General features: G+C 59.8%; 102 protein-coding genes, 1 tRNA gene and 2 pseudogenes (2 of these 105 only partly in view). 62 read left to right on the top strand and 43 right to left on the bottom strand.

The genetic code is table 11. From position 1 onward, the window contains the following. The 5 genes in view from ctaD to EN824_RS12180 are tightly spaced (each overlapping or abutting the next) and all read left to right on the top strand, a layout consistent with a single transcriptional unit that may run on beyond the window. Nucleotides 1-1,735 carry the 3' portion of a cytochrome c oxidase subunit I gene (gene ctaD / locus EN824_RS12200; protein ID WP_245464465.1) on the top strand. Its footprint begins 137 nt before the window's first position, so 1,735 of the gene's 1,872 nt are visible here — the last part of the coding sequence; its start codon lies off the left edge, out of view; it ends in the stop codon at nt 1,733-1,735. Beyond that, entirely contained in the window at nt 1,732-2,334 is a 603-nt protein-coding gene (locus EN824_RS12195; RefSeq protein WP_127279971.1) for a cytochrome c oxidase subunit 3, read from the top strand. Before ctaD ends, EN824_RS12195 begins: the two co-directional genes overlap by 4 nt. Then, on the top strand, nt 2,331-2,639 hold the full coding sequence (locus tag EN824_RS12190) for a hypothetical protein (RefSeq protein ID WP_127279972.1): 309 nt from the start codon (nt 2,331-2,333) through the stop codon (nt 2,637-2,639). The genes EN824_RS12195 and EN824_RS12190 overlap by 4 nt, the downstream gene beginning before the upstream one ends. After that, the gene (locus EN824_RS12185) at nt 2,627-3,505 is read left to right on the top strand and encodes a cytochrome c oxidase assembly protein (protein ID WP_135932323.1); all 879 of its coding nucleotides are present in this window, start codon (nt 2,627-2,629) and stop codon (nt 3,503-3,505) included. The genes EN824_RS12190 and EN824_RS12185 overlap by 13 nt, the downstream gene beginning before the upstream one ends. Continuing rightward, a complete protein-coding gene (locus tag EN824_RS12180; protein WP_127279974.1) occupies nt 3,498-3,914 on the top strand; it encodes a c-type cytochrome in 417 nt (138 codons plus the stop codon). Before EN824_RS12185 ends, EN824_RS12180 begins: the two co-directional genes overlap by 8 nt. Nucleotides 3,915-3,991: 77 nt before the next feature. Here EN824_RS12180 and EN824_RS12175 read toward each other — a convergent pair whose 3' ends face one another. The 5 genes from EN824_RS12175 to EN824_RS12150 all read right to left on the bottom strand — a co-directional run bounded on the left by EN824_RS12175 (nt 3,992) and on the right by EN824_RS12150 (nt 7,235). Further along, nucleotides 3,992-4,915 (bottom strand): cytochrome c, encoded by a 924-nt coding sequence (locus EN824_RS12175; protein ID WP_135915518.1) that lies wholly within the window; start codon nt 4,913-4,915, stop codon nt 3,992-3,994. A gap of 47 nt (nt 4,916-4,962) precedes the next feature. Next, entirely contained in the window at nt 4,963-5,466 is a 504-nt protein-coding gene (locus tag EN824_RS12170) for a hypothetical protein (protein WP_135932322.1), read from the bottom strand. A 12-nt stretch (nt 5,467-5,478) separates the two neighbouring features. Further along, nucleotides 5,479-5,787, bottom strand: a complete 309-nt coding sequence (locus EN824_RS12165; RefSeq protein ID WP_135864186.1) for a hypothetical protein — start codon at nt 5,785-5,787, stop codon at nt 5,479-5,481. A 291-nt stretch (nt 5,788-6,078) separates the two neighbouring features. Then, complete coding sequence (locus tag EN824_RS12155) at nt 6,079-6,621, bottom strand: ATP-dependent Clp protease proteolytic subunit (RefSeq protein WP_189343635.1); 543 nt, start codon at nt 6,619-6,621, stop codon at nt 6,079-6,081. Between the two features lie 110 nt (nt 6,622-6,731). Further along, on the bottom strand, nt 6,732-7,235 hold the full coding sequence (locus tag EN824_RS12150) for a ferritin-like domain-containing protein (RefSeq protein WP_189343634.1): 504 nt from the start codon (nt 7,233-7,235) through the stop codon (nt 6,732-6,734). A gap of 186 nt (nt 7,236-7,421) precedes the next feature. Here EN824_RS12150 and EN824_RS12145 point away from each other — a divergent pair, with 186 nt between their 5' ends. Further along, nucleotides 7,422-7,733, top strand: coding sequence for a hypothetical protein (locus EN824_RS12145; protein WP_127280082.1), 312 nt, complete (start codon nt 7,422-7,424; stop codon nt 7,731-7,733). Nucleotides 7,734-7,753: 20 nt separating this feature from the next. Here EN824_RS12145 and EN824_RS12140 read toward each other — a convergent pair whose 3' ends face one another. Together EN824_RS12140 and EN824_RS12135 are read right to left on the bottom strand one after the other, a co-directional pair. Then, on the bottom strand, nt 7,754-8,089 hold the full coding sequence (locus EN824_RS12140; protein ID WP_335930830.1) for a low affinity iron permease family protein: 336 nt from the start codon (nt 8,087-8,089) through the stop codon (nt 7,754-7,756). 85 nt (nt 8,090-8,174) lie between these two features. Further along, entirely contained in the window at nt 8,175-8,684 is a 510-nt protein-coding gene (locus EN824_RS12135; protein WP_127280084.1) for a pyridoxamine 5'-phosphate oxidase family protein, read from the bottom strand. A 178-nt stretch (nt 8,685-8,862) separates the two neighbouring features. Between EN824_RS12135 and EN824_RS12130 the strand changes: the two genes are divergently transcribed. From EN824_RS12130 to EN824_RS12115, 4 genes and pseudogenes are all read left to right on the top strand, one after another. Further along, a complete protein-coding gene (locus EN824_RS12130) occupies nt 8,863-10,206 on the top strand; it encodes a phospholipase D-like domain-containing protein (RefSeq protein ID WP_245512033.1) in 1,344 nt (447 codons plus the stop codon). Between the two features lie 438 nt (nt 10,207-10,644). After that, nucleotides 10,645-11,187, top strand: a pseudogene (locus EN824_RS12125) (alpha/beta fold hydrolase); the annotation flags it as partial. Further along, entirely contained in the window at nt 11,160-11,486 is a 327-nt protein-coding gene (locus EN824_RS12120) for a tyrosine-type recombinase/integrase (RefSeq protein WP_127280347.1), read from the top strand. The pseudogene EN824_RS12125 and the gene EN824_RS12120, both read left to right, overlap by 28 nt. 82 nt (nt 11,487-11,568) lie before the next feature. Beyond that, nucleotides 11,569-11,654: transfer RNA gene (locus tag EN824_RS12115), tRNA-Leu, on the top strand. Between the two features lie 63 nt (nt 11,655-11,717). On the opposite strand, the gene EN824_RS12110 is transcribed toward EN824_RS12115, so the two are convergent. Further along, nucleotides 11,718-12,005 (bottom strand): PilZ domain-containing protein, encoded by a 288-nt coding sequence (locus tag EN824_RS12110; protein WP_127280346.1) that lies wholly within the window; start codon nt 12,003-12,005, stop codon nt 11,718-11,720. A gap of 211 nt (nt 12,006-12,216) precedes the next feature. On the opposite strand from EN824_RS12110, the gene EN824_RS12105 reads away from it, so the two are divergent. Beyond that, the gene (locus EN824_RS12105; protein WP_127280345.1) at nt 12,217-12,756 is read left to right on the top strand and encodes a J domain-containing protein; all 540 of its coding nucleotides are present in this window, start codon (nt 12,217-12,219) and stop codon (nt 12,754-12,756) included. Nucleotides 12,757-12,778: 22 nt separating this feature from the next. Here EN824_RS12105 and EN824_RS12100 read toward each other — a convergent pair whose 3' ends face one another. Continuing rightward, on the bottom strand, nt 12,779-13,357 hold the full coding sequence (locus tag EN824_RS12100; RefSeq protein WP_127280344.1) for an NUDIX domain-containing protein: 579 nt from the start codon (nt 13,355-13,357) through the stop codon (nt 12,779-12,781). Nucleotides 13,358-13,515: 158 nt separating this feature from the next. On the opposite strand from EN824_RS12100, the gene EN824_RS12095 reads away from it, so the two are divergent. The 3 genes from EN824_RS12095 to EN824_RS12085 all read left to right on the top strand — a co-directional run bounded on the left by EN824_RS12095 (nt 13,516) and on the right by EN824_RS12085 (nt 15,515). Then, nucleotides 13,516-14,619 carry an NADH:flavin oxidoreductase/NADH oxidase gene (locus EN824_RS12095; RefSeq protein ID WP_135864183.1) on the top strand — a complete coding sequence of 368 codons (1,104 nt, stop codon included), beginning with the start codon at nt 13,516-13,518 and terminating at the stop codon, nt 14,617-14,619. Nucleotides 14,620-14,968: 349 nt separating this feature from the next. After that, nucleotides 14,969-15,247, top strand: a complete 279-nt coding sequence (locus tag EN824_RS12090; protein WP_127280167.1) for a DUF982 domain-containing protein — start codon at nt 14,969-14,971, stop codon at nt 15,245-15,247. A 28-nt stretch (nt 15,248-15,275) separates the two neighbouring features. Then, nucleotides 15,276-15,515 carry a DUF2188 domain-containing protein gene (locus EN824_RS12085; RefSeq protein WP_127280166.1) on the top strand — a complete coding sequence of 80 codons (240 nt, stop codon included), beginning with the start codon at nt 15,276-15,278 and terminating at the stop codon, nt 15,513-15,515. 72 nt (nt 15,516-15,587) lie between these two features. Here EN824_RS12085 and EN824_RS12080 read toward each other — a convergent pair whose 3' ends face one another. Both EN824_RS12080 and EN824_RS12075 read right to left on the bottom strand, forming a co-directional pair. Then, nucleotides 15,588-15,944, bottom strand: a complete 357-nt coding sequence (locus EN824_RS12080) for a hypothetical protein (RefSeq protein ID WP_245464481.1) — start codon at nt 15,942-15,944, stop codon at nt 15,588-15,590. After that, complete coding sequence (locus EN824_RS12075) at nt 15,928-16,935, bottom strand: alpha/beta hydrolase (RefSeq protein WP_245464480.1); 1,008 nt, start codon at nt 16,933-16,935, stop codon at nt 15,928-15,930. The genes EN824_RS12080 and EN824_RS12075 overlap by 17 nt, the downstream gene beginning before the upstream one ends. Nucleotides 16,936-17,192: 257 nt before the next feature. Here EN824_RS12075 and EN824_RS12070 point away from each other — a divergent pair, with 257 nt between their 5' ends. The 10 genes from EN824_RS12070 (at nt 17,193) to EN824_RS12025 (ending at nt 30,095) form a co-directional block, all read left to right on the top strand. Further along, the gene (locus tag EN824_RS12070) at nt 17,193-17,936 is read left to right on the top strand and encodes a competence/damage-inducible protein A (protein WP_127280164.1); all 744 of its coding nucleotides are present in this window, start codon (nt 17,193-17,195) and stop codon (nt 17,934-17,936) included. Nucleotides 17,937-18,017: 81 nt separating this feature from the next. Continuing rightward, nucleotides 18,018-18,851 (top strand): universal stress protein, encoded by an 834-nt coding sequence (locus EN824_RS12065; protein WP_127280163.1) that lies wholly within the window; start codon nt 18,018-18,020, stop codon nt 18,849-18,851. 116 nt (nt 18,852-18,967) lie between these two features. Then, nucleotides 18,968-19,468, top strand: coding sequence for a xanthine phosphoribosyltransferase (gene gpt, locus EN824_RS12060; protein WP_127280162.1), 501 nt, complete (start codon nt 18,968-18,970; stop codon nt 19,466-19,468). Nucleotides 19,469-19,680: 212 nt separating this feature from the next. Further along, on the top strand, nt 19,681-20,169 hold the full coding sequence (locus EN824_RS12055) for an NUDIX hydrolase (RefSeq protein WP_127869515.1): 489 nt from the start codon (nt 19,681-19,683) through the stop codon (nt 20,167-20,169). Nucleotides 20,170-20,288: 119 nt separating this feature from the next. After that, complete coding sequence (locus EN824_RS12050; RefSeq protein ID WP_127276099.1) at nt 20,289-20,600, top strand: PilZ domain-containing protein; 312 nt, start codon at nt 20,289-20,291, stop codon at nt 20,598-20,600. A gap of 674 nt (nt 20,601-21,274) precedes the next feature. After that, the gene (locus EN824_RS12045; protein WP_127276100.1) at nt 21,275-25,054 is read left to right on the top strand and encodes a vitamin B12-dependent ribonucleotide reductase; all 3,780 of its coding nucleotides are present in this window, start codon (nt 21,275-21,277) and stop codon (nt 25,052-25,054) included. Between the two features lie 282 nt (nt 25,055-25,336). Continuing rightward, nucleotides 25,337-26,530, top strand: a complete 1,194-nt coding sequence (locus EN824_RS12040) for an SAVED domain-containing protein (RefSeq protein ID WP_135932321.1) — start codon at nt 25,337-25,339, stop codon at nt 26,528-26,530. 13 nt (nt 26,531-26,543) lie between these two features. Next, a complete protein-coding gene (locus tag EN824_RS12035) occupies nt 26,544-27,761 on the top strand; it encodes a nucleotidyltransferase (RefSeq protein ID WP_135932320.1) in 1,218 nt (405 codons plus the stop codon). After that, on the top strand, nt 27,754-29,538 hold the full coding sequence (locus EN824_RS12030; protein WP_135932319.1) for a ThiF family adenylyltransferase: 1,785 nt from the start codon (nt 27,754-27,756) through the stop codon (nt 29,536-29,538). The genes EN824_RS12035 and EN824_RS12030 overlap by 8 nt, the downstream gene beginning before the upstream one ends. Next, nucleotides 29,535-30,095: a Mov34/MPN/PAD-1 family protein gene (locus tag EN824_RS12025; RefSeq protein WP_135932318.1), complete on the top strand. Its 561-nt coding sequence runs from the start codon at nt 29,535-29,537 to the stop codon at nt 30,093-30,095. The genes EN824_RS12030 and EN824_RS12025 overlap by 4 nt, the downstream gene beginning before the upstream one ends. Here EN824_RS12025 and EN824_RS12020 read toward each other — a convergent pair. Next, a complete protein-coding gene (locus EN824_RS12020; RefSeq protein ID WP_135932317.1) occupies nt 30,073-31,332 on the bottom strand; it encodes a DUF2235 domain-containing protein in 1,260 nt (419 codons plus the stop codon). The genes EN824_RS12025 and EN824_RS12020 overlap by 23 nt on opposite strands. A 142-nt stretch (nt 31,333-31,474) precedes the next feature. On the opposite strand from EN824_RS12020, the gene EN824_RS12015 reads away from it, so the two are divergent. Both EN824_RS12015 and EN824_RS12010 read left to right on the top strand, forming a co-directional pair. Continuing rightward, entirely contained in the window at nt 31,475-32,332 is an 858-nt protein-coding gene (locus tag EN824_RS12015) for a metallophosphoesterase (protein ID WP_189522165.1), read from the top strand. Beyond that, nucleotides 32,223-32,690 carry an iron-containing alcohol dehydrogenase gene (locus EN824_RS12010; protein ID WP_135932315.1) on the top strand — a complete coding sequence of 156 codons (468 nt, stop codon included), beginning with the start codon at nt 32,223-32,225 and terminating at the stop codon, nt 32,688-32,690. The genes EN824_RS12015 and EN824_RS12010 overlap by 110 nt, the downstream gene beginning before the upstream one ends. A 53-nt stretch (nt 32,691-32,743) precedes the next feature. Here the strand turns inward: EN824_RS12010 and EN824_RS12005 are convergent, their stop codons facing one another. The 3 genes from EN824_RS12005 to EN824_RS11995 form a co-directional block, all read right to left on the bottom strand. Continuing rightward, nucleotides 32,744-36,526 carry a hypothetical protein gene (locus tag EN824_RS12005; RefSeq protein WP_135932314.1) on the bottom strand — a complete coding sequence of 1,261 codons (3,783 nt, stop codon included), beginning with the start codon at nt 36,524-36,526 and terminating at the stop codon, nt 32,744-32,746. A gap of 170 nt (nt 36,527-36,696) precedes the next feature. Next, the gene (locus EN824_RS12000; protein WP_135932313.1) at nt 36,697-37,227 is read right to left on the bottom strand and encodes a hypothetical protein; all 531 of its coding nucleotides are present in this window, start codon (nt 37,225-37,227) and stop codon (nt 36,697-36,699) included. 240 nt (nt 37,228-37,467) lie between these two features. Next, nucleotides 37,468-37,755: a type II toxin-antitoxin system Phd/YefM family antitoxin gene (locus EN824_RS11995; protein WP_135932312.1), complete on the bottom strand. Its 288-nt coding sequence runs from the start codon at nt 37,753-37,755 to the stop codon at nt 37,468-37,470. Nucleotides 37,756-38,099: 344 nt separating this feature from the next. On the opposite strand from EN824_RS11995, the gene EN824_RS11990 reads away from it, so the two are divergent. From EN824_RS11990 to EN824_RS11980, 3 genes are all read left to right on the top strand, one after another. Next, nucleotides 38,100-38,453, top strand: a complete 354-nt coding sequence (locus EN824_RS11990; protein ID WP_135932311.1) for a transposase — start codon at nt 38,100-38,102, stop codon at nt 38,451-38,453. A 7-nt stretch (nt 38,454-38,460) separates the two neighbouring features. Further along, nucleotides 38,461-39,132, top strand: coding sequence for an IS1595 family transposase (locus EN824_RS11985; RefSeq protein WP_189522164.1), 672 nt, complete (start codon nt 38,461-38,463; stop codon nt 39,130-39,132). Between the two features lie 549 nt (nt 39,133-39,681). Beyond that, a complete protein-coding gene (locus EN824_RS11980; RefSeq protein WP_135932309.1) occupies nt 39,682-42,483 on the top strand; it encodes an SMEK domain-containing protein in 2,802 nt (933 codons plus the stop codon). A 313-nt stretch (nt 42,484-42,796) separates the two neighbouring features. On the opposite strand, the gene EN824_RS11975 is transcribed toward EN824_RS11980, so the two are convergent. Next, nucleotides 42,797-44,773, bottom strand: a complete 1,977-nt coding sequence (locus tag EN824_RS11975; protein ID WP_135932308.1) for an ATP-binding protein — start codon at nt 44,771-44,773, stop codon at nt 42,797-42,799. A gap of 198 nt (nt 44,774-44,971) precedes the next feature. Here EN824_RS11975 and EN824_RS11970 point away from each other — a divergent pair. Further along, nucleotides 44,972-45,925: pseudogene (locus EN824_RS11970) on the top strand (IS1595 family transposase); the annotation flags it as partial. A 262-nt stretch (nt 45,926-46,187) separates the two neighbouring features. Here the strand turns inward: EN824_RS11970 and EN824_RS11965 are convergent. From EN824_RS11965 to EN824_RS11955, 3 genes are all read right to left on the bottom strand, one after another. Continuing rightward, a complete protein-coding gene (locus tag EN824_RS11965) occupies nt 46,188-46,520 on the bottom strand; it encodes a type II toxin-antitoxin system RelE/ParE family toxin (protein WP_245520974.1) in 333 nt (110 codons plus the stop codon). 11 nt (nt 46,521-46,531) lie between these two features. Continuing rightward, complete coding sequence (locus EN824_RS11960; protein ID WP_135900657.1) at nt 46,532-46,810, bottom strand: ribbon-helix-helix domain-containing protein; 279 nt, start codon at nt 46,808-46,810, stop codon at nt 46,532-46,534. A 416-nt stretch (nt 46,811-47,226) separates the two neighbouring features. Then, complete coding sequence (locus tag EN824_RS11955; RefSeq protein ID WP_135932305.1) at nt 47,227-49,179, bottom strand: AAA family ATPase; 1,953 nt, start codon at nt 49,177-49,179, stop codon at nt 47,227-47,229. Nucleotides 49,180-49,626: 447 nt separating this feature from the next. On the opposite strand from EN824_RS11955, the gene EN824_RS11950 reads away from it, so the two are divergent. From EN824_RS11950 to EN824_RS11915, 8 genes are all read left to right on the top strand, one after another. After that, nucleotides 49,627-52,011 (top strand): hypothetical protein, encoded by a 2,385-nt coding sequence (locus EN824_RS11950; protein WP_135932304.1) that lies wholly within the window; start codon nt 49,627-49,629, stop codon nt 52,009-52,011. Next, on the top strand, nt 52,004-53,506 hold the full coding sequence (locus EN824_RS11945; protein WP_135932303.1) for a septum formation inhibitor-activating ATPase: 1,503 nt from the start codon (nt 52,004-52,006) through the stop codon (nt 53,504-53,506). Before EN824_RS11950 ends, EN824_RS11945 begins: the two co-directional genes overlap by 8 nt. A gap of 226 nt (nt 53,507-53,732) precedes the next feature. Continuing rightward, nucleotides 53,733-54,758: a hypothetical protein gene (locus EN824_RS11940; protein WP_135932302.1), complete on the top strand. Its 1,026-nt coding sequence runs from the start codon at nt 53,733-53,735 to the stop codon at nt 54,756-54,758. Nucleotides 54,759-54,769: 11 nt separating this feature from the next. Continuing rightward, nucleotides 54,770-55,327: a hypothetical protein gene (locus EN824_RS11935; RefSeq protein WP_135932301.1), complete on the top strand. Its 558-nt coding sequence runs from the start codon at nt 54,770-54,772 to the stop codon at nt 55,325-55,327. Nucleotides 55,328-55,589: 262 nt separating this feature from the next. Then, nucleotides 55,590-57,389: a UvrD-helicase domain-containing protein gene (locus EN824_RS35915; RefSeq protein ID WP_135932300.1), complete on the top strand. Its 1,800-nt coding sequence runs from the start codon at nt 55,590-55,592 to the stop codon at nt 57,387-57,389. Then, entirely contained in the window at nt 57,389-58,369 is a 981-nt protein-coding gene (locus EN824_RS36545) for a UvrD-helicase domain-containing protein (protein ID WP_272483017.1), read from the top strand. The genes EN824_RS35915 and EN824_RS36545 overlap by 1 nt, the downstream gene beginning before the upstream one ends. 531 nt (nt 58,370-58,900) lie before the next feature. Next, complete coding sequence (locus EN824_RS11920; protein WP_135932298.1) at nt 58,901-59,443, top strand: hypothetical protein; 543 nt, start codon at nt 58,901-58,903, stop codon at nt 59,441-59,443. Nucleotides 59,444-59,673: 230 nt separating this feature from the next. Further along, nucleotides 59,674-60,093, top strand: a complete 420-nt coding sequence (locus tag EN824_RS11915; RefSeq protein ID WP_135932297.1) for a MucR family transcriptional regulator — start codon at nt 59,674-59,676, stop codon at nt 60,091-60,093. A 95-nt stretch (nt 60,094-60,188) separates the two neighbouring features. Here EN824_RS11915 and EN824_RS11910 read toward each other — a convergent pair whose 3' ends face one another. Further along, on the bottom strand, nt 60,189-61,193 hold the full coding sequence (locus EN824_RS11910; RefSeq protein WP_135932296.1) for a hypothetical protein: 1,005 nt from the start codon (nt 61,191-61,193) through the stop codon (nt 60,189-60,191). A gap of 197 nt (nt 61,194-61,390) precedes the next feature. Here EN824_RS11910 and EN824_RS36650 point away from each other — a divergent pair, with 197 nt between their 5' ends. Beyond that, on the top strand, nt 61,391-61,675 hold the full coding sequence (locus tag EN824_RS36650; protein ID WP_135932295.1) for an excalibur calcium-binding domain-containing protein: 285 nt from the start codon (nt 61,391-61,393) through the stop codon (nt 61,673-61,675). Between the two features lie 129 nt (nt 61,676-61,804). Here the strand turns inward: EN824_RS36650 and dcm are convergent, their stop codons facing one another. After that, a complete protein-coding gene (gene dcm, locus EN824_RS11900; RefSeq protein WP_135932294.1) occupies nt 61,805-63,844 on the bottom strand; it encodes a DNA (cytosine-5-)-methyltransferase in 2,040 nt (679 codons plus the stop codon). 659 nt (nt 63,845-64,503) lie between these two features. Between dcm and EN824_RS35210 the strand changes: the two genes are divergently transcribed. Next, on the top strand, nt 64,504-65,139 hold the full coding sequence (locus EN824_RS35210; RefSeq protein ID WP_189522163.1) for a PIN domain-containing protein: 636 nt from the start codon (nt 64,504-64,506) through the stop codon (nt 65,137-65,139). Between the two features lie 70 nt (nt 65,140-65,209). Further along, on the top strand, nt 65,210-68,626 hold the full coding sequence (locus EN824_RS11890; RefSeq protein ID WP_135932292.1) for a TM0106 family RecB-like putative nuclease: 3,417 nt from the start codon (nt 65,210-65,212) through the stop codon (nt 68,624-68,626). 912 nt (nt 68,627-69,538) lie between these two features. Here the strand turns inward: EN824_RS11890 and EN824_RS11885 are convergent. From EN824_RS11885 to EN824_RS11875, 3 genes are read right to left on the bottom strand one after another with little or no spacing between them, the layout of a single operon-like run. Continuing rightward, on the bottom strand, nt 69,539-71,764 hold the full coding sequence (locus tag EN824_RS11885; protein WP_245520973.1) for a DEAD/DEAH box helicase: 2,226 nt from the start codon (nt 71,762-71,764) through the stop codon (nt 69,539-69,541). After that, nucleotides 71,745-73,064 (bottom strand): ATP-binding protein, encoded by a 1,320-nt coding sequence (locus EN824_RS11880; RefSeq protein WP_135932290.1) that lies wholly within the window; start codon nt 73,062-73,064, stop codon nt 71,745-71,747. Before EN824_RS11880 ends, EN824_RS11885 begins: the two co-directional genes overlap by 20 nt. Further along, entirely contained in the window at nt 73,061-75,430 is a 2,370-nt protein-coding gene (locus EN824_RS11875) for a TerB N-terminal domain-containing protein (protein WP_272483016.1), read from the bottom strand. The genes EN824_RS11880 and EN824_RS11875 overlap by 4 nt, the downstream gene beginning before the upstream one ends. 381 nt (nt 75,431-75,811) lie before the next feature. On the opposite strand from EN824_RS11875, the gene EN824_RS11870 reads away from it, so the two are divergent. Beyond that, entirely contained in the window at nt 75,812-76,570 is a 759-nt protein-coding gene (locus EN824_RS11870) for a thermonuclease family protein (RefSeq protein WP_245520972.1), read from the top strand. A 34-nt stretch (nt 76,571-76,604) separates the two neighbouring features. Here the strand turns inward: EN824_RS11870 and EN824_RS11865 are convergent, their stop codons facing one another. From EN824_RS11865 to EN824_RS11850, 4 genes are all read right to left on the bottom strand, one after another. After that, nucleotides 76,605-77,777 (bottom strand): hypothetical protein, encoded by a 1,173-nt coding sequence (locus EN824_RS11865; protein ID WP_189522161.1) that lies wholly within the window; start codon nt 77,775-77,777, stop codon nt 76,605-76,607. Further along, nucleotides 77,774-79,153, bottom strand: a complete 1,380-nt coding sequence (locus EN824_RS11860; RefSeq protein WP_135932287.1) for a hypothetical protein — start codon at nt 79,151-79,153, stop codon at nt 77,774-77,776. Before EN824_RS11860 ends, EN824_RS11865 begins: the two co-directional genes overlap by 4 nt. Next, nucleotides 79,150-79,905 carry a hypothetical protein gene (locus EN824_RS11855; protein ID WP_145972518.1) on the bottom strand — a complete coding sequence of 252 codons (756 nt, stop codon included), beginning with the start codon at nt 79,903-79,905 and terminating at the stop codon, nt 79,150-79,152. The genes EN824_RS11860 and EN824_RS11855 overlap by 4 nt, the downstream gene beginning before the upstream one ends. A 61-nt stretch (nt 79,906-79,966) precedes the next feature. Next, nucleotides 79,967-81,409, bottom strand: coding sequence for a hypothetical protein (locus tag EN824_RS11850; RefSeq protein WP_245520971.1), 1,443 nt, complete (start codon nt 81,407-81,409; stop codon nt 79,967-79,969). 628 nt (nt 81,410-82,037) lie between these two features. Between EN824_RS11850 and EN824_RS11845 the strand changes: the two genes are divergently transcribed. Further along, a complete protein-coding gene (locus EN824_RS11845) occupies nt 82,038-88,241 on the top strand; it encodes a DUF3320 domain-containing protein (protein ID WP_189522160.1) in 6,204 nt (2,067 codons plus the stop codon). A gap of 220 nt (nt 88,242-88,461) precedes the next feature. Next, complete coding sequence (locus tag EN824_RS11840) at nt 88,462-88,953, top strand: hypothetical protein (protein ID WP_135932283.1); 492 nt, start codon at nt 88,462-88,464, stop codon at nt 88,951-88,953. Nucleotides 88,954-89,181: 228 nt separating this feature from the next. On the opposite strand, the gene EN824_RS11835 is transcribed toward EN824_RS11840, so the two are convergent. Continuing rightward, entirely contained in the window at nt 89,182-90,495 is a 1,314-nt protein-coding gene (locus tag EN824_RS11835; RefSeq protein WP_135932282.1) for a hypothetical protein, read from the bottom strand. 303 nt (nt 90,496-90,798) lie between these two features. Here EN824_RS11835 and EN824_RS11830 point away from each other — a divergent pair, with 303 nt between their 5' ends. Next, nucleotides 90,799-91,059, top strand: coding sequence for a hypothetical protein (locus EN824_RS11830; RefSeq protein WP_135932281.1), 261 nt, complete (start codon nt 90,799-90,801; stop codon nt 91,057-91,059). On the opposite strand, the gene EN824_RS11825 is transcribed toward EN824_RS11830, so the two are convergent. Beyond that, a complete protein-coding gene (locus tag EN824_RS11825) occupies nt 91,014-91,382 on the bottom strand; it encodes a hypothetical protein (protein WP_135932280.1) in 369 nt (122 codons plus the stop codon). The genes EN824_RS11830 and EN824_RS11825 overlap by 46 nt on opposite strands. A gap of 223 nt (nt 91,383-91,605) precedes the next feature. Between EN824_RS11825 and EN824_RS11820 the strand changes: the two genes are divergently transcribed. The 8 genes from EN824_RS11820 (at nt 91,606) to EN824_RS11790 (ending at nt 99,275) form a co-directional block, all read left to right on the top strand. Beyond that, complete coding sequence (locus EN824_RS11820) at nt 91,606-91,881, top strand: hypothetical protein (RefSeq protein WP_135932279.1); 276 nt, start codon at nt 91,606-91,608, stop codon at nt 91,879-91,881. Nucleotides 91,882-91,976: 95 nt separating this feature from the next. After that, nucleotides 91,977-92,195, top strand: coding sequence for a hypothetical protein (locus EN824_RS35615; RefSeq protein ID WP_210236361.1), 219 nt, complete (start codon nt 91,977-91,979; stop codon nt 92,193-92,195). Nucleotides 92,196-92,521: 326 nt separating this feature from the next. After that, the gene (locus EN824_RS11815) at nt 92,522-93,130 is read left to right on the top strand and encodes a hypothetical protein (RefSeq protein WP_135932278.1); all 609 of its coding nucleotides are present in this window, start codon (nt 92,522-92,524) and stop codon (nt 93,128-93,130) included. Then, complete coding sequence (locus EN824_RS11810) at nt 93,114-95,285, top strand: Mu transposase C-terminal domain-containing protein (protein ID WP_135932277.1); 2,172 nt, start codon at nt 93,114-93,116, stop codon at nt 95,283-95,285. Before EN824_RS11815 ends, EN824_RS11810 begins: the two co-directional genes overlap by 17 nt. A 2-nt stretch (nt 95,286-95,287) precedes the next feature. Continuing rightward, the gene (locus EN824_RS11805) at nt 95,288-96,337 is read left to right on the top strand and encodes an ATP-binding protein (RefSeq protein ID WP_135932276.1); all 1,050 of its coding nucleotides are present in this window, start codon (nt 95,288-95,290) and stop codon (nt 96,335-96,337) included. Between the two features lie 422 nt (nt 96,338-96,759). Next, nucleotides 96,760-98,178: a hypothetical protein gene (locus EN824_RS11800; RefSeq protein ID WP_245520970.1), complete on the top strand. Its 1,419-nt coding sequence runs from the start codon at nt 96,760-96,762 to the stop codon at nt 98,176-98,178. 217 nt (nt 98,179-98,395) lie between these two features. Then, the gene (locus tag EN824_RS11795; protein ID WP_127276101.1) at nt 98,396-98,659 is read left to right on the top strand and encodes a helix-turn-helix transcriptional regulator; all 264 of its coding nucleotides are present in this window, start codon (nt 98,396-98,398) and stop codon (nt 98,657-98,659) included. A gap of 25 nt (nt 98,660-98,684) precedes the next feature. Beyond that, nucleotides 98,685-99,275, top strand: a complete 591-nt coding sequence (locus EN824_RS11790; RefSeq protein ID WP_127276102.1) for an ImmA/IrrE family metallo-endopeptidase — start codon at nt 98,685-98,687, stop codon at nt 99,273-99,275. An 86-nt stretch (nt 99,276-99,361) separates the two neighbouring features. Here the strand turns inward: EN824_RS11790 and EN824_RS11785 are convergent, their stop codons facing one another. The 3 genes from EN824_RS11785 to EN824_RS11775 form a co-directional block, all read right to left on the bottom strand. Continuing rightward, complete coding sequence (locus tag EN824_RS11785; RefSeq protein ID WP_245464270.1) at nt 99,362-99,859, bottom strand: hypothetical protein; 498 nt, start codon at nt 99,857-99,859, stop codon at nt 99,362-99,364. A 121-nt stretch (nt 99,860-99,980) separates the two neighbouring features. Beyond that, complete coding sequence (locus EN824_RS11780; RefSeq protein ID WP_127276104.1) at nt 99,981-100,502, bottom strand: hypothetical protein; 522 nt, start codon at nt 100,500-100,502, stop codon at nt 99,981-99,983. Between the two features lie 30 nt (nt 100,503-100,532). Then, on the bottom strand, nt 100,533-101,489 hold the full coding sequence (locus EN824_RS11775; protein ID WP_245464271.1) for a DUF3592 domain-containing protein: 957 nt from the start codon (nt 101,487-101,489) through the stop codon (nt 100,533-100,535). Between the two features lie 186 nt (nt 101,490-101,675). Between EN824_RS11775 and EN824_RS11770 the strand changes: the two genes are divergently transcribed. Further along, the gene (locus EN824_RS11770) at nt 101,676-101,864 is read left to right on the top strand and encodes a hypothetical protein (RefSeq protein WP_127276106.1); all 189 of its coding nucleotides are present in this window, start codon (nt 101,676-101,678) and stop codon (nt 101,862-101,864) included. Nucleotides 101,865-102,130: 266 nt separating this feature from the next. Beyond that, nucleotides 102,131-102,280 carry a hypothetical protein gene (locus tag EN824_RS35205; protein WP_189522159.1) on the top strand — a complete coding sequence of 50 codons (150 nt, stop codon included), beginning with the start codon at nt 102,131-102,133 and terminating at the stop codon, nt 102,278-102,280. A 9-nt stretch (nt 102,281-102,289) separates the two neighbouring features. On the opposite strand, the gene EN824_RS11765 is transcribed toward EN824_RS35205, so the two are convergent. After that, complete coding sequence (locus EN824_RS11765; protein WP_127276108.1) at nt 102,290-103,363, bottom strand: GH25 family lysozyme; 1,074 nt, start codon at nt 103,361-103,363, stop codon at nt 102,290-102,292. 326 nt (nt 103,364-103,689) lie between these two features. On the opposite strand from EN824_RS11765, the gene EN824_RS11760 reads away from it, so the two are divergent. Then, complete coding sequence (locus EN824_RS11760) at nt 103,690-104,322, top strand: DedA family protein (RefSeq protein ID WP_127276110.1); 633 nt, start codon at nt 103,690-103,692, stop codon at nt 104,320-104,322. Between the two features lie 16 nt (nt 104,323-104,338). On the opposite strand, the gene EN824_RS11755 is transcribed toward EN824_RS11760, so the two are convergent. The 5 genes from EN824_RS11755 to EN824_RS11735 form a co-directional block, all read right to left on the bottom strand. Continuing rightward, nucleotides 104,339-105,130, bottom strand: a complete 792-nt coding sequence (locus tag EN824_RS11755) for a phosphodiester glycosidase family protein (protein WP_127276112.1) — start codon at nt 105,128-105,130, stop codon at nt 104,339-104,341. 115 nt (nt 105,131-105,245) lie between these two features. Further along, nucleotides 105,246-105,872 (bottom strand): transglutaminase-like cysteine peptidase, encoded by a 627-nt coding sequence (locus EN824_RS11750; RefSeq protein WP_127276114.1) that lies wholly within the window; start codon nt 105,870-105,872, stop codon nt 105,246-105,248. A 148-nt stretch (nt 105,873-106,020) separates the two neighbouring features. Then, entirely contained in the window at nt 106,021-106,893 is an 873-nt protein-coding gene (locus EN824_RS11745) for an undecaprenyl-diphosphate phosphatase (protein WP_127276116.1), read from the bottom strand. 241 nt (nt 106,894-107,134) lie between these two features. Next, the gene (locus EN824_RS11740) at nt 107,135-107,332 is read right to left on the bottom strand and encodes a hypothetical protein (RefSeq protein WP_127276118.1); all 198 of its coding nucleotides are present in this window, start codon (nt 107,330-107,332) and stop codon (nt 107,135-107,137) included. A 149-nt stretch (nt 107,333-107,481) separates the two neighbouring features. Next, on the bottom strand, nt 107,482-107,877 hold the full coding sequence (locus EN824_RS11735) for a GFA family protein (protein WP_127276120.1): 396 nt from the start codon (nt 107,875-107,877) through the stop codon (nt 107,482-107,484). A 113-nt stretch (nt 107,878-107,990) separates the two neighbouring features. On the opposite strand from EN824_RS11735, the gene EN824_RS11730 reads away from it, so the two are divergent. Beyond that, entirely contained in the window at nt 107,991-109,019 is a 1,029-nt protein-coding gene (locus EN824_RS11730) for a 2OG-Fe(II) oxygenase family protein (protein WP_135864177.1), read from the top strand. 48 nt (nt 109,020-109,067) lie between these two features. Here the strand turns inward: EN824_RS11730 and EN824_RS11725 are convergent, their stop codons facing one another. The 3 genes from EN824_RS11725 to EN824_RS11715 form a co-directional block, all read right to left on the bottom strand. Next, on the bottom strand, nt 109,068-110,024 hold the full coding sequence (locus tag EN824_RS11725; RefSeq protein ID WP_127276125.1) for an alpha/beta hydrolase: 957 nt from the start codon (nt 110,022-110,024) through the stop codon (nt 109,068-109,070). Between the two features lie 26 nt (nt 110,025-110,050). Then, nucleotides 110,051-110,536: an SRPBCC family protein gene (locus tag EN824_RS11720; RefSeq protein ID WP_127276127.1), complete on the bottom strand. Its 486-nt coding sequence runs from the start codon at nt 110,534-110,536 to the stop codon at nt 110,051-110,053. A gap of 122 nt (nt 110,537-110,658) precedes the next feature. Continuing rightward, nucleotides 110,659-110,907 (bottom strand): ParB N-terminal domain-containing protein, encoded by a 249-nt coding sequence (locus EN824_RS11715; RefSeq protein ID WP_127276129.1) that lies wholly within the window; start codon nt 110,905-110,907, stop codon nt 110,659-110,661. 202 nt (nt 110,908-111,109) lie between these two features. On the opposite strand from EN824_RS11715, the gene EN824_RS11710 reads away from it, so the two are divergent. After that, nucleotides 111,110-111,526 carry a thioesterase family protein gene (locus tag EN824_RS11710; protein WP_127276131.1) on the top strand — a complete coding sequence of 139 codons (417 nt, stop codon included), beginning with the start codon at nt 111,110-111,112 and terminating at the stop codon, nt 111,524-111,526. Between the two features lie 15 nt (nt 111,527-111,541). Here EN824_RS11710 and EN824_RS11705 read toward each other — a convergent pair whose 3' ends face one another. Continuing rightward, a complete protein-coding gene (locus EN824_RS11705; RefSeq protein WP_135864175.1) occupies nt 111,542-112,501 on the bottom strand; it encodes a LysR family transcriptional regulator in 960 nt (319 codons plus the stop codon). A gap of 136 nt (nt 112,502-112,637) precedes the next feature. On the opposite strand from EN824_RS11705, the gene EN824_RS11700 reads away from it, so the two are divergent. From EN824_RS11700 to EN824_RS11685, 4 genes are all read left to right on the top strand, one after another. Beyond that, nucleotides 112,638-113,420: an ABC transporter substrate-binding protein gene (locus tag EN824_RS11700; protein ID WP_127279715.1), complete on the top strand. Its 783-nt coding sequence runs from the start codon at nt 112,638-112,640 to the stop codon at nt 113,418-113,420. Nucleotides 113,421-113,485: 65 nt separating this feature from the next. Then, nucleotides 113,486-114,133 carry an amino acid ABC transporter permease gene (locus EN824_RS11695; RefSeq protein ID WP_135864171.1) on the top strand — a complete coding sequence of 216 codons (648 nt, stop codon included), beginning with the start codon at nt 113,486-113,488 and terminating at the stop codon, nt 114,131-114,133. A 13-nt stretch (nt 114,134-114,146) separates the two neighbouring features. Then, nucleotides 114,147-114,806, top strand: a complete 660-nt coding sequence (locus EN824_RS11690; RefSeq protein WP_127279713.1) for an amino acid ABC transporter permease — start codon at nt 114,147-114,149, stop codon at nt 114,804-114,806. After that, a protein-coding gene (locus EN824_RS11685; protein ID WP_135932274.1) for an amino acid ABC transporter ATP-binding protein crosses the window boundary here: on the top strand, nt 114,803-115,343 show its 5' portion. Its footprint extends 224 nt past the window's final position; the window shows 541 of its 765 coding nt (coding positions 1-541); it begins with the start codon at nt 114,803-114,805; the stop codon falls past the right edge of the window. Before EN824_RS11690 ends, EN824_RS11685 begins: the two co-directional genes overlap by 4 nt.

Raw genomic sequence — 115,343 nt, 5'->3', positions numbered from 1 at the left:
GGGTGGGGTGCTGTCGCTGTTGATACGGCTGCAACTCGCGCAACCCGAAGCCCGCTTCATCGGCCCGGATCGCTACAATCAGATCTTCACGATGCACGGCACGAACATGATGTTCCTCTTTGCCGTGCCCGTCATGCAGGCAATGGCGATCTATCTAGTGCCGTTGATGGTGGGAACGCGCAACATCGCCTTCCCCAGGCTCAACGCGTTCTCCTACTGGGTGTATCTCGCTGGCGGGCTACTGCTCTGGATCGCTTTCGCTGTCGACACCGGTCCCGATGTCGGGTGGTTCGCCTATGTACCCCTCGCCGGCCCGGAGTACGGCGCCGGAAAGCGGGCCGATATCTGGGCGCAGATGATCACCTTCACCGAGGTATCGGCACTCGCCGTGGCCGTCGAAATCGTCGTCACCGTCTTCAAGCAACGCGCCCCGGGCATGTCACTCGACAGGATTCCGCTGTTTGTCTGGTCGATGCTGGTCACGTCGTTTCTCGTCATCATGGCGATGCCAGCGATCATGGTCGCCAGCTCCTCCCTTATCCTGGATCGCCTGGTAGGTACGCATTTCTTCAACCCCGCCGAAGGTGGCGACGTGCTGTTGTGGCAGCACCTGTTCTGGTTCTTCGGCCACCCGGAGGTCTACATCATCTTCCTGCCGGCGGTGGGGATGGTTTCGACGATCGTGGCGACATTCACGAGGCGGCCCGTGTTCGGTTACCTGGGCATGGTCATGGCCCTGATCGCCACCGGCGTCCTGGCGTTCGGGCTATGGGTTCATCACATGTTCGTCGCTGGGCTGCCGCGCCTCGGGGAGAGTTTCTTCACCGCTTCAAGCATGGCCATCGCCGTTCCGGCGGGGCTGCAGATCTTCTGCTGGCTGGCAACGATGTGGGCCGGCCGGCCCGTGTTCAAGACGCCGTTCCTGTTCGTCATCGGCTTCATGGTCATATTCGTCATCGGCGGCCTGACCGGGGTGATGGTGGCCTCCGTTCCCTTCGACACGCAGGTTCACGACACCTATTTCGTCGTCGCCCATTTCCACTATGTGCTGGTCGGCGGCGCGGTGTTTCCGTTGCTGGGCGCGGTCTATTACTGGTTTCCGAAGTTCACCGGGCGAATGATGAGCGAGACGCTTGGCCGCTGGATATTCGGCCTGATCTTCACGGGGTTCAACCTGACTTTTTTCCCCATGCACATTCTTGGCCTGCAAGGCATGCCGCGCCGCATCTACACCTACCAGCCGGAGATGCCCTGGTCCGGTTTGAACCTGTTCATCAGCCTCAGCGCCGTCATCCTCGCATTGGGTTTCCTGCTGTTTTTCGTCGACGCCATACGCAGCGCCAGATCAGGATCCTTGGCGCCAGCCAATCCTTGGGGCGCCAGGACGCTGGAATGGGCAACCTCGTCGCCACCGCCCCCCTACAATTTCGCGCGGCTGCCGGTAGTGGATCGCCTCGATCCCTTGTCCGATGACATCGAAGCTGTGCCGGTCGCCAGCGGACTGCGGGTCGACCGCCGGGAACTGCTGACCAGCAGCGTCGTTCACGCATCGCCGGAAGCGCGTGAGGCATCGCCCGGAGACTCCATCTGGCCGCTATGGGCGGCGCTGGCAAGCACGCTGATGCTGATCTGGTCGATCTTCAGCCCATGGGCCGTCGTATGGGGCTCGATACCGCTGGCGATCACGCTCATTGGCTGGTTCTGGCCGAAAGGCGTGCCGGAGGATGAAGCATGAAGGACAAAGTCGTCATCGATCTCGCCCACCTTCCTCCGCATGGCCTCGGCACGGCGAGCCAGAGTTGGTGGGGGACCCTGGCCTTCATGCTGATCGAAGGCACCGGCTTTGCCTTGGCGATCGTAGTCTATCTCTATCTGATGAGTCTGGCGCCGCAGTGGCCTCTCGATGCCGCACCGCCTGACCTGGTGGCGGGGACGACGCTTACGGTGTTCCTGGTTCTGAGCGTGCTGCCCAACATCCTCGTCAACCGCTGGGCACGCCAACAGGATCTTCGCAAGGTTCGCATCGGGCTGATTGTCATGTCGCTCGTCGGCATTGTGCCGCTTATCTTGCGCGCTTTCGAATTCCCCGCAATGCACATCAAATGGGACCAGAATGCCTACGGCTCGATCGTGTGGGTCATGCTCGGCCTCCACACCACGCATATCCTGACCGATCTGGTCGAGACCCTGGTGCTGACCTGCCTGATGTTTTCACGACACGCCGACAATCCGCGCCGCTTCGGTGACGTCAACGACAATGCGATGTACTGGAACTTCGTGGTCGCGACGTGGTTGCCGATGTATGCCTGCCTTTATTGGGTCCCACGGCTTTGACCAAAACCTGGCTAAGACACATCGGACTTCTGCTTCCCCTCGCGGCCTGGGGGCTCAGCACCCAGCTTGGGCAGGTCACGCCCTATTTGGATTGCCGGCAGAATGTCTCTTGGACCGCGATCTTCTGCGGCCTTCTGATCGTCTTCGCGATCGCAGGCATCGTCGTGTCGCGAGTTGGATTGCAGGGACTGGGAAAAACCGGGCGATTCGTCGTCGATACCGGCTTCCTTATCGCGCTCGCCTTTTTGTTCGCGCTGGCCCTGCAGGGGACGGCCGCAATGGTGCTGGACCCATGCCAACGCTGATCCGCACGTCAATCCTGTTCATGGTCGCCACTCCGGCCATGGCGCATGGCGACGAGACGCATGGTGCTGGAGGGTCCTGGACGTTCGATCCATGGATCGTCACGCCGCTCGCGGTCCTCGCTATACTGTTTGGACTGGGCGTGACAAGGCTGGCGTGGCGAACCAGACGGCCCGGCGCCACGCTGATCAGTGCGCTGCTTTATGCCGGCGGCTTGCTGACGCTCGCCGGCTCGCTGATGTCCCCACTGCACTGGCTGGGGGAACATCTTTTCACCTTCCACATGATCGAGCATGAGGTCGTCATGGCCGTCTCGGCTCCGCTGATCGTCTTCGCGCGGCCGGCCGGAATCCTGCTATGGGGATTGCCCAGGCGCACGCGCCACATGGCTGCTGCGGCAATGCGCTCGCCCCTGCTGCGACGGCCATGGGATTGGTGCACGAGCGCGGCGAATGCGACGATCCTTCACGGCGTGGCCATCTGGGCGTGGCATGTGCCGATCCTGTTCGACACGGCCGTGACAGATGCGACCCTGCACCGTTTCCAGCATCTCAGCTTCCTCGCCACGGCGATACTGTTCTGGTGGGCGATGGTCTGGAGAAGCGACCATGGGGTCGCCGCGTGGCATCTGTTCGTGACCATGATCCACACCAGCGTGCTCGGGGCGTTGATGGCGTTGGCGCCGCGCGTGCTCTACGTCGCGCAGACGCAGACGGCCATGGCGTGGGGACTGACACCCCTGGAAGACCAGCAACTGGCGGGCATGATCATGTGGGTGCCGGCCGGCACCATCTATGCGGGTGTGGCAATGGTCATGCTGGCGCTCTGGATCCGTGGCTCAGGCGACAGGGGGATGCAAAATGCCTGACCATCCTGCCTTTATCTCCGGCCCGGTCGGCTTCATCGCCGTGACCGTTCTTGCTGCGTCGGCCGCGCTTGTCGCGACGAATGTCGTGCGCGACAACAACACCAAGGCGGCCACCGCCAGGATGATGACCGGCGGCAATGCCGACCATGCTCCAGAGATTTTCCGTCGCTACGGTTGCTCGGGTTGCCACACCATCCCCGGCATAGAAGGTGCCGACGGCCAGACCGGCGCGCCGCTGACAGAACTATCGAAGCGCGTATACATTGCCGGCGTGCTGGAAAACCGTCCCGACAATCTCGTCGCCTGGATCGTCTCGCCGAAAACCTTCTCTCCCCGAACGGCAATGCCCGTAACAGGAATCTCGGAGCGAGAAGCCCGCGACCTGGCCGCGTATCTTTACGCTCAATGACACCTACCCGGCGCGCCGGCCTGGCGGATCCTGGTAGTCGTAGACCGGAAAGCAGATCGACCCGCGACGGTGGGGCCTTACGGATGCGGCGTGGCTACGGCCGACAGGGCTTTGATGTAGCGTGCGATCGCCCGACGGTCGCTGTCGGGCAACATGGCGGTGTTCTTCACGACGTCGGCCATGGACGATCCAACCCGGCCGTGATTGGGCGTCTCGCCGGTTTCGAGCATGGTGGCGATGTCATCCTCGGTCCATTCGCGCAGTCTTGCCTGGGTGATGTTGGGAACGAAGCCGGTTCCTTGCGGGTCGACACCGCCCGCAAACCGCGTATCCGGTTTGATCGCACCGAAAACGTTGCGCGCGGAATGACATTCGGCGCAATGAGAGACCGTTTCAACCAGGTAGGCACCCCGGTCATGCACGGGATCTCCAGTGAGGTGGCTGGCGTTCTGTCCTTGGCGAAAAAACATCAGCTTCCATAGCCCGACGGACCGGCGGATGCGGAAAAGAAGCTTCGGGCGGTGCGGCGGCGCGCGCCCGGCCACTTTGGGGAGGGTCCGTAAATAGGCGTACAGATCTTTTACATCCCCCACCTTCATCCCGGTAAAACTCGTATAGGGAAATACCGGATAATAATGCTCCCGCGAAGGCGAGACGCCGCCGATCAACGCGTTCGCAAGATCCGCGACCGTCCACGCCCCAATGCCGTCCACTGGATCGGGGGAGATATTGGGCGGCCGAAATGTGCCAAAGGGCGAGGCGAGCGCCAAGCCGCCTCCGAGTTTCAAATCATCGGGTTGCCCGGGAGTTGTATGACAGGAAGCGCAGCCACCCGCAGCGAAGACAAGCTGGCCGCGCGCTGCATCGCCGGCCTCAGAAAACAACGGATCATCAGGCGAATACGGCGCCTGAACTTCGGTCAGATACCACAAAGTGGCCGAAGCGAGCCCCGTGGCCGCCAGAACCGCCACAGCAAGTGTAGGCCAAGAGGGCAGTCGCATTGGGACTTTTCCGCCGTATCCGCGCACGGCCGGATCTGTGCAGGCCGTCAGCGATCAGCTGAAGGGCTCATCAGGGCCGGACTTGCTGGTTTTTCGTGGATCGACGGCGGCAGCCTCCCGCTGCAGGTCAGCGAAGTCGACCGTCGCCACCACCGTGCCATGTTCGTCGCGCGCACGCACGGCCATCCGAGCGGCGCTTCGCCCCGTGACAGTGCGTCTTGCCACAGGTCCTCGGCGGAGCGTTTGCATTCCTCAGCAGCTGCCTGAACGCTTGGAAACGACAAGCCGGTTACCGCGCGGATCCGGCCCTTTTCCTGGTATTCGAGGGTGTACAGGGACGCCTCCCGGTTGTTGGGCTCGGAGGGTCCGTTTGGGGCGCCGTCCTCGAATTGGGCCGCATGGAGCAGCATGACCTTGGCCCTCGCAATCAACTCGCCGTCGGACAGGGTCGTCGGGGCGTCCAGGGTCACTGCGATCTGTTCGCCTCCCTCGCCCTGGAACTCCACCACCGGAGTGCCGGCATGGTCGACAGTGGTAGCCACGATTTGCATGCGATCCTCCTGCTACATCTGGTCGTTGTAAAGCGTCTTGGTCTTGCCTACCTGCCGGGCCAACTCGCCGAATGACGGGACTCCGGCTTCGTACTGCCCCCGATTGGCCAACAACAAAAGCCGCAGCGGAAAACAGATCGCGTCCCGGTTGGCGGGTGACATATCTTCGTAAACGCGCTCATCGCTGGTTACGGAGGCTTCGGCCTTGCGCAAAGCCACATCGATGTCATCGACCGACAACATGCCGCGATGGACGAGCGCGTTGTTGATTGCCGCGACCGCCATCATTAGGCCTTCGAGTTGGAGGTTCGCCGCGTTCATGTCCGATCCTTGACGTAGGCGCCGGGCTGACGACCCGATTTCGGCGCCTTGGCGTCTTTCGAATGCTCTGAAATGGCCGGCCCAGCGCCGGAGACTTTCTCCGTTGCCGGAGACGGCGTGGGATGGCGGCTCTGCCTTACCGCCGAGCGAGACCCGGGGACCGGAGCGGCTGGGACCTTGTCTGAGGGCATCACGGGACTCCTTGAATTGGCCTATCGAAACTTCCTATGCGAACGGAGGTTCCACCGTCGAAGCGGCAGCATTCTGCGTGTCGGCCGTTACCAAGGCCCGCTAGCGTAGCACGCCGGCCACGATCCCCAACTCGAGAGCCTCCCTGGCGTGGATGTAACAGTTTTTGGTCGCCCGCCGATAAAGCTCATCGGGGCTGAGCGTGCTTCCGGCGACGAGTTCGGTGAAGCCCTCCTTCTCCAATTGCTCCGCTGTCTCGAGCAAAGCCAGCTGCTCGCGAATGATCTGGATGCAAGACTTCATCGGGCCGTTAAGGGTTATGTTCGTCTCCATGCGCCGTTCATGCACAAGCAGAACCGCGTCCTCGGTAAGGAAGCGGCACGGCTTCGGGAAAGCGGCAAACACAGTCACGCCAGCCGAGTAGACATTCGTCTTGCCGACGCAATAAGCATTGCGGCCGCTGTGGCGACGAAAGAGCCGGATCTCATGAGCTATGCGTCGCGCCGCGTCGGCATCGCCGCCATTGGTGTTCAGTTCCATCAGCATGTCCTGGCCACTATCGCGCACGTCTTGGAGGCGCCCAAGGAAGAAGGGCACCGTGCCCTCGTTGATCAGGCCGTTGATGGAAATGTTGGGCTCGAACAACAGCTGCCGTTGGCTCGGGCCCTGGCCCGACGGCATTGCCTCCTCACGTGCGCCCCGCTCGGGTCGCGCGTCTTCATGGATAGTCATGTAGCGTTCCTCGATCGAGCCAATCAGGCCGCTTCTTGCAGGGCCCTTTGATTGACGCCCGCATCACCGAGCTTCGTCAGCGCTTCATCCGTCGCCTTCTCTTCCTTGAGCGTCTGCTCCAAAAGCGGAACCGCATCCTTCAGGCCAAGCAGGCCCGCCCAGGTCACCAAGGTCCCATAGCGGGCGATCTCGTAGTGTTCGACGGCCTGCGCTGCGGCTGTGAGCCCGGCATCGAGGGCCGGCGCATTCTCGAACTCCTCCAGGATCTCCTGCCCTTCCTCAAGAATGCCGTCGATCGCGGGGCAGACCTTGCCTTGGGGTCGCTTGCCGAAAATGTCGAAGACCTGCTGCAGGCGTTCAACCTGGGCCTCGGTTTCATCCCGATGCTTCTCGAAAGCGGCGGTCAGTTCGGCGGACTCCGCGCCCTTTGCCATCTTTTTGAGGGCGGCGAGTATCTTGCGCTCAGCGTAGTAAATGTCCTTCAGGCCGTCGTAAAACAGGTCTTCCAAGCCTTTTCTTTCTGCCATCTCTCTCTCCTGCTCCATTGGGCGTGCCAGGCACGCTGCAATCCAACCACCAGGCTGCCGGTTTGTTCCTCGTCGGCGCCCTCTTTCTCGGCACGTAGCCTTCCGCCTTAAGCTGAGGTGGCTGGCTCACAAGGGGCTATTGGAACCATGATGCCGGGGAGAAGTTCGGCGGCAGGAGGTATCATCATGTTCCCGACCAGAAGAACGCCATCCGAAGATCGAGGCGATGTCCAGGCAGGCAAAACGCATGACAAGACGCCCGGCTTCGACCCCGCGGCAGCGCCCTTAGAAACAGATGCGGAAGCCGCCGACACACCGGGTATCGCTGCTGCGGCTCCCTTGCGCGAGCCGGATTTCAACAACCAGGCTACCTTTGCCAATGCAATGCGACCGGTGGAAAGCGCGCCGCGCCCGCGCCGGAATTGGCCGTTACTTGTCATCGCCGCGGTCGTAGTTGTAGCAGCGGCGATTTTCGGCATCGCCGCATCGATGGGCTGAACGTTCCGCACCGATCAATGTCAGCGGTCATTCTGTCGCCGCTTTCGCTCGGCTTCGATCTCTTCGGGTTCCTTGTCGTCGATCTTGGCTGTCGTGCTGTCCGCCTTCGCAGAGGCGCGCAGCAGCTCGTCGAGCTTAGCATGCAAGGCTTGAGTGTCCCGATGCTCGGCGCGCTGTATGAACAGCGTCATCGCCCAGGTCGCCAGCGTCGCCACACCATGCCAGTCGAGACTGCTGCGTTCGAAAACCAGCCAAAGTCCGGTGTACGCAAAAAACACCAGAAAGGCGTACGGTCGCGACGTCACCGTACCGATCTTGGTAATGGCGCTCCTCACTTGATTGTTTCCCATTGTCATCGATCTCGAACGTCGCGCTACAAAGTCGACGACTCATCAGAGGCAAGGCCGCTTCCGACTTCCGCAACAAGCCTCACCGGAACTTTCAGAGTTGCACCTTGGCATTGTCGCCGACATCGGGCTTGGCCCCGGAAACTGCGGCGAAAACCATTTTCGCGGTGGCCATGACAAGCCCTGGGCTGTCCCACAATTCGCCTTCGTCCGGCGTGACCTTGATAAGCCTAATTTCAGGATCGCTGGCGCTTTCCCACCAGGCCTTGTCGGTCTTTTCCCAGAGCTCCGCGATTTTGCCTCTGTCGTTTGTCACTGCGGCCGACCCCGAGATCGTAACGTATTTGTAGTGGCTGCTGTCGCTCCAGGCCAACGTTACCTTGGGATATTTCGCCAACTGCTTGTTCTTGGCGCTGTCGTCATTGACGAGGAAATAGATGGCGCCCTCTTCCCTCCTGACGCGCGCCGAGAGAGGACGGGCGCGATTGTATTCCCCGTCCCACGTCACAAACATGCAGATGTCGATATCTCTGGCGAGCTCCCAAATCCGGTCCGTGGCCTGGACCGGGGTCAGGTCGCTATCTTGCTCTTGATCGTGGGTCATCAGTTGTCCTTCGGAACAGGGTGATTTGCTACAACTCCGGGAGGGTCTCGGCGTTCCACTTCAATCGCCGAGCGATACCACGCGGACCGGAGCCAACCCGGCCCATTCCATCCGGGAACCCTCATCCCAATCGAGAGTTCTTGTCGGGCGAATTCACCGTTTGAACATGGCGAGAGACGTGCGGCCGAGCATCTTTGGAACGCGATCTGCTATCAGAAAGGCGGTCGCCGCCCGGACAAAGCTTGGTCGCTGGCTCGATAAACTCAAATATCTTGCGGTTGCCATCACTGCGGGTCTGGTCACGCTGGCGGCGATTAACCTGATGCCGAATCCACGGGCGCTGCGCACCATCGTCCCACACGTTTTCGATGCCGAGGATCCCGCATTCGCAAGGAGCATGAGCAGCTATTCAAACGGACAGATGTTCGATGCAAACGCCGTACAGACCCTGGTCAATGGCGACGAGATCTTTCCCGCGATGCTGCGAGCGATCCATGCTGCTCATTCCAGCATCGATATGGAAACCTACATCTACTGGTCGGGAACAGTGGGCTACGACTTCGCCATGGCCTTGGCTGCGAAGGCGCGAGATGGCGTCGAGGTTCGCGTGCTTGTCGACTGGGTCGGCAGCCTGCCCTTCGACGAAGACTTGATCCACGTCATGACCAGCGCCGGAGTGCGGTTTCAGCGTTATCGACCCGTCCATTGGTATACGATGGATCGGGTGAACAATCGAACCCACCGCAAGCTGCTCATAGTCGACGGGAAGATCGCATTTACCGGAGGCGTCGGGATCGCCGACAACTGGCTGGGAGACGCACGCAACCCGAACGAGTGGCGAGACACCCACTATCAGGTAGAAGGACCCGCCGTATCCGCCTTCCAGGCGGCGTTCGCCGAGAACTGGCTCGAGGCGGCAGGCGAAACTTTGCAGGGAGAAAAATTCTACCCGCCTTCTGAACCCGCAGGATCACTCAGCGCTCAATTGATCCTGGCTTCCCAGCCGAATGGTTCGGAAGACATGGAGTTGATGATGTTGGCCGCCATGGCTGCCGCCAAGGATCACCTGCGGATCGGAATGGCCTATTTCGTTCCGGACGACATTGCGATCCTGCAAATCTTGGACGCCAGGAAAAGAGGGGTCGCGGTCGACGTCATCGTGCCCAACTCGCTGACGGATGTCCCTATCGTGCGAAAAGGCTCGCGCTATTTCTGGGGCGAGTTGCTCAAAGCCGGGGTGCGCATCCACGAGTTTCAACCGACAATGTATCACCCCAAGCTGTTAATCGTGGATGATGTGTGGGCCAGCTTCGGCTCGGCCAACCTGGACGAGCGGTCACTGCGTCTCAACGACGAGGCCAATCTGAACATTTACGGCAAGGATTTCGCACAGACTCAGATCGATCTGTTCAACCAGGACCTTGGGCGGTCGAGGCAGATCAGTCTTGAAGAGTGGCAAGCGCGGCCGTGGACTGAAAAGGTGACGGATTGGTTGTCGAGCAGACTGCGCTCGCAGCTGTAGCGTCTGTGCAGACAAGCCGCACTAGTATGCCTCTGATCGAACGGGTGAGGCAGTGAACCTATGGCGAAGCATCTCTTCACGCTCAATAGCGCCTCATCAATGGCGATCGCCGGCCTTTGCCGCGATGCCCGTGCCGCAGTTGTAAAGGCTCTGCCTGGCGGCAAGCGGGCGGTGGAAGCCGCAAGAGGAGGCAGCGGATGGGTACGCATCCATTGTTCGCCGAATGGCCACTAACCCCGGCAGCAACTCTCGGATCATAGGTGCGCTGGGGCGCCTTCGAGGATGAAGGATTGTTGCGCCGCCAGCCAAGCACTGGGTCGGCGCGTTCGGATGGCATCTGCCGCACTACAGGGAGTTCCACTGCGCGAGCGGTCTGAACCATTTTGGACGCGGCGAGTTCCCTAACTGGAAACCCGGCTGCCTTCCAAGGATATGCGGATGTTCGAGAACTTCGTGCTCGAAACGATCGGAACGAAGAGTGGGCCGATACGGGTGAGGCATGGCGGATCTGGTCCGCCGCTGCTGCTCCTCCACGGCCATCCTCGCTCTCATATGACGTGGGGCCAAGTCGCGAATCTGCTGGTGGCCGATTTCAACGTCCTGTGCCCTGACCTTCCGGGCTTCGGGCGCTCTTACCAACCGAAGGATGACCCGGCGAGCCGATACTCGTCCAAACGAGCGAAGGCGAAGGCCTTGGTGGAGATGATGGAACGGTTAGGGTACCAGACCTTCGTCGTTGCCGGGCATGACCGTGGCAGTCTGGTCGCATTCAGGATGGCGATGGATCATCCCGACAGGGTGCGGAAGCTGATCACGGTAGACGGACTGCCGGTGCTGGAGCATCTGGAACGCGCCGATTGGACATTCGCCCGCGACTGGTACCACTGGTTCTTTTTCGCGCAGCCTGAAAAGCCCGAACGCGCCATCCTGGCGGGAAGCTCGGCAAGGATGCGCTGGTCTTCTGCACCCCGGATGGCGAAGCAATAGCGCCGTCTCGCGTTTCGGGAGCCTGGCGCGATACTATCGACCGCTTGAGGAAGCCAGCCGCGGAAGGCGCGCCAGCTACCATCGAGCTTCCCAAGGTGCGTTTCCATGACTTGAGACACACCCACGCCTCCGCCCTCATCGCTGGCGGGCTCGACGTGGTTGCAATTAGCCGCCGTCTGGGGCATGCGTCACCCGTCGTCACGCTGTCGGTCTACGCGCACTTGTTCAAGAGATCAGACGAAGGCGCGGCAGCGGCGATAGAAGCTGCGATGAGAACAGGCGCGGAACAGTAAACTGGCCGTCGGTGCCAATCCGGTGCCAAGTGAAAGTAAGTGGCTGGACCGGACCTCGCTTAAGTGCTTGTAATCGCAGCAGGCGGACGTGGCGGAATTGGTAGACGCAAGGGACTTAAAATCCCTCGATCTCTGATCGTACGGGTTCGATTCCCGTCGTCCGCACCACATTGAATATCGAACTGCGCTCCCTTGGCAGGCGCGCCCCTGAATATCAGGCCGGCTCCCCTATCATCTGACCTTCAGCGAGAAATTGCCGTGGATTTGGATGCCCAGTCGCTCGCCTTTTCTCCACCGCACTTCCGCTCGATAAGTCGCACCGTCCAACGGCACGCGCAGCCGGAAGCTAGCTGGCACTTCAACCCCCGCGGCGACACGCAACTCGGCGCCGTGCTCATGCTGATTTCTGACGGCGCAGCCTATTTCGCCATCCTGCGTGATTATGAACGCATCCTTCAAAACCACTTCTCTCAAGTGACTTCGACGCTCAATTGGCGGTTCAGAAGGTTTGTCGGTCATGGTAAGCTGCCTCTAACGAGCGAAACGCTATCAGACTAAAGTCTGCGGTGCAGGACGCAAAGGTCTTACGTTTTTGCTGAAGTTCCGTTGTTGTCCTTTGTACGTTCTTTACATTAGCAAATCGTGAAATATTCGGCTCTATAATCGTCGCCAGGCTTGCCCGAAACTGTGGCGGGGAGAGCCGAACAGACACGGTACGGGAAGGCCTGGTATGTTCGTCGACTTCTACGAAATGCTGGAAATCAGTCCGAATGCCAATTCGGAAACGATAGAACGCATTTTTCGTCATTTTGCCATGCGCTACCATCCCGACAACCAGGTCACCGGTGATGAATCGCGCTTCAGCGATATTCTCGAGGCCCACAACACGCTCAAGGATCCGGTCAAGCGTGCGCAATACGATATTCAGTACAAGGCCCATTTGGACCTGCGGGCCGGACTGACCGACGAGGCGAGCAACACGAAGAACCTCGATCGAGATTCCGTCTTTCAAGCCAAGGTGCTCTCACTGCTTTATGTAAAACGCCGACAGGACGTCAATAATCCTGGCATTGGCGACGATGAGCTCGAACGAATGTCAGGCTGTCCGCGTGAGCACCTCGAGTTTCACCTCTGGTATCTAAAAGCGAAGGGCTGGATAGCCAGAACGGAAAACGGCACGTTCGCCATCACCGTGGAAGGCATCGATCGCGTCAATTCCGAACATCATCGTGAGGCGGCCACCACCCGATTGTTGGATCACGCCGGCTGAATTGGTATCCCGCGGTCTCTGATCAAGCCGAGATCGGGTTCAGCTTCAGATGCTGGATCAGGATGATGGTCTTGGCATCGACAATGCGGCCGTCGGCGATGCCGGCCAGCGCTTCGTCGAGCGGCATTTCCAGGACCTCGATGTCCTCGCCCTCCTCCGGAGCGCCGCCGCCGGCCGAAATGCGGTCGGCAGGCGAATAGCGGGCGACGAAGAACCAGAGCCGCTCGGTGACGCTGCCCGGGCTCATATAGGGCGAAAACAGCCGCTCGATCTTGTTCAACCGGTAACCCAGTTCTTCCTCGGCTTCCTTGCGAATGGCCGTCTCCGGATCGTTTTCGTCCAGCAGCCCGGCACAGGCCTCGATCAGCGGCTCGCGGTGGCCGGTGACATAGGCGGGGTAACGGAACTGGCGCACCAGAAGCACGGTCGAACGCTGGGGGTCGTAGGGCAGGATCACCGCGCCGTCGCCGCGATCATAGGTCTGGCGGACCTGCGTCTCCCATTGCCCGTCACGCCGGCGATAGTCGAGCACGGTCTTCTTCAGGACCGCCCAGTCGTCGGAGAGAACCTCTTCCGAGCGGATACGAATGCGGTCTTCCATCTGACACCTCAATGCTTGCTGGCGGACGCAGGCGTAGCCGCGAACCGGTATAGGCGCAATCGGGCTAGCGATTGGTCCAGCGCGCTTCACCGTCTCGTGTGTGGTATGGAACGATGCCATTGCCTAGATAGCGCATTCCCCTTCCCGGAGTTTTTTTCATGTCGACATCGCTTTTCCAGCCGATCACGCTCGATGGGCTCACCTTCCCCAATCGCATCGCCGTGGCGCCGATGTGCCAGTATTCCGCCGAGGACGGCTCGGCCAGCGACTGGCATCTCTACCACTGGATGAACCTGGCCATGTCCGGCGCCGGCATGGTCACGGTGGAGATGACCGATGTCGAGCGGCGCGGACGCATCAGCCATGGCTGCCTCGGTCTCTATTCCGAGGACAATGAAGCAGCCGCGCGCCGCGCGTTGGACGCGGCCCGGCGCGTGGCCGCGCCCGGCACGAAGTTCGGCACGCAGCTGGCGCATGCCGGCCGCAAGGCCTCGAACCGCAAGCCTTGGGAAGGTGGCGGCCCATTGCAGCCAAACGAGGATCCCTGGCAGACCGTCTCGGCCTCGGCCATCGCCTACGACAACGGCTGGAACGTGCCGCACGCGCTGGAGGACGAGGAAATCCTGCAGCTCATCGAGCGGTTCGCGGAAGCCGCCAGGCGGGCCGAACGTGCCGGCTTCGACTTCATCGAACTGCATGCGGCGCATGGCTATCTGATCTTCCAGTTCCTGTCGCCGCTGTCCAACCAGCGCACTGATCGCTGGGGCGGCTCGCTGGAAAACCGGATGCGTCTTGTCGTCGAGATCGCCAGGGCGGTGAAGAAAGCGGTGCCAAAGTTGATGCTCGGCGCACGGCTGTCGGTGAAGGACTGGGTCGATGGCGGCTTTGACGTCGAGGACGCGATCGAAGTGGCGAAAGCGCTGAAGGCCGAAGGCATCGCCTATCTCTGCTGCTCGAGCGGCGGCAATTCGCCGTTGCAGAAATTGCCCACCGGGCCGGGCTATCAGGTGCATCTGGCGGAAGCCGTGCGCAAGGGCGCCGGCATTCCGACCCGTGCGGTCGGACTGATCGATGACCCGAAACAGGCCGAGGCTGTTATAGCCGAAGGCCGCGCCGATATGGTGGCTCTGGCACGCGCCTTCCTCGCGGATCCGCGGTGGGGATGGCGTGCGGCCGCCACCTTCAGCGAAAAGATCCATCCGGCGCCGCAGCTCGCCCGCTCGGTGACGACGATGGAACATTGGATGAAGGCGGCGGGCTGATCGGCCATTCTCCCGGTACCGGCGTGCTGCCGCTTGTGATCCCGGACGGTTCGCCAACGGCCTGCTTCAATTCTGGCTGCAAAATGTTGCGCTGGGTCAGGCTGCGGCGGGCGCGGCCGCGGCGGGACCGGCTGGGCGAATGCGCGCTGGCTGCGCAACGACTGCGGCTACTGAGACGCCAATACATGGCACCCAGAGGCATGCCCCGGGGCTGATCCGAGGGCGGATCCGGTCCGGGGCAACGCTTGCGTCACGCCGAGATCCAAAGCGCGTCACGGACTTGACGCGACCTTTGGGCGCAGGCCGACGGCCATTTTTGCAACCAAATTGGCTGCTTTGCGTTGCGGCCATGATGGACAACAAGCCTTTTGAGACGCCCGTCGTGGTCGAGCTTGGCCATGTCGGCAAATATCGCCATATCCGCTCGACCCAGGAGGCGGCGGAGTGCCTGATGACTGTGTGGCCGCTCAATCGCGGACCTCGTCATCGAGATGCCCTCGACACTTGCCTCAAAGTGCTGGAAGGATATCGTTCGACGGCGGAAGCGCGCCGGGCACTGATCGAGGCCGCCAAGGAATCGGAAGTGCTGGTGCCCGACGACCGGCTGCCAGACGACCGGTTGCATTGAGCAGGCGGACCTTTAACTGGAGGTTTTGATGGCGAAGCTGACTTACAAGATCGTCGAGCATGACGGTGGCTGGGCCTACAAGGTCGGCGCGACCTTCTCGGAGACATTTCCCACCCGTCAGGATGCGTTGCGCGCCGCCGAGATCGCTTCGGCCGAACAACAAGTGGCGGGTTCCACCGATGGCATCCAGTATGAGGACGCCGAGGGCAAATGGCATGAGGAACTTGCCGACGGCCGCGACCGGCCTCAGACCGAAATCTCGGATTGATATCCAGCCAGGCGCCAGCCGCCGACGCCAGGAAAGATGGCGTCCGGCGGCGGGCGACAAGCCCGCGGCTGGCTATTTGCCGCAGTACTGATCGTTGATGTTGCGCTGAGCATTGGCATCGGGGCCTGGAGTGTTTGAGGCACAAGGTCCGGCCGGGCCAGGATTGCCAAGGGTATTCAATCCGGAACCATCGCCGTTGATGCTGCCGGTGGTGCTCTGGTCGACGGCAGAGGAATCATCATTGCCGAACAGCCACCAATTGTGATGGTTGGGATAGGTAGCGTCCGACGACTGGGCCATCGCCGATGTGGCGAGACCGATCGTCAGGACGGATGCTGCGAAAAGTTTTCTGTACATTGAATTACTCCGTATCTTGGCCGCCTTGGGATGCGACACGGGGTAAACCCGGCGATCAGCCGGATGGTTCATTGAAATTGTCGTGAACCCTTGGTGATGCCGCATCTGAAAAAGCACGTCGCGCGATGCGTTTGATGAAGGCAACAACCCGTTCCGGCTCGACGAATTGCGGCATGTGGCCGAGACCGTCGACGGGTTCGAAATCTAGTCCTTCGACCTTTTCCCGCATCGGCTCGCCATGGACAGCCATGCCGATGACGCGATCGGCGCCGCCGAAGAGAATGCCGGCCGGCATGGCGATCTCGCCATAGCGGCGCTCGATGTGGCCGAGATCCTCCTCGACAGCCACGACATCGGTCGATGTCGCATGGTAGTGGCCGGGCCTCAAGCCGAGCCATCCGCCTCCCCCGCTCATATAGTCGCCAGGGACGGCTTGCGGCGCGAAGATGAAGTCCATCGTCGGCCGGGCATATCTGAGGCTTGCTGGTATCGCCACGGTATAGGCCATGAACCACCGCAACAGGCGTGAAGAAATGTACAGCAGGTCAAATCCTTGGCGCGTCCTTGTCTCCAGATGCGTCAAGGGCGCCAGCAATGCGATGCCTGAAATCGCATTGGGATGTTCGACGGCCAGGGTCAACGCGATGGCGCCGCCCAGGGAATGGCCCACCACCAACGGCCTTTCCAGTCGCAGGCTTTCGATGAAGCGCCTGATGATCTCGGCCTGCTCGGGCAAGCGGCCCGTCGCTCCGCTTGCCCGCGTCGAATAGCCCGAGCCCGGACGGTCGAGCGCGATCAGCCGGTAGCCAGGACCGAAACGGCCAAACACGGTGTGCCGGAAATGATGCAGCTGGGCGCCAAGCCCATGCACGAAGACGATCGGCCGTCCCTGCCCGACATCGACATAGTGGATGCGGTTGCCGTCGATCTCGACGAATTTTCCGACCGGCGGCACCAATCTTTCCGCTTTCGCCGCGATCCACAGCGTGGCCAGCAGCAGAGAGGCAAGCACGAGGATCGCCGCCAGAAACGCCGCGCCAAACAGCCAGAGCAGAATCGACATCAGCATTCCTCACCCGGATCCGAGCCGCGCACCTTACCCGCCCGCGATGGCGCCGCAAGGATGGACAAAACAGACCGACTTGGCGAGGCGGTCGTTCACAGCCCGGGTCCGAGAACAATCAGGCTTGTTCCCGTCCAGGCCAGCCAACCACTGCAATCCAGGTGATATCCGTGTATGCCGGGTCGTCCGCCATTTGGGCGGCATTGCCGCCGCTTGTCCGCCGCGCTATTCAGACTACGCGTCTGCCGGAGCCTTCCATGCCTGAAATCGTTACTGCCGCCATGCTGGTCATCGGCGATGAGATTCTGTCCGGTCGCACCAAGGACAAGAACATCGGCCACCTCGCCGATATCATGACGGCGATCGGCATCGACCTGAAAGAGGTGCGCATCGTACCCGACGAGGAGGACGAGATCGTCGCGGCGGTGAACGCCGTGCGCGCGCGCTATACCTATGTGTTCACCACCGGCGGCATCGGTCCGACGCATGACGACATCACGGCCGATTCGATCGCCAAGGCGTTCGGCGTGCCTTGCGAATACGATGCCAAGGCCTACGCCCTGCTGGAGGCGAGCTATGCCGCGCGCGGCATCGAATACACGCAGGCCCGCAAGCGCATGGCGCGAATGCCGCGCGGCGCCGACCTTATCGACAACCCGGTGTCCGTGGCGCCCGGCTTCCGCATCGGCAACGTCCATGTCATGGCCGGCGTGCCGTCGATCTTCCAGGCCATGCTCGACAATGTCGTCCCGACCCTGAGAGCCGGCACCAAAATGCTGTCGGCCACGGTGCACTGCCCGTTCGGCGAGGGCCTTGTCGGCGGGCCATTGGGCGAGATCCAGAAAGCGCATCCGGATACGATCATCGGCTCCTACCCCAAATATGGCGACGGCAAGTTCTGGACTGAACTTGTGGTGCGTGCCCGCAGCGCGGATGCGCTTGAGGCCGCGCGCGCCGACGTCGAGGCCATAGTGGCTGGCTTCGCCGACAAGGCGAACTGATCCGGCCGGGCCGGAACCAAGAACGGGGCTGTAACGTTTCCCTGCCGCGAGGCCGGTCGCTCGCAAGATTGAGGGATCATCATGCGTTTCAAGACCATCGTTGCCATTCTGCAGAATGAACAGGACGCCGAGCGGGTGCTCGACTGCGCCATTCCGCTTGCCAGCCGCTTCGAGAGCCATCTGATCGGCATCCATGCCGAGGCGCTCCCGGTGCCCTACACGTCGGCGACGGGCTTTCCCGATACGGAGTTCCTGCAGGTTTCCGCCGACATGAATCGGGAGCGGGCAGACAAGCTCCAGGCTGTCTTCCTCGGGCGGGTCGAGGATTCCGGCCTCTCCTTCGAATGGCGCAGCCTGGAGAGCTTCTCCGGCGACAGCGCGCTGACCGGCATTTCAAGCGTGCGCGCCGCCGATCTCATCATCGCCGCCCAACGCGAGACCGGCGGCGATCCGAGCGCGGACGTCGATACGCTGGTCTACGATGCCGGCCGGCCGGTCCTGGTCGTGCCGCATGCCGGTCCTCTCGTCACCACCTTCAAACGCGTGCTGCTCGCCTGGAACGGCAGCAAGGAGGCCGCCCGCGCCGCCTTCGATGCCTTGCCCTTCATCATCGAGGCCGAGAAAACCGACATACTGGTCATAGATCCGCCCGATACGCTCGACGAAAGCCCGGAGGCCGCGGGCGCCGAAATCGCGTCGGCCCTGTCGCGCCACGGCGCCACCGTCAGTGTCTCGGTGCAGAAATCGGGCGGGAGTTCGGTCGACGACATGATCCAGAACAGGATCGCGGAGACCGGTGCCGATCTCCTGGTGCTTGGCGCCTACAGCCACTCCTGGCTGCGCCAGCTTCTGTTCGGCGGGGTGACACGCACGGTGCTGCGCACGGCGCAGGTAGCGACTTTCCTGTCGAGATAAGTCCACAGCGATCGCGACCGCTCTCCCTTGCCAAACCCAAGGGTTTCCAGTTAATTCCGCGCGCATTCACCTGTTTTCTCGCACGCGGCCGCCGCGTGCCGTGGAGTGCGCGAAAAATGTCCCTTCCCGAAAAAGCCTTCCCGGTCTCCTGGGACCAGTTCCATCGCGACGCCCGCGCGCTTGCCTGGCGGCTTGCCGGCACCAGCAAAGGCCAGTGGAAGGCTATCGTCTGCATTACGCGCGGTGGCCTGGTCCCGGCGGCGATCATCTCGCGCGAACTCGGCATCCGCATCATCGAGACAGTCTGTGTCGCCTCCTATCACGACTACACCAGCCAGGGACAATTGCAGGTGCTGAAGGAGATAACGCCGGCCTTGCTGGCCGACGATGGCGCCGGCGTGCTGATCATCGACGACCTGACCGACACCGGCAAGACCGCCGGCATCGTGCGGGCAATGATGCCCAAGGCCCATTTCGCGACCGTCTACGCCAAGCCCAAGGGCCGGCCGCTGGTCGATACTTTCGTCACCGAGGTCAGCCAGGACACCTGGATCTATTTTCCCTGGGACATGGGTTTCACCTATCAAAAGCCGATCGCCGACGATCACGCCGGTTGATTCGCGGCAAGCCGTTTTTTCCCCAATCAGGCCGTCGCCGGCGATAATATTTGCTTGCGTAGACTGATCCGCCGACAAGATATCCTGTGAAATCGACCTCTGTTGACGGGAATCAGCCAGCTTGACCAAAGTTTTTACTTTTATTGGTCACAATTAGCCGTAAGATTCGTGAGACGGCAAACGATTCTGGAGGCTTGGGGCTAGCTTCTCCGATGTTGACACGGCCAACCACACACAACCACCTGGCTGAGAGGGTCCGGCGACTCTTTGGTACGGCGCCGTGTCGTCTGCAGGTTGCCGCCCTGCCCTGGCGCGATGCCGGGAACGGCGTCGAGGTCATGCTGATCACCAGCCGCGATACCGGCCGCTGGGTGCTTCCAAAAGGCTGGCCGGAAGCTCGGGAGCCGCTCTGCGAAGCGGCAGCGCGCGAGGCCGCCGAGGAAGCGGGACTGCGCGGAAACATTTCCCACCTCGAAGCCGGCCGCTATTTCTACGCCAAGGTGCTGGCTTCGGGCGAAGAAGTGCCTTGCGAGGTGCTGGTGTATCCGCTGCACGTCGACAAGGTCGCCGACCGCTGGAAGGAAAAGCACTCCCGCATCCGCAAATGGGTCAATTCCAGCGAAGCGGTGCGCATGGTCAATGAACCGGACCTGTGTCAGATCATCGCCTATTTCTGCGCCGACCCACGCAGGTTCTCCTAGGGCGCAGGCCCTCCACCCCGTGCGTGGATCGTAATCATTTCACAACCATGTGATGTATCGCGTGAATGGTTTGCTAATTTTTCTTCGGTAGAAATTGGCCAATCTGGCGCGTTTCATCGATGGCGAACCCTGTAAACCCACTTCAGCAAGAGTCCACCGAGCCCCAGCGCGAGCATCGTCCGCGCGTGCTCAAGGGTGGAACGATCATCACCGGTATCCAGAATTCCGAAGTGAGTTGCATGGTGCGTAACCAGCATGCGGGCGGCGCCGAACTGAAAATACCGCTCGAGGCCCGGGTTCCCGATCATTTCCTTCTCTATGTGCCGCTCGACGGCGTCGCCTATCGCTGCGAGGTCCGCTGGCGCCGCAGCGACCGACTCGGCGTCCAGTTCACCGGAACTGAACCCAAGCCGAAGCTGCATTACGGCTGATCCCTGGCGCACCGGCGTGCCGGGCTTTTTGAGTTCGCGGCACAATATTTCCGCAGTCCGCGTACACGCACCGGGATCGCGCATACCTGCCGGCGGAAAAATGGCCGCCACAGCGGTCAATTCTATCCCCGTTATCCACATGTGTGACACACAAGATGTTGGGGTCACAAAAGCTACGCAAACGAATCCTTGACGGCTCGAAACGAGTCGCCTTTTATAGGCCATGTGCTCCTGTTGAGAGCGCGACCGGAAAGTTCTGAGCCCGGTCTTTTTCCCGGATTATGTGCGTTTTGCCCGCATTTTCGCCTGTTTACGAGGCCGGCGGAAGCGTTGGGATCGTGGGGTGATGGGGCGACGAAAGGGAGAATTGTCGGACTGGAATAAATTGTCTGTTAATACTATATTTAGTGTTTGCAGCTAGGTTCGACGCTAGATAGTGTGAATTTCCCTCGGGTGAGGGAATCGAAAAATTCAGTCCTGAGGGACCCGCGGGGTCGATTGGCAGCTTCGGCAAACGCCCGGCAAGGCGATTTGTCGTGTGCGTGGCCGCGCCCGCGAAGTGGAGATGCCGGCATTGTTCGAAATGCCGGCAAACGGCGGACTGCGCGTTTCGTCTTTTGGGGGCAGAAATCCCCTGATGAAAGCGCTATATATGGACAAAAGGGATCGGACCAATGCGCATCGAGCGTCGTTTCACCAAGCCAGGCCAATCTGCTTATGCGGAGATCGAATTCCGCAAGGCGCTTTCTGAGATCAAGAATCCGGATGGCTCGGTGGTGTTCCGCTTGGACAACATCGATGTGCCGGCGCAGTTCTCCCAGGTCGCCGCGGACATCCTGGCCCAAAAATACTTCCGCAAGGCCGGCGTCCCCGCGCGCCTGAAGAAGGTCGAGGAGAACGACGTCCCCTCCTTTCTGTGGCGCTCCGTCGCCGATGAAGCGGAACTCGCCAAGCTGCCGGAAGCCGAGCGCTATGGTTCCGAGATCGACGCCCGCCAGGTCTTCGACCGGCTGGCCGGCACCTGGACCTATTGGGGCTGGAAGGGCGGCTACTTCAAGGCGTCGGAGGAAGACGCGCGCGCCTTCCGCGACGAGCTTGCCTATATGCTGGCGACGCAGCGCGTCGCGCCGAACTCGCCGCAATGGTTCAACACCGGCCTGCACTGGGCCTATGGCATCGACGGTCCGAGCCAGGGTCACTTCTATGTCGACCCCTTCACCGGCAAGCTGACCAAGTCGAAGTCGTCCTACGAGCATCCGCAGCCGCATGCTTGCTTCATCCAGGGCGTGCAGGATGACCTCGTCAACGAGGGCGGCATCATGGATCTGTGGGTGCGCGAGGCGCGCCTGTTCAAATATGGCTCCGGCACCGGCTCGAACTTCTCGCTGCTGCGCGGCGAAGGCGAAAAGCTGTCCGGCGGCGGCCGCTCGTCCGGCCTGATGAGCTTCCTCAAGATCGGCGACCGCGCCGCTGGCGCCATCAAGTCGGGCGGCACGACGCGCCGAGCGGCGAAAATGGTCATCGTCGACGCCGACCATCCCGATATCGAGGAATTCATCGACTGGAAGGTCAACGAAGAGCAGAAGGTCGCCTCGCTGGTGACCGGTTCCAAGATCGTCAAGAAGCATCTCGAAGCGATCATGAAGGCCTGCGTCAATTGCGAAGGCCATGACGACGACTGCTTCGATCCGACCATCAACACGGCGCTGAAGCGCGAGATCAAGTTGGCCAAGAAGTCGGCGGTGCCGGAAAACTACATCTACCGCGTCATCCAGTTCGCCAAGCAGGGCTACACCTCGATGTCGTTCAAGACCTACGACACTGACTGGGATTCTGACGCCTACCTCACCGTTTCGGGCCAGAACTCCAACAATTCGGTGTCGCTGAAGGACAATTTCCTGCGCGCCGTCGAGACCGACGCCGACTGGCACCTGACCGCCCGCAAGGACGGCAAGGTCTTGAAGACGCTGAAGGCTCGCGACCTCTGGGAAAAGATCGGCTACGCCGCCTGGGCTTCCGCTGATCCCGGCCTGCATTTCAACACGACGATGAACGACTGGCACACCTGCGCCTCCGCCGGTGCGATCCGGGCCTCCAACCCGTGCTCGGAATACATGTTCCTCGACGACACGGCCTGCAACCTCGCCTCGATCAATCTGCTTCCCTACCGCAATGCCGACGGCACGATCGATATCGCTGCCTACGAGCATACCGTGCGGCTGTGGACCATGGTTCTCGAAATCTCGGTGATGATGGCGCAGTTCCCGTCGAAGGAGATCGCCAAGCTCTCCTACGACTACCGCACCCTCGGCCTCGGCTATGCCAATATTGGCGGCCTGCTGATGACCTCGGGCATTCCCTACGACTCCGATGAGGGCCGCGCCATCTGCGCCGCGCTGACCGCGATCATGACCGGCGTCGCCTATTCCACCTCGGCGGAAATGGCTTCCGAGCTCGGCGCCTTCCCGGACTATGACCGCAACGCCCAGAACATGCTGCGCGTCATGCGCAACCATCGCCGCGCCGCCTATGGCGACAAGGACGGCTACGAGAAACTCGCGGTCAATCCAGTGCCTCTCGTGGCGTCGGACCTGAAGCAGCAGGATTTGGCCACCCACGCCAAGGCCGCCTGGGATCGCGCCATCGAACTCGGCGAGGAGCATGGCTACCGCAACGCGCAGGCAACCGTGATCGCGCCCACCGGCACGATCGGCCTGGTCATGGATTGCGACACCACCGGCATCGAGCCCGACTTCGCCCTGGTGAAGTTCAAGAAGCTCGCCGGCGGCGGCTATTTCAAGATCATCAACCGCGCGGTGCCGGAAGCGCTGCGCACGTTGGGCTACTCCGAGAGCCAGATTGCCGAGATCGAGGCCTATGCGGTCGGTCACGGCAATCTCAACCAGGCGCCCGCGATCAACCCCGGCTCGCTCAAGGCCAAGGGTTTTGGCGACGACAAGATCGCGGCGCTCAATGCCGCGCTTAAGTCGGCCTTCGACATCAAGTTCGTCTTCAACCAGTGGACGCTCGGCGCCGACTGGGTGAAGGAGACTTTTGGCTTCACCGACGAGCAGCTCAACGACTTCTCGTTCGAAATGCTGCCGGCGCTGGGTTTCTCCCGGAAGGATATCGAGGCCGCCAACATCCATGTCTGCGGTGCGATGACGCTGGAAGGCGCTCCTTTCCTCAAGGCCGAACACCTCGCCGTATTCGACTGCGCCAGCCCGTGCGGCAAGATCGGCAAGCGCTCGCTTTCGATCAACAGCCACATCCAGATGATGGCGGCGGCACAGCCCTTCATCTCCGGCGCCATCTCCAAGACCATCAACATGCCGAACGACGCGACGGTGGAGGACGCCAAGAGCGCCTACATGCTGTCGTGGAAGCTGGCGCTGAAGGCCAACGCGCTCTACCGCGACGGCTCGAAGCTGTCGCAGCCGCTCAATGCCTCGCTGCTCGCCGATGGCGAGGAGGACGAGGACGATGCGGTCGAGCAGTTGATCCAGGCACCGGCGGCGGCGCGCGCGGCGCAGATCACCGAGCGGATCGTCGAGCGCATCATCGAGCGTGTGTCGCGCGAGCAGGAAAAGCTGCCCGGCCGCCGCAAGGGTTATACGCAGAAGGCCAAGATCGGCGGCAACACCATCTTCCTGCGCACCGGCGAATATGACGATGGCCGTCTCGGCGAGATCTTCATCGACATGAACAAGGAGGGTGCCACGCTGCGTGGCCTTCTCAACAACTTCGCCATCGCGATCTCGCTCGGCCTGCAATATGGCGTGCCGCTCGACGAATATGTGCACGCCTTCACCTTCACCAAGTTCGAGCCGGCCGGCATGGTCATCGGCAACGATGCCATCAAGAGCGCGACATCGATCCTCGACTACGTGTTCCGTGAACTGGCCATCTCCTATCTCGGCCGCAACGATCTCGCCCATGTCGACCAGTCGGACTTCTCCAACACAGCGCTTGGCCGCGGCATCAGCGAAGGCAAGACCGACGCCGTCTCCAAGGGCCTGACCCGCGGCTCGCCGGTGAAGCTGGTGTCGAGGGCAAGCGGCAGCGAGCCGAAGGGCTTTGCCGGCTCCGGCAGCCCTACCCGCTCGGCGCCGACGGCCTTCTCCGGCTCCAACGTGCTGGCGTTGAAGCCGGCGAGCGACGAGGCGATCGCCTACAAGCGCGACTATGAGGAGCGGGCCAAGGAACTGGCCGAGGACATCGCCTTCGAGGAAGCGGCCTCCGATGCCTCGACCGATACCACCGCGGCGCTGTTCACCGACACGGCGGCCCAGGAAGCAGCCGAGGCGAAGAAACTCGCGGCCGACCGCCGCGCCAAGTCATTGCTCCAGGGCTACACCGGCAATTCCTGCTCCGAGTGCCAGAATTTCACCATGGTAAGGAACGGGACTTGCGAGAAGTGCGATACGTGCGGCGCCACGAGCGGGTGCAGCTGAGAACCGAGAGTCGGGCGAAGAATCTATCGGTGCGCGCATAGTTTGGTAACTTTTCCAGCTAAACCGCCTCGAAAAACACAACAGAACGCCTCAGGGGGCCACACCTGCCTGGAAGCCAATGTTGTGTTCCTGCGGTGCCGAACAACGCCCCTATTCGGGGTCACGTAATTCCCCACTCGGTGCCACTGGCGCTGAGCGATAAATAAGAGGTTTCGCGGCGGGCTAATGCGTGCCGCGAAATGCCAGGTCGAACGAATCGTGAATCAACTCTGAGACGAAACCATGCGTGTGGTTGCAGAACCCGAGATGAAAGATCAGGTGCCCGCAGAGCCGCGCCGCGATCGCCGGCGGGCGCTACCGGACAAAGTCAAGAACATCGTATGGGGCCGCGCTGCGGGACGGTGTCAGTATGCGGGATGCAATGCCCTGCTCATCGGCGACGAGGTGTCGGGAGCTGCCAACGCTAACTCGGCCTATATCGGGCACATCATTGCGGACACAGAGGGCGGCCCGCGAGGCGATTCGGTTCTCTCACCCAAGCTTGCCCAAGAGCCCGACAACCTGATGTTGGTCTGCGACCGCCACCATCGCGTTTTCGATCGCGAGATGGTCGCCGAGCATCCCGCGGATGTGCTGATGGCGATGAAGCGCCGCCACGAAGACCGGATCCGGACGGTCACAGCCATCGACGAGGATCTGAGCAGTCACGTCATTCGATACGCTGCGAGGATCGGGACCAACGAATCGCCCGTGGCCAAAGGCGACCTCAAATGGTCGATGATCCCGGATCGCTATCCCCTTGACCATGGGTGGATTGATCTCGATCTCTCGACGCTCGATCTGCCCGATCACGAACCGGACTTCTGGCGCGTCCACGTCCGCAACTTGCGGGCCGGCTTCGCCGAGAAAGTCCGAGGGCGGATGGAGCGGCAGGAAATCCGTCGCCTGGCAGTATTTGGATTGGCGCCGATCCCGCTCCTGATCGAGCTGGGACGTCTGATCTCCGACATCGCGACTGCAGACGTCCGGCAGTTGTTGCGCAGCCCCAAGGGCTGGAAGTGGGACCCGACGGCACCGCCGCTCCGCTTTCACGTCGTGCGGCCGCCTGGCCCAGCCAGCCAGGTCGCGCTGAAGCTGGAGATCAGCGCACCCGTCGTGGACGAACGGGTCCACGCGGTGCTCGGCAACGACGTGGGGATCTGGTCCGTCGCGGCCCACGGAGCCCATAACGACATTATACGCAGCCAAGCCGATCTAGCCGAGTTCGCGCGTCTTTTCAGAACAACGCTGGACGCCATCAAGGTCGCCCATGGCGAGAACACGATCGTGCACGTGTTTCCCGCCATTCCAGTTTCCGCTGCCGTCGAGGCTGGTCGCTCCTGGCAGCCGAAGGCGCACCCCGCTCTCAAGATCTACGACCAAAACAGGAAGCTGGGCGGTTTCATTTTCGCCCATGAACTTGAACACGCCAGCTAGTCAGGAGTTTTTCATGAACATGCATTTGCGCCCGACGACTACGCCAGAGGCCGACGAATTTCTCGAAGACCTCGCCAAAGAGCTCGAAATCCCCGAGCGCCGATACGAACAGGCAGAGACGAGCTACGAGTCGCTGGGCGACTGGCTCAACCGTCCAGAGTCGACAATTCGGCAATACGAGCCCCAAGTCCACGTCCAAGGGTCGTTCGGTCTCGGCACCGTCACGCCACCGCTCACGGTAGACGAGCACTACGATATCGATGCCATCTGCGAGTTTCGCCGCCTAACGAAGAACGAGACCACGCAGGCTAATCTAAAGCGCCTGCTCGAAATCGAAATGAGGCTGTACGCCCGCAGCAAGAACATGATCAAGCCGCTCGAGGAGCACCGTCGCTGCTGGAGGCAACCCTACGCGGACGAAGCTCAATTTCACATGGACGTCACGCCTGGGATTCCAAGTGGCGGAGAACTGACCCAACTCCTGAAAACGCGCGGCTTCGACGCTTCGCTCGCCGAGACCGCGATCTCGATTACCGACAACCGCCACCCGCACTACCAGATTATCGCGGCCGATTGGCAGCGGTCGAATCCACGCGGCTATCTGAAATGGTTTCTGACGCGCATGGCCAAAGTCTACGACAAGCGCAAGAAGGAGCTTCTTCAGAAAGGCGTAACGGCGGGCACCGAGCCGATTCCGGACCACCGGATCCGCACCCCACTGCAGTACGCCATCATGATCCTGAAGCGTCATCGCGACATCATGTACATCGGCCGCAGCGACGACAAGCCGATCTCGATCGTCCTGACAACGCTCGCCGCCCACTCCTACGAAGGAGAGGAGAAGATCGCCGATGCGCTGTTCTCGATCCTGACGAAGATGGACAGCTTCATCGGAACTGCCCCGGACGGCAGCCGTCTCATCGCCAATCCCAGCGATCCGCTGGAGAACTTTGCCGATAAGTGGAAGGAGCATCCGGAGCGGGAGACGGAATTCCATAATTGGCTTCGAAAGGCCCGCGCCGATTTCACAGCGATGGCGCAGTTGTCGAACACGCAGCAGATCACCGAGCAACTTGCCAAGGGCGTTGGTGCCGACATTGCCGACCAGACGCGGCGCCGTTCGGCCGCTCGGCTTAATACACCGACGCTGCTGACCGCCGGTCTCGTCCGCAGCGAGGCGCAGCTTCGGACTTCGGCCGTCCGCATTGAGGGAGATCGCCGGAATGCCTGAGGGTGTCGACCCTCTCGCGAAGCGCTTCAAGTCAGCCGTCAGCACCGTTGAATCGCGCTGGCGGCAAGTTGGCTTGCGCCCGCGAAGGCTCGACGCCAGAGAACTCGCTACCTACCGGGGGCGCTCCGCCGAAATCGGCTGGCGTTTCGACTGCGAGTTTTCCGACCGCCAGCGCCGGCTCGATGTTCTGGTGACCGCGGCCTTTCCTTTTGCGCCCGCGCGGATCGCACTGGTCGATCGTCCTTCCTTTTTGACTTGGCCACATGTCGAAAGTGACGGCGTGCTCTGTCTGGTGCCGGATTACGCCACGTTTCCCATCGACGATCCGTACGCCGGAATCGCCGAACTGCTTGAGATGACGTTTGATCTGATCGAAGCGCTGATCCGCGGCGAGCGCAATGGCGACTTCCAAAGCGAGTTTCTCACATATTGGCATCATGCAGGACGCGGACAGGCCCGGACCATCCTGTCGCTGATCGAACCAGCGCCGCCATCGCGGATCGTCAGGATCTGGGAAGGCGCGAGACGAACTATCATCGCCGACAATGACGACACGTTGCGTGATTGGCTTCGCAATTTCGCTGCGGCAATCCCGGCAACCGAACTCCGTTTCAATAGCGGCTTGCTGGTCTGGATGGATGTCGTCCCGCTGCCGTCGGAATACCCCTCCACGGCGAAGGACATCTACGATATCGCGGCCCGCGCCGGTGTCGCCAACCATCTCGACGAACTTGTCGGCGAGATGCGTCAACGGCTCATCGTGATGCTGGGCGCGAGTACTGAGAACGGACCGGCGCTCGCGACCACGGTCGTCAATCGACCGAAGATCGTTCGTGGATCGGATCCCCTGATTGCCGGGTTTCGCCCCTCGCGCGTGCCCGAGAACGTGCTGCATGCTCGACTGTTCGGAGGAAATGCGGCCGACCGCTCTTCGGTCGAACGCGTCGATCCGACATGGGTCCATGGGCGCGACCGTGATCCTCGGATTCCCGCGCTGCGCGGGGCGACCGTCGGCGTTCTCGGATGCGGATCAGTCGGCGCGCCGGTTGCAATGACGCTGGCCCGAGCCGGCGTCGGCAAGCTCATCCTCGTCGACAAGCAGACCTTCACGGGCGCCAATGTCGGCAGACACCCTCTCGGAGTCGGCTCGATCGGCGCAGCCAAGACAATCGAACTCGCGAAGCGCATCCGCTCAGACCTGCCGCACGTCGAAGTGGAGTGTCATAACTCGCTGGTAGAGAACCTTCTGCTTCGCGCCGACTGTCCCCTCGCCGGCGTTGACCTCATCGTCTCGGCACTCGGAGATTGGCCGAGCGAATCCCTTCTCGACGAATGGCAGGCGGGCCAAACGCGACGCTTTCCGATCGTTTACGGTTGGACGGAACCGCATGCCGCTGCTGGGCACGCGATCGTCGTCTCCGGCAGCGCCGACCGCCTGCGTGACGGACTGGATGCTACCGGATCGCCGTACCTCCTCGCTACACGTTGGGCATATGAAACCCGGCAGTACGAGCCTGCCTGCGGAGCGGCGTTCGATCCCTACGGCCCTGTCGAGTTGGGATTCATAACCTCGATGGTGGCGCAGACCGCACTCGATACCCTTCTCGGTCAGGCGGCCTCGGCCACACATCGCATCTGGCTCGCACGCCGCGCCTTCGTTGAAGCAGCGGGCGGTGCATGGAGTGACGAACTGCGAGCCATCGCTCCGCAAGCGCTCGACGGCGCGACCATGATCGAAAGACGATGGGGCCGGGCCGCCAAGGATCTGGCTGCGTGATCTTCGTTGACATCGGACAATCGGGACAATCGCTTGCGTTTAGCGACGGCGTTCTGAAGCACTTCAACCGACACCGTCAAACGCGTTTTTGGCAGAACGAGGCCGGTGGACTTCTATTTGCGCGATTTCAGCTTCCGGTGATCGACATCGAAGTCGCTACCGGCCCGAGGCGCGGAGATCGCCGATCTCGCTATTCTTACCGTCCGGATGAGCGGGCCGAACAGCGCGAGATCGACGATATGTTTTCGCGCGGGCTGCATTTTGTAGGCTGCTGGCATACGCATCCGGAGGATATCGCATCGCCTTCGCATACCGACCGCAGAAATATAACCGATTGCGTGCGCCGCACCCACCACGCACTGAACGGCTTCATCATGGTGATCGTGGGCAGGAACCCAATTCCGGACGGAATGTACGTTTCTGTGTCCGACGAATCCTCCGTCTACCAGTTGGTGTTTTCGCGAGACGCCGCGTCGGCCGATTCTTCATTGACTTCATCTGCCCGCAGCTTGGCGCACCTTGAAAGAGACTCCGCTACGCCGGGTTCCCGGACATAGGAACGACTCTAGGGCTCTCCGGAAAGTTCTCGGGCTTGTACTTCGCGATAGCGGCCATCCTGTCCACGACGGATTGATGAACAAACGCCTCGGGCGATATGAAGCGTGGCTCGGCGCTTGGGATGTAGTGGCCGAAGAGCGACTTGCGAGCAGCCCACTCCTTGTATTTGTCTGCCTTCGGCCACAGTTCCAGCAGGCGCCACGCGTTCGACATCGAGTCATGCGGATCACGCCTGATATCGGGTGGGACGTAGCTGAACGGACTTCCCTTTCTCTGCACTCCCCAAGCCAGCTGGTTCACGGTCCTGGGGTCGACGGCCAAGCCATGCTTCACCGCTTCGTCGATCATCCAGATCAGTGGGAATTTCGAAAGACCGCTCTCTTGCTCCGGGTAGCCTCCCCCGATATCGGCGTGCACACCTGAAAACCAGACTTGCTGCGCGTCCTGCGGTTCCGCATTGTTCGTAGCGCTGAACCTATTATGCATGAACGTTTGTGGTTCATCCCAGGCGTCCAGTCTGAACATTCTTCTTCGTTCGTCGATCGCGATCGCCTGGCGGAAAATGCGAACGCTAGGATTGTTTCTGGTATTGGCAAGCGTCTGCAGGCTGAACGCATAGAACCTATCCGGACGCGGGACTATCACGCTCGCGACCGTGTCCCATACTCCAACGAATTTGATCGTCGGCCATCTCGAAGAAACAATCCGGGCGAACTGCGAGGCGCGATCGTCCTTGGTCGATGGAACAGGCTGGCCACTTACTTCTCCGCGTTCAGATTCCTCCATCATTGCCGACTGAATCGGATCGATCGCCGGCCCTGTCTGTTTGTACGCCGTCAATGCAGCACCGGCGAGATTCCACTGATGCGGCGAAAGGAGTCCAATTCTATGGACAAGGCCCGCAAGAACGCGGGCCGTGTAAGCGCCACGACTGAAGCCAAAGAGATAGATTTCGTCGCCGTCCTCATACTGAGTCACCAGAAACTCATAAGCGGCAAGGACGTTGTCATCGAGGCCGTAACCTGTCGCCAAACCAAGCACCGCGATGGCATCTTGCCTGAACTTGGTCCATGGATCCGGTCTTGCGAGTGTCCCAACGCCCGGATCATAGAACACCACTTGGGGCGGCTGGGTCTTCCCAGTTTTTCGAAGTACGCGGTAAAGCTTCAGAACATTGGAGATGTTTTCACTGATCTCGTTTCCCGTTCCGTCGCAACAGACAACTATGTTTTTCATTGATTCCTCTCCCCGGCTGCGCTTGTAGGCAAGTCTACCATCAATCCCAGGCTAGAAGAGCATGATCCAGACCGCCTTATCAAAGCGGGTTTAAGAGAAAACCAATGACCTGCCGGTAGGCGTGTCCCGAAAGGAACAACGCTTGCCCCACGTTACCTACGCCATCGGCGATGTTCACGGCCGTGCCGATCTGTTGGAAGTCTTGCTAGCTACGATCGCAGGAGATGCACATGCGTCCGACGCCGAACCCCGAGTGCTGTTCCTCGGCGATATCGTCGACCGTGGTCCTGCCAGCCGGGAAGCGATGGATCTCGTCTGCAACACTCTCGCCCGGTGGCCGCGGTCACGGCTGATCCGCGGCAACCACGACGACTATTTCCTGGACTTCATGACCGCCGACCAGGTTGACGAGCAAAGGTTCGGGAGATGGCTGACGCGGATCGGTGGCTACCAGACGATGGAGTCCTATGGCCTCCTGTCCGTTGGCAACATCCGGGATGCCGCGAGGATGTTTCGCACCAACCATCCGTATCACCTGCAGGCGCTAAAGGATGCCTCCCCGATCATCGTCGACGATCGCTTCGCCTACGTTCACGCAGGAATCGATCCTACTCGTTCCATCGGCGACCAAGCCCCCAAGGATTTGATGATGATCCGGGACAGGTTCGTCGATTATGAGGGGCAGCTGTCGCACATCATCGTGCACGGCCATACCCCGACGTCGGACAGCATGCCAGACCCGAAGCCCTGCCGGATCGCCATAGACACGGGTGCCTATGCCTCTGGCAGGCTGACCTGTCTGGCGGTATCCGCCGATGAACGGAACCTTCACTTCCTGTTTGCTACGGCTTGGGGCGGAAGCATCGGGGTCACGCGGGAGATGCAGACGAATGACCGATTTTATCCGGCTGAAGGCGAAGTATCCGGACCTCATTCCGACGAGGATGACATTCCAGTGCGGTGCCGGCTGGGAACGGGTTCTGGATCAATATTTCGGTGAGATAGCTCAAGCGTTGCCTGCGGGTACTCGACTGAACCTCGATCGGGTTTATGAGAAGTACGGGAGCTTGAGGATCGACGCCACGGCAGCGGGCATTGTCACTCCCGAGATTAGGTTGGCACTGGACAAGGCAGAGGTGCTCGCAGATTCGCGTTCCTACCGATTTTGCGAGTCTTGCGGCAAGCCGGGAAGTCTTCGCGACAAGCGAATGTTATACGTCGCATGTGAAGACCATGCTGACGGAGCGGCGGCCCTGCCGCCAGACGAAGGCGGGGTCAGACTGGACGGAATTGCCTACGAGTACGATGAAGAAGCCGACGATCTGGTCGTCGTCAATGTGGAGCGCGAAGGCGACTAGAGCCATCCGGACTGCAGGCATCGCCCCTGGACGGATTCGGCCGCAGGCTCCTGTCATAGGCGGCCAAGATCAGAAAAGATGTTGAGCGCAGTCTTGCCTCGCATCTGTTCCCAGGCGAACTGCATTGGAACTGCGTTCTTGAAGATCAGATGGCCTTCAACGAGCGGGTCGATCGAAAGCCTCAGCGAAGCTTTCAACTCCTGAATGTGGCTTTGGATTAATTCCACGCGGTCTAAGTGCTTGCGAAGAAGATCGCGCTTGCCGTCGGGCGTTGCCAGCCCACGAAAGTCCGCAAGTTGTTCCGCGATCTCGCCGTCAGTTTTCCGGTACTGAACGTCCTTGCACTCCATAATGAGAAGACGGCCGTTGTCCGGCCTCCACGCTAAAACGTCGACATCGCCGTAATTCTTTGGGAAGCCCTTCCGCAGTAGCTTGGTAATTGGAACTTCGATGTCAGTTTCCCACCCCAGCTCCCTCATCCGGGTTGCTACCGACATAGCGAACTCGTGACCCTGGAGGTCGCGGGATCGTCCCGCCCACTGCTTCATCTTCGGAGTGAGCTGCCAGAGAGGAAAGTCACCGCGGTGGTAGTTCCCAAGCATATACTGGACGGCGTCACCAACCAGGCCCGGAGCTATTATCAACTCGGGATCCTCTTGGTCGTCGAGTTGGATTATGGGGCGGCGCAAGACAGAGAGTCGCCTGCGGAATCGCCAAGGGAAAATATCTTTCGGGTCGAGACCCGGCGGTAGGTCTCGCCACTTCGGCCGCCCAACAAAGAGTAGGCCATTTACCAAGGGGCCAGCTTCGTCCTGCAATACCGATACGCCATTGCAGGCAGCGAGAAGCTCGCTCTTTTTCATCGAGAATATGGCTTCCCTTGCATCGATTCCACGGTTCTCGATCATGCCCAAGAATTCCCGCGATGCCTCGAAGCTCGCTCCAAATTGCTCGCGCCAAGCCTCCCAGAACTCATCTGGAAACTGGTTCAGTGGGGCGGCCTCCATCGGCGGATCCTGGAGGTTCTCGGAATAGGTCTCAACGCTGTCCTGGACTCGAAGATCGCTGGCGGCGCGGGCGTACGGAGCTAGTATGTCTTCTTGGAAGCTTAGGTTGGCATGAATATCGCCTAAGGCTGTGATGTGCACTTGTGGCTCCATCGCATCCCACCGTATCGCATCAGACCAACCGCCAAGATTGGCGATCATCAGCACCTTGGCCATAAGGCGGGACATTTCCAGCTGCCCTGGCTTTCGCCCGCCCGCAATGGGACACTCACAAAGCGCAAACTCCACGATTAGTCGCGAGGACTGCAGAACTGCGCTGAGCTGAAAGTCGCGATGCGCCATCACTCCAAGCGCCTCTTCACGATCGTTGTGAAGGGACAGGACGGCTGCTGCCGTGGCTTGCCATTGGTCACGGTCGACGATCGCGCTCTCATGATTGGTGAGCGCAAATTGTATCACCGCCCGACGATCAAGCTGCCGGAGTTCGTTGCACACCTCGTCTTCAAGGCCTTTAACGGCCCGGTTAAGGAACGCATTGCACTCCCCCTTCCCGCTGATTTCGCCCCCCTCCGACCGATCGCGGCTTTTCCAACCCAAACCCAGCTTTATGTATGCGCTGTCATCAGCATCGACTGTGATTGGAGCGCTCCAAAGCGAATTTCGAACCCAATCCCGAAACCTACGCGCCATGAACGCGTGTTGCTGCCGCGCATTTCCATCCGGCACGATGCGCTTCATGAGTTCCGCAAACTTGGATACATCTCGCCCTACCCCGGAGAGTTCCTGAAATCCCTGAAGTGTCTTCTCCACAAGAGCGCGTTCGGCGATGTTTTCGGGATGGAGAAAGGTCATTTCGAATTCTGCCTTCGCCGTGACAGTCACGGTGCATTCCTCCTGACTGACTTCAACGGAGAGTGCAGCTAAAGCGTCTTCAAACGACAGTCGGACGACGCCGAGTTCCGCTGGATGATGGCCGATGTCGCCTTCAAAAATGACGTTCCAGCATACAGGTCGCGGCGGCAGGCCTTGGAGTTCACTATCCAGGATCGGCGCAATGCGCGTGAGCCAGGTTTTGAGGACCCGGAACCGCTCATAGGCGAAATGACCCGATGTCCCCGAAGAAGTGGTCAAGCTGCACCACCAATCCCGTTGTCGCGCCTTGTAGACCAAATCAGGCCATTTTCCAGAATTGCGCTCGTCCACCACGTAGAGTGGGTGCTGCCGGTCTTCTTCGAACAAGGACTGCCTATCCCTTCGGACCAGTAGCCATGAACCTGCCATGCCCTTCACGACATGCGCGTCCCAGTTAATCAGAGCCTGTCCGCGCACAATGCGGAGGCTGTTCTGCTGGATCATGACAATTGAGGTCTGTTCAGGCGCGCCGAAGTTATCAGGCAAAGCGCCATGGGGGACGAGATGGCCGCCTAGCGATCGGGTCCAGCCAACCATGTTCAGCAGGCCATTGATGTTCTGAAGATGAACACCCAATTCTTGTAGACGGCCCTCCGCCTCAAGCATGCGCCATAGTGACAAGGGTTTGAAGTCAAGCAACCAGCTCATGGTGAGCAAGTCGGGAGCGCTGACCAAATCCCAATGCCAGTTGTCGCGCGGAGTGTCCGCGATGAACTGCTTCACACCACGGCCTATGCCACATGGGACCAACAGGCTAAGTCCAGCGCGAAATCCAGGGCGGACCATTGCCGCAGCGCGAGAGTCATCGATCCACTTGTCGACCGTTGCAGACAGCTTGCCAGTCGGCGGAAAGAACCCCAACAGCCCCTTGCTGGCAAAGCCGTCGAGGTCGTCTGTAAAGAAGATGAAATTCAGATAGAGTCCAAGATCGATCTCCGTCATCGTGCCCGCCATGAAGCCCCCGTCGGTCCGCCGCAGCTCGATTGGCTGGCTGCCGATGTCTCCGAGGAGCGGAGTGTCGGAAATCAGTGATGTGTACTCGTGAGCCATGGCCGCCATGAAGGCCTGCATGACCCCGGCCGCGGACATCTCCTCCAATACGAACCGTCGTGCAGCCGCGCTGACCGCGGACGGCAGAAGCACACAAATGACGCCTGCCCGGTGAACCAAGGGAAAGCGCTCCAACTGGGTATGCCCCAGCATGTCCTTGACGAGATCCTGCAGTTTCCGCGGTGTGAACCCAAATGGTGCGAGGTCATTGAGGGAGATATCAAGGTCCGCCAGTTGAGCCGGCGTGAAACAGACCGTCTTCCGCGCGCCCCCCGAAAGCCGCCGTATACGTGCCGGCAGTTCCTTTAGTGGGATCTCTGCACCAAGCTGATGACGTGACAACTCTGCTCGCTCGCAGATTGCATCGGAAAGCCGCAGAAGGGCATAGACGCTGTTGCGGACAGAGCTGAGGAAGTCGCCTGGTCCAAGCCTCTCAAGAGTGTTGATCAGACGCTGCAGGTAGAATCCGCCTGACTCCCAAGAGCCTCCGAGCACCCGAAAATTCCCTAACGACGTATAAACCGACGATACGAAGACGTCCTCAGCAGGATCCTCTTGCTGCCCGATCTTTGTTTCGCCAATGGCTTTGAAAGCCTGGGCGATTACATGATCGTCCGGCTTGCGTTTGCCTCTAGCGGTCAGGAGGGCAAGGTGTGTGAGCACCTCGATCCGATGATTGTTGGCTTGCAATTCCGGCAAAGTGAGCAGCCCACCAAAAGTGGCAGCCAATCGTATCGGATCGTATGGAGCGAAGGATTGCGCTATGGGCCCAAAGTCGGACATCGACGCTTCGAACGAAACGGCCCCAAATGTCATGGAACTGATCGGGTCGATATCCGGCAAATCTTCTGGCGGTGCTGAGGGCATTGGGGCGCGCAAATTTCTGAGCAGTAGCGATGTTGTTGACAGTCTACATGAATGTTTTCGCGACTTGCGGGCGGCGATAGATCTTCGGCCCGCCTGCTATGCGACTGACACATCGGCGCCTCAATCAGCCGCAACCGTTCGCTTCATCCTACCTGTGGTTGCCGAGAAATCTACCTGCTGAAACGATTGACGCCTCGTGCTGGCGCGGACTGACCAATCGAAGGGGCGTTCAGGTTGCGCTCGCGGTAGAATGCCCTCGCCTCGTGGTCCCTGAACTTGGCATGGCTAGTCTGAAGCGGCTGCCCACGTCCGAGATCTTGTGGCTCGTAGATTTCGCCGACCTGCATTTCGCTGTCGCCAGGGTCGTCCACCTGGACGTGAAATTCTTGGTATGGAAGTAGACCTGAGGCCACCTCTGGCTGGCCGTGGCTCCGGAACGCGCAGACTCCGACAGTAATCTTGAGCCCATGAATCTCCTTGCTGGCAGGCGGAAGGACTGTTTCGAGGTGCCGGGCACTCTCAATATTGAAGTCCCCGAAGACCGCATACTGGAAACCCCGGTCGCGAACCGTGAGCCGCGCCACCCGGTAGTGCGGGCGCTGGTCGGCCGGACATCTGGGATAGACCATGCTCTCCCAGACGACCGCCCCCATGGCGGAAGGAATGTGCTCTAGTTTAACGGCGAAGGGTTCCGACGACATGCTGATCTCCAGGGCTTCCCGGAGGTTTCGACATGAGCGTGCAAGTGTCCAATCCTGACGACCGCGGAAATGTTGGGACGTGCGTACAGTGCAGCTGCGGTTTCTCGTGCTGCCATCTTGGCCAATCGCGCGGCGGACAGCATCTACAAAGGTGGAAGGTCATACTGAAAATTCGGGGTTCCGCGAGCTTATGTGCACATATCCGACAGGCGGATTTTCAGGAATTCTCGTTCCAGGGGCCTAAAGTTTTGGGCCTGAGAACTCGGTTTCTAAATCAGGGATGTCATCCAAGTTATAGGATTCGCCTGCTGCCATTTCCGATCCAAGGATCAAATCTACCTCGCTGGCCGGCAGCTCCGAGGTGGGAAGAGCTTGACGAAACGATGCCCACATAGCCTTGAATAGCGGGCCTGATACGAGGAACGTGGACGTTCTGCCGTATTTTGTAATCTGGACAGGCGCTTGAAGCGCGCGGTCATTCCACTCTCCAAAGTTCTTTTGAATTTCCGAGGCTGGAACTGAAACCATAATTCATCTCCTTTATCCGTATGTTACGTAACATAAGGAAAATGTCAAGATTGGAAGCAATTAACCATCGCTCATAAGAGACGATCGACTCCTGCCCGCTTCCGGGTATGAGCCCGATCCCATGTTCAGGACGGCCCACATACAGCTTTGATTTCGTCGGTGGCCCAGTGGCTGCCGCGGACGCTGTACGCATGCAACCTGGAGCCTGAACATGACCGCCATCCCATTCCCCGTCGCCTTTATCGCCGTGCAACCTGCTGCGGCGGTCATGCACGTCCCGGTCCCGTCCGGAGGCTTGGAAATACGCGGCCCAGCCGCCTTCCAAGCCGAGGAGGGACTGAGCCGTGGCGAAGTCCAGACGACAACCGAAAGGGCAGCATTTCCTGCTGTCGCCGGAATGCCGGACGCTCACCGTCATGGACCTCGCCAAGGTCCGCGAGGAGACCGCCCATGGCTGGTTCAGGAAGATGCGCTGGCCCGAGACCGACGGAGAACCGTACTGTCCAAAGTGCGGCACGCTGCGCTGCCACACGATGAGCCGCGGCCGCTTCAAGTGCTCTGACAGAGTCTGCAAGGCGGTCTTCACCGTCACCTCCGGAACGGTCTTCGCATCACGGAAGCTGAGCTTTAGGAAGATGCTGATGGCCATCTCGGTCAACTCGGTCAAGGGCAAGGCCGCCCTGCAGCTTCTCCCGTGAGATCGGCGTGCAGTACAAGACCGCCTGGGTGCTCCTCATGAAGCTGCGCGAGGCCATCGCCTGGCGCCGGGATGACATGGTGCTCGAGGGCGAGGTCGAGATCGACGGCAAGTACGCGGGTGGCCACATCCGGCCCGAGAACAAGGCGGAAGACCGGGTCGACCGCCGCCTGAAGAAATTCCAGAACATGAAGCGGCTGTGCGCGCTGGCGATCAGGGAGCGCGGCCTCGGCGGCCGGACTTTCACGCGCGTGATCCGCGACGAGGACGGCGACGCGGCGTGGGCGGCCGTGCGCGACCACGTCTCGCGCTCGGCTACGGTGATCGCCGACGAGCATGCCAGTTACAACGACATCGTCGGCCTCAACAGGATGCGACGGGTGAATCACTCCAAGGCCTGCCAGGCCGAGGACGGGACCAACACCAACCAGATCGAAAGCTTCTTCTCGCGCGTGCAGCGAGCCTATGTCGGCATCCACCACCGCTTCTCGCTCAAGTACTTCGACTGGTACGTCGCCGAGCTCGCCTGGCGCGAGGACACGCGGCGCCACGGCAACCGAATCCAGACGGTCAGCGTCCTGCGCACCGCGCTGTCTCGGCCGACCTCGCGGTTCCTCTGCGGCTACTGGCAGGGCAACAAGCCGCCGGATCTGATCTGTGAGAGTGAGGCTCCGGTCTAGGAAAGCGGGGCCGTCTCGACCGCGCTCCGCGCCGCGTCTAGGCGGCGATTTCCCAAAGAAACTGCCTGTTCGCGGTCTTGCCGACGTGCCGCTCTAGTGCGGATGATAGCCGGGATATCGCACCAGACCGCATTCGCTTACAGCTGCTGAAAGGCGCGCTACGGCACCCTCAATCAAGTTCGGCTCAGACCGGCTTGCAGCACAGCGATCTCGTGCAGAAGCTGGCGCAAATCGGAGCGCTGCTCGGCCCAGAGAATTGACCGTAAGCGGACTTTTTCCTTTCAGGTTGAAATATCCATGAACATCCTTCCGGGGTCCGAGTAGAATAGCTAAGCTGTTGGGGTGTGCAGCCAATCACCTGAGCGCGCCGATTCTAGCCCGCAACCATCTCGCCTCGCCACGATGATCGATGGTACACTATCGCGACCGGAGCGATCAGACGAGGAACATCGGCGCGACACTACACCTTCGTCATGAACGAGACGGCCCCATAGAATGGCTGCCTAGGTTGGAAATCCATACTAACCTCAAGTTATTGGATGATTTGGCATGAATCGTGTCAATCTTGTCAACACGGTCTCTGAGTATCTGTCTCGCCTCAGGGTGGAAGTGGAGCAGAGGAATCTCCTCAACCTACAGGATATCAACATTCATGCCGAAACCTTCTTCCGACATCTACTGAACCTTGTACTCGATCTGAATCTCCAGAACCTGAACGTCGTTCAGCGCAATGCTATGGCCGTCGATCTAGGGGATGAAAGCAGGCGGATCGCCATTCAGGTGACCTCCAGCTCCAGTTTCGCGAAAATCAAGCAGACGCACAGAGACTTTGTGACGGCCGGCCTCGACAGCAAGTACAGCAAGCTGATCGTGCTGATCATAGGCGTCCGAAAGAAGTATAAGGAGACTTCTCTGGGAGGCAGGGGCCAGTTCAGGATGCCGCTTTCGGACGTCTGGGACATCCCCTATCTGTTGCGCCACATTCAGGACCTGGAAATCGACAAGCTTCAACGCTGCTGCGATTTCCTAGAACATGAACTGCGTGTCGTTGAACCGCGCGACGCCGACAGCATACCAATACACAGCACGGTGCCTGCCCTGCAACGCCGTTTGGTGGGTAGGAAGAGCGAGTTGGGACGGATCGGTGAATACCTAGGTTCTCGTATGTCGCAGGAGGCCGTTGTCGTCCTTCACGGCGCGCCAGGGGTCGGCAAGAGTGAACTGGCATTCGAGTTTGCGCGCCAATCCCGCAAATCATATCCTGGCGGCACCTTCGTTTTGGATGCAGGCGACCGAGGGCTTTCCATCGGATTGGCTCGTCTAGGCCAGGTGGTGCTCGATCTTACCAGCCCTGATGGCATGAGTATGGAAGATCAAGCTGTTCGTGTCCTGCATACAATAAGCAAGTTCCGAACCTTGTTGGTGTACGACAATGTACAGTCGGAGGAGGCTATCCGCCCCTGGGTGCCACGGTCCGGCATGCTTTGCCATGTGCTTATTACAACTCTGTCTGACCGGTGGGAGCCAGGCTGGGAAACGATTGAGGTTGCACCATTGAACAGGCGCCAAGCAATGGCGTTGGTTAAAGAGAGGATTGGGCCCGGGCTTGCTTATCGCCACGGTCGCGGACTTGTGGACGTTGCCGATGGCTTGCCCGTCCAGTTGGTGCCAGCTTGTGCTGCCGTCTGGTACGAGAATAGACGCTACCCCTCTGGTGCTGGTGTGCTCGCGTCCCTGACCAAGCAGGCTCGAGGCAGCTTCGATGCCGTCTACCGGTTACTGAACGTATCTGCGCAACTGTTACTCCATACCGCGGCACAGATGACGCCGTCACGCATTCCCAGCACAGAACTTCAGCTACAGTTGATCGAGGCTCTCGGTTGGAGTGCTGACGAATTTCAGCACCACGTTGACTCCTGTCTCGAACTTCAAATCCTACAGGGCACCAAGGAGGTGCGCATTCATCAACTGATGTCGACTTTCCTGGGGGAAATGGCGCTGACCGACGAAATAGCTCATGCGGTGAAGAATATTCGGAAAGTCCAGGCAAATCGTTTGATCGCCCTCGCTCGAGAGCTACTCAGAGGTACAGACTGGACGCGTTTGGCCGCGTTAATGACGACCTACCGGCTCGATCCACAACGCTGGCTTAGTGTCGGCGATGCTATCTCGGCGCATGATTGCGACACGATAGGAAACGCACTGCGGTCAATAGGCCTGTTTGAGACGGCGCAGCCTTGGTTTGAACGCGCTGTTGATGTGAAAGAACAAGGCGAAGCTGAAGGCCGCGTCGAACCCGCAGATTTGGGCGCCAGTTTGCACGGGGTAGGTATGTGTATGTTGGAACGCGGCGAGTTCGAGGCCGCCCAGTCCTGGTTCGAGCGAGCCATCGTTGCCAAAGAGAGAGGTGATCTTAACGGCAAGGTCGACCATAACAGTCTCAGTGACAGCCTACATGAGATGGGGTTCTGCCGATCGGAACTCGGGCAGTTCGCTGAAGCGAAACCGTGGTTTGAACGTGCAGCTGCAGCGAGCAGAAAGGGGAACCTAGACGGGAAGGTTGATTACGCGAGCGTTGGCGAATCGCTTCATCAGGTCGGCGTCTGCCTCGCGCAGCTGGAGGAATTCAAAAATGCGCTCAAATGGTTTAAGCGGGCAGCCACAGCCTGCAAGAGAGGCAATCTCACTTTAACGGTTGACCACACAGCTGTCGGCAAAGTGCTCCATCAGGTGGGGTTCTGTCTGGTCAGACTTGGACAATTCCAGCAAGCCCTTCGCTGGTTTGAAGACGCCGCGACCGAGGGAAAAATCGGTGATTCTCGTCTGCGGATCGACCACACCAGCGTCGGGGTTGCTTTGTATATGGCGGGCTGGTGCTGCGAGAAACTCGATAGGCTTGATGAGGCATTCAATTGGTTCAAAGACGCTATCGCCACTGTCGAGAAAGGCGATTTGCATAGCCGAATAGACCACGAACTACTTGGCAAATGCCTAGATCATGTCGGCCGATGCCTAATCAAACGCGGAGCACCCAGTAATGCGCATTCATGGATAGAAAAAGCTGTTGACGCGAAGCTTAAGGGAGACGTTCACAGGCGAGTCAACCAAAATAGTGTTGGGGAAAGCTTATATGAGTTGGGCGTCTGTCTGCTCGAAAAGGGAGATGTTGGGCTAGCCGAATCTCAATTTCGCCGGGCTGTTGACGCAAGAGCTAATGGCGATATTCATGGCAGGATTGATTGTGTTGGCCTCAGGGACAGCCTGTACAAAGTGGGCGAATGCCTTTCTAAACAGGGAAAGGCAAGAGAGGCGCAATCGTGGTTCCGGCGCGCCGGGGGGGCCCAAGCTTGATCTCTCGGCGCAAGATTGTTCAACGTTGAGCGCTCCTGACTTATGCTGTGAGAGCCTACAAACACGCTAGCAGAGGCGATTCGAATCTCCACGAATGCCCGCTTCGCGCCTCTTGTCGGTCATAGAGACCGTTGTTTCCTCTCCTCGAACGCAGCCATCGCATTTTTCTGCCGCGGTGACATGTTTGTGCTGTCGATCTCGGCGAGCGCTTCCAGCTTCAGAATGTCGTCTTCGAACTTGTCGTTATCAGCGAGCTTTGGCTATTTGGCCATGAGATTAGTCAAGCGCTCGCGTTGCTCCCCAGCCGGCACCACTAAATCTTCAGCTGCTTGAAGAACGCCTCATTTCTTAACCGGGCGTCCTTTAGTACGTACTTATAGCTGAGCGCCTGGACGAAGGCCCGGTAATCTGAATTGTAGCCATAGAACCCACCTCCACCGGGCAGCGGCACGTTGATTTGCGCGAGCCTGAGCCACTTGCGCATGTTTGGTGTAAAATCAGCGATGATGTAGCAGAAGAAGGGAGTGTCGGCCGTGACTTCCTGAATTTGCCCGCCGTCCTTATCAAGGATCTTACCGTTCTGAAGATCCTCGATGTAGCTGTAGATTTGAACGAAGGGATTTTCCTCATCGTCATACTCGCTTCGGACTGGCTTCTTGAATTCCACAATGACGACAGGCTGGTCGGTGCCAGGACGATGGTAAGCGGACCTGCCCGCAAACAAGAGAACGTCCGGTCGGTCGGAAGATGTGTGCTCGCTGACGATCTTTTTAAGGGCTTTATCGGAAGCCCAGTATTCGTAGTAAGTTAGCTTGTCGTCCACGATCCAAAGATTATGTTTATCGACGTTTACGTCTTTATTAGTAACGCGCATCGGCACGATGAAACTATGCAATGCCTCTTCGGAGTGATGCTTCATCGTACCATCTGGCTTGTACTGAAGCCGCTTCTCCAGCAGGTCGAGAACGATTTTTCGGCGGACTGTGTAGTCCGCAAGCACAGAGAATTCGTGCTCCGTCAGCCGGCCCAACAGCTCTGCTACCCCGGCTTCTACGGGGTCCTCTTCCCTTGGCTCCGTCCTGGAAAGAACTTCGACCTTGCGCTCGATATCCCGGTTGTCGCGGTAGTCCAATACTGCAAGCTGCTGATAAATCTGCTCAGCGGTGCGGAAATTTCGGGGAACGCTCGACACGACGAACTGTTTCGGATCGTCCACGAGATACGCGTACCGCGGGTACTTCTTAATGACCGACTTGGTGATGTCGGCCTGCTTTTGAATCACCCGTTCTATCGATGTGGCGAGCACTTGACGGATCGCGTCAAAGGTTTTCCGCTTAATGGTTTCGAGCAGTTCCGCGTCCAGATCGAATGCGGTACGCTCGGAATTGACCGAGTCATCGAGGATTTTCCCGGATAGGACGCCTGCATAAGCGTAGGACAGCTTCTCACGGTCGATGTAGGTAACGAGGCCCAATGCAAGCCCGATGTCGAACTCGGTAACCACCCGACCATGGGCAGCAAGATAGATCTTGTGCGCGGCCTTGCCTTCCACCACCGACTTTTCGAGCAGGTTGTGTTCGAGCTTCAAGGAGATATCGCCGTCGATCGCGAGGGGAATGGCGCTGAGAGCCAATTCCTTTTCCTTCAGATATGCGCCTAGCTCAATTGACTCAGCGGTGCCCTCGATTGTGATCTTCGGACGCACCGGAGAAATTAAGTACGGGAGGAAATGAGCGACGACTTTTCGGACCGTCGTGTCGAACTTTGTCGGAAAGTGCTTAGCATATGCGGACTTCATCCGTCGGAGAACCACTGTCGTGCCGAGATCAATACCTCTTGTTTCGGCGAGTACGTAGCCTGATAAAGGCGCTTCGTTATTGAGAACCAAAGTGAAGGAACGCTGATACAGCTTATCGCCCTGTTCGAAGACGCTGGTGACATGTGCTTCAGCGAACACTTTCAACCAAGATAGGCGACCCAGGCCCTTTCCGCCGCGTGTCACCTTATGATCGCTGTCATAGGTCATGAATGAGTTAAAGTTGTCCTTGTTCAGGCCAATGCCGTTGTCACGTATCTCAATAGATGGGTTGTTTGATTCAGGATCTATGAGAGAGATTTCGATCTTACCCAGCCCCGCCCACTTATCTTCGTAACGATCTTGAATGGCGTGGAGCGAATTGTAGACGGCCTCCCACAGCGGCAGCAGTGAATTTGAGGGCGTCGAAGTCCCGAGGACGTAGTTGTGAACCCTTCGAACCAGGTTCGCCTGAAATGTCGTATCTTCGGTCATAGTCGTATCCCTCACGACTACTAATCAGGTGTGGCGACCTTTGCCAAGGTATGTCTAGGGCGAGTATACAGAAGAGCTCGGCTACCAGAGCCCCGGCTTCCCGCCAGCCAGATAGAAGGCTTATCCCGCTCGCTCCGGTTTCACCATATCTAGTGGTTTGGCTCGCGCCGCCTCCCCTCGATGTGCTAGCGGCGCCGGATGCCCCACGAGCATGTCTTTCGCTGGAGATACGACCGCCCACCATCGCTGGAGCAATTCCAGACGATGTTCCCGGACGACTATTCGTGCGCGGCCTACCTGGCGGATCGACGCTGGCCCGAGGGCTTCGTCTGCCCGCACTACGGATCGATGAAAGGCTGGAAGCTGAGGGGCAAGCCCTGGGTCTGGGAATGCGCCGGCGAGGCCGTAGCCGAGGACGGTGTCCTGCTGCCTTGCCGAAAGCAGACTTCCGTCATCGCTGGGACCGTGATGCATGGAACTCACCTCCCGTTGCGGACCTGGTTCCTCGCCGCCCATCTCGTGACGACTCATTCGAACGGGATCTCCGCCCTCCAACTGCAGGGTAAGCTGGGGATCGGGTCCTACAAGACCGCCTGGCTGCTTCTCCACAAGCTAAGGCGCGCCATGGTCGATCCCGACCGCGAGCCGCTCGGGGGCGACGAGGAGACGGTCCAGGCCGATGAGACCGAGATGCGGTTCCGACGCAAGGCCGACACGCTCGAGCGGCTCAAGGGCAACCCCGATGCCGACAAGATCATGATCGCCGGAGCTGTCGAGTGCCTGGATGATGGCTTCATGGGCCGCATCCGCCTAAACATCATCACCGGACGCGGCCGATTTCAGCTCCACGATTTCGTCGAGCGCACGACGGCGCCAGGCTCATGGATCGTCACGGACGGCAACACCTCGTATAGCGGGTTGGCCGACTGCGGCCAAGAGGCGATCGTCATCCCGAAGACGGTTCCAGCCCACATAGTGCTGAAGCATATCCATCGCATCTTCTCGCTGCTGAAGCGCTGGTCGATGGGGGTCTATCACGGGCTACGCAAGAAGCACGCGGACGTCTACCTGCAGGAATTCGTCTTCCGCTTCAACCGCCGCAGGCACTACCGATCATCCTTCGAGCGGCTGCTCGGTATTGGTGTCAAGGTTGGTGCCGGAACCTATTGGGACATCACCGGAAAGCGGCCGATCTTCCGCGAACTCAAGGAGGCGGTCCGCGGACAGGACGAGGAGGGGCGCGAGGATGCGTATCTGCGCGCCCGGCTGGCCGACGTGCCGCTCAAGTACGCCAAGCTGCTGCTGAACCAAGATTACCCACCAGAGCGAGAGCAATACACGCGCAAGAAGCCGCAGCGGCCTGTGCTCGCCAAGCGCCGGACGGCGTTCGTGTTCGACACCCACTGAGGCACCCCTACCTCTTCGGACTAGACGGGACCTCTGCCTCTTCGGGATCTTCGCCAAGGAGCTCGGAAGGTGCGTATGCATCCTTCTGTTTGGCGTGGCGCACGGCCGCGATCTCTATGCCGCTCTTGCCCTGACGGACAGTCAGCACGAACGGATTGAGCACCATGCGCCGGGTTCCGGGGATCTCGCCGCGAACGCCACTGTCGGGGAAATCGACGAGGCGTTCGCGCAGGCTTCTCATCCTCGCGACAATCTTTTCGGCCGCCGAAGGATTGCGCTCAGCAATGTAGGCGATGCCCTTCAGGAACTTTGCCTCCGCCTTCGGAGACATACCTGCCATGCGTCGCGACATCAGCCCACCTTGGCTTGGCGGGAGTTGCGGGCTGCCGCAATGATGGCGTCGGCCTTGTCCATGACCTCGTCGAAATCCACTACCTGACCTGCATCGAGCTCTTCGATCCCCTTCATCTCATCGAGCAGATGCCCGCCCTCGCCATCGAGGTAGACTCGAAAAGCGCGCAGCATCACCCAAGTCCGGTCCCGGTCAAGAGCCGTGGCAATACGTTCGAAGTCGGCAAGCATAGCTGCAGGAACCCGAAGGGAAACCTGCGTTTTGTCTTCAGTCGCCATCATTGACCTCATTTGTAATTCGTTGAGGTTCAATGTATCCCACGGAACGACAAAATGTCAACCCGCACTAGGCCAACGACTTCAGGACGACGGCCCTATATCTTGTATGACCGGAGCGAGCGGGATAAGCCTTCATCATCCCCTCCCCCTGAAGAGCAATTCTCGAACATATTTAGTGACTGGTCTTCGGCACAATGCAGTAGTTTCACAAAGACTGAATTCCCTCCGAATACACATCAAAAAAGACGACAGCATTCGCCTTTTTTTCACTGCGGCCCCGCTGACCAATGCGACGCTCGTCGCGCTGTTCGCCAGATTATTCAGTGAAATATATCGATTTGCGAACAATTGGCTTCCCGGACTCACTTGCGTGCCCAATTGGCTTCCCGGGCTCACTTGCGTGCCAAGGATTCCCGCTACACCGCCCTCTTTCTCGGCTCCAACTTCAGCCTCGGCTGCTGCTCGACAATCTCTTTGATCTCCTCAGCCGACAGGGCACCCTTGGCGAGCAAGGCTTCGACGATCCGCTCGACCTCCTTCCGATGCTCTCCAATGATACGCTTCGCCCGCTCGAACTGCTCCATCAGCACCCAATCGACGCGCTCCTGAAGGCCACGGTCGAACCGCATGGCCGTGAACAGGTCGTCCTCGTTGTCGGCAGCGATGTAAGCCAGGCTTTCGCCAAGCCCGTACGAAGCCTCGAACGTCAGGGCGGACAGCGTCGCATTGTGCAGGTCCGACCCACGGACCCCACCTCCGCCTGCCGATTTCGCGCCAAGCAGCACCTCCTCGGCGGCAAGCCCGCCCAGAACCAGCGCGATCCGGTCGAGGAACTGAGCCGGCGTCCGTTCACGAAGGCCCTCTTCTTTGAGAGTCACCCCTCCGCCATCCTGTACGCGGCCTGCCGTAACGTCGAATGTGTCGATGATCGACACGCGGACGATCTCGGCCGCGCCGATTGCAATACATACCAGTGCATGCCCTGCCTCGTGGACAGCGAACCTGCGGCGCATTTCTTCCGGCAGGGAAACCAGGACAGGTAGCTCGGCTGCAATGTCATCGAGGACAAGACCCCGACGCTCGCGTCGCGCCCGGCGCCTTGCCTGCCGGACTAGCTGCTCCAGGGAGGCGCCGCTCCAGCCCTCCGTCCTGCTCGCGACGCCGGACAGGTCCATGTCGACGAGCAGGCCTTGCAGATGCCATCTCAGAATTCCCTCGCGACCCTTCAAGTCAGGCAGCGGAATCCTGACATGCCTGTCGAGACGGCCGGCCCGGACTAGCGCCGCGTCGAGCCGATGCGGATGGTTGCAGGCGCCGACAATGACGACGCCTTCCCGTCCTTCGGCGCCGTCGATGCATTCGAGCAGTGCTGCCACTACTTCGGAGGAATACTGCGCGTTGTGACCGCTGAGTTTCTCGCGATCGCCCACCGCGTCGATCTCATCGAGAAAGAGGATTGAGGGGGCATTTCTATTGGCTTCGTCGAAGGCTGCACGCATGGCCTTCAACATGTCGCCAAGATGCCCCTTGGCCTGCCAGCGGGCGATCGAGCCAAGCACGAGATGGACATCGCATGTGCGCGCGAGCGCCCGCGCAAAGGTGGTCTTCCCGGTCCCGGGCGGCCCGGAAACCAGGATGCCACGATCGACATCGGCCCAGCCGATCTTGCCCACCCTCCAGTCCGCGAGGTCGGTAGCAAGCTCGCGCCCCCAAGTTCCGGCTTCTCCAATGCCATGGAGGTCGTCCAACGTGGGACCGGACACTTCACGAGGTTTCGGGACGACAGCCTTCTTCATCCGCTCAATCGCAGTCGCGACCGGCCTCCCCCGGCGGAGTGCGGCGGCGATGACTGACACTGGTACCGTGGCGATGAACTCTGCCTGCTCGGGCGTAATGTCGATCTGGAGGCAGAACTTCGCCGCAGTAATGATATGACGCGGTAGAACGGCGTCGATCTGGATCACCGCGTCGGCAGCGAGATGGAAGCTGTCCGGCACGCACCCCATGTTTTCAGCCACCAAAACGACGCGCCGCTTTGATGAAAGTGTCTTTGGCAAATCACCGTCGGTCGCCTTCTTCCCGCGGTCGCTCATCCTCCTCAGCACTTCGGTACTATCAAGGCCCCCGTATACGATAGACGCCCCATGCGCCGCGTAGCGGGCTGCGCTTTCGTAAATGTCAGCGTCCGCTCCTTCCGGGAGCAAGAGGCCGACGACGACAGGCTTCATCAGTCGAAACTGAGGAATGGCTCTGCACGCTCGCATGATCCCGCAATAAGCGAGAAATCGAGGAAAGGATTGGCGGAGCTTGTCGTGGAAGGCGTTGTTATTGCTGCTCCTGGCGCCCTCCGGGGTTGTGTAACGGATCATTTTGACACCTCGGTCGTAGTCCGTGGCGGTAGGCCGGCACGGTCATGAAAATCGGAACTGGATGAGGCATGGCGCGGTCAGGCGCCGACGGCCGCGCGTATCAGCGAGCGGCTGTAATGCCTCGTCGTCGTCTCAGATTTTCTGGAGGTGCTGATCAGAGCCTTGTCCTCGACACTAAGCATGCGGGGCGCGCCGCCGGATGGCGGCAACGTAAGCGGCTTAGCGTATGAGGGCGAGGTGCAGACGGCTGATCATGATGCGGGAACGAATAGTGAACAGACAGAAGCGTGTCAAGGGGCTTATCCGGAGAAGTTGGACTATCTCTCATCCTGGCCAAGCAATATTTACTCAACCTAATGAAGTTCGGGACACACAGCTCCGGAACAGCTACTCCTTCCAAGTAGTGCGTATTTTGCTGATTCAGGCATGCGTGCAAGGGGGGAATTGTTGGCCTTATCGCCGCTTGAGCTGATATCTGCGCATCCATGGGGTCGTGCAATCTTCACGACCTATGCATTGAGCCTGTCCTTCTTCGAGGCTGTACTGCTCGACGCTCTCGTGCGCGGCGGGGGCCGGGAGGCGGTCATCCTTGCCGACGTCGAGGGCGTCAGGGCAGGGCTTAGCGAGCAAGGCGCACGGCGCGTGGGGCGAGACTACGAGCTCGAACCGATCTCGGTCGGCGCGGGTGTTTTCCATCCCAAGCTTTCCGCCTTGGTCTCGGATGACGAATGCCACCTGCTGGTAGGCTCAGGAAACCTGACCTTCAACGGCTGGGGAGGCAACCTCGAGGTCGTCGAGCACCTGCATCCGGGGTTCGCCGCCGACGCGATCGATGACGCCGCGGACTTCTTTGAACTGCTGGCTCTCGCCGACAACATCCGCCATGGCGCTGCCGATCACTGCCAGGCCGTCGCCAACGACCTCCGGAAGTCGACGCGCGGGCGGGCACGCAACGGCGACATCCGCCTCCTACACAGCCTGGACGGGGCGATATCGGGGAAGATCGCCGAAGCGGTCGACGCCATGGGCGGAGCGACGAGGCTGGTTGCGGCAGCGCCGTTCTGGGATAGCGGAAAGGCGATCAGCCGCCTTTGTGAAGCCATCGGCCTCGATCACGTTTTCATTCACGCGCACAGCGGCGGCACGGTCCAAGGGAAGATCGGGTCAAACTGGCCGTCCCAGACAAGCGTCGAAGTCCGTGCGGTCGAACTCGACGTGTTGAAGGAAGAAAAGCCCCGCAAGCTCCATGCGAAGGCCTTCGAAATCATATGCAGGCGCGGCAGGCTGCTCGTCTCTGGCAGTCCCAACGCCTCGACCGCTGCCCTTGGCGCGGGACGCAACGTCGAAGCCTGCGTAGCCCGGATGCAGCGGGACCGCATGGTTGGCTGGACATACGTTCCTTCGTCGCCGCCGCAGCCGATGGACCCAGTCGACGATGCCGACGACGGAAGCGTGCCGATCGGCATTCTGCGGGCGGTTCTGGAAGGCGACCACATCTCCGGCCAAGTGATTTCGCCCGCAATGACGGGGGCGGCATCGGTCTACCAGGTCACCGCGGAAGGCCCTCGCAAGCTGGACGACGTCGACCTTGCCGCCGACGGTTCGTTCACCGCCAGCGCGCCTGGACTGGAGGTCCAGTCATGGAAGGGTGGCCGGCTGGTGGTGCGCGTCGAGGCTTCCGATGGATCGGTCGCTGAAGGCTTCGTTTCGCTTGCCGCGTTCGCCGAGATGACCCGGCGCGCCGGACCGCTTGGACCGCGCCTGTTGGCTATCCTGGCGGGGACCGAGACGCCTGCTGACGTTGCAGCCATGATGAGCTGGTTCCACGAGGATCCCCGCAGGATGACGCAGGCGGCAATGCCGATCGGCGGCGGCGTCAATGGAGAGCGCGCGTCGCCGGAGGATCAAACGGTCGCGGTTTCTGACCTGCGCCTCGTTCGCGCCTCGGTGCCGGGAGCGGATCGGGCGAGTGCTGGCGGGGCTGGCTGGGTCCGCTTCATGGGATATGTCTTCGCCGCGCTGCGGGAGAAGCGCGGCCCCCTGGAGCAGGTCGGGGCAGTACGAAATGCCGACAGCGACGAGGAAGGCGACGTCATCACGGAAGAGGTCCAGGCCGTCGATCGGGCCGTGGACCATTCATTGAACGTGTTCGAGCAGTTCCTCGATAAGATGCTTTCTCCCGGACTGGCCGAGCTTCATGCTTTCCGGGCGTTGGACCTGACGCAGTACATCTGCGAACGGCTGCAGCCGGACCAGCAGCGAGCGAGGGGGTGGCTCCAGCGGCTGCTCGACGCGTTGACCAGGGTTAAAATTCCCGATGACAGGCGCGAACTGGTTTCTGCGGTCGTCCTTACCCTTCTCGGGACGCGGATCGAAGAGAACGACCTGCGCGCCGCCCGATCAAGGCTGGTTGGGCTGGGAGCTGACCTTCAAGGCGAATGCCCGTCGCCCGAACTCGCGCGCGGCTTTCATTCCGTGCTCGAGCAGAACGCGCCGTTCCCCGAGCTGTGGGGCCGGGTGGGCGGAATCCGCACTTATCGTGAGCAGGCCAGGGCCTACCTCGACGCTCTCGCGGCGGGACATCCCGCAGACGGATACGGGGAGCTCGCCCTCGCCGCAAAGGACGAGTTCGCCACTATGGCCGACGCGTTCAAGTCCGAGCGGTCGAGAAAGAAGATCGTGGTCATGAAGCAATGGTCGGAGGCATGCCCGAAATGCCATCGCACGCTGCCGAAGATCGAGGTGGGCAAACTGCGCTCGACAGCGGTGGCGACGGCCAGGAACTGCTGCGGCCACGTCCTGATCTGGCCAGAGGAGGCTGAACATGGCTGAAGCTTCCCTGGCCGACATGACCGCGGCCGCAAGCGCCGCCGATGGACCCGTCTTCGTGCCTCCGACATCTCCCCGGCTTGGCGGCGTTGATCCTCTGGGCCTGAGGCAGACCAACTTCGACCTGATGGACCAGGTTCTTCCGGGCCTGAACAATGTCGCGCGCCACGTTCGGCCTTTCGTGATCGTCGCCTGGGCTTGGCGCCGGGCGCGACAGCTCGCGGAGAAACAGGAAGCCGCGGACATCAAGGTCGATCTCCTGCTCGATTTCGTGGACCGCATCGAAGTGATCTATTCGTGGTCCCAGTTCCTCCTGGACACCAATGCTGATTTGCCTGGCCGCCAGGTTCTCGGCCCGCTGCTGCGCGAAACCAGCTACCAGTTCAGCGGCCCGGCATGGAAGAAGCGCCGGGAGGAGCGTCGCTATTCCACGGCATTCACGGCGCCCGTGAACTACGGGCCAGGACTGAAGTCGCTCGGCTGGGTCGAGCAGCATCCTGTCCATCTGGGAATACTGGTGCCGACTGCCGCCGCCTCGCCTGCGCTTGACGCGTTCGAGGCGCTGATCGCGGACAGGCTCGATCATCCTGCCTTCAGCAGCCTCGGCAGCGTCAGCGTCAGCTCTGACGAGGCCATGGACTGGGCCGCCGCATGGTCGTTCGGAACGGTCACCGACCCGGAGAAGAAAGCCGCCGCCAGCATGCTGTTCGGACCGTCGGCTCCCACGGTCAGGAAAAATGGAGGCGGGCTCATGCTGGAGGCCGTCGCCAATGCCGCCTCTACTGAGGTCGACCGCATCCGCGGCACGATGGCCGGAGCGCCTTCGGCCTTCAATCCGACGAGTGGCCTGGAAGAAACGATGACCAGATGGCGGCAGCTGCAGGTCCGCCAACTGTTCCGGCTGACGTTGGAAACGCTCTTCGCCTGGATCCTGCGCCAGCTCGACGATCGGTCAAAGACCACCGAGGAGCTTGTCGCGGCGTTCCTAGAAGAAGCCGGGATCGGTCCTGCCAGGAACACCGCGGAAACGTGGCTGGAAGCTGGTCACCTTTCCGGAGTCGGTCCGACTGGCTTGATGAACCGCATAACCGAGGTTCTGGCCGACGCTTCAAGAGCCGGCCTCGCTGCCGTCATCGTCGACGGATTGGCCTTCTCCATCGCCAACGCGCCAATCGCCGGAGAGCATTTCGACCGGCAGGACCGGCTGCCGCTGTTCCGTGCGAAGCGCGAGGCCGCCGCTTGGGAAGACGCTCCGGGCAAGGAGTTCGCGCGCCATGTTCTGGAAACTTGGGTCCTGGCTCAGCACGTGTACTGGTCGGTTGGACGAGGACTGGCGGATGCACGGGCGCGGGGCAGGTTCATCCTCCGTCTGAAGGTCGTGATGGACGAGGGCGGTTGGACATTGGCGCCGGGAGTGTCAAGCGTCTTCATTCCGCGTCCGACCCCCGACCGGCTGCAGACGGCTCTCAGCCTGGCGACCGAATGCGACCTGCTTTGAGCTGACAATCATCTGCCAACCAGGCAGCCGATGAACATACCGGGAGCAGCGGTTTCGAAGCGGGGCGCAGCCATCGAGACGACGATTGTCATTGGCAAGGGAATTTTCGCCCACAGAAATCAGACCTGTCCCGCTCGATCCGAGGCCAGTCAAAGCAGCGATCGCCATCGACAACGTGGCGCGGTCCACTTGGAAATGCTTAGGTCGTTGGTGATAGGGGGACGACATGCTCAGGCTTATTTACGAGACGAAAGCGAAGAAGGCTGCGCAGGCGAGGCTTGCGCAGATCGTGAGAGATTCGCTGCCGTCGCAAGGGACGCGAAGAATTGGCTTCAAGGGTGGCAACCGCGACCGCGAACTGTTCTCAGCCGGCGAAGGCGAGCTTTGGGCCTCGATCAGCAAAACTCCTGAGGACACGACGATTTCGAGATACTGGAACGCCTTCGGCATCTTCGAGCCAGAGCGAACAATGCAGCTGATTACGGTCGAGATCAACGTTCCTTCCGAAACCAACGGCTGGCAAGTCGCGGGGGCGTTCGCCGAAGACGACGAGACTGGCGACGTCCACCTGATGCACGACGGTGCGGTCGGCGGCGGCCGTCCTGGCATTGGACAGAGGGCCTTTCTGTTCTCGGCGAACATCCGGATGGTCGAAGTCCTTTGCCAAGACGGTCGAGTCCGCGAGGCCATTCCCGTCGGCAACATGGCTGACGCGGGCTTCGTCGGCCGTCTGGCGCGGTACGTCAGCAAGGTCGCGGATTTCAAGCGCACCGTTTCCGCAGGCGAACTTGATCCCGCGGAGCTGCGGAAGCGGGTCAAGGACGCCGAGAGCTATGACGAGGAATTCTCGGGGACCAAGCGCGGCCGCCGCGGCGGAACGTTCGCTTACGAGACATATCATGGCGAGATCGTCGACGTGATCGTCGCCGAAAGGCGTGCGGCGTGCAAGCTGGACGAGAAGGTCTACAACACCCAGCTAATCGACTGCTACGTGCGTCAGGCCGGAAAGATCACCGAAGTCTACGAGATCAAAACGGGTGTCGGTAGGCAGCAACTCTACACCGCGATCGGCCAGTTGGTCACGCATGCTGCGGCCAGCGATGCCGCGAAGTTTCTGGTCGTGCCCACAGACGAAGACATACCCGAGGGTTTCGACAAGGCCATCAAAGCGCTCGACATCACGGTCCGCGGGTTCAGGCTATCAGGGACGAAACGTAAGCGGATCATCGAACTGGATCCGGTCCGCACATGATGGCTACGAAAATGAATTGGCAGCGCACGCAGCCTGGCCGCGGAGGCTTCGACGAACGCACGGCGAGCGAATGGCGGAGCGGTCCGAAGCCGACTGAATCGGACCTGACAAATATGCCCGATTGCCGGTCACAGGACCTGTTGCTGCCACCGACCATCTACTGGTCCGTCAATCTTACACGAGCATTTCCCGAGGCGGACGAGGCCGGGCATCAGAGCTTGCGGCAGGCCGCCATCGGAACAGCCGCCGGGGTCTATAAGAGCCACGGGATCAACACGCTGCTTTCGCGGTCACTGGCGCTGTACGAGCGGGCTAGTAGATCGAAGCCTTTTCCCAGCGCATACTTCGCTCTGTATTTCGATCTTGAATCCATGAAAATCGCGATCCATCGCCGTTTCACGCATGATCCGCCCCCACGGAGGAACCTCGCTAGATTCTACAGATACGTCGAGGTCATGGATCGGAGCCGATGCTGCTGGAGTTCGGAGGAAGACGGTTTCAACGGCTTGATGGATCGCGTGTTAGGGGCACCGGGCAAGATCAGGGCGAAGGGGTTCCCCGGCCCCTGACCGTCTCAACGATCATGCCGGCTTCCTGCTTGGGTGATGGGTTTCTGTCGTTTCGGACAACTTGTCCACCCTCTCCAGACAGATCCTGTCGACCCCTCCCCGATCCCGCGCATCGGCTCATCTTGCGGCGAAACCGGGTATACGCCGCAGTGAGAACTGAGCGCTGGTCGGTCGCCTACCTGCGAGGATTTGGAGCATCTCAATCAATTGATGATAATTCGCCCTTGAGGTCGCTGATTTTCTGGACATAGCGAATGTGGCATTGAGCAAATTGTTTTCTGGCCGAACGCGTACACATCGCCCGGGTTTCCTTGCACGATTGTTTCCTTCCGGGAAATGGAAGCTGACCCTGGACCCTAGGCTGCCCGGTCGCATTCGGCTGAGCCAGGGTGGCGATGCCGAGCTCAACTGCCTCGATATCGTGTCGATTTCGACCAGCCAGGCGCTGCTGTGGCATACCGTCGAGATCCGCGCACGCGGCAGAACCGATAGCCTGGCGGGGTTAACAGGTGTATCGGCCGAGAATTTAGCCTCAGACCTTCGTGCATTCATCAACCATTACCTCTTCGTACTCATCGGCACCGAGACGGGTCATTTTCTCGAAGTCGACGCCAGGCTTCGGGCGATCACAGAGGGCAATAGACAATATCTCGCTCAGGCCGATCTCGGCCGGGCCATCGCCAGCGTGCCCGGCAGCGCTGCCGTCGCTCTCTCTCACCCGCTTCTCGATCCACAATTGATGCCGGCCAGCCTGAAGGCGTCCCTCCCTGCTTCATTCGCCATGCTGACGGACCGGGGCGTTCGCCACGCCTACAATGAAGCGTTCGTTACCTCGGAGCTGCTGAAATCCCGGCCGTTTTTCGACGATCTCGACGGGCGCTCGCTTTCCGACCAGCAACGCGAGGCCTGTATCCGCTTGGAGGACAACAATCTGCTCGTCGCCTCCGCCGGGTCCGGCAAATCCGCAACCATGGTCGGCAAAGTTGCCTATGTCCTGGAAAAGCAGCTCTACAGGCCCGACGAAATCCTCCTTGTGGCCTTCAACAAGAGTGCGGCGGATGAACTCAGGACCAGGATTGCACGACAGCTTGAGGTCGAGGAAAGTGCACTGGAATGCCGCGTCACGACGTTTCATGCGCTCGGACGCGGCATAATCGAAGAGGTCGAAGGACGTCCGCCCCAGCTTGCCGACTGGGTTGATCATCCAGCGGGTGAAGGTAGGGTGATCGAAGAAATCATCCGGGGCCTCTCAGAGACCGATCCGGAATTCGCTCGATTGTGGAGCGATCTGCTCGTGGTGCATCCCAAGGCGGACATCCCGACTGAGATTTTCGACAATGATGCTGACTACCGCCGCTATGTCGCGGATCGCCTCAAAACGGGCCAGTCGACGATCGGTTCGCTTGCCGGCGTTATTGTCAAATCCCTGCAGGAGCAGAAGATCGTCAACTGGTTATGGTTGCATTCCGTCGCTTTCGATTACGAGCGGCAAATCGCAGTCGAAGACGATGACGGCACGGTCCGCCATCTGCATCCGGATTTCTACTATCCGCAGACCGACACGTGGCATGAGCATTTCGCGCTCAATGCCGACGGGACCTCCCCTTTTGCGGATTATGTTCAGCACGCTGAGAGCAAACGCCAAGCTTATCGACGGAAAGAGATCGATTTTTTCGAGACCAGTTCGGCTCAGGCTAGCAGCGAGACGCTGCTCAGCACACTCGAAGCGGAATTGGCGCGGCGCGCGGTTCACTTCCAGCGCAAGAGCTATGCCGAGATCACGAAGGCGGTCGAGCCTGTCGTGATCAAGCACTATCACAAGCTCATATCAACCTGCATTAAGCATATTCGCGCCAGCCATCTAACGCTCGACATGCTGTTTGAGCGAGCCGGGAGCCTACACGACAAGGAGCGCGCGAAGCTCTATGCCCGCGTCGTGTGGATGATCACGCAGGGCTATTCGCAAAAACTGGAAGAGACCAGGCGGATCGACTTCGATTCGATGATTGCCGACGCAGTCCGGCTGGTCGAGACGGGGCGCTATCAAAGTCCCTATTCCTAATCCTTGTCGACGAGTTTCAGGACATCTCCGAGCCGCGCGCCAATCTCATCAAAGCGCTCAAGCAGCAGAAGGCGTTCAGCAAGGTGTTCGCGGTCGGAGATGACTGGCAGTCGATCTATCGCTTTGCCGGATCGGACATCACGATCTTCACTCAATTCGAGGCTAATTTCGGGGTAAGCTGGGAGGGACGCCTTGAACAGACTTACCGCTGCAATCAGCTCATCGCCGAGACGGCCGCGACATTTGTCCAGCGCAATCCCAAACAGATCACGAAATCGGTCCGCTCGACACGGCCTGCCGTTCCGCGGTCGATACGGGTTATTCCCGTTGCTGACAAGCGCGGCAAGCCCAACTTTGCCCAAGCTTGTGATCGTTTGCTCAAACGGCTCGACATAGCTCTGGGCGGCATCGCCGCGCAGTGGCGCAACAAACCAGATGCCAAACTCAAAGTCCTGGTTCTTTGGCGATACAATGTGCTCGACCCGTTCGGCGGGATTCCGCCCTCGTTCGCCAATATCGAGGTTTCGGGGTTATCCTTTCACCGGGCCAAAGGGCTGGAGGCGGACTACACGGTTCTGCTTGATGTGAGTGAAGGCGACTATGGCGTACCGAGCCGCATCGAGGACGACGAGCTGCTCAATTTGGTAATTCCACGCCCTGAAACCTTCGCCTATGCTGAAGAACGACGTCTGTTCTACGTCGCACTAACGCGCGCCAGCCGAGGCGTGTACCTCCTCACCAACTGCCGTCAGCCATCCCGCTATATCCGGGAACTTTGCGAGATCGCCGGGGATGAAGTGCGCTTTGAGACGATCGAAGGCGTTGCCTTGCGTCAATGTCCTGTCTGCCTGGTGGGCGAGATGGTCGAGAAGCGCAATGGGAACGGAACGGTGTTCTGCGGATGCAATCAGTTCCCCGATTGCAAGCACAGCGAACCGGGTCCGGCGCAGCCATCTGCGCGCCTACGAAGGCGTACCTGAGGCTGACGCGACGGCCCCGACGGTAGCTGTGGCGTCGGTGCGTTGCCTCGCGGTGGATCGATGCGTGCGCGATTTCCGACCGTCAGGGCGCAGGGGCCGCTCGGCGCTCCCTGGCCGTTGACCCCGCGATATCGTCCCTTGCCGAGGTAAGGATATCTGCCGACGCGTCATGTGCAGACGTCATCATCCGTGAAGAAGGTTCGGCTATCAGCTTGCTGCGACAGCGGCGATACAGCTGAAATAAGGAAGCGCGGGAAAACTGGCTACGCTGGGCGAACAGTTGCGAATTTGAGAAGTGCCCTTCGGCACAAGGATGGCCGTCGCTCCTCGGACCGGCGGATTTTCTTCATTAGCCATGACACAATGCCAACTGGTCCTGCCGACTGCGTTAGTGACGACACTGGGAACCGTGACTGATAACATATGCTGGACCCGCCCGACTGTGTCGAAGACTCCGAAAGCCTTGCTGAGGTTTGTCGCAGGTGAGCTTTGCTGCTACGTTGTCATGAGGCTTCTATTGGGGGCTTAGCTATGCAGTCGTCAATTCTTAGCGCCGAGCGCACGTCGAGACTTGGGCGCATTGGCGAGACACTGGCAGAGGAGCGCTTGAGGGCAGTAGGGTTCGAGGAAGTTCGCAATCTGAATCTGGGCATCAACTTCCCCTATGCCGACATCATGGCAATTCGTTCCGGACAAGGTTTTCTCATAGGGGTGAAGTCTCGGAATGAATTCCAAACCAACGGCAGAATTAACCCCTGCTACAACGCTGTGCTGATAGCCGCTGCCCAGCGGAGAGAACTTCAGAGACGCGGAAAGGCGGAGGCTGACATCACCGCGCTTCTATGGAACGAAGTCGATGAATTGGCTCGACGGGCGGACGCGACTCCGGCATGGGTGGCAATAGCAATGCGCCCCATGGAGGGTACGTATTCAGCCTACTTCGGTTTGGCCTCGGTCGTGCGGCATCGCCGATCAATCCCGATGAAGCTACTGGACCGAGCGGGATACGTTGAACTGGCGCCTGCTGGGACCAAGGATGGGCGAATAACACCAGATCTCCTTAACCGCGACTAGCGAACGGTGACCTGTAATTCATCAGAACTTGGCGGGAAACTTGCTATTGGATAAAGGCCCGCATTGGTCGCCCCATCGGGCCGCGGAGCGGGCGAGACATGGAAAACCCAACCACGGGCGAGTAGGCGGACTGCTTCTTGCGCCATCCGACTGGCGCCAATACCTAAGCGGATAGCAACAAGGAGTTCGATGGCGTGCACGAAGAAACTGATCGTCGGAACACAGATTTGATGGAACTGACTGCCGATATTGTTTCAGCGTTTGTCCAAAACAACGCTGTACCCGTGACTGGTCTCCCAGATCTTATATCATCTGTGAACACCACTCTTAGAAATCTCGGTCGGCCGAAAATCGTTGAACAGCCGCCACTAGCACCAGCGGTCAATCCGAAAAGATCGGTGTTTCCCGATTATATCGTCTGCCTGGAGGATGGAAAAAAGTTCAAGTCGCTGAAGCGGCACCTCAGAACGGACTTTGGCCTCACTCCTGATGAGTATCGAGCGAAATGGGGGCTCCCGCGCGATTATCCCATGGTGGCTCCGAACTATTCCGCGGCCCGCTCTGTGCTTGCAAAGTCATCGGGTCTCGGCCGGAAGCCCGCAGCACCTATAAAAAAACTGACGTCGAAGCGGAGAGCCAAGGCCAAGTAAACTGCCGCGCCCAACCGGATTCTTAGGGTGACACGCTACCTGGACAATCGGCGCAACGGTGGCTTCCGGCATCTCGTTATGCCTTGAAGTGCGTGTCATTCCGAACCGGCCGCCCCTGCATCAAAGTCTGGGCCATTCCGGAAACGGCCCAGATTCGAGACGGCCGCCTTAAATTCCGGGGATATGGCCAGGTTCTGCAGGCGCTCAAGCTGCGCGACTGCGTGATTGATGCTTTCGGCCAGGAGTCCGAAGGCCATGTGGTGGTCGATAACGGGCACCGGGATGCACACTGCAGCGGTGGATTTCGTCGCCGCGAACTCCATATCTTTGTTCAACATTGGAGCAAGCAGTGCCTCCGCGCGCCCGGAGTCCCTGCATTCGATTACCAACTCGACCGTACCCTTCCTGAACTTGTGATAGAGCTTGCACTTCGGCGCCTTCCACGGAACCATGAAGTCGATCCAGGACGAATCACGTCCCTTCTCAGGCGGTTCGGCCATGATGATCGTTGAACCTGGTGATTTAAGGTGAAGCCAGTAGCTGCGCCAGAATTCCGTCATGGCGCTGTCGGCTTGCTTCACGTAACCTTTCCGTCCGGACGCAATGGCCTTCACTAGCATGTGCTGTTTGAAGGCCAGATCGGGCCGTCGAGCTTGCTCGAACCAGTCAAGGACTGTCTCGTAGGGAACCTCGATATCTAGGAACTGTCGCTCCTCCTGACGCAGGCCCGACAGGTATTTCTGAGGGGCAATGAGGACGACCCGGAAGCTGGCCCATTTGCCAGACAGCCGTCCTTGCTCTCCGCGCATTCGGTAGCGCTCGAGTTGCCGCGGCATGAAAGGTGCGTAGATTTTGTTTTCTATGAGGTAGCCGACGCTTGCGCCCTCCTGAGCACAGACGATTTCGATGTCGGTTTCTCCGGAAGACGTCTCGAACACCGAATGCCGCGCCGAAACCAGCGACACAGAGGTGCCGGAGCCGGGATCGATCAGGCTGCAGAACCAAGAGCGGAAGCCGTCGTCGACATGGAGCATCTCCAGCAATAGGATGTCGACCATCCGCTCATCGACGACTGGCAGCGCGTTTGTGTCCGGATTCATGGCGGGCGGTCTCTAGCCGTTCCGTTGAATGTCATGCGCAATCCATTATGCAAGATTTCCGTTTTGGGATTGCTTCTGAAGCTGACGCACGTTCTGTGGGTTGGCACAATCGAATTGATACCGAAACTTATGGACTCGTTTGACCGGAACTCAACGCTCAGATCGATGATTCGACATTCTAGCTACTCGAGGGAACAGTGAAGCAGTTAGCAATTCGGTTCATCGTGGCTATATGCTTCTTGTTATGCTTTTTGCCCGGAAACAGCCTGCCGTCATCTAGGGAGAGCAGTCCGCTTCTTGGCGTGACTTCAATAAAGCGAAGCCCGTTCTCGCGAATTGCCCAAAGCTGGTCTTGCCAGCCGCGGCTGACATGTTCGCAAATCAGCTCCTGTGATGAGGCCCGGTGGTATCTGGAAAATTGTTCCTGGGGTGGCAAGCTCGATCGCGACAGCGACGGCATACCCTGCGAATCTCTTTGCTGATGGTTCGCTGCTCAGCAGCGAACCAGGAAGACTGCAACAATCAGCTCGGCGCCCATTTCGACATTAGGATGGCTATGAAGCGCTGCCATCCCAATGCTTCAGCTTCTTCCCCGAATGCGGGTGACGTCCTCAGCAATGATCTGGAACGGTATCCAGTTGATCGCTTACCCGTGCAAGCATGTTGAGCTTCAGCCTACCGTTGTGCTTGCTCGGCAGCGGTGATCGCAGGGCCTTTTCGTAGTCAAAATTCACTCCGGTGAGGGCAGAATAGATGGCGAGGCCCACCGCCCGCGCCATCACTGGCGGCAGGGCGTTGCCAATTTGACGTTTTTGCGGGTGTTGCGATCCGCAGAACAGCCAGTCGTCCGGAAAGCCCTGAAGCCGAGCGCCCATTTTCATGGTGAAGCGAAACGGCGAATCTTTCGGATGGTCGGCCGACGGTGCGCTTTTTGCGAGGCCTAAAGGGTCGATTCCGAGATCGAGCCAGGCCTGCTTCCGCAAATTGGCGCTGAAAGCGAGCCTTCCAGATTGTTCAGAACCTCCGACAATGGTGGGGCCAATCCTGTTGGCCTTTTTCCTGGCCCAATCTTCTGCGCCCCCCCAACCATTTGCAGCAACGAGATCAAGTAGAGCTTCGCCGACGGTCGTTCTCCATTCCGGGAATCTCGGCGGCATACGGAAGCGGCCGATGGCAACGTCCCGAAATCCGACGAAAGCCACTCTGGGCCGATTTTGAGCAAGTCCGTAGTCGCAGCCAAGGAAACTGAATACCTGCGTGTCGTAGCCAAGCTCTTTGAACTGCCGATGAAGTTCTGCACGATACGCCGAATTCGCCCGGAAGGCGAAACCTTCGACGTTTTCGAAGAAGAAAGCTTTTGGAGCGACTTGGCCGACAATTCGAACCGCCTCCAGGAAGAGATCGCGTTTATCCTCGTGGCCCTTCTGCAAACCCATGCTCGAGTGAGGCTGGCAGGGGACCCCGCCGGCGACCAGGTCGATTTTTCCGCGATATGCAGTAAAATCCACTTTTGCAATGTCGACCTGCCGGACCGGACCGAGCGCCCTGTTGGCTTTCAGGGTCGCGACCGCATTCTTGCTTTGCTCGTAGATTCCGACGGCGTCGAAACCGGCGGCGTGGAGTCCGAGCGCTTGGCCTCCTGCACCAGCGCAGATTTCAATCGAGCTGAGCCGATAGGGAGGGTCGATCACCGTTTTTGCGGCTGAAGCAGGCAATTTCCTGTGCTTCAACTGCTCTTGCGAAATGCCGTTGTCGTTGAAAAGCCAAAGCACGCTTTCCACCGCGGCGCGGTCGAGGAAGTCGTGGCTCGTATCGTATGGGTTGCCGCTGTCCGAGTCGACCGACTGGAATTCTCCCAAGGCCAAGCTCTTCAGGCTGTCGTGCGCTCGTGCGAGCCAAACAGTCTCGTCAGGATTGCCCTGGTAATGGAACTCCCATGCGGCCGGAAGCGCTGCCGTATCGAAAAGTTCCTCGAAACGGGCCAGACAATCGCCAGCTTCCTGCATGAGCGAAATGCGATTGTCGATCAAATCGTCGCGTGAGCGGGTATCGTCGTAACCGTCGTTGTAGAAATCGATGAGGGATTGCGCGAACGGCAGAAACTGCTCGCCGAAGGATTCGACCTTCGACTGCGCTTTCAATTCCGCCGCTGAACGCAGCGCCTTCCGGCGTCGGCGTTCCTGCTCGACACCAGGATCCTTTGCATCGTTGACATGGCGACGCCTGACTGCTGCGACGTCGCTTGAAGCCACGAAACTTCCTAGCGAGATCTTCTCGACGACTTCGTCCCTGACAGCTGTCGGAGCCGCGACCAGGGCTTTGATGGTGGCGAAGGAAACGGCCCCCTTCATGATCGTCTCGCGATGAGCCCCAAGGACCTCGGTGAATTTCAGATAGGTCCGGAGATCGCTTCGATTCAGGCCGCACTCGGATACGAGAAATGCCTTCAGCTTGGATTCAGGCAGTTCGGTGCGCGCCACGTTGAGCTCCGACGCGATATCCAGAAACGCTTTAGTCATTGCCTTTTGCCGAGTGCGCACACGCTCCTTGATTGCGTGCAGCCGTGCGCTTTGGGTGTCAGCTGGCGCCGCCCCGGTGCCTTCCGGCCCGTCGGCCACGTTTTCGTATGACTGGGTCTCGTTGAAGTCCACGTTGCCCTCTCCGGTTGCGAGCGGACTTGTGGCTGCCAACCCCCTTCGGCGGCATCAATAACGTCGATAAAATTTGAAGGGCCGATCGATTTTGTCGAGAGCTGTCAAATAATCCGAAATCGTTCTTAGCCTGGTTCCTCACTGGCTACTTTTGGGCCCGCTCATGTTGTCTTGCAAGGATAAGCAAACTTATTCCCGCGCCCCCGTGGGAAACGAAACCAAAAGTTCTCTCAATCAATCGCGGGTCCGCAACTCAGCGACGGCTTCTAAAAAGCGATTCCAACGGCATGACCAGACTCACAATAGAGAATTCAATCTTCCAGGACGTCCGTTGTCTCCAGAGGCCCTCCTTTCGAGAGAAGGCCTTTCGCAATAGGAGACGATCCAGCCCGCTCAAGGGTGACTTTGAACAAGCGTCGATTGTCGCGGACCGTCTGGGGGCCGTTCTGCGCCGCTGCCGCGAGAAGGTCATCAAACCGTTCGCGGGCTTCGCGCACGTTCCAGACTTTGGTCCGCTTGCCCGATGCTACCTGATCGCGGGGAGCACGCCCCATTCAAAACCTCCTGTCGCCCGGCTCATTAACGGATTGCCGGTGACTCTTAAATATGAGTTCCGCACCTTAACATCACGGACAGTTCCTGTGAGCCCACGATCGACAATGTACGTGCTCGACACGAACGTGCTGAGCGCATTGGCCCACAAGCGGCCCAATCAGAAAGTCGTTGACTGGGTTGGTAGTCTTCGCGCCCCTATCGCCATTCCTTTCAGCGCGGTATTTGAAATACAGAGGGGAATTTCCATGCTCAAATCTAAGGATGAATCACGGGCTGCCAGCCTTGCAAAATGGTTGAAATCACTGCTGGAGTCCGATGTGATCTTTCTTGCGATGGATGCCGCCGTTGCTCAACTCTATGCAGACATGACGCTGATTCCTGCTTTGCAGGACCTTTGGGTGCCTTGCAGCAACGCTAAGAAGCCGGGGCAAGACCTCGCGATCGCAGCGACGGCGATCGCCCACCGTGCCGTTGTCGCCTCCATGAATACTAAAGACTTTGTCCGTATCGACCGATATTTTCGTCTTCGCGGCTTGTTCAACCCCGACTGTGGCAAGTGGGATATTCCCCTTGCAAGTGTCCGGAGGTCATCGGCGGCGCAGACACATGAAAAAGAGCAGCAGCGGTGGCACCATCGCGCCCTTCCCCGGACGCGCAGGCTCTTTCCGGTGAAGTGCTCTCGGTTTCCATTTTCCCAGGTATTACGCACAACAATCGAGAACTCGGCAGCCTTGTCATGACAGCGACAAAAATCATCGTCGGGGCTCCATCTCCTTTTGGTCGAAGCGCCGATTTCTCTGAGCTCGCGTCATGAGACAGTCGGGGCACAGAATCCAGCTCAGTGCGACCGACTTGGTCGGCCATCTGAATTGCCGCCATCTCACGAGCCTAGACTTGGCAGTCGCTCGAGGCACGCTCGCCAAGCCAGCTTCTTACGATCCGTTTCTTGAAATCCTTCGGGAACGAGGTGCGCTTCACGAGCAAGCGTATATCGACCATCTGAAGAACTCTGGCCTCGACGCGGTGCGCATTGAAGGCGTTGACATCACGGTGGAGGCCGCCGGACAGACACTCGATGCAATGCGCGCCGGAACGGCTGCCATCGTCCAAGGAGCTCTATTGAACGGACGGTGGAGCGGTCGAACGGACGTGCTTCTCCGCGTTGAGACACCGTCAGCTCTTGGACTCTGGTCCTATGAGGCAGTCGACACCAAGTTGGCGCGCGAGACAAAGGGGGGTACCGTCCTTCAGCTTTGCCTCTATTCCGATCTGCTCGCCGGCGCTCAGGGTCTGGCACCTGAACTCATGCACGTGGTTCCGCCATGGGCGGATTTTAAGCCACAGCAGTACCGCTTCGCCGATTACGGCGCATTCTATCGCAGGGCTAAATCCGGGCTTGAGCTGTCCGTCGATTCAGCGGCCGGCTCCGACACGTATCCTGACCCCAACAGTCACTGCGACGTTTGCCGCTGGAGCACGCAGTGTGACAAGCGGCGCCGAGCCGACGATCACCTGTGTCTCGTCGCCGGCATATCAAAAGTGCAGATCAACGAGTTGAAAACCCGTGGCGTTGGCGCGATGGAATCGCTAGCCGCCATGCCCCTGCCCCTGCAATGGAAGCCCGAGCGCGGTTCGGCTCATTCCTACGTGCGCGTCCGCGAGCAAGCGCGCCTGCAGGTAGAGGCTAGAGCCAGCGGCAACCTCGGTTTCGAGCTCCTTCCTGTCGAAGCAGGCTTCGGACTGTCGTGCCTTCCGGAACCCTCGGACGGAGATGTCTTCCTTGACCTCGAAGGCGACCCGTTCGTCGGCGAACACGGGCTCGAGTACCTCTTTGGATATCATTTCAGAAATGAAGAGGGCGAATGGACATACGTCGGAGATTGGGCTTTCACCCGCGCCGACGAGAAGCTGGCGTTCGAAGCGTTTATAGACTTCGTAAACAAGCGTCGTGAGGCTTATCCGGAACTGCACGTCTACCATTACGCTCCTTACGAGCCTGGGGCTCTGAAACGGCTGATGGGCCGCTACGCAACGCGGGAGGAAGAATTCGACAACATGCTGCGATCGAAGCTGTTCGTCGACCTTTACGGCATAGTCCGCAACGGCCTTCGCGCTAGCGTTGAGAGCTATTCGATCAAAAGGCTGGAACCGTTTTATGGGTACGCGCGCGAAACAGCACTTCAGGATGCAAACGTTGCACTGCTCAGTCTCCAGTCGAGCCTAGAACTCGGACATCCGGACAAAATTCGCGAAGAAGACCGATCGGTGGTCGAGAGCTACAACCGCGACGATTGCATATCGACGCAGTTTCTTCGTGACTGGCTGGAAATGCTTCGCTCACAGGCGATCGCTGCTGGTGAAATCATTGCCCGGCCGCAGCCTGGCGACGAAACAGCGAGCGAAAATGTCACGGCATGGCTCGCGAAGATCGGGCCGCTGATCGAGCGGCTAACCGCGAACGTGCCGGCCGACCCGGAAGAGCGCGACGCCGAGCAGCACGCGCGATGGATACTCGCCAACATTCTCGATTGGCATCGGCGCGAAGCAAAGGCGACGTGGTGGGAGTTCTTTCGCCTTCGCGATCTGTCGGCAGAAGAGCTGATGGATGAACGCAGCGGCCTGTCGGGCCTCACCTTCCTCGGCGAAGTCCCTGGGGCTGGAAAGCTTCCGACGCACCGCTATTCATTTATCCCGCAGGAAACAGACATTCGCGTGGAGGACGACCTGCACAATGTCGGTGGCGACAAGATTGGAACCACGGTTGCGGTATCGCAACAGAACCGTACGATCGACATCAAGAAGGCAGGCAAGTCCGTCGGTGTTCATCCCCAGGCGATCTACGGCTCCAAGAATTTCGGTTCTGATGAACAGGCCAATTCTCTCGTGCGTATCGGCGAATACGTGGCAGACCATGGGCTAGCTGGCGAAGGTTCATATTGCGCGGCGCGCGATCTGCTGCTGCGCCTGGCGCCGCGTCTGGGGGGTGAGCCGATCAAGACCGATGGGGAGACTACCTTGGCCGCGGCGATGCGGGTTGCCACGCTGTTCGACGGCGGCATCTTCCCCATACAAGGTCCCCCGGGCACTGGTAAATCATTCACCGGTGCGCGGATGGTATGCGCGCTTGTTCGCGAAGGTAAGACCGTCGGGATCACCGCAAACAGCCACAAAGTCATCAGGAACCTGATCGACAAGGTCATCGAGGCAGCAGACGAATTAGACGTCGACCTGACGTGCATCGTGAAGCCGAAAGAGGTGGAAGCCAATCAGCACCGCTTGCTCTTCGCGAAGAACAATGTCGACGTGTATGGAGCGTTGAGCGGGCCATGCAAGGTCGCCGGAGGAACGAGCTTTCTCTGGTCACGGGCCGATGCGTTTGCATCTATCGACGTTCTCGTCGTGGACGAAGCGGCACAGATGTCCCTCGCAAACGTGCTGGCGGTTTCGCAGGCAGCACACACGGTTGTTTTGCTTGGCGATCCTCAGCAGTTGGATCAACCGATGCAGGGAAGTCATCCGGATGGAACCGACGTGTCGGCGCTGAATCACATTCTCGCCGGCGGGAAAACGATCGCCGCCGGGCAAGGGCTGTTTCTCGAAGAGACCTGGCGGCTCCACCCCGATATATGCGCTTTCACATCGGAGCTGTTCTATGAGGGCAAACTGAAATCAAAGGACGGCCTTGACGGCCAGATCGTATCAAGCGGTCCGATACAAGGGTCCGGCCTGCGGCACATCCCGGTAAGCCACAGCGGAAATCAGAACTCCTCCCCGGAAGAGGCTGTCGTCATCCGCGACCTCGTAAACCACATCCTGCAGTCGAATACGCGTTGGGTCGATCGGGACGGGAAAGAGGCTCCAATCACGCCAGATGATATTCTAATCATCACGCCATACAACGCGCAGGTCTTTGAAATCCAACAGCGCCTGCCCAGCGCCAGGGTAGGTACGGTGGACAAGTTTCAGGGTCAGGAGGCGCCGATTGCGATTTATTCGATGGCAACTTCAACTCACGCAGACGCTCCGCGAGGCATGGATTTCCTTTACAGCCTTAATCGCTTCAACGTAGCAACGTCACGGGCCAAATGCCTGTCAATTCTCGTGGCTTCACCTCAGGTGTTCGAAGCGGAATGCAGGACGCCACGACAGATGCAGCTTGCCAATGCGTTCTGCCGATATCTCGAGATGTGCTCGGTGATCCAGTTGCCGACGACAAATCTGAATTGAATGCCGGCCTCCTAACGTTAAGTAACTCGGCAGCTTTTGTCTGCAGTCGGCTCGCTGCGCCAGCATTCTCAGATCCGATCTGAGTCTTTGACAGCGCAAGCCACGGATAGCAGTTCGTGCTAGCGGAAACGCCGATATGCGTGGGTACCGTCAGCAATCCGAATTGCTACCCCCCGTTGCGTGGAAAGAAATCCTCCCGCATCATTGTATCAAGTTTGTTTTGAAAAGGTGCTCGCTTGGAACGAGGGGAAATGATGCAACAGCATGACGACACCGACCAAGCGAGTTCGGACACGGTAGATTGTCAGGTACGCCACCTCTTCCGGCGGTACTCTTCGACAACCCGTCTCGCTGGTCTGCTCGACCTGCTGGATGGCTTGGCCAATCTCTAAGAGCCGGCGGTTTTCTGGTCGATTTTCCATCAAGTTTGGTCAAGCTGCGACGTCACGTGGGAACACGGACGAAGAGCCATCCAGCTATTGGAGAGGGCTGGCCATTGTGGAGAGTTCCTGGGATGCGAGGATAAGGAATTCTATTCCGCCCTACCGGAGCAGGTGACGGTCTATCGAGGCTGTTCGCGCTCCCGCGTCAAAGGAATCTCTTGGACAACAGCCATGGCGGTGGCGGAAGCTTTTGCGCAGGGCCATCGTGGGATACAAGTGCCCCGTCCCGTGCTGGCGCAGGCGGTCATTTACAAAGGCGACATCCTTACAGTTTCGTCGGATCGGGGAGAGGCAGAGGTGTTGCTGAACCCCGACAGGCTCGCAGGCCTCTCGGTATGTCCATTTGCGGAACGTGCTTAGGCCAATGCCGACAGAGCTATCAAGGTCCACATCGGCAGCACGCTGTCGACCTCAGCAAGCAAGTCGAATTGTGGGCGTCTTTTTTGCATGCTTGCAATCGGTTAAAGCTTCAATTCCTGGACGCGAGCACTTCCCCTGCCATCATCCCGAGGTCTTCTCCGATTCTTGAATGTGCCCTCGCCCACAAGCGCCGCAGCAAGGTTTCCGGCACTATCTCGTCGAATTTCGCTGTCCGAAGGTTCTCCACGAAACCCGCGATCGATTGAATGTCCGGCGGGCGCTCGGCAACCTGCCGAAGGATTGCTGCAGCTTCATCAGACGTTGTCTCGATGACGGTGACGCCGACGTCGAGAACCACGCATTCAAGGCCAGCCGAAACCAGAGCGAAGGCTAAGACCGAATTCGCGTCCGTACCTCTCCACGTGAGGATATGGGTGTCCTTCCCTGCCTGCAGAAATCGTGATTGATCCAGCCCCAACAGTTTGTAAACCACCCTTCCCTGCTCAAGGAAATCGGTTGCGGCTCCATCGAGATAGACAGGGATTTCCGTCGACGACAGAACTGCCTGCATTTCGGCCGCGAGCCGGTCGTGAACCGGTTCATTCATAAGGGCGTCGAATTTTGGGATCTTCCCTGATCGGTGCCTTTCAACCTCGATCACTTTTCCTCGGTCGTCCACGGCGACGATGCGCCACCGCTGGCCCGCGAACGAAATCACGGCGCCGACCCCGACCGGATTGGAGACAGGGATCGTCCCCAGCGTGTGCCCTCCGGAGACCAGCCGCCACTCCTCGTCCGTCGAGAAAACGGCGTAGAAATCACGTGCGGCCGTGAGCCGTTCGCCGATCTCGCCAAGCATGATCGTTCCGTCCGGTGCTTGCTCGATCAGCCTTTGTTCCGGCGATGCCATCGACCGGAGAAGCTCCACGTAGTCAGTCTTGTTGAGCGCGGACAACGGCCCGGCACCGCATAGCAATCGGAACAGCCGGTCAGCACGCACGCCGCCTTCCTGAACAATCAGCGAAAGCGTTTGGTGAAGCGCTACGGTCGCTGTGGCGCTGGATATGGACGGAGGCTCAACGAACCGTTCAATCAGGAGCCGGACCGAGGCAGTTGCCCGCACCGTCTCCAACCTCAGCTGATCTAGAGGATCGGAATCTGCATCGAGGCTTCGCTCGCGCACATAGATTCGGAGAACGGCCGGGACGCCACGACGGCGTCCGCTGCGGCCAAGCCTCTGGCGCAGTGACGCCAGCGACCGCGGCGCGCCGATCTGCGCCACTGACTTGACCGACCCAATGTCGATCCCGAGCTCGAGGGTCGTCGTCGCCACGCCCGTGGTGGGAACACTGCCTTTCTTCAGCCTGTCCTCAAGCTCCTCTCTAAGTTCCTTCGACAAGCTCCCGTGATGCGGGAAGAATTCGTTCGGCACGGCCGCCATTTCGGACCGGGTGCGGAGCCGGTCGGCCAACGCCTCCACTCGCTTTCTGGATCCGGCGAAGGCAAGGTTGTTGGATCCCCGCAAGTTCGCAAAGACATGGTCAGCAATCAGATCGAGGGCGGTTGGGGGTCCTTCTTCGTTCTCAAGGCCATCGGAGTCTTCGACCTCCTCGGAATCGGCGTACGCCCTAATCTGAAGACGGAGTTCCGGTGAATCGGCTGCGGATTCAACGATCACTAACGAAGAAGGGTTCTCGGGCCGGAGCCAGCGCGCGGCGACGACAAGGTCGCCGATCGTGGCCGAAAGGCCGACACGCCTCGCCGGCTTCGCGGCCAAATCGTCCAGCCGACGGAGAAGGCTAGCGAGGTGCAGCCCCCGAGGTCCGTTGAGGAAAGCATGCAATTCATCGATGACAATGAAATCCAGCGAAGCCAACATCGCCTTCGCGTCACCCGGGTGACGGAGCAGCATCGCCTCGATGGATTCCGGAGTGATCAGGACGAGTCCGCGCGGGTCGCGCCTCGCTCGCTGCTTGGCAGACTGCGGAGCGTCTCCATGCCAGCGGACTACGTCGATCTCCATCCGCTCGCATAGGCCATCGAGGCGGCGGAACTGATCGTTGATGAGGGCCTTCAGAGGGCTGACATACAGGACGGAAAAACCACGTTCCTTCCGATCAGCAACCTTCGTGAGGATCGGCAGGAAAGCGGCTTCCGTTTTTCCGGCTGCGGTAGCGGCAGCGATCAGGACGTCGTTCTCGCCGTTCAGGATCGCGGCGATTGCCTTGTCCTGGACGTCGCGCAGTTCCTCCCACTTTTGTTCCCAAATCCAGCGCCGGATCGTCTCGTGGAGCCTGTCGAAGCCGGAACGGTCCTCAGAGCCTGATGCTGGCAAGATTCTCATCCCCGCCCTCGGCGCCGCCTTCGCTTTCGTCGGCTGACGGGTTCTCAACGTCGGGCGCGACTTCGACACGCCCGAGAAGACTTTCCCATCCTGTTCCAGGGTTCTGCTCAAGAACCGCCAACAACTGGACGAACGCCTTAATCGTGTTGCGAGGCGTCCTGAAATAAGCCTCGCCGACGTGTTTGCTGCAATGTTCCATGAACGCGGGAAGCGCCTCATCCGGTACCAGATGAGTTGCCGGATCGCCATGTGCGAACACTGACCGGATATTGGACAAGAGAATAAGGAGGTCCTCGGGCGTAAGGCTCTGCAAGCGAAGCACAGGGCCGGACAGGTCGACGAGCCCGTTCGTCGCGAAGGCGTTCTCCGCGAGACGCGACTGCAGTGCGGCGTAACTGTAAAGGCCCCGGCGAGTGTCCATGAGGAATTCGGGGGTGCCACCGAACACGAAGCCGATGCCGCCGAAATTCCCCTGAAGGACGTCGTTGAGCATGCGCAGAATTTGCTCAAAGTTCTGATTGCGTGCCTGGGCGCTCTGGAGCTTGTACAAGTTCACCATTTCATCGAAGACAACGAGCAGGCCGGCATAGCCGGCGAGCTTGACGAATGCCGCGAGCAATTTCAGCGCGTCATAAATGTCGTTGTCATCGATGATGGTCCTGACGCCCAGCGCCTGCCTTGCTTCTGTCTTCGTTGAATACTCGCCGCGCAGCCACCGAAGCGCTGATGTCTTGAGGACCTCGTCGCCCTCCTCGCTGCCGCGCCAGTAGGCTTTCAACACAGTCGCATAGTCATAGCCGCCGACCTCCTCCTGCAGATGAGCCAGGCGTTCGTCTATGACGCGCTCGACAGGCACGCTTTTCCTTCCCGCTTCGTTCATGCAGTCAGTCACGAAACGCTCGACAACGCTCGCCAGCGCGCCTCCCTCGGGCTTCGTCCGGGTGGCCATGTTCCGGACAGCCTCGGCATAGAGTCCCCTCGCTTGGCCGGCGGACGCATGAATCCTGCGGTCGGGCCCAAGGTCGGCATGGATGGTCACGCATTTCCGTTCGAGCGCTATCAAGCGGACGAGATTCAGGAAGAATGTCTTCCCCGCGCCGTACTCGCCGATAACGAATCGGATCGCCGCACCGCCATCTGACAGGCGGTCAATATCCCGGACCAAGGCTCCCACTTCCGCAGCCCTTCCGACCTGCACGTGGCGAAGTCCCGTCTTTGGGACGACGCCGGCGGCAAGCGCCTGAAGGATGACGTCGCGGTCGCGTGACTTGATGGTCGTTCCTGTCGTCATCTCTCCGCTCCCGCCCTTTGCAGTTCCATTCGAACGTGTTCAACGACCACAATGTGCTCCTCTCCGTCGAGGATCGCTTCGTCGAACTTGTCGAAGCCCCATTCATTTATCGTTTCGACCGCGCCGTCCGGCAACAGCCGCAGTTTCCGCGCCACGTCTTCGAATGCGTCACGGCCTAGCTCACCGACTCCGAGAAGGCAGGAAAGCAGTTCGGCATGAGCCGCATCAAGGCCTTCAAACCTCGAGTCTCCTCGCTGGGTCGCCTCCATCGGAGCCGGCGGCAGAGAAAGCGGCTCGTCTTCGACAAAGATGCCTGCAAGAAGTTGGGAAACCGCTGACGTCTCCGACTTTATCCGTTCGAGCCGCGCGACGTCGAGCCGTATGCCGGATGCTTTGGCTGCCGAGGCTTCGGCGGGAATGGGAACACCGCCCGTCCGTGTTTCCGGTGTGACGGCTATGGGCTCGTCCAGGACTACCGAACCGCGATGAAGCGCGGAATATAGATCCTCCACTGGATACCCGAGCGTTTTGTATAAGCGCTCGAGAAACTTCACCTCGTCCGGAGCGGCATGTCCATCCGCGAGCACCGCCGACGTGGCCGATCTAATCGCGCCGTCGCGCGCCTCGGCTTTAACACTGCGCAACCTCTGCATAGCAGATTGCCGGGCGGGGGCATCCTTCAGCAGCGTGCTCGCATAAGCCATCAGCCTGGCGCGCTCAATTCCGCCGAGGCCGGGAACCGACCGAATGTCGCTCTTGATCGATTCGAATTCACTAGTCTCGATCTTCCCGTCTGAAGCGGCTGCAAGCGCAGCGACTTCGACCATGGCCCTGGCAGAAGCGTAGCTTGGAGCCTCGCTATCTACCGGCGCCCCGTCTTTCGCCTTGAACAGCAGGACATAACCATCGGCATCAAGATTCCGGGCGCCGTATCTCCGGTCTGGCTCGAACCCTACATCAAGCTTGTCCATGAAGGCTCCGACTTGATTGCAGAACCCGGAGGGAAGTTTGCCTTTCGGTGGGGTCTCCACTCCCAATGCCTTGGCCAGTTGACCTACTCTGACCCCCGCAATGTTGCGGCCCCCGAAAAGATGTTCGATACGCTCAAGCACGGCGCTTCCCATTACCGAAGGCGATGTCAACATCTCCTTCGGCAACAGGAAAGCGGCCTCGATCGTGCCCTTCGCTTCTGGACTTTTCCCCAGGAGACGACTGTACGAGGCGAGTTCATCCGTGCACGCGTTTAGGAGATCCCTCAGGCCTTCGAGGGGTGCGGAAATCGCGGCGATGTCGGGGAGTGGCCCGGTGTCGCTGTCGGATAGGTCGAGCCTACAGTCAAAGCCGCCGCACGCCGCATGATATTCGATCTTGAGCTTAGTTTTCGGCGGATTGACCTTGAGTCCTTGCGGGTAGCGAAAAGCGAACCGCATTTGCCAGAGCTCGGCAAGTTCATCGAAACATCTCGTCGCAGGCGTTCGCAGATAAGTGTCCGGAAGCGACAACACCCAGAGGAGTGCGTCCGTACCGTCGAAAGAAATCGCTGAGGCAAGTTTGCGCCCTAGATGGAGCCTGACGGGTAACGGCATCTCGTACCCGTTCCTGAGATCGGGCGAGAGTGGCGGGCGAGAGATTTCCGGACCTTTGACGAGCTCCGCAACGTCAAGGAATTTCGACGCGTAGTTCTTGAACGAATGATTTTCGCCGTGGAGGGCAAGGAGGCGCCTGACCTCCGCGATCAATGCAGGCGTCTCGTCTTTGGCGGCGTCCACGAACAGGCGACGCTCAAGGCCGTAGAAAAACAAAAAGACATATCCTATGCCGATCCTCGGATCGTTCCTTCCGCCCGCAAGCCAGTCGAGATAAGTCCGCCTGGCGATGGGTGGAATGTTCGAATATGACGGCCAATAAGGTAGGAGGCTGCCCGATAGATCGCTGCCCGACGGGGCGACCGTGCACGACGGATCCACAAGGCAATTGGTTCCGCGGTCCGAAGTCGTTCCAGTGAAGGCTCCGCCGAGATAAAACATGCCAGCGCCGATGGTCATTTCGCCCACCCGCACGCTCTCGCCGGACGGAATCCATCGAGCGGGAGTCCTGATCGCAGAAAGCCTGTCGCTATCTGGCGCCGACGGCGCTGGCAGACGCCGGTCCCTCTGGTCTGGGCCTCCAGTGAATCTTGGATCGGGGTTAATTCGAGGATCGATCCACGCCTCTCTGGCTCGGGCCTGAGGTGGATCTTCGGCGAAGCTGCTACGCGTTGCGGCGAACTCGCGCAGCTGGGGTGGCTGAACGCTCCGTTCCTTATTCTTTACGGCGCGGTAGAAAAACCAGGCGGCCAACGCCACGCCCGCAAGCACCCACCCCATCGTCGCCCCCGGCTTGCTTTGGATGTTCTTTCCCCGAATAATTGCATATTCGGAAGCTCCGCGACAAATTCTTTGCCAGCCACTGAAGCATTTCCAGCGGTCGACGTCAGTGTCATTCGTGCTCGTTCGGCGATCCAAGCGTCTGGAGGCCTTGTGCCGCGGCAGGAACACCCTTAGTGGCTTGAACTTAGCCGGGTTTTGACACGGACGGGTTAGCCGAGCTTTTCCCACAGCATATGGCGAAAAGTGCGGTTTTGGCGCATTGTGTTCAGTACATCGGGGGCGGCAATGGACCATCGTGTCCGACTTAAGCGACGGCGCGAAGCAAGATCGGTGACGCGACGTTCGCGACTGCATTCAAAGGGAAGCGTACGTTGGACTGTGGCAGCTGCACTCGCTGTTGCTGGCATTGCGGGATATTTCGGGTGGAGCTTCGTCTCAAGAAATAGTCCGGAAATCATTTCTTACGCGCAGGGCAAAGCTTCCTCGGATCAAGAGGATTTGGTCGGCCGTGCTTCCGTCATCGACGGCGACACAATCGAAATCCATGGCAAGCGCATCCGCTTCAATGGCATCGACGCGCCCGAGTCGTCTCAAACCTGTACAGACGGGAACGGCAAGGCATACCTATGCGGCGCAAAGGCCGCCGAGGCGGTGGACCAATTTCTGGCCGCCTCGTCTCCCACCCGATGCGTATTCGTTGCCCGTGACCGCTATGGCCGTTTCGTCGGAAACTGCTTCCGGGCGGACGGAGAAAGCGTTCAGGCTGCACTCGTCAGGGATGGCTGGGCTCTTGACTGGCCGCGTTACAGCAAAGGCGCGTACGCCGAACTACAGGAAACAGCGAAGGCCGAAGGCAAAGGGATATGGATCGGCGCGTTTGAACGTCCGTGGGAATGGAGGGCGGATCGACGGAATGGCAAGGGTGCAACCGCGCCGATCGTACCGCTTGTCGGCGTCTCGTCCGGTTCCGACGGATGCAACATCAAAGGCAATATCAATTCGTCGGGCGAACGCATCTATCACGTGCCCGGCCAGGAACACTACGACAGGACCCAAATCACGCTGAGCAAGGGCGAGCGATGGTTTTGTTCGGAGGCCGAAGCACTGGCCGCAGGGTGGCGCCCCGCCCTTCGCTGATCGTCGAAACCGTCTAACCCGTGCTGCAGTTGCCTCACTGAATCTTCGCGCCGACCTCCGTTGTCGACGGCGAATTGCGTTTCCTGACCCGGATCTCTATCCGACGCCGCGATTTCACGTCACCTGCTTGGGTTCCGTTGGTCAGGGTGTCGTCGGGAAGGATCAGTTGGGCCCCCGACATGGGCAGAATGGTCACCGCCTGGAGAGCCGGGACGCTTTTCAGGACTTTGGCTACGGCAATCGCGCGCGCTAGCCCCAGACCCGCGTTGTCCGCAGGGTGCAGCACGCCGACTGGAGCAGTGCCGCCGAGTACGTCTTGAAGCTCGGCGTCAAGGTTTGATCCAAGGCGCGAGATCTTCTGCTCATCGGTGTGCCCGATGACCTCCACGACGTCCACCGCATATTTCGCGGCGATGTCGGCAATCTGTCCGGCGGTGTTTTCTCGCAAGGCCGCGTCAAAGCTCGGACTGAGTTCTGCGCTGCCCGACTTGAAGAAGTATCCGTTCGTTTCGCTGAGACTGATAATCGGCGGCCATTCGTGGGGCTTTGCGTTGCCTTCAGATTCTTTAGCCTTGCGGATGACCTCAAGCAGTTGCTCGTCCGGCGTCTGCTTCGAGAGCGTGACGACGACCTTGTCTCGGAGCACTTTGATCGCCGGGGCAAGCTTTTCGACGTCATCGGCAGTCAGTCCGGAATCCCGGAGTCGTGCTGCCGCAGGCACAAGTTCCGCGACGTCATTTGCCGAAATCCCTTTCTCCCGAAGCTTCTTGATGACATCGGTTCCTTCCTTCACCTCTGAGAGCGTCAGTTCATTCTTCCTGAGTTCCAGAAGGATTGGCGCTTGTTTCTTGACCTCTTCGAGAGTGAGACCGGTCTCCAATATCTGGTCCACCGTCTTTTTTGCGAGTTCCAGTTCCCGCCATTCCTTTTCGAGTTCGTCGCTGCCAGCAACTGTCTTTCGGAAGACCTCGAGTTTTTCTGCGAGCAGAGCGTTCGAGTCCTTCTGCTTCTGAAGTTCAATCTCGATCGCCAGCTTGTCCGCTTTGATGCGTTCAGAAGTGGACCGCTCTCTCGCGATGATCGCACCCGCTGCCAACAAGAGGCAGAAGACGAGCAACAGCATGGACTCGGCCATGGTGAGACCGAGAATAAGGCCGCGGCCATAGCCTCTTTGCTCGCTGGAGACGGACGTTCCCTGGGTGCTCAACGGCGGTTCCACCACCGCTTGCTGTCAGGCTCGCTCTCGACAGTTCTATCCACGGGGGAAACTGCATCTCCGGCCGTTTCGCGCGCATCCCGACCGTTCGGCTGCGCCGCTTGAACTTCGACGGGGGCAGCCACAGCGACGATGTCGTCAAGAAGCGGAGTCGCCCCTAAGCCGTCGCCGAAATGGTGGACTGCACCGTTTGACGCGGCAGCCACGCCATCGGATAGAGGTTCGAATACACCGGGTTTCGCGACCGCGCGCGTTTCGAAGAGCATCTTTTCCAAGAGCTTCTGCATGTCTGCATTCTGCTGTTGGACATGGCGGGCAAGGTTGTCTGTGCTCCGCTGGACGTGAGCGGACGCCTCCAGCGACTTCTCCATGATCTGAAGCGACCGCCCGCTTGTCTCTACGATTTTCGCGGCGGCATTGGTGATCAGGTCCATGCGGTGGGCCTGATCTTTGCTGAGGGCCTCGGTCCTGGCGCCGTAGTCGACGACGATTTTGCCGAGCTCCCTGACAAGCGGACCGAGTTCGTTCTTCAGGACGGCTTCGGGTATCATGACCGCTTCGAGTTTCCTGGCCACGGCGTCGACCTGGCTTCCGAGTTGAGACGTCGAGCTGGCCATCCCGCTGTTGGCCTGCTCGAACAGGTCACCGGAGCTGTCGACCTTTTCTGCGATTTCGGAGAGCTTGGATGCAATCTGACCAAAGCTGGCGTCGATCGCGGCGCTGAGTTTCGCCGACGCATCCTGAACTGGCTTGATGGCTTCGTTCGCCATCTTTTCCAAAGCTCCCTTCAGTTGCTCCCCAGTATCATCGGCATGCCTGACGATCTCCTCGAACCCCTCGCTGATCATCTGATTGCTCACCCGACGGAAATCAGCGAATTCCCGCGTGGCGCTTTCCATCTCCGAGCGTACGCGTCGCGTCATGGTCGCCAACTCATGGCGTGTCGCCCTCTCGACATCGAGAACGTCTCTCCGCGTCTGATTGTAGAGGATGCGAAGAGCGATTCCGAAGATCGTGGACGTGATCGCGATGCCGAAGTTCCGGATGACGTCGTCTGTCGAAGACACTGAGGTGAATTGATATAGGGAAACGCCCAAGCTCGACAGCGTGAACAGGAAGCCCATGTAATAGAGGTTGTCGCCGGTCTGCTCTTCGTGGAGCCGGATCCGCCCCGAAAACCAGGACAGCGACAAATATCCGATCATGAGCATGATCGGGACCGTCATGGAAACGAACGGATTCACCCCCCACAGCTTCGAGACCGCAATGAATATGCAACCGGTGAGGGTAAACGCGGCGAAGGCATAAAGCGGCAGGTTCCGGAGAAGACCCGTCGAAAACTCTTCGCCGACTGTGTGACGGTTCAATTCATTCCCTCCAGTCGTGGCGACGGCAGAAAGTTGCCGCGATTTTCTACGACCCACTTAGCCCAGAATTCCAGATGATCGCGCCCGTCGAAGGGTTTCGCCGCGCGATCGACATACCAGATCGCAACGTCAACCCCGTCCAGCGTGGTTCGGTATTTAGCATTCGCTGGACTGTTCAGATACGCTCCGTAGCTGACACCTGACTTGTACTGGGAGTACAGCTCCGTGTGTTCGATCATGTCGGAGGCGACGATCAACTGCTTCGTAGCGCCGGGTTTCGAAAGCTTGTCGAAAACCGTGAGCTTGATTTCCTGAATGGCCGCCATGATCGGCGACTGATTGCCGGATTGGCCATTAGGGATGCTCTCCGAAACCTTATCCAACGGCTTGTTGAAGGCTTCCTCCCACTGGCGCTGGCGTCTTGCAGGATTATTGGTCCATTGGTCGACTGAAGAGCCGTCACCAGGATTGCAGCCGTCAAACATCTTGACGAGTTCGCCCGGGTTCTCGGTAAGGCCAAAAATCTCCAGCAATCCGCCGACCTGGATCGACGATACGGTCTTTTGGAACCTATTCTTGATATCGAGCAGCGTGGTGTCGGAGATCGGATCGGTCGTATCGATCAAGAACACGTTTACCGCCACGGGACCGTCAAGCGGACACAAGGTTTCCTTGGCCAGTTTCGTTTGGGAATTGGCCTTCGCGTAGAGGTATCCTAATCCACCGATCAATGCCCCGGAGAGGGCGAGCAAGCATATGCCCGCCACAACAGCGCCCAATCGGCCCTGTTTGCGGCTTTTTCTCCTTCTCGTCCTAGCCATTGGGGGCCGTCTCCGGATGCAGCTTGTCCAGTTCGCGGTACTGGTCGATGCCGTCGTCGCACACTGCTGCGATCTTTCTGATCTGGTCGGATAGGTCTGCCTGTGCCTTGCGTATGGACTCGGCGACGTCCTTATCCGTCAGTTCGCTCTCCCCTGCTTTCGTGGGTTGAATACGGTCCAGCTTGTAAGCGCCGTCGAAGTACTTCGGAGCAGCTTCCGTCCGTGCCTTGGCATTGGCTTCCCGATAGCGTTTGAGCAGCACGTTGGCGGTCCGCTCAAGCTGCTCCTGATATTGGACAAACAAGGAGAGCAGCTTCGCCCGATGGGCGATGATCGCATTGTGGTCTCGGCGGCGGCTGCTGAGGTCCCTTATGATTTCGTCGACCTTCTCATTGTGGTCGTCCCGTACGGCGAGCAGTTCTTCAATCAGGTCTTCCTGGCGGGTCGCGTAAGTCGTGCGCGCCGCAAGTAGCCTTTTGTACACTGCGGCATATCCGAGATACGGGTCTTTCAGGTACCAGCCGTCGATGAAGGCAAAGATCGAAAACATCAGGCCGATGCCGAAGAGCAGCCAGGATTTGATGTCCACCAGGCCGAGCGGGTCATGCCGGATTCTATCCATAACGATAGGTCCAGCGTCTTCGAGGATGCTACCAGCCACCTCCCGGTAGTGGGCAAGCCCCAGGTTCAACGCGACAGCAAGCCCAGCATAGCCAGCGATGGAAAGGTATCCGAGAAGCTTCAGGAACGCAGACCGGTGGACAGTGAGGCTGACGCAAAATAGGGCGAAAACCAAAGCGATCCCGATATTGAGGAAGGAGAAGCTCATGGCCTCGGTCACGCCTCCGACGATTCCCATATCGCTTCCCTTTGCGAGGAAGACGCCGTTCATGATCGACTCGACAAGAAAGAGGAAGAACAGGAACGACACCTTGAAAAACCATACGTGGCCCTCTGACAGCCGCGGGGCGCGTGTGATCCGGTGTCGCTTGCGGAAATCGGCATAGTCTTCTTCGGCAGCGTTCAGCGCCCGTCGCAAACCATGGAGTTCGTTGCGTCCTCTGACGACCTCCGCCTTGAAGTTGGAAACGCCTTCGGCGTTTGCTTTGTGGATGTCGGAAAACTGCCCTTCGAAGTCCAGGCCGCCGAGCCTGCCGGCGAACGAATGGAGCTGGTCCTCCAGGTTATTGTACGCCGTACTCCTGGCGTCCTGGACCTTGCTGACGATCGCCAGTTCAACGTCGTCAAGTGATTTCGAGCTCTTCGAGGGCTGATTGGCCGCACCGCGGGTCTGCCCTTCTTCCGCGAGCTTCATGTCACGTGCGACTCTGTCTACGTCCAGGTTCGGAAATATTTCAGTCGTGACCACAAAGTCATGGCTCGTCTCACGGACCTTTTCCAAGATCCGGTTGAGCCCATCAAGCGCCTTCGTCAACTCTTTACCCCTTGCCCACTTTCCCATGGTCAGCCCGTGCGTGACCTCTTAAGCAAAGAAACCCGTGTCGACAACAATAATGACGATCTACACGAGTTGCGGCAGAGGAGGACAACAGAAACTGTCACCTGTTTGCAGATCGAAACGCTACGGCGGATGACATGGGAATTGTAGAGTCCGGATAATGGAAACTCCTGTCGATGCTTAGAAAATGCCGTCTGCGGTCGGTTGTCGGCACCTCCCAGCGCTTGATAGCCGGAAGCAATTTTGAGAGAGAATTGGCCCGTAACATTGAATCATATGCACCATGCCCGCCCGACCATACCAATCGAAAAGAATTGACGAACTCGAACGCATTTTCAAAGAGATGCGATCCGATGGACCTGCGCTCGAGCTGTTGTGGCGGGAACTGGAGCACCGCTCGACACATCGAGCCGGGCAGCTCCAGAGAAACGTGGCAGCAGCCCGCAAACTGTCCGTAAAAGCACGGTCCAGTCGGACGGTTGATGTGCGCGACGACATGCAAACACAATTGCAGCTCGCCGGAGCTGACCTCGCATCTTCGCAGTGTGAAACAAGGATTCCGGGGTCACTTCCCAATCTCAGGTGTGATAGGAACGTTTCCGGGGTGGACGTCGTCCGTCAGGCGGAAATGAACGACAGGTTTGGGATGCTTGATCGCGGCGAATTGGACAGGCTTGGCAATATCTACGAGCTGCTGCGACTAAAGCTCCTGGATTTGACCAAGAAAAATCGGATGCTGAATTACTCGATCAGCGCCCGCTCAAAACGCCAGTTGCAGATCGTCGATGAGGTGCTTGAGGAAGCATACTCGAAACTCGTCGATGACGACGGCTCGTTCAGGATTGTCCATCTCGATGAACCCGAGGGCCTCCCGCCAGAAGAGAAGACCGAGGAGTTCGTTGACGCGTTCGAGCACGCAAAGGTTTCCGACATCGATTTCCTGACTGCGCTGGACAACTTGGTCGCCAGCGCAACCGATGATGAAATGGCCGTTGAACGGCTCGAGAGGGCCCTCCGCGATCGCGTGCGCTCCCAACTTGGACTCCCGCCTCGACCCAAGCGCGCGGACGTCAATCGCAACGAACATGCGCGGTCGCTCGGCATAGACCCGAGTCCCGAGCTCCAACCGGCGGGCACGAAGAAGACGCACTCCGACCGCTTTCTCCAGACGTTGAAATATCCCGACGAGCTCGAGGCTTTAATGGAGAAAATCTCCGCAGAAGCTCGGCTCGCCGAACAGGAAGCGGGCCTGTCGACGCTGTTTTTGGCTTTCGGCTTCCTGGAATGGTACGACAGCGATGCCTCCGACAAGCCGATCTACGCGCCCCTCCTCCTTCTCCCTGTCAAGATCGAACGGCAGAAGGTGCGAGGAAAGCACGTCTATGAAGTTGCGGCGCGCGAAGGCGCTGCGGAAACAAACATCAGCCTTCAGAAATTCCTGGAAACGAAATTTGGGAGAGACCTTCCGGATTTCGGCGATGCCGATGACGGAGGATCCGTCGAAAACTATCTGGCCAAGGTCGAGGCAAGCATCGAAGGATTGAAAAGATGGCGGGTTCGGCGTTGGCTAGTGCTCGGCCATTTCGCCTTCAGCCGCATAGCAATCTACGAGGACACCAAGCCGGAGAAGTGGCAGAACCACCCTGCCGCACATCCACTGGTCGGCTCGCTCCTAAGCGGCTTCGAGCAGGGCGCCGATGGTGACGGGCCCTCGTTCCATTCTCCCGAAGATTACCTTATCGACGATCCGGAGATCGAGAAGTCCGCCCCGATCCTGATCCAAGACGCCGACGCCTCGCAACACAGCGCTCTCGTGGACGTGATGCGGCAGAAGAATTTGGTGATTCAAGGGCCCCCGGGGACTGGGAAGTCCCAGACCATCACGAACATCATCGCAAATGCGCTGGCTGCTGGGAAGACAGTGCTTTTCCTGGCTGAGAAACAGGCAGCCCTCGACGTTGTCAAACGGCGGCTCGACAAGTCCGGCGTTGGCGAGTTCTGCCTGGAGCTGCACTCCGACAGATCGTCTCCCAAAGCGGTGGTCCAAAGCCTCGCCCGCCGATACGAAATCGGCGTCGGGCGGTCCGCTAGGGCAGCTACCGCGCAGGAGGACACGACGTGGGCTTTCGCACGGGCCCAGATCTCTGAATATCTGAACGACCTGCACTCCGAAGCCGACGACGGGGCGACTCCGTTCGAAATGATCTGGAAGTCGATCCGAGGACGTTCGGTAAACGCCGATCTTGGAGACTTTTTCAACGACGTCCATATGCCGGACGATCTGCTAGGCGACCCACGCAACCTGTGGGACGTCAGAGGTAAATTAGAGATCTTCGCGGCGAGCGCGCAGGCGTTCCATGATTCCTATGGACACCCGTCGGCGTCACCATGGAGTGCGACCCCTCCGGGGCACCTGCCGGCGTACGAGCGCGATCAGTTTCTTGCGGCGATCCAAGGCCTTCGAGATGCAGCGGCGGAATTGGCGAAATTCATGGATCGCCACGAGGGTCTCGGCATTCTTTCCGATGAAGATGGAGATGCGGTGTCGGCAGCCGACAAGATCATACCGGAGCCATCGAGCCCTTCGAAGATAGCCACCATCGCCGCCATCGATCTGGATGGCCTGCAGCATGGGCTGTCCTTTCAATCCTCGTACCTTTCGGCAGCTCAAGCAGTCGACGACTTGCCGTCAGCAGGAGATCTCGACGCGCCGACTCTTGATCGGGCCCGGGCGATCGTGTCAGCGCTGCCGGCCCAAGGCCTTGCCGAGCTTAGCCCCGTCGGCCTGCGTGCCCATGCCTACCGCACGATCCACCGAAACAAGGGGTTCCTAGACGCGCTTGAATCGATGGGCCAAGCAATGGAATTGCTAGGTTTGGGAGGCTCCGCCCCCGTTCACGCTCTCGACGCTGTTTCAGCGGCTCTCGAGGTTACCGAGAGCGCTGACCCTGAGCATCTGCAATGGGTTGGCGCTGTCCAGATCGACACCTCTATTTTCCGTCAGCTGTTTGATCAATGGAACGCACTTTCTCGCGAAGAGCTGGAACTTCGCCAAGCGGTGAGAGGGTTCACCGAACCCAAATGGCCGGACGCACAGGAACTTGACGAAGCCGGCGCTGCATTGCGAAAGACCGGGATCGGGAGGCTCTTCAGTGCGATGCGCGGAGACGTCAAAGCCGCCGGCGCAATGTTGGCGCGGCTCCGGCTTCCGGCAGAACCGAACTCCGTCGACATGCTTGTCCGAATTTCGAAACATGTCCGGTCGGTCGAGGCGTTCGCGTCCCATCGCGACGCAGGAGCCGCGATTGGCAAAGCCTGGGCCGGGATAGGAACGCCGTTCGTGGCTATCGATCAAGGGATCAAGCTGCGCGAAGCAGTGGAGCATAAGCTCACGGGGCTTTCCGACGGAAACAGCGTTGCCAAAGCCATAGTCGGATTGACCGTAGGTTCTATCTCCGCATTCGCAAAGCTTTCGCGGACGGCAGATCCGTACAGAGCCGGACGCGCACGGTTCGATGAATTGATTGACGGGCACCGGATCGGGCACGCTGCGGAACAGTGCACCAAGGATCTGGAGGCTTTCGAACGCATTCTCGGACTGGACCCGGATGACCGGCTGTCATCTTCCACGCTTTCGCTCTCGACCCTTGCCGAGATCGATGCCGCCAGGACACGCTTGTCGCAAGCGCTCATCGCGGTCGACAGATCTCCATTCGCCGTCGCGGTTCGCTCGCTGGCGCCTGACAACGACGGGGTCTCGCAAACTGAAGACGCCATAGGATATGTGCGATCGGTCAAGTTGGCGCGACTGCCCGGGCCGATCCTTGAAGGACTTCTCTCCGCGGATGCCCGGGCGTGGCGCGACCGACTTCGCGAGATAGCAGAGTCATATGACCGCGTTACAGGGCAGATCAACCAGTCGGCGAAGCGTCTTGACGAATTCGGGGTTCGTGGCATGGACGCCTTCGATGTGCGGTCCATGATCCCGCATCTTGAAAACCTCCTGGAACATAGAGAGGAGCTTTCGGAGTTCATCTCCCTCCGCAGTTCCCGAGCCGAACTCGAGGGAGCAGGCCTCGTCGAATTCCTTTCCAAGACAGATGGACTGCTGGTCCCTCCTTCGCGGCTTCCGGCGGTATTCGACGCGGTCGCATCCCGACTTCGTGCCAAGGCTGCCCGGCGTCTCTCCTCGTCGTTGGCTAACCGGACTGGCAACGAACTCGATGCGAAACGAAAGACGTTTGCCGAGCGTGACAGGCAGAAGATCCTTGGTGACCGCGAGACCGTCCGGGCGCGTTTGCTCACAAGGCAGCCGCCGAACGGCCTCCGCAACGGATCGGTGAAGACATGGACGCAAATGAGCCTTCTGGCGAACGAGTTTCCGAAACAGAAGCGCTTCACGCCAGTTCGCGGTCTGATGGGAAGGGCTGGCGAAGCTGTCAGGGCTCTGAAGCCCTGTTTCATGATGTCGCCCCTCTCGCTTTCAAAGTTTCTCCCGCAAGGCAGATTTGAATTTGACCTGCTCGTCATTGACGAGGCGTCCCAAATGAAGCCGGAAGATGCGTTGGGCGCCATGTTGCGTGCGCGGCAGATCGTAGTGGTCGGCGACCCGAAACAGCTTCCGCCGACGAGCTTTTTCGAACGATCGAGCGACAATCCGGCTACTGATGACGAAGATGCGGACGAGATCGATGACGAGTCGATCCTTGAACGATGCCAGAAGGTATTCGGTGAGGTCAGGCGCCTGAAATGGCATTATCGCAGCCGTTGCGAGAGCCTGATCCGGTTTTCAAACGACAACTTTTACGAGGGCAGCCTCGTCACGTTCCCCGCTGCAAAACCCGGCTCTTTCTCTATCGATCTGCTTCGCGTCAACGGGGAATACCAGGCCAGGCGGAATGTCACCGAAGCAGAGCGCGTCGTTGAAGAGGCGATAGAGTTCATGCGGCACTTCTCGGACAGTGATGAGGATTCGCTTCCCACCCTGGGTATTGTCGCGCTCAACACGGACCAGAGAGACCTCATTGAGGAAACCCTCCGACGGATGTCGGGCGATGACGAACTCGTCGAGACGTATCGGGAGAAAGCCGGGAAGAAGGGCGAACCTTTGTTCGTGAAGAACTTGGAGAACGTTCAGGGCGACGAACGCGACTTCATCTTCATATCGATGACCTACGGCAAGGAAGCCGGCGCGACTGTCATGCGGCAGCGCTTCGGCCCGATTAACAGCAAGCAGGGTCATCGTCGCCTCAACGTACTTTTTTCCCGGGCCCGGATCCGCATTGGTCTCTTCGCATCCTTTGGCTCCGAAGACGTCAAACCGACGGAAACAAGCAAAGAGGGCGTCCATGTTTTGAAGCGATATCTCGAATATACCGAATCCGAGGGACGTGCTGCGGTCCAGCTGATTGGCGGCGAGGCAGACAGTGAATTTGAAATCGAGGTGGCCAATCGTCTTCGCGTTCGTGGCCATTCCGTAGACATGCAGGTGGGAGTTTCCGGATTCAAGATAGACTTGGGAATACGGCATCCGGACCACCCGGAAATGTTCCTCGCAGGCATTGAATGCGACGGCGCGCAGTATCATTCGAGCAAGAGTGCGCGCGACCGCGACAGGTTGCGCGAAGAGGTTCTGAGGGGCCTGGGCTGGAACATCCTTCGGGTCTGGTCGACCGATTGGTTTGACAGCCCGGACGCTCAGACGGAAAAGCTCCTCAAGCGGCTTGAGGAATTGCGGACTAAGCCAATGTCGGCGTTTCAGGACTATCGACTTGGGCCCAAATATTTGCCGGCGATCGAGGTCGCAATCGCAGAGCTGTCAGAAACAGAAACCGACGATGACACTGATGGCCAAGCCCTATTTGACTCCATAGCGGAGCACGCGATTTCGGACGTGCAGGCCGAAACGGACGATCGCGCTGACCCGTTTGAGGGGAGCGGTAGTTTGACTGCTGACCAGGCGTACCAAGCCTTGGCGTCATTTAGGGAAAAGATCATCCGGCCGTCGGCCTCCAATTGGGAGCCGCATCGTTCCATCCTTCGCGAAGCCATGATCGAAACGTTCGTCCACCAAAGGATTACCGATCCTGACGACTGGTTCACTCGCGTCCCGCACTACCAGAGGTCCGGTACCGACCCGATGGAAAAGAGGCTGTACCTGGATCGCATCTGCAGCGTAATCGATCGCATCGGCGCGTCGGTCGGGCAGAAGCCCTCGGTGCAGTCTTCGCCGTCCTTTCCGGCGATGCCACGCGACGTGAAGGTTGCGACTTCCAAGTCACCAGCCAATCAAACGGAAGGGGTTTATAGCGTCACCGATTTCGGTGTTGCTGGGCTGAGGCCGGATCATGACCGCTTTTACGAGGCAAGCTATCGCCAACTGCTTCGACAACTGATTGCGCATGTCATTCAGACCGAGGGTCCGCTGTACGGCGATATTCTCGCCATCCGGATCGCGAGAGCACATGGCATGGAGCGGACGGGTTCAATCATACAGAAGATGGTGACCGATGCCGTAGACCCGCGCTTTCCCCGATCTCGTGAGGAGGAACGGGACGTGTTCTGGCCAGAAGGATCCGTGACGGATCGCCCGGTGCCCTTCCGGGTTTCGGCTGATGGAAGCCGATCCCATAGCGACACTCCGCTTGCCGAACTTGCCAGCTTGGCGTCGCCGTATCTGCGCGTCAGGCTCTCCGACGATCAGGTCATTGAAAAGCTAGCGGAGCAGTTCGGCTTGCAACGCATTCGGGCTGCTACCCGAGAGCGATTTGAATCGGCGATCGCGATCGCCAAAATGTCCACCAAGTGATTGGGCTTTGGCCCTAGTCTAGAGCGTCTCGCCGTGGATCATCGCGAAGCCGGAGGCCCGGTTGGCCGACGGCTCCTCCCTTGCGCATCGCGGCCGTGTGCCCTGCAAGCCGCGACACGCAAGCCAAGCAAGGGAGAGCGGATCTTGAAAGCGGCGGCGACGAACGCTACCTGCTGATTGCATTTGATAACCTTTCACTTTTCGAACGGAGGAAATACCAATGGCCAAGGTGCCGACTACGGAAGAGATTCAGATCTATATCCAGGAATACATCCGCAACAATCATCCGGCTGTCCGGCCCGGCGAGATCGTCACCGACATCATGAGTCTGCAGCTGCGTACCGCGAAGGAGTTCGGCGCCCGCGCCGACGAATACATCAAGGCGGTGAAGGCGCTCGTCGAAGCAGAAGTTCTCGCGTGGGACGGTGGCAAGTTTCTTAAGCTGGGTGCGAAGGCCCATCGAGCGAAAGAGCCGACAGTGAAAGAAATCCAGGAATGGATTTTTGAGCATATCCGCGAGAAAAATCCTGGCGTGCGTTCCGGCGAAATCGCAGCCAACGTCACGGACCTGCAAATCCAGCTCGGTTCGAAACACGGTGTCCGTGGGACAGAATACGGCGGCGCCATCAACGGCCTGATCCAAGAAGGCTATCTGACTTTCGACGGCGGCAAGTTCCTCAAACTGACTGATAACGGCTTCGAGCGCCTGTGACGTTTCATGATTTCAGAATCTTCGGCCTCAGTCGTCTCTTCTCGGCTGCGGCCGTCACTGAGCCGGGACCTCGGCGCAGCCGACCCGGACGAACTTGCCGCGAAAATTCGCCAGAAGGCGTCGGCATGACCAGAAAAGGCACGACGAAAGCAGTCGAAAAAGGCTTGGCGAGGGCGGTTGCGGATGGCCCGCTCATATTTGAAGGCTGCGGCGGCCGTATAGGCTGACTCAAGAACCGGAACAGATCGCGGCTCGTTCGCAGACCAAGTCAATGATGGCCTTCGCCTCTTCGAATGTCTGCGGATAAAAGCGGCTCAACGCCCGCCCCTTAAGCTCCGGAACATTGAGGTTGGAGTTACGACCCCTTTCGACCGGATATGCTTCTCCCGCAATGTGTGGAAAACAGTCGTGCCCGACATCAGAAGCCCGGGTCCATATCGGCTGCTTGCCGCTAGAAGTCTTGTCCAGAGCCAATGTCCGGCCGTTAGTCGTATTGTAGATGGCGATTTTCTTGGTACCGCCGATCCTGCGGTCGGGATGCTGGAGAAGCCGCGGATCATGGTCCATCTCCGCCTGAATGAGGTCGCGTAAGGGGTTTCCCGCACCACGGTCGCTCGTCGGTCCCTTTGACAGTTGGCCCCCGGTTGTCTTTTCCCTCGGAGGATTGGCGGCAATGGCTGGCGTAGGTCGGGCGGCACCATCCGGTCGTGGAAACGGTGGTGCCAACGCGAGGCTGTGTTTCCTGCGGAGTGCATCTGTCGCCGCTCTCATCCGAGCGTAAGCCGGAAGGAGAAACTGAATCCGTTTCCGGACGGGGTCGCCTCCGCTCAGGTCGTCCGGCGATTTCAGTCCCAGGTACACGTCGACCTGACTGCCCGCGCTCGTTGAAGGATGGGCAAAGGCGCCGAGAACCTGGTCGCTGCGGATCAGCCCCTCCTTCGCGCACCAGTCCAGAGCGGCGAGAGGCGTCGGACCCAAGCCGATGTACAGGGTCCGGTCCGACATCAGACGCAGCGAGGAAGCGAAATCTCGCTCGAACCCCTCGCGAAACACGTCCGACCGGAGAACGTCGTCGAAGCTTCCGGCGAACATCTTGCCGTTCCTGAAGGCTGCGTGCGGAATGACCGAGGTCGCATGGAACAGTTCGGCCTCGTCTCCCCATAGCTGCTCTTCATCACGGATTTCCAGAATCCCGGCCAGGCCGAAATGCCTCATCATCTTCAGGAGATTCGGACGCATTGAGCTACCGCCAAACGCAGCCTGCTTTTTGGCTTCCAACCGAATCTGCTCGTCCGCTTGTCCGACTTTCAGACGGCTGCCAAACATTCGGTAGGCAAGCTTCAGCTGCTCGGGGCCGGGAGTAATGCCGACCACGGCGAGACTGGCATTCGGATTCACATGCTCGAACGGCGTGTAGAAGAGTTCATCCCCGTCTCTTCTCGCCAGACTGGTTTCGGGTGACTGCGCGGCGGTCTCGCCTCGGCTCCTTAGAATATCGCGGAAACGGTCCAAGAAAATCGGCGGCTCGGTCGAAGGGGGCATTTGATTCCTCGGTGCAAGGTCGTGAAGTATCGCTTGGATTGGTTGCGTCGGGTCGTGTCGGGGGCACCGTCAGGCCGAGCGCCGGAACGTTCCTCGTTCAATTGGATAGCGACTTCCTGAGACTGTCGTCTATCGGAAGAACCTTCCACGCCGAATTCACCTACATCCCGATCATACACGGCATAGACAAGATTGACTGCTTCAGACGCGTAGATCCTACATCGCGACGAGCACGATAACGAAAATGCAATGCTTTAAGGATTACCGGTTGCCGACGCATAAATCCTTGGAAGGAGTTTGAGTATGCCCGTGGAACATCCTGACCATACCAACGAAGACGAGGAACGCGGCCATATCAACCAGTACCACGAGCGTCTGGTCGATATGAGCGAAGACGGCGAGATCTACCTCCAGCTGAAGCTAACAGAGGATGGAAAGGCGCCGGACGAAAGCAAGGGAACCTTTGTTGTGATTCCGGCTAGCACGAGGGTACGGCACACAGTGGTCGGCACCCAGATTCACGCCTTCAAAAAGCTCGCAGAACTGAACTCAGCCGGCGGATGAATTGCAGCATACGCTTCCGCATTTCGGACGCGGACCGGTTTCATCTGTCCTCGTGCTCGCATGTCCGCGAAGACCGGATCGTTAAGGTTCAGGAGAGCCCCCTCGCCCCATTCCGCCTCGATGGCCAGCCCCTTCTTTGCGACCTCCTGCCATCGTGCATACCTGGCCCTGACGTCCTCCGACGCCGAAGTCGCCAGATCCGAGAAATTCCCCTTTAAGACGTTGGCCATCATCCTGACACTGCCGGATCTCTCGAGGCCATCGAGGACAATAAGCTTTTCATCCTCGGTCAAACTGCAGAAATACCTTGGCGTCTTTTCCATCGCGCAACCTTTCTCTTCTCGAAGAGAAAAGCGTCAGGCGCCGGGTTGCTGACGTCAACCGGCGCCGCGGGCCTTTTCTGGCTTACGTCCTCACCAAGACGCGAGGGGGGTCAGCAGCGGCGAGCGGTGGCATAGATCCTGTGAGAAACTGAGAACCTGACTGGCAAGCAGAAATTCCGGCCGACGCGACGTCAGGTCCGTTAACGCCATTGGCTGGCGACGGATGGGGAACCTCCCGCGAATTGCGCAAGGCTCGATTGCGCTGGACACCATTGGATGCCGCCTGTCACAGCATCCCGGCCGCATGGACAAGGATTTCGATATCGCGATCGAAGAAGTTCGGATCCTATCGAATTTGACGAGTTTTCCTAACCAGATCTCAATCCTTCAACGTCAAAACGCCGATCCCGGCACCAATCCTGCCGGAACAGAGGAACCGAATTCCATGATGAAATTCATATCGATAGTTGGGCAGGACGGCCACAAAGCCAAGGTCTAAGCCATCGGTGTGATTTCACGCCAATGTCTTAGACATTGGCGTCGGTTCGTCCTTCCCCAGCTAGCCTGTTTATCTAGCCAGGAAGGATCTTCGTCGTGAGCAAACAGCTCGTCTCTAATCATTTTTCTCCTAAACGGACAGATGGTCTGCCGATGGTTGAGCCGGCGGCACCCGCTGCCCACTTGCGACGTCCGCACGCTCTCGACGCGTTGGCCGCCCCGGCGGACGCGCTGAATTGCTGCGGCCTGGCGAACGCCAGATATGCCAAGTCCGCCTCCCGGATCGCCGACGCACACAACCGCATAGCGCTCTGATCTCAGCGGACCTCCGTCTGCTCGATCAACGCTTCGGGAAGCCTATCGCATCTCCCGACGACTAGCTCGGCAGCCCGCCGAGAACAGGAGAGCTATGCCATGACCAAAGATATCAAGACTCCACGCTCCGGAATTAGTCCGACCGAAACCCGAGGCTCCTCACTTCCCGATCAGGAGGTTGGCGGTGAGACCGAGGGCGGGGGCTTATCCATACCAAGCCATCTCAGACTGCCAGAAGATCGGGCCGGATTTTCATTCCACCGTCGGACTCGCTGACCAGCCGCAACTTCAAAATGCGTTCGAGAGGCTCTTGCAGGGGAAGCATCGTGAATCCAAGGACAAACAGGAAACTCGTCTATGAAAGCGGTCTCGAACGCGACGCCGCATACATTCTTATGGCTCACCCCGATGTCTCCGACGTGCGCGATCAGCCGCGCGCAATCGACTACGTCGACCGCAACGGCAAGGGGCACAAGCACACCTTTGACTTCGAAGCGCGCATGACGTGCGGCGAACGTCGAGCGGTAGCTGTCAAGCCGGAACACAGAGTCGGCCCCAGCGGAATCGAGGAAACGCTCACCCTCATTCGGGAGCAGTCGCCCCCCGGCTCAGCTGACCGGATTGTCCTTCGGACTGGGCGACAGATCACGCGAATCCGCGCCGCAAATGCCCGGCTTGTCCATCGGGCAGTGCGCAGTCGGATTCCCGCCGACATCGCGGTCGTCAAAGCTTGCGTCCTGACCCTTCAGGGGGCGGCCACGATCGCGGAAGTCATCCACGTCACGGCACCGGGGCCTGCCGGCCTTCTCGCAGTCCTCTGCCTGATTTCTGACGGCGTCATTGAAGCCGTCGGGACGGGCCACATCACTCGCGACACCCAGATCCGCGTCAGGCGGAAGCAGCCATCAGGAGATCAGCATGACCAACAGCAGTAAGAAAATCCAGACAGTCCCCTCCCCGGCGCCTCGGCTCCGATTCAGCTTGAGCGATCGTATCGCGGTTGGCGAGATCGATTACGCGCCGCACTCAAGCGACGACTTCTCTCAGGTTTTCATCCGGATGGCGACAGGATTGCCGGAACGGTTCAGCCATGAGGAAATCCAACAGCTCCGCGAATCCGGGGAGCTCAAGCTTTTCCGCAATCACAATTCGCCTACTCGGCTCGCCTCGAGCAGAGGCCAGCCAGAGGTCCAGCTCAATGATCTCGGGGAAGAACAGCGCGGCAAGGTGCTTTGGCGCAAGGATATCTGTGATCGTTTCCTGCGTATGGAGGCAGCTCGGGAGACGAGTCGCTCCGACGTTGCCATGCGGCCGGCCATCGCCACGATCAACGGGGAGATCGCCAGGACCGAAACAGAACGTCAAGCCAGCAGCGGACGGTGCGGAAGCAGTCTGGTGCTGCGCAGTCCGCCGAGCCCGACGATGCTCCGGAAGTGGCTGCGCAAGTACGAGGCCTGCAATTTCGATGCGCTGGTCCTGCGCGACAACTATGGCCGAAGCGGCAACCGTCAGCCCCGCTTGGTCGACGAGGTGCAGCAGCTTCTCAAGGATTTTGCCGCAACGTTTGCGGACGCGCGCAAGCCAAGCAAAGCCTTGGTTTACTCCAATCTCGTCAGGGAGATCAAAAAACAGAACGATGAACTCCTGAAAAATGGCGTTGCACCGCTGACGTTGCCAAGCCGCAGGGCGCTTGACCGGGAAATTGCCAAGCTCGACTCGTATTTTGTCTATGCAGGAAGGGAGTCTGAGGAGAAGGCCAAGAAGAAATTCTACATCGTTCGAGGAGGTCTCGACGTTCGGCTGCCGCTGGAACGTGTCGAGATGGACGAGTGGTGCGTATCGCTTCAGACGCTGCTGATGGACGCAAGCATCTGGAGCAAGCTTCCCAGGGACGTGAGGCGAGCCGCTGCCAAGGTCCGGGTGTGGGTATCTGTCGCGATCGATGCCGCAACGCGCTGCATTCTGGCAATCCGCGTCATCTCCGACTCTCCCTCGGCCAACTCCGCGGTGGCTACCCTTCAGATGACTGTCTCGGACAAGCGCGCCCTTGCCATGGCCGTAGGCTGCAAGACTCCTTGGGACATGGGCGGCACGCCCGACACCATTTCCACCGACACGGGCTCGTCGTGGTTCAGCTACGAATTCCGGGGCGCCGGGACTGACCTCGGCTCCGAGGTCATGTTTGCCCCGGTTGGCATGCCCCAGATGCGTGCCAGGATCGAGCGCGTGTTTTCGACCATGCACACTCAGGTGATCGCGCGGTTCGACGGCCGAACTTTCGAGAACAGCGTCGTCAAGGGCGAGTACGATTCCGACGCCCGAGTCACGATCGACGTGGAAGAACTGACCAAGGTGCTCATCCGCTATGTCGTCGACGTCTATCATAACGAACCCCATGGCGGTCTCGGCGGGGAGACGCCTCGCAACGCATGGCTCCGGCTGGTTAGGGACTGGGGCGTGACGCCTGCCCCCGATCCCGACCAAATGCGTGACATCTTCGGGACGACCCTCGAAAGGCGGATCACCAACGAAGGGATCGAATTCCTTGGCAATCAGTATCAGGATGATGAGCTGGCAAGGCGCCGCCGCCAGATCGGCCAAAAGCCTGTCCTGATCCGTGTCGACCAACAGGATCTCGGTCACATTTCCGTCCGTCTCCCCGAAGGCTGGCTCACTGTCGAGTGTCAACGGCAGGGAATGAACGGCGTATCCGTCAAGGACTGGCAGGAGGCCAACGAGCGGCTGCGCAGGACTTATGCCGACCAGGCAGCGATGACGGAGGATGTCGTCCAGCAAGCACTCAGCGAAATCCAGGACCTTGCGGATAAGGCCATCACAAGAGCCGAGCTTGATCCGCCCACCTACACTCGCGAGAAACTCGCGAAACTGGAGCGCCATCTGGAACTCGGCTCGAGGATCGAGCGCGGGACCGAGGAGGACGGGGATTTCCTTGAGGTGGCCGAAGACACCCCTGAGGACCCACCAACTGCCGTGCCGCCCTCGCCGTTAGATCGCAGGGATTCGGCGAATCCCGAAAGCAACGCGCCGGACGAACAATCCGATGACGACATCTGGTCTATGGAGGATTGAAAATGGACGTCAACAATATCGAGAATACTGAAGTGTCAGCCGCTGACGCGCGAGACGCGGTCATGGATCGAGTCCTTTCGGCGTACTTTAAGACGCCGCGTGACCAACTGTTGGAGGCAGAAGTCGATTGGCTTCTCGACAGCTACCAGCGTGTGCACAGCCGTCGGGCGGAAGGAAAATCAAGGGTCGGTCGTCTGGCGGAGGGGCGCATCGTCTCCGTGCTGGGAGAAAGCGGAGCCGGGAAGACCAGATCGCTGCAGCGTTTGTTCGCAAGCCGCCGCGAATTGGCAGACCTGGAAAAGGGCGGCAGCTCGATCACTGTGATCGCGCCATCTCCCTGCACGTTGAAACAGCTTGGCAATAGTTTCCTGGCAGCCCTCGGATATGAGCTCGAGCGCGATGTACGCGAGAATGTCGTGTGGGCATTGGTTCGGCAGCGACTGCGAGACTGCCGAGTGCGAATCGTCCACATCGACGAATTGCAGCACGCGCTTAAAGACGGCAACGCGTATGAGCTGCAAAAGGTTCGGGACACGTTGAAGAACATCGTCCAGCAAAAGGATTGGCCCGTATGGCTGATCCTGTCCGGCCTTCCGATGGTTGCCAAGTTCTTCCAAGGTGACACCCAAATCAAGCGGCGGAGCCGTTTTGTCCGCTTTGAGCCGATCGAGTTTCCGCGCGATGCAAGAATGATCGACAAAATGATTCGGCAGTTCGTCGTAGACCGAGCCGGGCTTTCCGTCGATCGGGAAAATGACGAAGCGATCGCGAGGCTAATCCACGCTTCGCTTAATCAGCTCGGAACCGCAATCGAGTTCACGCAGGATGCAATTGAGGAGGCTCTCCGGTCTGGTGATGGTGCCGTAAGGATCGGGCACTTCGCAAGAGCATATGCAGCGAGGGCCGGCTGCGGGCCTGATGCCAATGTTTTCATTGCACGGGATTGGCACCGGATCGATCCCCGCATGATTTTGGATGCTGCCGATCAGGCGAATGACGACCTTGATCCGGAACAGCTTTCAAAGAAGCCGCGCGACGTGAGGAACAAGTAATGGGTCAGTTGCCTGTAAACATGACGGTCCCGCTCGGGGACGATGAGCTGCCCTCAAGCCTCTGCTCGAGGATCGCCTACCTCAACCGCCGCTCTGGCCGAGACTTTTGCCTCGACATGGGTTTCACGTTCCAGGGTGTCGTTGACGGCGATCAAGCGACACTAAACAAGCTCGCCGGGCGCTCGCGCGTCGATCCTGATGCTTTGGCTCGGTCCGCTATTGTCCGTCAGGGCGACCGGACGTACACGTTCAAAGGGCATGCAATGCGGCGATCGTCCCTTCTCCGCGGACGAATCCGCGCGTGCGCCGGGTGCCTGCGGGATGACCTTGGATCCCTCTCCTGTGCGGAGGTAGCCAGGCCCTACCAGAGAGCGACCTGGATTCTGGCCTCAGTTCGGACCTGCCCCATTCACGAAGCTGCTTTGATCGAACTAAGCTATGACCTGAGCCCTCACACGATTCACGACTTCACAAGGTCCGTCGAACCGAGAATCCGCGAGATCGAAGCTTTGGCCCACTCGGCTTCCGCGAGGTCGCTCTCGGAACTAGAAGGCTACCTGCTCGACCGTCTGGGCGGCGGTGGAGACGATGCTCCCTGGCTCCAAGGCTTGCGGTACGATGCGGCCGCGAAAGCGTGTGAAATCCTTGGCGCGGTCGCGGTTCATGGTCCCCAGGTCAAGATCTCGGCATTGAGCGAAGACGAGCTGTATGACGCCGGGGCACGCGGATTCGAGATCGCGCGGCACGGCGAGCCTGCCATTTGCGAGTTGTTGAATTTGCTCCAGTCGAAGTGCAATAACAGGAGACTGCTGACCGGTCCCAAAACTGCATTCGGCCGCCTGTACGACTGGCTCGCCCACGAGTCTGACGACGATGCCTATGAACCGCTTCGCGACATCATCATGCGCCATTCGATCGAGACCATGCCGCTCGGTCCCGGGGACGAGATTTTTGGAAGACCAGTATCGACCCGGAAGTTGCATTCCGTGCGAACCGCATCGATTGAGTTCGAGACTCATCCCAAGCGCCTGCGAAAGCTGCTCCTTCTTGGTGGATTGATCGATGAAACGAGACGATCTGTCCATGATGACAAGGTGCTCTTCGATGCCGAAGAAGGCCGCACGTTCATCCGGCGCGTGTTCGACGCGCTGCCGATGACGGCGGCAGCGAAGTATCTGAATGCGCCCCGACCACACGACCGGGGTTTGTTCGAAAACGGTTTCGTGCGACCCGTGATCGAGAACGATGATGGGGTTCTTATGCACTACAATTTTGCGAAGGTCGACCTGGATGATTTCCTGGAGCGCCTCCTCGCCGGCGCCGACGAACCTGGCGAGGCGGACGCCGGTTTCTGCAATCTCCTCAATGCCGGAAAGCAAGCATGCTGCGCTGTCATGGAGATCGTCAGGCTTAAGCTGGAAGGGAAACTGACGCGCACGAGGAAGTTGCCGACCGAGAATGGTTTCCTTTCTCTTCTGGTTGATCCGGACGAGGTTCGTCTACTGGTGCGGCGAGAGGAGCATGGCGGATTGTCCCTCCGCGAAACTGAAAAGAGCCTCGGCGTAGCAACTCAGGTTCTTACCGCCCTCCTCGCGCAAGGCCATCTCCCATCCAGGGTTGGCATCAATCCCGTCAACCGTTGCCCGCAGAAACTGGTGATGCGAGCCGACCTCGATGAATTCATGAGAACCTATGTGTCGCTCATTCGGCTCGCAAAGGAACGCGGAGTTCATTTCAGCGGATTGAAGTCGGCTCTCGAAGAGGCCGGCGTCCCGCTGGCATTCGACCGCGAAACGATCGGCACGAGGTTTTATCGTCGAGACTCGCTGCCGTCCGTTTGATCCAAGACGTCCATCAATACAAAGCCCGGCGCCTGCCGGGTTTTTTTGTACCCCACCACAAGTGAGGCGCACTGTCGTGTCCAAAGCGAGGCGTCCTGTTGTGTCTAAAGCCTGAATTCGTGAGGCATTTCCGTATAACATATTGAGATATTTCAAATAGTTACACGACGATGCGAGGCAAACTTTGAGGGTCCCGACAGAATCCTAGGAGACTTTCATGAAGAACGGCAGTCCAGAAAAATTTGGGGCTTTCATTGAACGCACCCGCCGCGAGAAGAGGTGGTCACAAAATCAACTCGGAAAGCTCATTGGCGCAGGCAGTGCGTACATCACCAGTGTGGAAAACGGGGAAATTTGGCCGACAGATCACATTCTGGATCAGCTCGCGGCACTTTTTGGGGTGCCGCATGAGTATCTGATCGCTATGCTCGGCCCGAAGCCGCAAGTAGCCGCCGAGGCCCGTCCACGACCGAAGGCCTAAACCACAGCGCGGCCAGGAGGATACGATGAAGTCCCTGGATCGCTTTAATTCTGAAAAGCTGAGTGAACTCGACATCGCCGAACGTGCCCGCCAATTTAGAGGCTCGTTCGGCATATCGGACAAACTCTACGTTGATATAATTGAAATCCTAGAATTTAAGCTGAAAGAGATTCTACCCGATTTCAAATTGATGATTCGGCGAGATATTGAGCTGGATAAGACCGCATATGCGACGAATGACCCACCGCGCATCTTTGTAAGAGAGACAATCTACGATAGTGCTTGCGATGGAGATCAAGAGTGCCGCAGAATACTTGCGCACGAGTTAGGACACCTGCTTTTGCATGCGCATATAGATGGAGCTAAACAGAAAGATCTTCTGGGCTACACTCCACAACTCACAAACATGAACTCCCTCGAAAGTGTCGAGGATCAGGCCGATATATTCGCGAGAAACTTCTTAGTTCCGCCATTTGTGGCTTTTGAGTACCGCCGAGACATCCACAGACTTTCGCAGCTTACCGGAACTCCTACTAATATCGCTTCGGCAGCGGCTCTAATTTCAAAACGAATTGAAATGCTAAGGATACGGCAGCCGCCAGCAAAAAAGCAGTGATGCTACTGCCGCCATCCGGCGCCCAATCCCTTCCCATTGTAGGAGTAGACAAGAGGCACTCCTGATCGCACTTTGACTGCCGGCGCCTAACCCGCCGGCAACACCCGCAACGTCTGCTCGTCAAACAACGGCTCGTCCTGGCCGATGCGGACGAACAGCACTTTCCGCCCCTCACCCGCCGGCACCTCGAAATACTGGATGCCGTCGGGCATTTCGCCCCAGTCGCCGCAAGGCGGTTCGGGAACCTCGTCGGGGTTGGCGAGCGCCTTCAGCTCTTTCGCATAGGCGGCATTAGGGCTGAATGTGTAGCGTTTGACGCCGACGGGCACGGTGCCCTCGGTGTAGGGCGCCAGCACACAGCGGGCGCTGACGGCCTTGTCGGTCTTTTCCAGCAACAGGCGTAGCACTGCGGCTTCGGCGGTTTCGCCTGACTTGATGTCGAACACCTCGACCAGAGGATCGGCCGCACCGCCATCGCTGTATTTGATGGCAAGTGCGTTGCCGACGAATTCGAAATGGATCTGGCGGAAGCCGAAATCGCAGCGCTGCACCCAGGCGGCCAGCCCGACCGTCTTGTCGGTCATTTTTTCCCAGACGCATTTGTCGATCGGCGGGCGCGACGGCGCGGGCTCATCCGCATGTGCTGCAGCTGATATCGTCGCTGATGCAAACAGCGCGCAGGCCCAAGCGAACGATCTCATGACGCTATTCATCGCTGCATCCCGCCAAAGTGAAGGCGTCCCATGCCGAGCCGTTCCGATTGGCTTTGGCGAAGTCGGCAAATTCGGTGAAAGCAGCGCCGAAATCAGGCAGCAACAGCCCTTTCGGCGCCGGCGTCGCTTCGCGCGAGTTAAGCTGCTCGGCGCCGCCTCCGGTCAAGGCATAGACCTGGCCTATCCATATCCGGCACAGCCCGCTGCCATCCTCCAGCCCCGCCTCGCGGTCGTCGTCGGTGCAGGTGTGGCGGATAGTGCCGAGCGGAAATGAATTCCTGCCATTGGTCCAGGTGATGTCGGCCGGCAGGCTTATATCGGTCTTCGGCACGGTCAGCGAAAACACTTCGGCCGTCAGCGCTGCCGGCTCATTGTGGAGCGGCCGGAATTGCATGACCGCACCCGAACGCGGCTCGCGATAGGTGGCGTGGCTCAACAGACACTCTTTTGCGCTCGCTGCCTGCACGGCGCCGAGCAGAGCCAGGAAGAACAAGGCCGGTTTGCCAGTGATCATTGAATGCCTCGTCATGAAAGCAGGCGCGCCTCAAACGACCAGCCAGGCGGCGGCGCCGAGAAAGCCCAGCGAGCAAACCCACAGCAGCCAGAGCCCGCGCACCCGGCATTCGAGCACCGCCGAGGCGGGATTGGCCGGGTCATAGTGCACGTCGACCTTGCTGCCTTCGGCATAGCGCCTGGCCTGGCCGCTGACGAGGCCGGGCAGCGAGGCCGTCACGCTGACGCCGAAGGTGACACGATCGGCGCTGTAGCGCTGTCCGGCGACGCCATAGCTGTAGACGATGCGCGACCGAAAGACGGTGCGCCAGCGATAGCTGCCATTGGCGCGGATCGTCTGCAGGCCCGACGCATCGATGCGGCCGGCGGCGACCGGCCATTGCACCGCTTGCCTGGCAAGCGCCTTCTGGGCGAAACCCATGCGCAGGACGAACAGGCCCATGAACAACAGCAGCGCCGCCGCCCCGAGATTCTGCGGCTTGGCCAGATGCGGCCTGATCCCCTCCAGGACGCCGCCAACGGAAAACACCAGAACCACTGTGCCGATCACCAGTCCCGCCGACAGCTTGGCCATGAATTTGAAGGCGCCATCGGGAAAGGTGCGCTCGATCACCGCCTTGCTCGGATCGGCCGGATTGTAAAAGACAGTCACCTCGGCGCCGCGCGGAAACTGCGCCAGGGTTTCAGCGACTTCGAAATTTCCCAAATTCTCTTTCACACTGTAACGCGAGCCGCGAAATGTCTTGCCGCCCACCTTGTATTCGAAGGTGATCGCCGGAAAATTGCGGATTTCGGTGGTGTCATTGCTGTCCGGGCCAACGCCCGAGACTCTCACCTCACGCGCCTCGGCGCGCGACGAAATGATCTTTCCCGGCGTCGGCAACCAGTGGCTGAGGGCCTGCACCTCCCGCCATTTCACGAAGGTGATGAACGACAACATGCCGGCGACCGCGCAGGCAAATCCGACAAGCAGAAATTGGAGCTCCACCCTGATCCCCCCGGAGTACAGGAACCGGCACTAGACAGCACCGCGGCGGCAATGTCTCGCTTATTCGCAAAACACCAATGCCGGCGCCTCACGCGCACTGAATTGCTGAAGCGTAATTTGACGACTGAGGCGATCGGCTTAAAAAGGGCCGGGAACTTTCGCGAGGCTGCAAGTCGGGAGACGGACATGAACGACGAAGCCGACGACGACAAGGACATCGTGAACCAGCTTGCCTATGTCAGGGCCGATCCAAGCCAGCACGACACGCTGACGCTTCTGGCCATGATCGACGCGGCGATTTCCGAGATCATGGGGTTGAGGACGGCGCTGCGGCTGAGCGAGGAACGCAACAGCCGCAGCGCTCAGCTGCAATAAGAATCCGAACCAGCGCTTTGATCCGCGTCGGCCATCATCTGCCGGCCCGCGCCGCCCGCCCAGGCGCGCCATCTCCGCTCGTTACCCCGGTGGGATTGCCTTGAACGGACGCATGGCGACGGTCCGGGCATTCGAATCCAGGTCTGTCCATCGCAGCAATGAATGGATCGCGCGCCGCCTCAATGGCTTGGTTGACTCAGATCAAGGCCCTGCCTGCGTTCATCCTGTCTTCTCCGGCAATGGCAATCATCAAACGGAGAACGGACGTGCCCAGCTACGACATCATGGTTATCGCGGCGGTCCTGATCAGCTTCGGCTTATTTTCCGGGATTCTGGCCTTCGCCACGTTCGACGAATCGCGCCGGCACTCGGGCAAGGCGCCCCGCGGCGAAGCTTCCGGCTCGCGCGCCCATTAGTCGCGCTGCCTAGTCCGCGTCAGCCATCATCTGCCGGCCACCACCGCCGGCCCAGGCGCGCCATTGCCGCTCATCGCCATGGAAGACGTTGAGGTCGATGCGACCGGTCACGCCATGCGACAGGCCGGAGCCGGAATACTGCCAGAACAGCCACTTGCGATCGGGATAGACCTTCGACGGATGCCGGGCCACGGCACGCAGCCAGAAGGGATAGTCCGGGAAGGCGCCCTGAAGGTTGTCGCGATAGAAGTCGGGCGACGTGTAGATGATCGGCCGCTGGCCGTAGTGACGCTCCAGCTTGTCCATGAACACCTGCATCTTCTCCAGCACCTTTTCGCGCGACGGCCGGCGCTGGCAGCTGGAGTCGCCGTTCCACTCGACGTCGATCACCGGCGGCAGCGCACCATCGACCTTCGGCACGTTGCGGATGAACCAGTCGGCCTGTTCGCCAGCGGTACGGCACCAGTAGAAGAAATGATAGGCGCCACGCTTCAGCCCGGCGGCCTGCGCGCCGCGCCAGTTCTTCATAAACATCGGATCGAGATGGTCGCCGCCGTCGGTTGCCTTGATGTAGGCGAAGTTGGCGCCCTGGGCGCGCAGCTTTTCCCAGTTCACGTCGCCCTGCCAGCGCGACACGTCGACACCGTGCACGGCAAGGTGACGGGGCGACGAGCGGCCGAAATTGATCGGCTTGGCATCGCGGAAGCCGTAGCGCGTGACCGGTCCTGCGAGCATGGCCGGTGCCGCCCGCGACAACAGCTTCGGTGGCGACACCAGGGCAGCCTCCTCGATCGGCGGCTCGACACTGTCTGGCAGTTCGGGTGCGGGAAACGCCACCGTCTCTTCCTCCGCCAGGCCAAAGGGGCGAGCGGTGTCGTCCGCGGACGCAACCTCAACCCGTTTGCGCGCCGCGTTTGCCCTGGCCACCGGAACGGACGCGATCGGCGCGCTTGGCCGCACCACCGAACTGGTCGTTTCATTGGATGGCTTCTGCATGTCGAGCGCGTCCATGCCCGACGTCGACGAACAGCCGGCAAGGCACAGCGATGCGATCACGAAACTGATGACGCCTGATAACCGCATCTGGACCTGTACTCAAACACAACAGACCGAAGGCGACGGCCGACGGACAACCAGACCAGTTATGAACGAGAAATTACCAATAAAGTTTGAATCAAGTTTTTTACCATAGCTGTGGCCCCTTTCAGACAGTCGCCGGCGGCGGGCCGGCCAAGCCTTGACAGCGCCATGATGTGGCTGTTGAGAACGGTATGCGGCGTTTGCGCCGGCGTTCCCAAAATTCTTGAAAAGGCGCCGGGCCACGCGGCTGGCTCGTCAACGACAAGCTCGACGAACTCAGAAGCCTGCTCGACAGCGGCAGCTGAGGAACACTTTCAAAAGGAGCTTGCGTGCAGTCGTTCATCGACCAAAGCGTTTGTTTCATCGAGAACCATCAGGCCTGGGCGGGCCTCGTGGTCGGGCTGCTGGCCTTCGGCGAATCGCTGGTGCTGGTCGGCATCCTGTTGCCCGGCACCACGGTGCTGATCATCGTCGGCGGCCTGGTGGGCGCCGGTATCGTCCAACCCCTGCCCGTTCTCCTCGCCGCGATGATCGGTGCGGCGCTCGGCGACACCATCTCCTATTTTCTCGGCAAATGGCTTGGGCGCGGCGTCGTCCACAAATGGCCGCTCAACCGCTATCGCCGCGAGATCGCCAGGGCGCGCCTGTTCTTCCATCGCTACGGTTTCGCCGCGGTTTTCGTCGGCCGCTTTTTCGGCCCGGTCCGCGCCACCGTACCGCTGGTCGCGGGCATGATGGGCATGAACCGACGCCGCTTCCAGATCGCCAACATCCTGTCGGCGATCATCTGGGCGCCGGTCGTGCTGTCGCCTGGTTGGCTGGTGGCGAAAGGGGCCGACAGCCTGCCCGAACTCGACGCGACCAGCCTGTTCGGGCTGGCGGTGATGGCGGCCATAGCGGCGGCGATCATCGTGGCCGTCATTGTCATAAGACTGCGCGGCAGGCGCGATGCCCGGACCTAGGGGGTGGCGCCATGCATCAGCCTCGTTTCCTGAAGACGCCGATCATCGGCCCCAGGTTCCAGTAGTCGTCGTTGCGGCCAATGGCCGGAGCGAGCAGGCTCGATATCGTGCCGTCGAGAAAGAGTGCGTTGTCGCAGCCGAGCGCGTCGCGAAACAGGCGGGCAAAGGCGTGGAATGTCACCGTGCCATTCGAGATGGCAAAGACGGCGACGCCATCCTTTCGCACCCCGACGCCATCGCGGCTCTTGCGCGACGTGCCGTCGGACCGGAATTTCGGGTGAAGCTGGCCGTCGATCACCAGCATCGGCCCTGATTGCGTTGCATAGTCGGTGGCTGGCCGCTGCCTGACGAAGTCCCTGGTCGCCCGCACCGCGGCCTTGCCGCCGCCGATATAGAAGATGCCGTTCGGCTGCAGCGAAAAATTGCCGCTGCCCGATCCCGTCTTCACACCGGCCATTTCCCGGCCGCGCTCGACATAGAGGCCGACCGGCCTGAGGTCGGGGTGATACATGCCCGCATTGATGGCAAACAGCATGGTACGGCCGGCCGCGCGCTGGGCGTTGTCGAGATTGTGCAGCGACTGAAAAGGCTTGCCGCCCTGATCTTTCCAGAACAGTTCGATCGAATACAGTTTTGGATCGACCTCGCAGACGAGAAAGCTGCCGGCCTCGAAGGCGACGTCACGGCACGGCGGCACCGAAGCGAACCACTGGCCGAACGCCATTGTCGTGGCAAGCGCGTGCGGCAACGCGGCCTTGACCAAAGTCAGCAACAAGGGCGCCGAATGCAGGAGTGTCAAAAAATCCATGCGCGTTCCGGATTGTCGGTTCCAACGAGTTGTCGTGGATAGCACCGCTTGCCGGTACGATGAAGGATTTGCTCAGGGGAAGCGTGGACTATGGCCCGGGGACGGCCCGCGACGGCTATTTGACGGCGCTGACCAGCTTCTCTTCGCCGGCGAGAATGGAGACCCAGCGCCCGGTGTTGTCACTCGCCTGTCTTTTCAGATAGCGATACGGCGTCTGGTTCCAGAGACGAACCTTGTCGACAAGATTGTCGAGGATGAAGTCGCCCTTGTCGGTGCGTACCGTCAGCACGGCATGGCCTTCGCCATCCGGCTTGCGAACCACCGTCATCAGGAGATTGGCTATGGCGATGCCCAGGCTGGTGAGCTCACGCCGCTTTTCCAGCGCGTAATCCTCGCAATCGCCGAAGCCATTGTCCGGATAGGCCCACCATTCCTCCTTGCCGTAATTGTCCATGTCGCTCATCGGCTTGACGCGCGTGTTGACCGAAAGGTTTACGGCACTGATCTCCCGCAACAGCTTGCCAGTCATCTGTTCCGGCTCGCTGTCGGGTGAACGGATGGAGCACTCGGCGGCATGGATCTTGCAAAAATCATAGTGGCCGATCGGCTGCGAGGTCGAGCCGCCGATGACCATGGAAGCGGGAGCCGCGTAGGCGGAATTCGCCGCCGAACAGAAAGCAATCAGGGCAATCGCAAGCCCCAGCCCCTTCGCCTTGCGGCGCAAACCCAACGAGGATGCCATGCGGCTCCGCCATCTGTTTTTTGTTAACAGAACGTTAAGGGCGGACATTGCCCGAAGTCAATGAAGGCGTCCGATCACATCTTCGGGCATGGGTTGATGCGCTCCAGGCGGTTGCAGCAGCGCAACACCGCAAGCGTGCCGGTTCGGCCTAGGCTAGCCATCCCATAGCCACGCCGAGCAGCAGGACGACCCCGAGCGCGCCGCGATAGATGACGAAAGGCCAGGCGGAGAAGCGTTCGAGCACGCGCATCAGGCCCCAGATGGCGAAGAAGGCCGATATCGAGGCCACGAGCAGTCCCACGCCCAGAACCGACCATCCATGGGCGTCGAGATGCGCCTTGTGCAGTTCCCACAATTCCTTGAGGCCGGCGAGCGCGATCGCCGGCAGCCCGAGCAGGAACGAGAAACGCGCAGCCTCCGCCCGCTTGAAGCCAAGCCCCAGTGCCGCCGTCAGGGTCGAGCCAGAGCGAGAGACGCCCGGGATAAGCGCGCCAACCTGGGCGACGCCGACAAGGAGCGCGTCGACGAGCGACGCTTCGCCCACGGTGCGCCTGTGGCGGGCGAAAATCTCGGCCAGCGCCAGCAGGACCGCCATGGCGATGCAGGCCCAGCCAATCACGCTCAGACTGCGCAACGGCGAATTGCAGGTGTTGAGGACGCCCGAGAGCGCCACGCCGGCGATGACAATGGGGATCGTCGCCAGCACGATCCACAGCGCCAGACGGAAATGCCGGTCGGCAAAATCGCGGCGCGTGAGGGCATCGAGTGATCCAAACAGGAGATCCCTCACGTCGCCCCAGAAGTAGCTGACCACCGCTGCAAGGGCCGCCAGCTGCATGGCGGCGGAGAAAGCCGAGCCCGGGTCCTGCCAGCCAAGCACAGCCGGCACGATGCGCATATGGGCGGTCGAGGAGATCGGCAGCAGTTCGGTGATGCCTTGCACAAGGCCGAGGAAAGCGACCTTGGCAAATCCAAGGCCGACAAAGCCCGTGTCGACGCCTTGCGTGCAGATATCAGCCATGTCGGTTCCATGCGGGAGGGATCGGACTTGCGAAGGCACGATCGGCGGCGATCAATGCCGGGCAAGCCATACCGCTATGCGGCGCAGAATCAATTTACGGATTTGTAAGCTGGCGGCCCGAACGGGCGTCATAGCGTCGCGTGGCGGCGGACACATTGCAATACGCTTGCGGGCCGCGCCACCCGCATCCAAACCGGCCCACGGGCCGGCCAATGATGTTCATGGAAGATCGCAAGGCTACTCAGGGGCACAGCCACAGTTTCTGGCAGGTCCTGGCGATCACATGCGCCGGCGGGACAACCGGTTCATCGAGGGAAGGCCGGCGAGCCCGCTCAAGCAGCATGCGCACCTGTTCCGGGCGCACACGGTCGCGCTCCATCACAAGCAGGACCATCGGATCGCTCAAAAGCTCGTCCAGGGTGCTGATGCTGTCGTTCATCCGTCGTCTCCTCGAATGCCGGGCCCGCGACGCATAGATAGGGTGACAAAGATGGCCCGCCAATGACGCTTTGCCGGCTATCGCGTGTCTCTTTGGATTAATTTTTGGTCATCCCGGGGCACGTCGTCCTGTTGACGAGAAGGAGGAAGCTAGGCCGGCGGAGCGCCTTCATATTGCGGCAAGCCGTCGTCAAGCATCACCCAGGGCTGTTTCGAGGCGGTCCACATATGCATCTGTGGCCTGAAGAACGACGGGTCGTCCAGCGAACCGGTGGTCACGCCGATGATGCCGGCGGAATCGCGCCGCGAAAACATCGTTGTGCCGCAGTTCGGGCAAAACCCGCGCTTGAGGTCCGGCGAGGTGTTGACCGTGGCCAACCGGCCCTCGACCGTCACATCGTCGATGCGGAACAGAACACGCGCATTGAAGGCCGCGCCGATCGCCTTCTGGCAGAGCCGGCAGTGACAGATGCGCTCGTTGATGGGGTCGGCGTCGGTGCGGTAGCGCACCGCCTTGCACAGGCATCCGCCTTCGTATTTTGCCATCGCCTGAATCCGTTGGTGGAGTGAACAGGCGGCAAGGTAGCGGCGACGCCGATTGGGTCAATTGAAAAGCTTTGATACAAGGTCATCGATTATCGTGATGCGGCAGGACCGTGATGACACCGGACATCGAAACAATCGGCATTGCGGACCTGTTCGGGCCGCCCTCGCCCGCCCGCGACCGCGCCGACGCCAGGATCATGGCTGCCGCGGCAGGCATCGGTTTCCTGGCGGTCCGGGATTTTCCCGGCGATGACTGGCTGACGCCGGAAAAGCGCGCGCGATTGCTGCGTATCTTTGCGCTTCCCGATGCCGGCAAGCAGGAATTGCTGCGCTGGAATTTCGATCACACGAAGAAGAATTTCTACCGCGGCTGGTTTCCGCTGCAGCCGCAAGCCGTTTCCTACAAGGAAGGCATCGACATGGGGCCGGACCTTGCCGATGCGGCGCGAGTCTCGACCTCCGACGATCCCCTGTGCGAGCCGACACCACTACCGGCCGAAAATGCCTTGCCCGGCTGGCGCACCGCCGCGGCCGACTACTACCGCGCGATGGAGACGGTCGGCACCATGCTGATGCGGTCGATCGCACGCGGGCTTGGCCTGCCTGAAACGATCTTCGATGCCTATTTCGCTGGTGGCATCTCGACGCTGCGGCTGATCCGCTATCCCCTGCGCGACGCCAGTGCCGGCGTCGACACAAGCGGGCCGGAGTTTTCGGTGACCCACAAGGGCGAAACGCGCACCATCATCGGCCGCGAACATGCCGATTCAGGCTTCGTCACCTTGCTGGCGCAGGACGGCGTCGAGGGCTTGCAGGCAAAGAACCTCGCCGGCGAATGGATCGACGTGCCTCCAGCCAATGGCACGCTGGCGGTTAATTTCGGCCAGTTGCTGGAGCGCTGGACCGGTGGCCGCGTGCGCGCGACACGGCACCGGGTCATTGCACCCAAAACGACGCGGTTCTCGATCCCGTTCTTCTACGAGCCGCGCGTCGACGCGGAGATATCGCCTCTGCCATTGGACGGCGCCGAGCCCTTCGAGCCTTTCCTCTACGGCGATTATCTCTGGGAATCGGCGACCAACTTCGTCGAGATGGGCGGCATCAAGCATCTGAGACAGCCACGCCGCGCCAGGGCTTCCTAAACAGCACGACGGCCGTCTCGCTGGAGACGGCCGCCAGAGATGGCAGGGTCATTCGGTTTCGCCGACCACCTCGTCCCAGCTCTTCACCTTGGTCTGGCCATCGAGGAAAGGCAGTGCGGCGGCCGTCAGTTCCGGAGCGAAGAAGACGTCGTAGTGGGTGCGGTTGGGCAGGATGGCGAGACGGCTCTGCGACAGGTTCTCACGCATCCAGCCGGCATCCTTCAGGCCGCCACCGAGCATCTGGTAGAACTTGATCTCATGCTCGGGCTTGTACATGTCGCTGTCGCCGTAAGCGAGCATGACGGGCATCTTCAGCTTGGGAACGTCGGCGGAGAAGTCGTAGTTCTGGCGCATGAAATTGCCGAGCGCGTCGAGCAGCTTCGGGAAGTCCTCTGGATGTGGCGCGACGGCGACGTAGGATTTGTACATCGGTGTCTCTTTCATGAACGCCGCGGCGGCGGCACTTACCTGCGCCTGCTGCGGGCGCATCTCGTCATAAAAGCCGTCGGCGGCGTAGCCGGTCGAGACAAGGACCAGCCGGCGCACAACCTCGGGATGCTGGACCGCCATGCGGAAGGCAACGCCGCCGCCCAGCGAATAGCCCATGACGTCGACCTTGTCGTAGCCGAGTGTCTTGACGATACCAGCCATATCATCGCCGATCGCCTCCAGGGTGAATGGCCGGTCGCCAAGCGCGGTGCGGCCGTGCCCCTGCAGGTCGACCCCGATGACGGTACGGTTCTCGGCAAGCTTGGCCAGGATCGGCGCGAACATGTCGATGGAGCCGAGGCCGCCATGCAGCAGAAGCAGCGGCTCACCCTTGCCATAGATAGCGTAATAGTAGTTCACGCCGTTGATCGGCAGCAGGCCGGATTTTTGCGGCTTCGGCAGCGTTTTCGTTTCGGTGGTCATAGCGGGCTTCGTCTCCTCTGCATTGATGGTGCCCGGACAAGCGAGAAACGCCGCGGCCGAAGCAAGAATGGCAAAAACCAGGGTTCTGGACATATCGGTCTCCTCCTGGTCAACCGATGTCAAAGCGTCCTGGCGAGGTCTTCGAGCTGGTCGGTGCATTGCCCCCAACCCGCGTGAAAACCCATCGCCTGGTGCTGCTGCCGGTCGGCGACGCTCCAGTGCCGGACGCGCGCGATGTAGCGGGTCTTGCCCTCGCCTTCGTCCTCGAAGGTCAGCACGCCGGTCATGAACGGTTTTTCCGACGGCTCCCACGCCTGGGTATAGGCATCGGTGAAGATGATCTTCTTGCCGGGAACGACTTCCAGGAAAACCCCGGGATTGGGGAATTCATCGCCGTCAGGACCGGCCATGACGACGAGGCTGTTGCCACCCGTGCGCACGTCCATCTCGGCACGCGGCGTCGTCCACGGCTTTGGCGCGAACCATTGCGTGATCAGGGTCGGGTCGGTCCAGCAGCGATACACGTTCTCGCGCGGTGCATCGATGATGCGGGCGAGAACCAGTTCGCGGTCGTTGGCGGGGGCGATGTCGAGCTTGGTGGCCACTATTTTCTCCTCGGGATTCGGCTTGATCTGGCTTCCGTCCCAAGGACGAGCCAATGCAACGCAACCCGACATGCCAGGTGAAAAATTCTGGAGACTGTGCGTGCTTCGGGCGAAGGCGCGCGTCAGTGGCGCTTGGCTTGCACCAGATAGGCGTCGATCTCTGACTCGCCGAGCCACTTGGCTGCTTCCAGACGATGCAGTCCTTCGACAAGTATGTGCCGCTTGCCATCGTGGCGGACCTGGATCGGCGTCTTCATGCCGTTTTCCAGGATATCCTCGGCGAGATGCCGGACGGTCTCGGGATGCAGCGTCTTCTTGCGTGCGGTGGGCACGTAGATGTCGTCGACCTTGACCTTTTGCACCCTGAGCATGCCTGTCCCCATGGCGGAACTGCCGCCGTCTTTCTGAGATAGTCGGTTTGCTCGGGAGGGCCAAGGGCCCGGCTAAGGAATGTCGACCTACAGGCCATCGCCGGCTCGAAAGCCCTCACCCAAGTCATCCGCCGGTTTGCCTGCAGCCGCGTGTTTCGATAAGGCGTCTCGCGATCCAAACAAAGGCCACGGAACAATTCACATGAGCAAATCCCTCGTCACCTTCGTAGGCGTCGCCCATCCCTGGATGTGCGACGTGATGGGGCACATGAATGTGCGCCATTACGCCGCGATGTTCGACGATGCCAGTTTCCAGCTCCTCGGCCATATCGCCGGACAGGAGGGCGGCCAGGGCTCCCAGAACGGATGGGCCGACGTGCGCACCGAAATCGACTACCGGCATGAAACGAAAGCCGGATCGCTGCTCACCATCCGCTCGCATGTGATCAAGGTCGGTCGCACCTCCATCACCTTCGAACAGGTGATGTCCGGATCGATCGATGGCATCGTCCATGCATCGAGCCGGACGACCAGCGTGCGCTTCGATCTCACCGCCAGGGCCTCGGTGGCGCTGGATGAGCCGATGCGCGACCGCGCCGCGGCCTACCTTGTCGAATAGACCCGCGTCGACCCGTCAATCGCTGTAGATTCGATCCTGCAGGGGCGTTTCGGCGATCAGGGCCTGAATTCCGGACAAAAGCGCCTTCTCGGCCCGATTCATCGCCTTGTCGGGATTGGTCAGCAGGAAGATGTCGATGGCCGGCGGCGCATCGTAAGGCGGCAATCGCCACAGCATACCATCGGCCACGTCGCGCCGCGCGACATGCAGCGGCAGCGGGCCGATGCCGAGCCCTGCCACGATCATGCGCCGCACCTCCTCCAGGCTGGACGACACGCCGACGACATCGGCATTCAGCTTGGCCTCGCTGCGCAGCAACGCCACCGGCCGCAAGGCGTCCGAAATGTGATCGGTCTGGAAGGACACGGACGGCTCGCCCCGCAGATCCGCAAGCGTCAATCCGGTCTTCCCGAACAGCCTGTGCTGCGGGCCACAGAAGAAGCCGAAGAACTCGCGATAAACCATCGTGTAGTCCAGTGCCGGATCGCGCTGGCTGACCAGGCAGATGCCGAAGGAAGCGCGGCGCTCCCGCACCTGCTTGGCCACTTCCGTGCTTGCCGCGACCGAGATGGTGATGGAGCCGCGCGGGTAGTTGCGGTGGAATTCCGCCAGCGCCCGGTCGAACAGCGGCGAGACGACATGGCTGGCGGTCGCGATCATGACGTGGCCGGCGACGTCGTCGCTGATCCCGCGCATCAGCAGCGGCAGTTGCGATATGGTGCCGAACACCTCCACGCTCTGCTCATAGATCAGGCGCCCGACCTCGGTGAGTTCGAAGCGTGTCGCATCACGCTCGACCAGGCGCCGGCCAACGCGATCCTCCAGGCGCCGCAACGCGTTGCTGACGCTGGGTTGCTTGAGGTTCAGGCGCTCGGCTGCCCGGGTGATGCTTTTCACCTCCGCGATGACGACGAATGTGCGCAGCAGGTTCCAGTCGAGGTCCCAGACCAGCCGTTCGGGGCGAGGCAATGCCATTCTTGGTATCTATGCTCCCTATTCCCATTATCTATTTGCGCAATGCTGGAGCAAAGGCAATCATTGACATCAGGAGAGCGCCCCAACGCCTCCCAAGAACAAGCCTTCGCGCTCCATCCAGAGGACAGAAATTCAGATGAACAAGGTATTTTCCGGCATCGCGGTTGCCGCACTGCTGCTTGCTTCGGCCTTCACCGCCGTTTCGGCCAGCGCCGACGATCTCGAAACGATCAAGTCGGCAGGCGAACTGAAGATTTCGATGAGCGGGCAGTATCCCCCCTTCAACTTCGTCAACGACCAGAACGAGGTTGTCGGCTTCGACGCCGACATCGGCAAGGCCATCGCCGATCGCATCGGCGTCAAGGGCACCATCATCACCACCGCCTGGGACGGCATCATCGCCGGCCTGCTCGCAAACAAATACGACACCGTCGTTGGCTCGATGACGATCACGCCTGAGCGCGAGAAAGTCGTCGATTTCGTCGGCCCCTACTATCACGCCGGCCGCGCGGTCTTCGTGAACCAGGATTCCAAGGTGCAGAGCCTCGACGACCTCAAGGGCAAGACCCTTGGCGTGACGCTGGGCGAGACGCACGAGAAATGGGCGCGCGCGCAGGGTGGCTGGGATGTCCGCACCTACAAGGGCTTGCCGGAATTGTTGCTGGAATTGAAGGCGGGCCGTGTCGATGCCATCGTCGTCGACAACATTCCGGTCATGGTCGCCGTCAAGGAAACCGGCGAGAAGGTGCGCAAGCTCGACACGCCTGACATCGAAGGCGGCAGCGTCGCCATCGGCATAGCCATCCGCAAGGACAATCCGGAGCTCAAGGCCGCCATGCAGAAGGCATTGGACGGGATGATGGCAGACGGCACCTACGAGAAGATCTCCAAGCAGTGGGTCGGCACCGACATCCGCTAATCCATCCGGTTTTCAGGCGGCCAGGTCGCCTGAAAACCAAACGACATTCCTGCCGGGACGACCCCATGGATTTCTCCTTGATGAGCCGTGTCTTCCCGTTTTTCGTGGAAGCGGCGCTCGTGACGCTGGAACTGACAGTGCTGGCCCTGGTTCTGGGGCTGGCCGCCGCGGCGCTGGCGGCGGCCGCCCGGATGTCGAGATCGGCGATCCTGAGGGCCGTCGGCACTGTCTATGTCAGCCTGTTTCGCGGCACCCCCTGCCTGATCCAGCTGTTCGTGCTCTATTTCGGCGGACCGCAGATCGGCATCAATCTGGAGCCGTTCACGGCTGGTGTGATCGGCCTTGGCCTCAACATCGGCGCCTATATGGCGGAATCGATCCGGGGCGCGGTGATGGCGGTCGACCGCGGCCAGACGGAGGCTGCCCGCACGATCGGATTCAGCCGTTTGCAGACCTTGCGAAGGGTTGTGCTGCCGCAAGCCGCGAGGCTGATGATCCGCCCGCTCGGTGTCAACACGGTCGCCTTGCTGAAGGGTTCGGCGCTGGTATCCACCGTCTCGGTTGTCGAGTTGACCTACACGGCCCAGCGTTTCATCGGCTCCACCTACAAACCGTTCGAGATTTTCGGCGTCGCGGCCCTGCTTTACATGATCATGGTCTACGCGGTTGCCCGCATCGTCGACATGCTCGACAAGCGCTTTGCCATCATCTGATCGGGGGAGCGTGATGCAAGGTCTCGATTTCAGCGTCGTCGTGCCCTACTGGGACCTTCTTCTGACAGGCGCCTGGTGGACATCGGTGCTGACGGTCTCGGCCGGAGCCCTCAGTTTTGCCTTCGGCATCCTGTTCGCCGTCATCGTCCTCTACCCACCGGCGATGCTGGCCTACCCCGTGCGCGCCTTCATGTGGGTGTTCATGGGTACGCCGCTGTTGCTGCAACTTTTCCTGATCTATTTCGGGCTGGTGCAGATCGGCATCGACATCCCTGCCCTTGCCGCCGGCATCATCGGGCTTGGGCTGCATTTTGCCGTCTACAATGCCGATGTCATTCGCGCGGGCATCGTGGCGGTCGACGTCGGCCAAACGGAAGGCGCGCGCAGCATCGGCTTCGGCAAATGGCAGGCGCTGCGCTACGTCGTCATACCGCAAGCCATCCGCAACACGGCGCCGCCGATCGGCGGCAACCTGATCGCGTTGTTGAAGGAATCCTCCATCGTCTCGGTCATCGGTATCGCGGAGCTGGTCCACTCGGCGCAACTGGCGATCAGCGAAACGTTCCGCCCGTTCGAATTCTACATTACGGCTGCCGTGCTCTACTACATTCTCAACCTTGTGCTCGAAGCGGCCTTGCATCGGTTTGAACGGCATGTGGAGGTTTCCCGATGAGCACGCAGAGGCCAATGGTGGAGGTTCGCGGGGCGCGCAAATCCTTCGGCGCCGTCGAGGTTCTCAAGGGTATCGACCTGTCGGTCGAGCGTGGGCAGATCGTGGCGATCATCGGTCCAAGCGGCTCCGGCAAGAGCACGCTGCTGCGCTCGATCAATCATCTCGAGACATTGAACGGTGGCGAAGTCTGGCTGGACGGCGTGCAGGTCAACCAGCCACTGCATGGCCAGGCCTTCGAGCGGCACATCAACAAGGTGCGCCAGCAAATGGGCATGGTGTTCCAGCACTTCAACCTGTTCCCGCATCTGACCGTGATCGAGAACATCACCATGGGGCCGGTGATCCTGAAAGGCATGCCGAAAGCCGATGCCAAGGCGCTCGCGCACGAGCTCCTCTCCAAGGTCGGGCTCGCCGACAAGATCGACGCCTACCCCTCACGGCTTTCGGGCGGCCAGAAGCAGCGTGTGGCGATTGCCCGTGCTCTGGCCATGCAGCCCAAGGTGATGCTGTTCGATGAAGCCACTTCGGCGCTCGACC

Source organism: Mesorhizobium sp. M8A.F.Ca.ET.181.01.1.1 (genome assembly GCF_004792025.1).
Lineage (GTDB): Bacteria > Pseudomonadota > Alphaproteobacteria > Rhizobiales > Rhizobiaceae > Mesorhizobium.
Note: the sequence above shows the minus strand (reverse complement) of the source record. Positions and strands in the feature narration are given on the sequence as shown.

Excerpts from the sequence above, each read along its gene's own strand:
- EN824_RS12195 (WP_127279971.1), top strand. The coding sequence starts at position 1,732 with ATGAAGGACAAAGTCGTCATCGATCTCGCCCACCTTCCTCCGCATGGC.
- EN824_RS12185 (WP_135932323.1), top strand. The coding sequence starts at position 2,627 with ATGCCAACGCTGATCCGCACGTCAATCCTGTTCATGGTCGCCACTCCG.
- EN824_RS12180 (WP_127279974.1), top strand. The coding sequence starts at position 3,498 with ATGCCTGACCATCCTGCCTTTATCTCCGGCCCGGTCGGCTTCATCGCC.
- EN824_RS12175 (WP_135915518.1), bottom strand. The coding sequence starts at position 4,915 with ATGCGACTGCCCTCTTGGCCTACACTTGCTGTGGCGGTTCTGGCGGCC.
- EN824_RS12170 (WP_135932322.1), bottom strand. The coding sequence starts at position 5,466 with ATGCAAATCGTGGCTACCACTGTCGACCATGCCGGCACTCCGGTGGTG.
- EN824_RS12165 (WP_135864186.1), bottom strand. The coding sequence starts at position 5,787 with ATGAACGCGGCGAACCTCCAACTCGAAGGCCTAATGATGGCGGTCGCG.
- EN824_RS12150 (WP_189343634.1), bottom strand. The coding sequence starts at position 7,235 with ATGGCAGAAAGAAAAGGCTTGGAAGACCTGTTTTACGACGGCCTGAAG.
- EN824_RS12145 (WP_127280082.1), top strand. The coding sequence starts at position 7,422 with ATGTTCCCGACCAGAAGAACGCCATCCGAAGATCGAGGCGATGTCCAG.
- EN824_RS12140 (WP_335930830.1), bottom strand. The coding sequence starts at position 8,089 with ATGACAATGGGAAACAATCAAGTGAGGAGCGCCATTACCAAGATCGGT.
- EN824_RS12135 (WP_127280084.1), bottom strand. The coding sequence starts at position 8,684 with ATGACCCACGATCAAGAGCAAGATAGCGACCTGACCCCGGTCCAGGCC.
- EN824_RS12110 (WP_127280346.1), bottom strand. The coding sequence starts at position 12,005 with ATGACCGACAAACCTTCTGAACCGCCAATTGAGCGTCGAAGTCACTTG.
- EN824_RS12105 (WP_127280345.1), top strand. The coding sequence starts at position 12,217 with ATGTTCGTCGACTTCTACGAAATGCTGGAAATCAGTCCGAATGCCAAT.
- EN824_RS12100 (WP_127280344.1), bottom strand. The coding sequence starts at position 13,357 with ATGGAAGACCGCATTCGTATCCGCTCGGAAGAGGTTCTCTCCGACGAC.
- EN824_RS12095 (WP_135864183.1), top strand. The coding sequence starts at position 13,516 with ATGTCGACATCGCTTTTCCAGCCGATCACGCTCGATGGGCTCACCTTC.
- EN824_RS12090 (WP_127280167.1), top strand. The coding sequence starts at position 14,969 with ATGATGGACAACAAGCCTTTTGAGACGCCCGTCGTGGTCGAGCTTGGC.
- EN824_RS12085 (WP_127280166.1), top strand. The coding sequence starts at position 15,276 with ATGGCGAAGCTGACTTACAAGATCGTCGAGCATGACGGTGGCTGGGCC.
- EN824_RS12080 (WP_245464481.1), bottom strand. The coding sequence starts at position 15,944 with ATGAACCATCCGGCTGATCGCCGGGTTTACCCCGTGTCGCATCCCAAG.
- EN824_RS12075 (WP_245464480.1), bottom strand. The coding sequence starts at position 16,935 with ATGTCGATTCTGCTCTGGCTGTTTGGCGCGGCGTTTCTGGCGGCGATC.
- EN824_RS12070 (WP_127280164.1), top strand. The coding sequence starts at position 17,193 with ATGCCTGAAATCGTTACTGCCGCCATGCTGGTCATCGGCGATGAGATT.
- EN824_RS12065 (WP_127280163.1), top strand. The coding sequence starts at position 18,018 with ATGCGTTTCAAGACCATCGTTGCCATTCTGCAGAATGAACAGGACGCC.
- gpt (WP_127280162.1), top strand. The coding sequence starts at position 18,968 with ATGTCCCTTCCCGAAAAAGCCTTCCCGGTCTCCTGGGACCAGTTCCAT.
- EN824_RS12055 (WP_127869515.1), top strand. The coding sequence starts at position 19,681 with ATGTTGACACGGCCAACCACACACAACCACCTGGCTGAGAGGGTCCGG.
- EN824_RS12050 (WP_127276099.1), top strand. The coding sequence starts at position 20,289 with ATGGCGAACCCTGTAAACCCACTTCAGCAAGAGTCCACCGAGCCCCAG.
- EN824_RS12045 (WP_127276100.1), top strand. The coding sequence starts at position 21,275 with ATGCGCATCGAGCGTCGTTTCACCAAGCCAGGCCAATCTGCTTATGCG.
- EN824_RS12040 (WP_135932321.1), top strand. The coding sequence starts at position 25,337 with ATGCGTGTGGTTGCAGAACCCGAGATGAAAGATCAGGTGCCCGCAGAG.
- EN824_RS12035 (WP_135932320.1), top strand. The coding sequence starts at position 26,544 with ATGAACATGCATTTGCGCCCGACGACTACGCCAGAGGCCGACGAATTT.
- EN824_RS12030 (WP_135932319.1), top strand. The coding sequence starts at position 27,754 with ATGCCTGAGGGTGTCGACCCTCTCGCGAAGCGCTTCAAGTCAGCCGTC.
- EN824_RS12020 (WP_135932317.1), bottom strand. The coding sequence starts at position 31,332 with ATGAAAAACATAGTTGTCTGTTGCGACGGAACGGGAAACGAGATCAGT.
- EN824_RS12010 (WP_135932315.1), top strand. The coding sequence starts at position 32,223 with ATGACCGATTTTATCCGGCTGAAGGCGAAGTATCCGGACCTCATTCCG.
- EN824_RS12005 (WP_135932314.1), bottom strand. The coding sequence starts at position 36,526 with ATGCCCTCAGCACCGCCAGAAGATTTGCCGGATATCGACCCGATCAGT.
- EN824_RS12000 (WP_135932313.1), bottom strand. The coding sequence starts at position 37,227 with ATGTCGTCGGAACCCTTCGCCGTTAAACTAGAGCACATTCCTTCCGCC.
- EN824_RS11995 (WP_135932312.1), bottom strand. The coding sequence starts at position 37,755 with ATGGTTTCAGTTCCAGCCTCGGAAATTCAAAAGAACTTTGGAGAGTGG.
- EN824_RS11980 (WP_135932309.1), top strand. The coding sequence starts at position 39,682 with ATGAATCGTGTCAATCTTGTCAACACGGTCTCTGAGTATCTGTCTCGC.
- EN824_RS11975 (WP_135932308.1), bottom strand. The coding sequence starts at position 44,773 with ATGACCGAAGATACGACATTTCAGGCGAACCTGGTTCGAAGGGTTCAC.
- EN824_RS11965 (WP_245520974.1), bottom strand. The coding sequence starts at position 46,520 with ATGGCAGGTATGTCTCCGAAGGCGGAGGCAAAGTTCCTGAAGGGCATC.
- EN824_RS11960 (WP_135900657.1), bottom strand. The coding sequence starts at position 46,810 with ATGGCGACTGAAGACAAAACGCAGGTTTCCCTTCGGGTTCCTGCAGCT.
- EN824_RS11955 (WP_135932305.1), bottom strand. The coding sequence starts at position 49,179 with ATGATCCGTTACACAACCCCGGAGGGCGCCAGGAGCAGCAATAACAAC.
- EN824_RS11945 (WP_135932303.1), top strand. The coding sequence starts at position 52,004 with ATGGCTGAAGCTTCCCTGGCCGACATGACCGCGGCCGCAAGCGCCGCC.
- EN824_RS11940 (WP_135932302.1), top strand. The coding sequence starts at position 53,733 with ATGCTCAGGCTTATTTACGAGACGAAAGCGAAGAAGGCTGCGCAGGCG.
- EN824_RS11935 (WP_135932301.1), top strand. The coding sequence starts at position 54,770 with ATGAATTGGCAGCGCACGCAGCCTGGCCGCGGAGGCTTCGACGAACGC.
- EN824_RS11920 (WP_135932298.1), top strand. The coding sequence starts at position 58,901 with ATGCAGTCGTCAATTCTTAGCGCCGAGCGCACGTCGAGACTTGGGCGC.
- EN824_RS11915 (WP_135932297.1), top strand. The coding sequence starts at position 59,674 with ATGGAACTGACTGCCGATATTGTTTCAGCGTTTGTCCAAAACAACGCT.
- EN824_RS11910 (WP_135932296.1), bottom strand. The coding sequence starts at position 61,193 with ATGAATCCGGACACAAACGCGCTGCCAGTCGTCGATGAGCGGATGGTC.
- EN824_RS35210 (WP_189522163.1), top strand. The coding sequence starts at position 64,504 with ATGTACGTGCTCGACACGAACGTGCTGAGCGCATTGGCCCACAAGCGG.
- EN824_RS11890 (WP_135932292.1), top strand. The coding sequence starts at position 65,210 with ATGAGACAGTCGGGGCACAGAATCCAGCTCAGTGCGACCGACTTGGTC.
- EN824_RS11880 (WP_135932290.1), bottom strand. The coding sequence starts at position 73,064 with ATGACGACAGGAACGACCATCAAGTCACGCGACCGCGACGTCATCCTT.
- EN824_RS11875 (WP_272483016.1), bottom strand. The coding sequence starts at position 75,430 with ATGGGGTGGGTGCTTGCGGGCGTGGCGTTGGCCGCCTGGTTTTTCTAC.
- EN824_RS11840 (WP_135932283.1), top strand. The coding sequence starts at position 88,462 with ATGGCCAAGGTGCCGACTACGGAAGAGATTCAGATCTATATCCAGGAA.
- EN824_RS11835 (WP_135932282.1), bottom strand. The coding sequence starts at position 90,495 with ATGCCCCCTTCGACCGAGCCGCCGATTTTCTTGGACCGTTTCCGCGAT.
- EN824_RS11830 (WP_135932281.1), top strand. The coding sequence starts at position 90,799 with ATGCCCGTGGAACATCCTGACCATACCAACGAAGACGAGGAACGCGGC.
- EN824_RS11825 (WP_135932280.1), bottom strand. The coding sequence starts at position 91,382 with ATGGAAAAGACGCCAAGGTATTTCTGCAGTTTGACCGAGGATGAAAAG.
- EN824_RS11820 (WP_135932279.1), top strand. The coding sequence starts at position 91,606 with ATGGGGAACCTCCCGCGAATTGCGCAAGGCTCGATTGCGCTGGACACC.
- EN824_RS11810 (WP_135932277.1), top strand. The coding sequence starts at position 93,114 with ATGACCAACAGCAGTAAGAAAATCCAGACAGTCCCCTCCCCGGCGCCT.
- EN824_RS11805 (WP_135932276.1), top strand. The coding sequence starts at position 95,288 with ATGGACGTCAACAATATCGAGAATACTGAAGTGTCAGCCGCTGACGCG.
- EN824_RS11795 (WP_127276101.1), top strand. The coding sequence starts at position 98,396 with ATGAAGAACGGCAGTCCAGAAAAATTTGGGGCTTTCATTGAACGCACC.
- EN824_RS11790 (WP_127276102.1), top strand. The coding sequence starts at position 98,685 with ATGAAGTCCCTGGATCGCTTTAATTCTGAAAAGCTGAGTGAACTCGAC.
- EN824_RS11785 (WP_245464270.1), bottom strand. The coding sequence starts at position 99,859 with ATGACCGACAAGACGGTCGGGCTGGCCGCCTGGGTGCAGCGCTGCGAT.
- EN824_RS11780 (WP_127276104.1), bottom strand. The coding sequence starts at position 100,502 with ATGATCACTGGCAAACCGGCCTTGTTCTTCCTGGCTCTGCTCGGCGCC.
- EN824_RS11770 (WP_127276106.1), top strand. The coding sequence starts at position 101,676 with ATGAACGACGAAGCCGACGACGACAAGGACATCGTGAACCAGCTTGCC.
- EN824_RS11765 (WP_127276108.1), bottom strand. The coding sequence starts at position 103,363 with ATGCGGTTATCAGGCGTCATCAGTTTCGTGATCGCATCGCTGTGCCTT.
- EN824_RS11755 (WP_127276112.1), bottom strand. The coding sequence starts at position 105,130 with ATGGATTTTTTGACACTCCTGCATTCGGCGCCCTTGTTGCTGACTTTG.
- EN824_RS11750 (WP_127276114.1), bottom strand. The coding sequence starts at position 105,872 with ATGGCATCCTCGTTGGGTTTGCGCCGCAAGGCGAAGGGGCTGGGGCTT.
- EN824_RS11745 (WP_127276116.1), bottom strand. The coding sequence starts at position 106,893 with ATGGCTGATATCTGCACGCAAGGCGTCGACACGGGCTTTGTCGGCCTT.
- EN824_RS11740 (WP_127276118.1), bottom strand. The coding sequence starts at position 107,332 with ATGAACGACAGCATCAGCACCCTGGACGAGCTTTTGAGCGATCCGATG.
- EN824_RS11735 (WP_127276120.1), bottom strand. The coding sequence starts at position 107,877 with ATGGCAAAATACGAAGGCGGATGCCTGTGCAAGGCGGTGCGCTACCGC.
- EN824_RS11730 (WP_135864177.1), top strand. The coding sequence starts at position 107,991 with ATGACACCGGACATCGAAACAATCGGCATTGCGGACCTGTTCGGGCCG.
- EN824_RS11725 (WP_127276125.1), bottom strand. The coding sequence starts at position 110,024 with ATGTCCAGAACCCTGGTTTTTGCCATTCTTGCTTCGGCCGCGGCGTTT.
- EN824_RS11715 (WP_127276129.1), bottom strand. The coding sequence starts at position 110,907 with ATGCTCAGGGTGCAAAAGGTCAAGGTCGACGACATCTACGTGCCCACC.
- EN824_RS11710 (WP_127276131.1), top strand. The coding sequence starts at position 111,110 with ATGAGCAAATCCCTCGTCACCTTCGTAGGCGTCGCCCATCCCTGGATG.
- EN824_RS11705 (WP_135864175.1), bottom strand. The coding sequence starts at position 112,501 with ATGGCATTGCCTCGCCCCGAACGGCTGGTCTGGGACCTCGACTGGAAC.
- EN824_RS11700 (WP_127279715.1), top strand. The coding sequence starts at position 112,638 with ATGAACAAGGTATTTTCCGGCATCGCGGTTGCCGCACTGCTGCTTGCT.
- EN824_RS11695 (WP_135864171.1), top strand. The coding sequence starts at position 113,486 with ATGGATTTCTCCTTGATGAGCCGTGTCTTCCCGTTTTTCGTGGAAGCG.
- EN824_RS11690 (WP_127279713.1), top strand. The coding sequence starts at position 114,147 with ATGCAAGGTCTCGATTTCAGCGTCGTCGTGCCCTACTGGGACCTTCTT.